This is a genomic window from Paenibacillus sp. FSL R7-0128, assembly GCF_038002245.1.
Classification (GTDB): Bacteria; Bacillota; Bacilli; order Paenibacillales; family Paenibacillaceae; genus Paenibacillus_AQ; species Paenibacillus_AQ silagei.
Genome location: NZ_JBBOCD010000001.1, coordinates 4037003 through 4152345 on the forward strand (window position 1 = coordinate 4037003; position 115343 = coordinate 4152345).

Sequence of the window (115343 nt, forward strand, 5' to 3'; positions counted from 1 at the left end):
TAACGTAGAAGGCATTTCTATAATATCCCGGATGCTGCAAGCTCAGAAGACAAGGCTTGATCCTGTTCTGGGTACGCCATCCAGTTCAGCAGACGCGGTGGGCATATTCGAATTCCTGAATGACCGGATTCTTAAAGGAACCAATTATTGGAGCAAGTATAATCTGGGATACGCTGCTGTCTTCAATGATAACATTGGCAGCGTACTTGCTGATGGCGGCCGCGGCAGGTTTTATAATTTCGGTTATGCTTACTATTACTATAAGTTCGTCCGTGGCTATGATGGAACTGACCCTGATTTCAAATATGTAGAAGAGCAATTTAATCACAACCCGATGGCAACGGACGAAACCTGGCTGTATATTCCTGATGAGGCGGCGGGCTCACCGATACCGTCTGTAGCAGTCGAACCTAAATCCGGTCAGGGACCTTACCAGATAGAAACACGGTACACGCCTTTTGACGGGAATACTTCCACCAGAACAGACATGGGGACATCCTTTGTAGAGGTTGCAGCTACAGAAGAGGGTACAAACTTCGCGGTCTTGAATCAGTATAACTGGAGGGGAGGAACACTTTCGTTCCGTATCCGAACGAATGGTCTAACGCAAGTAGAGCTTCGCCGTGACGCTAGCCTGGCTCCGTTCAAAACGGTAACCTTTCCTGATACCGGCAATCAGTGGAAGTATGTTACCTTCTCACTGGCGGATGCAACCCAGCTTCAATTCAGCACGGACTGTCAGATCCTCTTCTTCAGGATAAAGGGTGATCCGGGTACTACTGTAGCTATGGATCATATGAAGGTTGCTGCGACGGACATCACGCCGCCGGTATTTGAGAATGCTGCGCAGGAGAAGGTGCTCTCCGCTTATGCAGGCGGTGCCTTGTCCGTCTCCTTCAAGGCAACAGACAGCAATACGGCTGAGACTGTAACTTACTCACTAATCAATGCGCCATTAGGTGCTGTCATAGACGCCTCAGGTGGTTTTACTTGGACCCCGCAGACGTTCGGCAGCAGCAACTTGTATGTAGCTGCAACGGACGGGACAACGATCTCGTTGCTGCATGTTACGATCAACGTACAAGGCTCGTACATTGAAGCTATTGAAGACATCATTCAACCCTACGATGATGGCAAAGATTATGTCTCTTCAACACTTGATGCATATAGAGCTGCTTATAATGCAGCCGTCTCGGCAGCATCCGGAACGGAGAATGACAAGAACGATGCACTTAAAGTCCTGAAAGCAGCAGTAGACGGTCTGAAGCTGTTGACGCCGCTCGCTTCAGATGGAAGTCTCGATTATAGAGGGATGGTTGCTTCGACGCTCTCTGAGGCTAACATCGTCAATCTGCTTGATAACAATAACGGCACTTCTTCACCTGACTTATGGTCGGGGAACGACAAGTCATTTACGATCGATTTCGGAACGTTCTTCAAGGTTTCGGCCTCTGCATTCCAGGTTCAGGCCAAGGCTGGCTGGGGGGCGAGAGCCGAAGGCATGGTTGTCTTCGCCTCCAATGACAAGCTGAATTGGGTACGTTTGACAGACATGACAACCAGCGATGCACAGATGCAGACATTGCCGGTGTATGGACTGTATCAGGATACCAGGTTCCGGTATTTCCGGTTTAAAGATATCAATGGTGGTATTATGAACCGTGAACAGAGTGTTGAGGATCAGCCGTTATCGCTAGGTGAACTTCGCATACTCGGACAAAGGTTTGAGAGTATCCATAAGCTGTCCACAGTATCGATAGCTTCAGACGGAAGCATGGTCTCGCGTGCAGTTCCTGGAGACAGCCTAACTCTAGCCTTCGCTGCTACGGAGAAAATCCATGATATCAGAGTCATCCTGGCAGGACATGAAGTGCCGGCCGTTCAGGCTGCTGAAGGGTTCAATCAATATACAGCGACGTATACCATACCCGCCGGTACGGCTGCAGGCCAGGCAACTTTCTCTATTCAATATCTCGCGGAGAATGGAGCGCCGGGAGCAGAGACTGTATTTACTACAGACGGGACAGCCGTGTTAATCTCGGATACCGGAAATCATATTGACGATGTGATCGGCAAGGCCAATGTTACTGTTTCTTCTGGCACATTTAACGCAGGCTCGCCAGCTACTTTGTTTGACAATAATTTGACCAATACAGAATTTAAAAATAACGGCAGCGCCAATGGTGCGTGGCTGACGTTTGATTTTGGCAAAGCGGGTGCGGATTATGCAGTCAAGCTCAGCAGGGTGGAATTCCTGGCCCGCACCGGCTTCGCCGCCAGAATATCCGGAACTTATGTGCAAGGCTCCAATGATAACAGCACCTGGAAGACGATTAGCGCTTCCCCTGCAATGGAAACACCCGACTGGCAGTCCGTTTCCATTAAAGAATCTGAGAAGATCCATAAATACCGTTATATCCGCATTTATAACGGGAACGCCTGGTATGGGAATATGGCAGAGATTCGGCTGTTCGGTGCATACGGCAGTAATTTAACAGATGAGCCATCGGTAACCTATACCGTAGAGGCAGCAGCTTCTATTGAAGAGGCCGGCACTATCAGCATGGGTCTGGGAAATGACACAGGGGAAGGGGTAAGCCGTCTGGAGAATGTGGCTGAAGGTGCACTCGTGACTGTTAAGGCCACGCCGCATTATGGGTATACATTCGTGAAGTGGACACAGAAGAGAATAGTTGAAGGTATTGAGGTGGATTACAATGTTTCCGAATACCCCGTGTTTAATCCGGGATATTTCACGGGGGGATATCTTGGCGGCTCCAGACCGCTCCAGGTTGTTGAGGATTGGCAGCTCACAGCGCATTTTGCCAAAACCACCTCCTCCAATGCCGATCTGGCTGGGCTGACGCTGAGCGCGGGTTCACTGACACCTGCGTTTGATCCAGCCGTCACAAGCTATAAGGCAAGTGTAACAAGTGATGTATACAGCATAAGCGTAACTGCAGCGGTATATGACCGGACATCCACTTTGAAGATTAACGATGTTACCGTGGACAATGGATCAGCAGCCGAAGTGTTGCTAAAAGAAGGAGTGAATACCATTGAAGTGCAGGTTACGGCAGAAGATGGTACCGAAAAAGAGTATACGATTACCATAACCGTTGATCAGGAAGAAGAAGCTGTTAAAGCGACAGCTATACCTGCGGCTCCTGTATTATCTAGTGACAATGGCCATGACACCGGCCTGCTGGACGGTGATTATAGAATTACGATGGATCTGTGGTGGGGGAATAATGGCAGCACTTACAGGCTGCTGGAGGATGGGATAGTCATTGACTCCGGAATCTTAGAAGATGACTCACCCTCTGCTCAGCGCACCGTCACGCAGATTACCGGTAAAGCCAATGGTACCTATGAATACCTCTATGAATTGACAAATGCATTTGGAACCACAGTAAGCAGTCCCTTAACAGTCACGGTGACTCAAGCAGTACCCGGAGTTCCCGTTCTGTCCAATGACAACTGGGATGGAGATGGCAACTTCACGGTCACGATGAACCTGTGGTGGGGAACCAACGCTGCTATGTATCGTTTATATGAGAATGGCGAACTGATAGATACGAAGGCATTGGCTGTTCATACACCGAATGCCCAATCCGCAGCCACCTTAATCAGCAGCAGGGCCCCTGGAGTCTATGAATATGTGGCAGAACTGGAGAATAGCTCAGGTATCATAAAAAGCACAGCTATGATTGTTAAAGTGGTCAAATAAGCAGCCGAAAACTGCCAATAACTCTATTGGTACTCTGATGAGGAATAGTCTGAGATGCCCTGCCGCCCATATCATATGACGGCAGGGTTGTTCGAGTAGAGATTGCTTCTCTACGGTCCGGTTGAATTTACAATGAATCTTGCAAATGTGTTATATGCCAGTAATACTGCCGCTGTTACAATTAATAACTGGGTAAGCATTAACACAGGATTAGGTTTGAAATTCTTCATATTAATATCATGGAAACGTTATCAGGAATGATACCAGACTGGAGGAGCAATGGATAGAGTAATCACATACGAGGCTCCCAAAGGGGCTTCAGCCAATAATCAATTCGCAGTGTTTGTACGTACAGCGGGTCAGCCTTGGCAGGAATTGTTTGTTTACGAAGTAATGGTAGATATGCATAATGTCCGACCTGCGTCGATGGTGTATTTTGATATGGACGGAGCTGTCGAAGTAAAGGTTAATAGCCGGAAACAGTTGATTCGCGAAGCGGTCATTCGTCCGTTGTCTGCTTCAATACATTATGATCATGATAAACAAGAAGTAAGATTTACTTTGGATCGCCCGCGTAAGCTCTCCATTGAGATTAACGGTGACCGGTTTGCGAATCTGCATTTGTTTGCCAACCCGCTTGAAGCAGATGTCCCGGATCCGGATAGCGATAAGGTACTTGTGCTGAATCCTGCTATTCACCGAACTGAAGATATATACAGGCTCACCTCAACTCCACAGAAGGAGGGAGGCGAAGCGCCGGATACGATCTATTTTGCCCCGGGGATGCATTATCTTGAGGAAACTCTTCTGCGGATTCCATCGGGTACTACGGTATATATTGCCGGCGGTGCACTGGTGGTCGGATCACTGGTCTGTGACCGGGTAAGGGATGTCACCATTCGGGGTAGAGGCTTATTATATCTCTCCCAATTCCACCGCTTCTCGGCTTTTCGCGGTATCCGTATCACCTTCTCGGAGAACATCAAGGTTGAGGGTATTACTACACTTGATCCGCCACATTACAGCATTTATCTTGGACAATCACACCATGTTCAAATCCGTAACTTCAAGTCCTTCAGCACGCGCGGCTGGTCTGACGGTATTGATATGATGTCCTGCTCCCATATTGACATTGAGGATGTCTTTCTGCGGACCTCGGATGATTGCATTGCCATTTATGGATCACGGTGGGATTACTACGGGGACACGAGACATGTCAGTGTGCGGAATTCTGTGTTCTGGGCAGATGTAGCCCATCCGCTAATGATTGGTACCCATGGCAACCATCACGGAGATGGCGACACCATATCTGATATTGTATTTGACAATATTGATATTCTGGAGCATCATGAGCCGCAGCTAAACTATATGGGCGCAATGGCGATCAATGCCGGTGATTCTAATATCGTCAGAGATGTGGTGTACCGGAATATCCGGGTTGAGAGTTTCGAGCTGGGGCGATTAATTGACCTCAGAGTAGTATGGAACAAGGATTATAATCCAATTCCCGGACGGCGGATTGAGAATATACACTTTGAGGATATTTCCTACCAGGGAGATACCCGGAATCCAATTCAGATATTTGGTTACGATGAGGAACGGATGCTTGTCAATGTTACTTTCGTACGGCTCATGATCAACGGCAGGCTTATCCTTGAGCCGGAGCATGATCTCTTTCAAATAAACGACTATACAAGCGGAGTGTCATTTGATGCCTAGAAAACCTACAACTGAAGGAGCGATGGAAATGGTATATGAATTAATGGCAGCAGCCTCTGCTAAGTCTACTCCCCTCAAAGCAACATGGAATGAATGTGTGGGAGCTGGTAGAGCCCATGAAGGTTTGCGTGCCAATTGGCTGGAGCAGCTTAAGCTGGCAGTGGATACCTGCGGCTTCCGTTATATCCGATTTCATGGCCTGCTGCATGATGAAATGTTTGTTTATAAGGAAGTGAATGGCCAGCCGGTCTACAACTGGCAATATATCGACGAACTGTTTGACCGCCTGCTGGATGCGGGAATCCGCCCGTTTGTAGAGTTAGGCTTCATGCCCAATGATCTTGCTTCTGCAGAAGGATATCAATTCTGGTGGAAGGGTAATGTCACACCACCCAAATCCGATGAAAAGTGGCAGGGACTGATCGACGCTATGATCCGTCATTGGATTAGCCGCTATGGTGTAGATGAAGTGCTTACCTGGTATTTCGAAGTATGGAATGAGCCGAATTTGAACGGCTTCTGGAAAGGAACGCGGAGTGAATATTTCCATCTGTACAAGATCACCGTCCAGGCTATTAAGGCGATTCATCCATACCTGCGGGTAGGGGGGCCGTCGACCAGCAACTTTGTGCCGGATGACCGGTTTGATAGTGAGCGGGAAGACCGAAGCCGCCATACGACCTTCACCAGCCCGAATATCGATGAAGCAGATTGGCGTCCGGTATGGATGGAGGCTTTTCTGGATTTCTGTAAAGTTGAGGGACTGCCAGTGGATTTCGTATGTACCCATCCTTATCCGACAGACTGGGCGCTGGATGGTACAGGTACAGGCCGCAATTACAGCCGGACTGTAGATGCGACGCGGCGTGACTTGGAGCGCCTTGGTGATATTCTGCGGAATAGCGCTTATCCGGATGCAGAGATGCATCTGACGGAATGGAGTTCCACACCTTCACCGCGCGATCATGGACATGATTATCTGCCGGCTGCAGCCTACATTGTAAAAGTAAATCTGGACACAGCTGATTTAACAGACTCGCTATCGTATTGGGTCTTTACGGATGTGTTTGAGGAGAGCGGGGCAGGCGACTCCATCTTCCACGGAGGTTTTGGAATGATTAACTTCCAGGGTATTGTAAAGCCTGTATATCACGGGTACCGCTTCTTGAATAAGCTGGGGAGAGAAGAGCTTGCACGCTGTGATAAAGGTATTGTTACCCGGCATCCAAGCAGCGGCAAGCTGTCCGCACTGCTCTATCATTACGATGAGCAGGCTGTGCCGACTGCCGTCCCTAATGCGGTGGTTCGCGAACAGGCCGAGGCTACTCAAGCGATGGGATCCAAAGCGATCCTACGGTTGACGTTACAGGATCTCGCGCCAGGAGCTGCTTTTACTATAGAAACTATAGATGAGGACAACGGATTTGCTATACCCGCCTGGAAGGCTATGGGCAGTCCTGAACCGCCTACACGGGAGCAGACACAAGTCTTGAGAGGTATCGCATCCGCAGGAAAGAAAGAACTGATCTATGCAAACGCCGAGGGCATTTTGGACCTTAATCTGCACCTCTCACCATGGAGTCTTGTATCGGTTAACGAAATGTAGAATTAGATGTTAAAAGCACCCTTACCTTTTAGTGAAGTGCACCCATTAGAAAAGACATTGGATTAACCCGAAATTCCGTCTTCCGCAGTGGCAGATGCCGGACAGATTTTGATGATACGTTATGGGGAACATGGAATATCAAACTCAAAATCATTAACAAACCTACGATAGATTGGTTATCAGATGATACAGACCCAAGGAAATATAATTATTATTTTACACCCGAGATGTGTCATTTAGACCTATTGACTCAATCCTCGCTACCGTCTGCTACCCATCATTTTAAAAATACCACAAACGATTTAATAAGCTTAAATGAGTTCAATGATTATTGTTATTCCAACAGTTTCACAAGAGAAATGTATGCCCGGAATGTAGAGATATATTATGCAGTAAATCGTTATTTAACCAAAAAATATTTAACCGATCATCATAAATGCGTGAAACAATTTGTGCACCTTCTCAAAGAGGATAATAAAGAGTTTCCTCCAAAATGCCCTATAGCGTATGCCTTTGTGAATTGGAGGAAGTATCTTTTAGAGAAAGATCATTTTTATAATATAAGTACAAGAAGTAATGATGCAACTTTAAATGGAGGATGTTCAGGTTTTGAGATGATGACCAGTGCAATTCAAAGTCAAGTGAAAGAATTACTCCAATCTATAATTAGACAGAACAAGGAGAAGAGGATAAGTATAAGTATTTTACTATGGATTCACGATCAGTGGTTTGCAAGATTTTCTATACTATTTTTCAGTACTGTCTAAAATATTCAGAGTCAAAATTGAAGCAACAATCTAATATTAGATGGATAGAAATTCTTGAGTTAACAAAATTAGAATTCAAAATAGCTTTAAACTAGATGAATCAAAGACAAAAATTATAGTGAATGTTTTATACAAGAAACAGAATAGTGCTGATTCAGACTTTAAAAAGTATAATTGTCCATATGACACTTTACAGAAAAAAAGAGCAATCTCAAAAATGAATCCCTGTTCACCAATGAGAATTGCATTGAATTGGCCGGTAAATAAAGACCTGAAGGAGTACGTAGATTCCTTTGTGAGACAATATGACAGATAAATATACAAATACAAAAAATATTTGTAGTTAACGACAACCGTGATTAACCGGTTGTTTTTTCATTAGAAGGGACTTTCGGCAATAGGACCAAGTTCTTGTCCTACAAGGGACTATGTTCTTGTCCACCGACAGAAGTTGCTGATAGTCAATGATCGTGATTCGTTCGTTACGACATCGCATAATTACGTAAAATACTGTTTTGACGAATAAATAAATTGAGATTATAATCTTATTATTACTTGATCTCGATCCGAGGTGTAAAATGGATAAACACGTGAAGCTTAATTACATGAAACGGATAGACGAAAAGCTGTTGGAGTTACCTTGGTACGTCACTGAATACATAGACAGTCGCAAGCGGAAACTATCTCACACTACACTTTTAAATTATTGTCACGATTTTATTATATTTTTTGACTGGATGGTTAGTGAAAATCTTTCTGCAGATATGCGAATTAATGTAAGTCTAACACAACTTGAAATTTTGACAGTGCGTGAAGTGGAAAATTTCTTGTCTTTTCTAGAATACAGGTTAGGCAACTCCAAAATTACAATAAATCGAAAGCTCTCCTCTTTAAAATCGTTGTTTGATTATCTCCAAAACAAAGCAGAGACTTCAGATTTGAAGCCATATTTGCAGCGAAATGTGATGGCCAAAATGGAATTGAATGCCGTTAAAGAAAGCCAGGAAACGATCGCCAACCGAATCGATGGTAAGATACTTCGGGACGACGATTTCGAATCTTTCCGAAAATTTATTACACATGATTATGGAGAAATATTCAAGGCAAACAAAAGAATATATAATTTCCACCAATTTAATCGTGAACGGGATACAGCGATTGTATCCTTAATACTGGGTTCTGGGCTTAGGTTATCTGAAGTTGTAGGATGCAATCTAGAGGATCTTGATATTCATAAAGGTTTGGTGAGAGTAATACGAAAGGGCAACAAAGAGCAGTATGTGTACTTTAGTGAGCAAGCATTAATGGATTTAAATAATTATCTTGAAGTTAGAGAATCAAGGTATACACCAGATAAAACAGCAGCTTATTTATTTTTGGCTGCACCGGTAGGACGCAAAGGAACTAATCGCCGCTTAAACCAAAGATCTATTGAGAAGCTCGTTGAAAAATACGCAATTGCTTTTGGCAAGCCTGCGCTAACAGTACATGCTTTAAGACACTCATTTGCAACCCGCTATCATAAAGAAAATAATGATGTACCTAGGCTTAGAATTCAAATGGGGCACTCATCAATACAGACTACGATGATATATACTCACTTAACTGACGAAGAGATGCGAATTGCAGTTAATAAAATGGACCAATAATACTTATTAAAGAAAGTTAATGCAATGAATCTAAGTTGCCATTTGGATAGGAGAAGTATTTAGCTTGGAATTATTATTGTAATGCAACTGGATTTGCTTCATTAATGCAATCATATTTGCTTCATAGTCGTAGGAATGCAATCGGCTTTGCTTCATTAATGCAACCATATTTGGTTCACACAACTGTAGTTGTGCAATCGGGTTTGCTTCACAAAGACACTCTATGATGTTGAAACGAATTAAATATATATGAGATCTTCCTCCAAATGGGGGGATGCAACTGGATTTGCTTCACTAATGCAACCAGATTTGCTTCAACGTACACCGATATAAAAGGCTTGTAGTCTTCATACATACATATGTACAAAATACGGGTTTTGTGAAGAAGTAACGAGTAAATAAATAGGATTAGCCTAATTCAAGCTTCTTCGAGCCGTTTTTACAGTTTTTACATCTGATCTGGCTTATTGTACTTGTATACTTATAATACTGATTCATTCCTCTTTATTTTTACATAGATCATTTTGTAAATTATTTTTCTTTTATTGACACAACACTTTTCATTTAGTTAATACGGCCGGTCAAATATAGTTATTTTTTACGATGCTTTTAATAATTGTGATCCCTGAGTCCCAGCATCGTACATTCCATATAGTTCTAATTAGTCCTGTTAATCAATTGGGTTAATTTTACTATTTAGTGCAAGGCCCTTAGTATCTAGCTGCAGAGTCTATTGAGTCCCCAGAATAGATTGCTACATTTCTTCTAGCTAGAATACCTTGTGTTCTTAAGCGCAGGATAGAACTATTAAATACTAATCCTTCTTCTTTTTCAAAATCAATATATCGTCTTGGAAAAACGGTGAAGCACCGCGGGTTTATCGATTGTTGTTGATTGATACAAAGTTCCCTACTAAACGCTCTATTCGTTAAAAATTCTAGGAATTGTTTAGAACTGATTTAGGTAAGTAGGCAACTTTGTATCGAAGCTTCTTCGGCGTTCTCTTGTTTGATCTGTTACCAGAGAAAACAAGTCATCAGGCTATTCATTATTCAAGCTTGCGGCAGACTGCCATTAAGATTGTGGTCAAACAATTTCCGGTAGAGCGCATTCTCCAGCCACAATTCATGATGACTGCCTTCTGCTACAATAGTCCCTTCATCCACCAGCATAATCCGGTCTGCCCGCAGCACTGAAGAGAGACGGTGGGCAACCGTTATTATCGTTCTGTCATCCGGCAATTGCTCGAAGGCCTGGTGAATGGCTGTCTCCAATTCATGGTCCAGCATGGACGTAGCTTCGTCCAGAATAATAATGCTGGCATTCGAGAGCAGTACCCGGGCCAGAGCCAACCGCTGTTTTTGCCCGCCGGACAACTGGACCCCCTTCTCCCCGATTACCGTATCATACTGTTGCGGCAGCTTGACAATGAATTCATCCATATGCGCTAATCTGCAAGCTGCCTCAATATCCGCTGCCGCAGCTTTGGGCCTGGCAAGCTTGACGTTGTCCATGATCGACATGTTGAAAATCGCCGGGTCCTGCATCACAGCGCCAATCGTCCGCCTTAATATAGATTCATCAATGCGATGAAGTTCTTGACCTGCGAGCCTTATCTTTCCGGTATGTGGCGGATAGGCCCCTAACAGCAGCTTCACCAGCGTGCTTTTGCCGGAACCGCTTCTGCCTACAATCGCAATTCTCTCTCCTGCCTGAATTTCAAAAGATATCTGCTGCAGAACCGGCTTGCCTCCGAGACCATATTCAAAGGAAATGTCATCAACGCTCAGCGCACAATCACCAGACAGAATGGCAGTAAGCGGTACGTTGACATCCGCTGGTTGGTCATTTGCATCACCGATCATCTCTTTGATTTTCTCAAGTCCGGGGAGATCGCCTGTAAACTGCATGTCGAGCTCATTAATTGCTCCCAACTGCGTGAACATCATTTCATAATATTTCATAAATACCAGCAGACTTCCGATCGTCATCTCCCCGTGCAGAATAAATAATCCGCCTATGAAGTAGAGATTCATCCGGGTAATGAAAAGATCCTTGAATTCCTGAAGTATTCTGCCTGTGAACCAGTACATTTCCTTTTGAAAAAAAACCTTGCTGATGTCGTGCCAATATTCCGTAAACTTCAGTGATACCCGTTTTTCCATCCTGCTCGTTTTAATTTCCCGCCAGCCCTGAATCGAATGCTGCAGCCAGCCCTCATATTGTCCATAGATCCGGCGGTAATCCGTTGAGACACGTTGGGCACCAGTGCTCAATCTTCTGGTGATCCAGAAAGAGACCGGTACCATTAATAAGCCAAATAAGGCCAGCTTCCAGCTGAAGATCATCATCATTACGGCTCCGATAATTAGAAAAGCATAGCTGTAGCCATAGTCCAGAAGCTGCACCTTGAACAATCGGTCAACTGAATCCGCATCCTGGTCTACTCTTGCCTTAAGATCCCCAATGTTCATCTGATCATAGGTTCTGAGAGGCATTCTTAAATATTTGTCCCACACCGCCTTGCGGACCGCAAAGCCCAGCAGGTTGGAGAACTTGTTGCCGATGGATATCTGACCTCCCGAAATGACAGTCTCAGCAATGTAGATCACAACGTAGCCTGTGCACACCATCCAGAGTACATTCAATTCTCGATTCACAATCACCTGGTCAATTAAGAGCTTGAATAACAACGGGGAGGCGAGTCCCAGTCCCAGCAACAGCACTTTGAACAAGATGAGGAGGACTAGACTATCCCTTTGGCGGTACCATTGCGCCCGGAATATCTTCGCCCAGTACAGCTTCATTCTTAGGTTATGTAGTGATTGCTTCATTCCGCACCCCCAAACCGCTTTCTGAATATTGCTCATCAAAAAGCTGACGGTAGGCATCACTCTCGGCCAATAGCTTCTCATGATGATCGTAAGCTGCAATACGACCCTGATTGATGACCGCAACCTTATCTGCATGGACAATCGTAGACAGCCGGTGGGCAATAATAATTGTTGTCACTTGCTCTCCAAGAGCCTGCCAACTGAACCGGATGGCCTTCTCCGCCTCACCATCCAATGCCGATGTCGCTTCATCAAAGACCAAAATCCGGGGTTTCCTTAAAAACACACGCGCCAGAGCAATCCGTTGCCTTTGCCCCCCTGACATAGAACTCCCATGCTCTCCGCCAATGCGGGTACTCAGTCCATCCGGAAGTCCGCGGACATATTCTGCGATAAACGCCTTCTCGCAAGCAAGCCATAGTGCCTCATCCGGTTGATATGGACTGCCCCAGAGCAGATTCTCCCGAAGGCTCCCTTCAAACAGAAAAGTTTCCTGGGAGACCACACCTATCGATTTGCGCAAGGAATGAAGATTGCAATCGGCAATAGAGACACCATCAATGAGAATGTCACCTTCATCCGCCTTGTATAGGCCTAGTAGCAGCGAGATCAGCGTGCTCTTCCCGCCTCCGCTTCTGCCTACAACAGCGACCGTAGTCCCCCCTTCTATGAAGAAGCTGATACCCAGCAGAACCGGAATTTCCGGCGAATAGCGGAAAGAAACGCTCCTGAATTCAATTTCCCCTTCAGTTACAGCAAGGCTGGGAGCGCCAACGTTCATCTCCTCCCCTTTTTCTTGAAGCAGCGAGAAGACCCGGCTGATTGCAACTTTGTTCCTCTGAATGCTTCTGCTGGCGCCGCTAATTTTTTGCAGAAGCTCGCCTCCCTTGGAAAAATACTCAATAGTGGCAATAAAAACACCTAAAGTTATGTGCTGATGGACAATGAGGTAACTTGCCGTGGCATATAGGGCCAAGTCAGATCCAAGACTGATGACCTTCACCGTTCTCTCAGAGATCCACTCCATCTTGCTGGAACGGCTCCTGGTCCGCATATATTGAATCATCATCTGCACAAAATCTCTTGTACTATACTTGCTAGCTCCAAGAAGGCGGATGTCACGCATTCCGGCAATTCTCTCCAGGCACCAGCTCATCCAATCACCATACTGCTCTCGCTGTTCTTCCATACGCGATTTCAGAGCTTGGCCGAAAGCCATGGCAGTGAATACTGCTGCAGGGATAGCCAGCAGCATCAGCAGACCCAGATATATATTGGCATACAGCACAAATGCCACAGCTGTAGCCAGACGGATGATATTAGCGGTCAGAAAAAAAACATTCAAGTGAATGAAGGACATCACTTCATCGGTATCCCGGTTAATGACGGCCATCAGGTCACCGGATTTACTGGTGGTGAAAAATACGGACTGCAGTGAAAACAGTTTATCATACAGCTTCTTCCGGATATCAAATGAAAACCTGGTGGCCAGATACGCCCAAACGCTGTTGAAGCATATATGCAGGCACTGTTCGCCCACAAAAACCAACCCGTAAGCGGTCACAATATAGACTAAAAAACGGAAATTTCTATGGTAGAACACCTCATCTACCAGCAATCCAAAGATATAAGGATAGGCCATTCCAATGACTGACGTAAACACAACACATATAAAAAGGTTAAGGAAGCTCCATTTGTACTTGCGGATGATAGGCCATAAAGCCAGAAGCTGATCTCGCAAGGCTCCGTTCATTGACTCACCTCTTTGTTGATCATCTTGGCCCAAACCGTCTGCTTGCCTTGGGGGAGATCAATGTATACATACGGTTCGTAGAGCCGACTCCCGGATTGCGCCTTGGCTTGCAGCCACTGCTTGCGGCTGATTTCGACTTCAATAATGCTATCGCTCAGCTTATTGTCCGCACGGATAACTGTGCCCTCATACCTGTCTCCACCGGCACTTAGATACCAGGTTATGGGAGCATGGAGTCCTAACCCGGCAATTCCGAAATCCCCCTGCACACGGACAAGTGTAGAATCTGCCTGCTCAAGCGGTATACCTGTCACTGTAAGGTAGCTGCGAATTGTGGTGTTGTTCATCCAGGTGAATAACCCTAACGTCAAGATGATAATGATGAAGATGGCGGCAATCGGAGTTTTAATGAAAAAAAACGAAAACCTGTTCCATAATCGTCTGCGCATAAAGCTTCCTTTCTATGGGATCATCTGGAGAAGCTTCCAAGCAAGCCTTCATAGGCTGCTACCATTTGAGTTGAAATCCCCAATTTGTCAGCGTATTTCACACACAGATATGAAGGACCATAGAAATCATTCAAGGCAATCTCCGAACCGATTCTGCATTTTTTAACAGTTGGCCCGCAGTGATCGAAATGCTCGCAGCCGGAGCAGACCGACAATTCTTCCCTCGTAATCACCTTTCTGGCTCTGTTCATACCTTGGGAATTCCATATTTCCAACAGCGTATGGTCTTTGACATTCCCACAATAATCGTCGTCCTTGCCGGAGTTGGCATAAATCATGCACGGATACACAGCGCCGGTATAATCCACGAACATCTGGCTAGTTCCCCCATCGCAGTTCATCAAGGTCTCGGGCTGCTGCCTGTTGATGCTGAATTGATTGATCTTATTCTTGTCACCGCTGAGGATGCTCTCCAGGAAGAGCTCCGCTTCCTTCCGGGACCGGGCGGACTCCTTCTTGAACAGACCCGCTGGAAAATAAGGATCGCTATAACGGACATCCACGCTGTAACCGCTCTGGGACATATCCTGTATGCGCTTGAGGAAACGGATTCTGAAGTCATAATCAAGCTCAAGCTCCTGAATTCTGGAGTCCTGGTCGAAATTGAACACAGGATGCAGATATAAGCTCTTGATGCTGTAGCGTTCACAGATGGAAATAAGCGAATCCAGTTCTTCGTACAATTCCCGGGTAGCCATACTCTCCACGGAAGCAACCGGTATTCCTGCTTGCTGCAACCGCTCCAGGGAAGTCACGATTCGCTGAAAGCTTCCCTTAACGCCTCTGATTTCATCATGCGTGCCTGGTGTTCCGCCATCCAGCGAAACATGCAGCTGCAATCCTCCCGGCTTGAGGCTCTCAATCTTCTTGAATATCCCCAGCCACTTATCATTAATCAGCATACCATTCGTATACAGTATTACTGTATAACTTCTATTCAGCGAATCTTCCAGCACCTTGGCGATAGACTGCCACAACAGAGGTTCCCCACCAGACAGCACCAGATTATCCAAACCATGCTCATCAATATCATTCAGAAAAATGCTCAGTTCCTCAAATCTGAGTACTTCCCGCTGCTGATGATGCTTGTCGGAAACAATGCAATGCTTGCAGAGCAAATTACATTTAGGTGTACAGTTAATCATAATCGTCCGTGGAACTAGCGGAATGCCCTTTAACCGCGGGTCCTCCGGCGCCCGCAGCAGCCTGGCATAATTCTTCGTTGGCGCATCAACCTGAATAAGCTCATGCTCATGCAGAATACGCATTAACTCCTTAAGCTCCTCTTCTGCATAATGACTCGAGAATACGGAATAAGGAGTGGGCTCTATTAACATTTCCAGCAGCTTGAATGTCTCAGCGTTCAGCACTGTAGTGCTTCTGCTGGCTTGGTCCCGCACATAATACGCCGGTAACAGCGGCAGGCCTGCCGGTGCGCCGGCGGCTCTTTCGGACTGGTCGATTAACAACAGAGAAGGCTTAGCCTGATATAGATTCATGAGATTTCTCCTTACTGCATGAGATCTGCCCAGTTGCCTCGCTCCCTGCTCCAATAGAAGTATTCAACCCAGCCGCTTCTATTGTCTGCAGCGCATGCGCCAGTGTGACGACAAACCGGTTCTCACCATAAATATGGTATTTATCCGACTCCTTCTTGGGCGTGTAGTTGACCGTAATAACGTTGGCTCCAGCACGAAGCCCGGCAACCTGCCCGCCTGTGCTGATCTTCTCCAGTGCACTTACCGAAGGGATGAGCCAGTCGGGAGACAACAGCCGCATGATTGCCATCGCATTCAGTGTCATTTGAATGGAGCCGGGAGGATGAGACTGCAATGGTGTGTTCGGAGCTGGAAGAAAAGGCGATACGCTGCACATCTGTACCTTCAGCGACTGAGCCAGAAGAATGTCGTCGGCGATGGTGTCGAGAGTTTGGCCGGGCAGTCCGATTATCATTCCAGTGCCTACGCTATAGCCAATGTTCAGCAAATGGCGGATAGCCTCAATTCGCTGCTCGTAGGACTCATGCCGGAGCCGCTCATGATTGACGGAATCGCTGGTTTCGAATTTTAAAATATAACCGGTTGCTCCCTGCTCATACAGGTAGGCATATTCTTCAACCGTTTTGACTCCCAGATTGAGGATAATAGCCACATCTCCATCATATAGTGATCTGATCTTCCCTATGGCTTCACCCAGACTTCCGGTTGTCATCGGGGTCTCTCCGGCCTGCAGAAAAACAGTATGAATTCCGCAAGTTCTAATCTGCTGAACCGCCCCTAATATCTCCTGTTCATTCAATGAATAAACCTCGTTCATTTTCAAATTATCACGCCGCATGGGGCAATAATCACAATTGCAGGTGCACAGGTTCGTCGTTTCAATGACACCCCGTACACAAACCCCTTGCGGAAAGTGCTCATCTCTAATCTCCCTGGCCCTTCTGAAAAGCTCCTGCTGCTCCTCTCCCGAGGCGCACAATTTATGAAGAATATCCTCTTTGTTCAAGTGATCCTCCCCTTTCCTCTTGTCGCTTCTCGATATATCGGACCACATCGGCAAGCCGTTCAAAGGCTACCAGATCCTGGTCGGGAATGCTGAAATCCAGCCACTTCTCCAGCTCAGCAACGAAGATAAAGACATCAAAACTCCCTAATCCCAGCTCCCGCAGCCTCATCTCATTATGAATATGCTGGATTTGAATCGAGAATCGGCTGTGCAGCAAACTATAGATATACTCCTTGACAGTCAATAGAGGCCCTCCTCAGTGAAGCTCTGCAACCAGTCTTTGTTTGTCAAGCTTCCCGTTGGTCAGCTTCGGTAATTCACTTCGCTCAATGATGCGAAATTGGGCTTGGGACAGCATATGGTTCATTAGCTCCAGAATATCAATGTACGCGGCATGCGCATCGGCCTCTCCCGAGTAGAACACGCCAAGTGTATGACTACTATCGGAGTACAGGACAGCTGTCTCACGTATGCCTTGAATTTGCCTGATCTGCTGCTCCAGCCCATATAGGGACACTTTACGTCCCCCTGCTTTGATGAAGGCATCCCGCCTTCCGGCGAACGCCAGCAGTCCCCCTGGACCTTGTTCCACCAGATCACCCGTGTGATAATAACCGTACCCGTCAACAGGAGGCGGCTCCGTGCTTTTCCAATATTCCTTCATGACGCATTCTCCACGAATCAGTAATTCCTGTGTGTCTTTTTCAATGCGGATCTCGTAGCCCTGCACAGGACTTCCCAGAATACTTCCCTTTTGCAAAAAGAGCTCTTCCGGCACAACCAGCACAATTCCGGTAGTTTCCGTGCAGCCCCAGGCGATGAGCAGCTTCTGTCTCACCTGTGTGTAAAATTTCTCTCTCAGCACATAGGAAACGCTCTCCCCGCTTCCGATCAAATATTGCACACTGAGCCAGTCCTTCTCTTCCGGACATATCAGCAATAGATTGGTCAAGGTATGCGGAGTGGCAAGCAGATGAGTGATCTGATACCGCCTCATGTAGCCGCCAAAGCTTCTTAAAGAGTGGTTGTTCAGCAGCAGACAAGCCGCTCCGAAGACAATTGGCCGGGTGAACAATTCATGGGGATGCATATCGGGTGCAAACAAACAGCAATAGCAGTCCCCGGCTTTCAAAGGAAGCCGCCGGTCAACAAGCCAAGCATTCAATATTATTTCCCTGCTTCCGGTTCTGACCGACTTGATATCTCCCGTTGATCCGGATGTAAGATTATAGTAGATAGCCTGTTCTTCCATAGAAGAATAGTTATGGCGGATATGCCGATAACCCAGCTCATGCGGAACAAAGAAATACTCCGCTGCCGCTCTGGTATCGCCTTCGGCTTTGCCGGTTCTTTTTAGACAATACTCTGTCCTGCTGTGTCCTGTATTTCCTTCAAGGGACACCAGCGCATCCATAGGTATTAATGCTGAAATTTTGTTATAGTGGTTGGCTTCAAGCTGCTCAGGCAGAGGGACCACAGACAATCCCAAGCCCAGTGCCGCCAAATAGATGAGAACCAGCGACACACAGCGGGGGCTGGATATACCGACCGTATCGCCTGTACGTAGCCCAATCTCTTCATAGAAATATCCTTGCAAGCTCCGTACCCGGTTCAGCAGCTCCCTAAAAGTCAGCTCACCCTCTGCATCGGCTAAGGCAACCAGCTTACTTCTATGTAAGGCCCAATGCTCCAGATAGTCATTGAACGTATAATTAATCATAAAATCTCCTCTTTAACCGGGACTGAAACTTCCGCATGCACAACTGACAGATGGGGATGATCGGTCTTCTTGTAATGCATTTTTTTATAGGAGGCGCGCCATTTGCTGATTTTAAGCAGTAGATTCATAGATACGAATCTTCCATCCAAATAGGTTAGGACATAGTCAAAGATTCGGTCGTCAAAGCTCAAGAAATGAGGAATGACCAGTTCCGTTCTGGACTGTCCCAGCAAGACCTCCAGCCCGCTTCCAGGTGAAATCCGTATGCCGAAGGAGAAAAACAGCTGCCCCGGCTCAAGATAGCGGTTGGCGAACTCGCAGGTCTCCCGGGTCGTCAGCTGGGTCTCCTCCGGGCCGCCAAACAGCAGTAGGCCGACAACAGGCAATTCATATTTCTTGCACAGCTCCAGAAATTTCTGAACAGCCTCCAGCGTGAAGCCTTTCTTCAGACTAATCAGCATGCTAGGGGAGAAGGTATCAAAGGATACACTGAGCATCCTGCACCCAGAACGAGCAGCCAACCTGATAAATTCTTCATTCCCTGTAGGTCTTGCATAGGCAGACCATCTGAGGCCCGGAAGGTTCAATTCAATTAGCAGCTTGCAAATGTCTCTGGCGTGGCCCAGTGAAATATTAATCAGAGAATCTGTAAAGAACAGCTCTCTGACGCCGGTCTTGTACAAACTCAGAATTTCACTGCGGATATGCTCCAGTGATCTTGTATAATTAGTATTCTGATCAAGCAGACCATAAGAGCAATAGATACATTGCATAGGGCAACGCCCGCCGCAGCGAGTTGGGATGCCGATCTGTGTGGCCCCGATTCTCAAATAAGCCTGGACAAGCGCCTCGTCATAACCGATTTCGAAGGAAAAGCGGAAAGGACAGGGACTCAGCATCTGAACAGCCTGCCCTTCATCCTGCAGCTCATGAATATGTGCGCTAATGAAGCTGAACAACTGCTGTTCAGTATCATTCTCTATCACAGCATCAAAGGGAAACTTCTCGGTGAACCCCTCGGGATAGGCGGTTATGGCGCTGCCTCCCAGCAGAATCTTTACTGCTGGATTATGTTTCTTGACCCGGGCAATTATGACTTTTGTAATTTCTAGATAGTACTCGAACAAATACTCGCCATCCAATTCCATAGAGTCCAGGTTGCGTATAGAGAAAGCAATACAGTCGAATTCCCAGCTGCAAAATTCCAGACTCTCAAACAGATCAGGACGCTCTACAAAATCGATAAAAGCTGCTTCTGTGTTCATCTCCAGGAGCAATGATCGGACATAGTTGCCACCGACCGGAAATACCGGGCTGAAGCCCAGATTGGGTAGAGAATTCAGATTGACTACAGTCAGTTTGTATTTTCGCATGGAAGAGTTCCTTTGATTATTTTGAAGAGATAGCCTGTTTCATGACCACGTTCATTGGTATATGGTGAATATCCTGACAAACGCAGAAGTGTCATTTTACGCTGATATTCCAGATTCACTCTGTAGGTGTTGATATTATCCAGATTGACCAGACTCAGCAATTTAATTACTGCAGGAGTAATGTCCAGTTCGGGGACTACTGAGAGACTGAACATTAGGAATAAGGTATCTCCGTAAATGAACCATCTGATGGCAGCAGCCACCTCCCTGCCATTCTCTCCAACTAACCAGCCGGAGCGGCTATCAAAGTCGCGGAAATCAGCATGGGCAACAATCGAATTGACAAAAGAGCTATTATATCGCCCCAGGTCTTCAATAAAAGGACAGTCCTGGGGTACCGCCATCCGCCAGTGCAGTGATTCTTCCTTCGATTCGGACCGCAGCAGATTCTGAAGTCCCTTATATTGGAAGAAAATCCTGTATACCGGGGACGGAGAAGCTGTAAAATCCAATCTTTTCATCATTACTGATTTCCAGGAAGGCTGATCGTCAATCCATGTTATGAAGCCTTCCGTTATTTGGCCGGACAGATCTCCCACAGTATGCTGAACTAGCTTATAGCAGGTCCAGATATTACTGTCTGAAGGACGAACATACACTCCGTACAAAAACCCCCAACCTGACAGCAGTACTGTACGGTGGCAACCTGTAATTACACCATCGTCCTTAAGCACATCCCACCGTATAAGCCCGGAACGCTGTGCTTCAATTTCCGCATTCAATTCCTTCATAAACGGAACATTCAGCAGGGACATTTCTTCCAGATCAGATTGCGAAGCTATACTGAGCATTTCCTCATTCATTGGTTCCCGGTCTCCTTAACTGCCTCTACAAATTTATTAAAAGCTGAGTACGGCTTGGGGGCGCATACTCAGCTTGCTGGTTAAGTATTTAGATCATTTAGGCGTATCACATGAACTCAATGCCATATTCGATCTGTTAATGAACTCCACATTGTTGGACAATTTATCAACTACAGCTGAAAATAATTGCTGGTCTTGTCCTAACTGCTGGGTCAATTCGGCCAGACTGATTTCCAGGCCGGCTTCTCTCAACGCTGCATCAGGATTACTGGCAAATTGCTTGACAAAGTCAATATTATCCATACGTTCAAGCAAGTAGGCGAACAGGTGTTCCGATTGTACTGAAGCAGTTGCTCTCATAACTATCACCTCCTTCCTTATATTAAATATAAAGAAATTGAGTGTCTGTCTATGCTAGTCCCTTGATTTTACATATAGTTGCTTAAAATGTCAATTGTTACTAATTATTTTTATTTTTAGATAAATTTCAATAAAATAAAATATTAGCTTTCTTTACTCTATTAAAAAAGAAAATAAGATTGCGGCTGTCCAGATCGTCTTCGAAGTAAGCGTCAAATAGCCCACACCTTGTAATCAGATGCAGGCAGGAACTCCTATGAAATTAAGAAGTCTGGACGCGGCAGTGCGGAGGAAGATCGGCAGACCAGGGCAAGAAGGGAGTCACGGTCTGGGGATCGTTCACATTCTTCAGTTGCGGAAGCTGCTCGAATAAAAACGTCAATATGTTATGTCACAATATATACAGATCAACATTTAATTGAATAAATCAAGAGTTTATTTGAACTAAAAGAAATACGGGTTTTGTGAAGAAGTTATAAGATAACTTTATAATTGACTACAAAAATAACTACCGCTGCATCATCAGCGGTAGTTTCATTAATGGCTATTAATATTAACTTTTAACGATAAAAATGCTCTCCATTTAGCTACTTTGAATTTGTTACCTTGTCTAATTTAAACTGAAACAATTGGTAACCATTTTTTAATAAATAAAGATATCCATCTCCGGCATAATAATACGTCATTTGTTTCTCATCATACGGAATATGATACATAATGTTAAGTGTAATTGGATCAAGAATGTCCATCCAATTTTCAGAGTGAATTCTAATCTTATTATCTGTAGTTTTTAAGACCACATTCATAGGATCACCTAATTGAATTGGCTTTTTTACAATGAGTCCTTTTGCTCCAAAAACACTTAACTCATTATTCTCATATACTGCATAATTCTCGCCTATGGATTGAACCGAAGCGTCTCCAGCTATATTTTTTCCCCACAACGTCTTGCCTTTTGAATCTATTGCGATTAACCGGTTTCCTGTTTTTGGTAAGTTCATTCGCAGAAGAATATCACTTTTATTTATACGCCAGGACATTTCGTCAACGTATAACACTGCTCCTGCAGGAGGCGTATAAGTAAACAATCGATTTAACGTTGGGCCAAACACTTCAAGTTTGGATTTTCCAAATGGCCCGGTTTGCGTGACAAGATATTGTCCGTCTATAACCGAGTACATTTGTGTTAGTGATTTCTCCCCCATCTTTTTTCCGTTTTGACTATATGCATAAGCCCATGGTGTGCGGTTACCTTTTGAATCTACTTTATCGGAGTTTATTAACAACACTGTACCATTGTTCATTGCGTATAGGTCCTGGGCATCCGGAACGTTTATCACCCAATTCTGCTTTCCGGAGGAGTTAACAGAATATAATCTTGATCCACCCCCGTCTTTCACCAATGCATAAATAGAACCGCTTTGACTGTATGCGAAGTCAGAAGTCGTCCATGGATAAGGCATCCCTTTTTTATAAAACTCAAATGACCATTTTTTCTTACCTGTAGTCTTATCTACCGCTGAAACTACACTAACCATCCAGCTTTTTGTCTCCGAATTAACCGAAGTGTTGGTGTGAAGATAAACTATATTGGTATTAGGCACATGGTAAGGTGCTTGTAGGAACATATCCAGTTCAGATTCATTTGAGATGTTCCATAATGGTTTGAAGTCACTACTTGGTGAGATGCTGTTAGCAGCCGATACTCCACTAAATAAATAGAATACTGCAAAAATAGTGATTAAAAAGGTGCTGGTTACTCTCCGTTTACGCAATTGCTTTTCCCCCAATTAATTTGATAAAGTTAACTTTCTCATTATTATCCATCTTTTCTCTTGTTTCAATCTTTTATTTAAAATGTACTATCCAGCTTAACCAATCTCTCCACGAACACCTCGTTCGCCCGGCTGGGAACATGACCGGTCAGCCGCACAATCGAGAAGTCTCTTTCAAGGCTCAGGCCTTGCACAGGAATTTCTAAGAGCTTACCGGTCTCGATCTCCCTGCGGACCACCCACTTTGAGAGAATGGAAATCCCCAGTCCGGCAGCTACGGCCTCCTTCACGCCCTGACTGCTGTTGATCTCATAGGAGCGCTTCATCCTTAGGCCAGCTTGTGCCAAAAAATGATTGCTGAACGAACGCGTCCCCGAACCGCTCTCACGCAGCACCCATATCTGATCCTGGAGTACGCCCACCTCCACCGCACCCGTTCGTGAGAGCGGGTGATTCTCAGCAGCGACGATAATCAGTTCGTCTTTCATAAAATGAACAACCTGCAGATCCGCCGCCTCGATGCTTCCTTCGATCAGCCCCACTTCAATCTTATTCTCCCGCAAGGCAGAGACAATCTCTGTTGAATTCGCAATCGTCATCCCCATCTCCACATCGGGATATTGCTTGGCGAAGGATGAGAACAGCCGGGGCAACACATATTCGCCAATTGTAAAGCTAGCCCCGATATGTAAGCTTCCACTGACGGTATCATGCAGCCGGGCCAGATCGAGCTTAACAGACTCATAGAGATTCAGCATTTCCTTCGCCCGTCTATAGAACAGCTCGCCTGCTTCCGTTAGCTTCACCCATTTGGGCGAACGGTTCATGAGCTTCACACCGAGTTCCTTCTCCAGATTACGGATCTGCAGACTGACTCCAGGCTGTGACAGATGCAGCAGCTCTGCCGCTCTGGAAAAGTTCCGCTGCTCCACAACTGTTACATACACCATCAGGGATTCAAGCATGATCGATCGCACGCCCCTTTTAAGATAACAATTTATTATGATGTGCATTTAAAATCCGTATTTCCCTAATCAATCATAACTGAATATAGTGTTTAAAGGAACCAAATTCAACCTATTGGACGTGACCTCGATGAATCTACACTTAGCTGTGCACATGGAAGAAAAGAAGAAGCTGGGATTTGCGCTCGGTATCGCCTTGCCTCTAATGTTGGCCCTGTTCGCCAAATACGTATCCGCCTTCCCCTTCGTGTGCATTATGGGACAATTAGTCATAGCTATTCTACTCGGAATGATCTGGAGAGCAACGCTAGGCGTTCCAAGTTATCTAACACAAGGAATCTCCTTTACCTCCAAAAAACTCCTGCGATATGGCATCATTCTGCTGGGCATGAGACTTAGCCTGAAGGATATCCTTCAGGCTGGCCCTAAGGTGCTGCTAATCGCCTTGGTTTGTATTGGGTTCACAATCTGTACCGTGCTTGGTCTGGCGAGACTGTTCAAGGTAGAAAACAGACTGGGACTGCTGACGGCCTGCGGCACAGCGATCTGCGGAGCGGCAGCGGTAGTAGCCATCGCTCCGCAGCTCAAAGCCAGTGACGAGGAAACGGCGATCAGCGCGGCAACCGTTGCGATCTTGGGCACCATTTTCACACTGATGTACACCCTTCTCTACCCTTTTCTTAACCTGACTCCACTAGGCTACGGCATCTTCTCAGGTGCCACGCTACATGAAATCGCTCATGTCATTGCAGCAACCGGGCCGGCCGGCAAGCAAGCGGTTGATCTGGCAGTCATCGTCAAATTAACGCGTGTTACCATGCTGGTGCCGATCGCCGTGATCATCGGAATCTGGACCAACCGCAAGGAGAGGCAGGCGAACCCGAAGGCCGGACCCTCCAATTGGAGGTATGTACCGGTTCCGTGGTTTATCCTGGGGTTCCTGCTAATGAGCACCGTCAATACTTTGCAGATCATCCCTGAAGCAATCACGGATAAGCTTATACTTGCTGCGTACTTCCTCATTGCAATGGCTATGGCGGGCCTCGGCCTGAACGTAGATTTAGCTGCTTTTAGACGCATGGGCCTCAAGGCCTTCGGAGCCGGCTTGATCGGATCGGTCCTGCTATCCGGGTTAGGTTTCCTGCTTGTGAAGGTTTTGAACTTATGTTATTAAAAGAGATGCTTACGAGGAATTCCTGCTGGATGAGATCGTTATAAAGCATCCGGAGGATTATTTGGTGCGGGTGATGGTGCATATCGAGGAGCCAGGGCACACTATGAGCTACACACCCTAACAAAAACGGCGACTCCCCCCGGTGGATTCCAGGGCAACGTCGCCGTCTGATTATAGGAGTAGAGATCAGGCTAATTCACGGTCATCTACATGCCCATGGGATCAGTCGCATTGGACTTAGGCGGGATGCAGTATGTTGTGTTAGTTCTGACAGGTTCATAGTTGTGTCCTTTCGGAAAACACACCCAGCCACCTCATGAAGGGTGGCCGGGCGGTTCTAGTTTAGTCCAAAATGCGTCTCAATCTTGGCCAGCATCTCTTCCTTGGTGGTCTGGGCATTTCTTATATAATGCTGCACATGATGCTGTCTTGCCCGCTGTAAAGACCTGCGGGTATTCTCAATGATCCCCTCCAGTGTCTCACGCTTGGCACGCTCCGGATCTGACAGGGTTGGGAAGAGATCCAGCATCCCCCGCAGATGATCCCGATTGAAATAATCCCGGCGGATCAGCTCATCCTCCGCATATACATAGACCATCCGCTCGTCACCCGCTATCGCCCGCAGAAACTCCGGGGCTATATCCGTGTCAACCACAATAGGTTTGCCTTTGCCCATTTGCAGCAGCGCCAGCAGGGTGAATTCTACGCTTTCTTCCGCCGCAGAGACTAGCCACTGGTTCCTGTCGTTGCCTTGCCCGAGGAAATACCATTCCCAATCTACGAAATACCTTAGAATAGCCGGATGGTCCTGCGGATTAGCCAGCTGCTTATATTCAAACGTATGATCATCGGAAGAATAGACACTCATTCCCCACTTGGCGGATACCAGCTCTGCCATAGTGCTTTTACCTCCGCATGGCCCTCCGCATATCCAGTACACATGCTGCAGATATTGTTTCAATAACCGGTCAGAAATTCTCATTGTTCATTCCCCCTGTAAATGATTAGTTAACATTAGGGGATACTCTGATTCTGCTTGCATGAAATGTCCAGGTTGCCGGCATCTGCATACACCACCTTAGATGGATTCCATTGTATTATCTCAGTCTACAGGAAAGATGTCCAATCCATGCCGCAGCTGTTCGATACTGGTAATGAAGGAGTCCACGCCACCGGAAGGAGTAAACTACTCTCCATGGAATCCGAAGATGATCATTGAATCGGCTGCGATGATGCGCCGTATTTCTTTCAGGTATTTTTATAAGAAATACTTATATCGATCTGGAGTTTGTTAATCTTTCTGTTAGAAGAAGCCCTTCGCCTGCTTAATACGGAAGGAAAGCATAAAACTTAAAAGAACGAAAAACAATTGAAGAGACAGAGCCAATATAATCCCAGTCAACAGCCCCAAATTCAGGGATTGGCTAACGGCAATGAGGGCTCCGCCGATTCCAATGCTTAGTCCCGGACTAAATGCGTCTGTAAACTGAAGGCTGGCGGCTATCTCTCCTTCCTCACCTGTTGTGGTATGCTGCAGTGCAATCGCTCCGGTCGTAGGATGTGCCAAACCGATGCCGAAGCCAGTGAAAAGCTGTGAAATCACTGCAAATGCGATCCCTCCTTCGGGAAGGCCAACAGCGAGAATGACCGCAGCCACTCCAATAATCATAAATCCAATACCAACGGTTACCCGCTTCTTCCGTCCCGTCCCATGATCCTTGGCATCTAACTTGGACTGGATCCAGGCTGCCGCTGACCAGCTTAATGCACCTGCGGCTACAATTAATCCCGCCATATCCGCAGGAAGCTTTTTCACATCTGTCAAAGCCAGGACAACATAGCTCTCGGTCGCATTATAACTGGCCACAAAGAATCCTCTGGAAGCAATCGTAGCCGGCAAACCTCTTCTGGCACTTAAGGTGCCCTCTGGCAGCAGCTTCCGCAAGGGCTGAATCATGATAAGCAAGCCTGCTGCCGACAGCACCATGCCTTTCCAATCGGTTATAAAGCCCAGCCCAGCCAGCAGCATTCCCGCGCCAATAGTCAGTAGTACTGCAAAGCCTTCTTTTCGGTTATTCTTGGACGGTGTATTCACTCTACCTGTAAATTTTCGGAAAGCGGGAAGCGTCAGCAAAACGGCCAAACCAATGAAGGGAAGCACCAGCCAAAAAACAACTCTCCAGGAGACATGCTCCGCTATAAGCCCGGCAATATAAGGGCCAATTAATGCAGGTAAAATATATGCGCCGGAAAACAAAGCAAGTATTCTCGTTCTCAGCTTATCGGGATAACCTACAGTAATGCTGTAATACACACATGTAATGATAGCACCTCCACCAAAGCCTTGAAAAACTCTCCCTATAATTAGGGTAAGCATATTCACGGAAGTAGCCGCAATCACGATGCCAATCACAAAAAATAGTATGGATAGGCCAAACGATGCAAATACGCCGTTTTTGTTAATCCGCGCTCCTATGATCATCGTTCCCAGGATTTGTGCCAACAGAAAAGAGCTGAATATCCAGCCGTATAAATGCAGCCCGTTCAATTTCTGTGCCAGGCTTGGAGCAATTGTAACCACTGCTAAACCTTCAAACGCAACGGTAGTTACAGCAAGAATAATTCCAATGGTTAATGCTCTATACTTGGCGTCAAAAACTCCTGTTTCTTCTGCTGATAGTTCCATCTTACAACTCTCCTTAGAAATAGAATATGATATTAATAGTCTCGACCATAGTTGCCTCAGCAAGTATTTTGCCAGAAAAGTCTCTCCCTTTTAAGTGCAGAGAAACTCCTCTGTCGGCTATAAGTCTTTTACGTTGTTGTAGATTACAGTAAGAACCCTGCGAAACGTCTCAACTTCCTCTTTGGATAACCCCTGGATCGTTTTGTTATATGCCTCATTGGAAGGGGTAAGGATTTCTTCTTTGATATCCCGTCCTTTAGGCGTTAAATATACACGCAAAGACCTTCGATCCGTCTCATGAACCACACGATAAATGAATTCCTTCTTCTCCAGCTTGAACAGCATTCGTGCAACATTAGTCTGGTCCTTGTGCAGTCTCTCGGCAAGTTCTTTTTGCGTAATTCCTTCCTTTTCCCATAGTACGATTAGGATTTCCCACTGATCCACTGTGATGTCAAACGGGTTAACTACCTTTTGATAGTAATTATTCAATTTAAGTGCCGCGCGCTGCACATTCACACCAATATATTGTTCTAATTCCAAGGTTGACCTCCTTCATAGCAGTCATGACTATAGTTGCTTCGACCATTATAATCTCACCTCATTCCCGTGTCAAATCATTTAAAGATCAGTCCTTATATATAAATAGAGCCCCTAGAAGTTCTAGAGGCTCGTAGTATTACTATATTTAATTGCCAGTCATCTTCTGATAAGTGCTCTCAGAAATGGTTCTTCTGGCAGTAACATAGCGTTCTTTATAGTAACCTGATGACAGGCTGGTGATCGTAACACCCTTATTGCTTGAGGAATGTGCAAATTTGTTGTCGCCCACATAGATGCCTGCATGCGAGATGCCGTTGCCCCCGGTTTCGAAAAAGACAAGATCTCCCGGACGTAAATCGGACTTGGCTACATATTCGCCTGCACTTGCCTGCGACTTGGATGTTCTCGGAAGATCTAAGTTGAACTTGCCAAATATGTATATGATAAATCCGGAACAGTCAAACCCTTCAGATGCCTTGGTTCCTCCCCATTTATATGGAGTTCCCATCACATCATTAACCTCTTGATCAAGTCTGGAGCTGTCATCCGCAGATGCTCTTTCAGATCCAAACGATAGCAATAGCACAATACTCAGTAGCCATACGATTCCTTTCTTCAAAAAGAACTCAGTCTCCTTTCTTGCCGGCTAATGCTGCCTGACAAATATTAATTTTTTGTAACTATTATGAATGATAGTTTAATATTCTCCTTTCGTCAACCCCTTCTATGATTTTTTGAAAGAGTTTACATCCCCCGGCCCAGGTTAATCTCTCTAATCCGCTCCAGCGGCACCTTCGGCTCGCGATCCGCAGTCATTAACCCGTTGACCTCATCCTGAACGTCGGTAACCTGGGTATAACAGTACCCGGAGATGAATGGAATGGCCTGAATCGCCCATGTTAAGCTGCCGAACCGCTCCAGAAATGCTTCCTCGCTATCCACCTGATGGCCATAGCCCCAGCCGTGTTCGCTTTTGAAGGCAATCCCCCCATATTCGCTGATGATGATAGGCTGCCCCTTATACTTGTAACCTTCTGCAAAAGCAAACTTCCACTCGTTATACGTACCGCTGCTGCCCGTGATAGAATCTTTATCTTTGTAAGTTTCATATAGTGCTTCGCCCCGCTCGACATAATCATGCAGCGTCAGAATGTCAGATACCGTATGCTCCCAGCCGTCATTCGTAATCACCGGACGGTAAGGATCGATAGATTTGGTCAAATAATAGATACCCTCCGTGAATGTCTGCTGCCGGACGTCATGAAGGATATTCTGCACCCCCCACGATTCGTTAAAAGGCACCCAGGTGATGATGCACGGATGATTATACTGCTGCCGCACGACCTCCAGCCATTCGTTGGTGAACCGCTCCAGCGCCTCGTCGTTATATTCATAAGCGGCAGCCATCTCCGACCAGACCAATACCCCTTTGACGTCACACCAGTACAGGAACCGGGCGTCCTCCACCTTCATATGCTTGCGCAGCCCATTGTAGCCCATCTCCAGAATCGCTTCAATATCTTGAATCAGCGCTTCTTCTGACGGCGGGGTCAGATGACTATCGGTCCAGTAGCCCTGGTCCAGGATCAGTCTTTGATACAGCGGGAGGTTGTTCAGCAGGATCTGGCCGCCCTTGATAGAGATATTGCGCATACCGAAATACGAGCCGACCCGGTCTATCTCCTGTTCACCCGCATACAGCACGAACTCGATGTCAAAAAGATTCGGGTTCCCCGGAGACCACAGGTTTTGCAGCCATGGCCCGTTAATGCCTTCCATCATGCTGACCTCCACGGTCATCGAAGCTCTATCCACCGACAGGCTATGCAGATTAACTCTTTCGCCTTGATATGTAATTTCCGTCTCCAGCCGGAGATCCTTTGCTTCAGTCAAGCCTTGCAGGCTGTAGTCCAAGCGGATCATCTGGCGGTTAATATCAGGGGTCATTTTGACCTTCTCCAACCGGGTCGCGTGGACATGCTCCAGCCAGACGCTTTTCCAGATGCCGGTGGTCTGCACATAGAATGAGTCGTGGTTCCGGCCCGCCCAGCGCTGCTTGCCCCGGGGCTGGAGACAGCTGTCGCTGTCGGTCACCATCAGCACAATCTCGTTCACGCCATCCTGCCTGAGCAGATCGGTAATATCGAAGGAGAACCGGCTATACGCCCCCTCATGCTCTCCTGCATAGCCGCCGTTCACCCAGCAGACCGCCTTATAATCCACGCCTTCAAAATGCAGCACCGTCCGCTTCCCTTCTACCGCCGGGGACAGGACGAGTTGCTTGCGGTACCAGATCCGTGGATGGAAGGTCTCCTCACCGATGCCGCTGGCCGCTGTCTCGTAGGTGAATGGAACGTTAATGGTATGTGTGGCCGGAAAATGATCCATCCAGCGCGCCGCAATGCCTGCGTGATCATCATCGAAGCTAAAGTCCCATTCTCCGTTCAGATCCAGCCACTGGCTGCGGACAAATTGGGGTCTCGGGTAGTTCGGGGTATAGAATTTCGTAGCTGCTTTCGTCGTTGTTCCGGTCATATTAGAATTAACCCTCTTTCTCATTACTGAAGTATTCTCCATATTCACTATCACAGAGTACTCCCTTGTCCCGGGAAAGAAAATGAATTATTCTATTGATTGACTGATCTATCATCTAAAAGGTGGAATTGTGTATGATCACCCTAAAGCGGTGCGGTTCGAATGTTATTCATCCAGAGGGCATGACGATTGACCGCCCGGAAGGCTCCGGCGATTACGTCTTTGTATTCTTTCGGAGCAAGATGGAGCTGAGGCTTCAGACGCGGAGCGTCTATGCTGAACCGAATACTTACATCATCTATAACAGAAACAGCCACTACTTCTACAGAGACGCTGAGCTGCCGCTGGTGCATGACTGGTTCCATTTCGAGTTGGAGGGGGCGAATGCTTGGTTTGAACGCTTGAAGCTGCCGCTGGACACCTTAATGAAGGCCCATGACCCGCTCTATATCACTAGAAAAGTGAATGAGCTTCACTGGGAGAATCTGCAGAACGGCAGCTTCCGCCAGGAGATTATCGACTCCATTATTCGTTGCCTGTTCATGAAGCTTAGCGATATGCGGCATCATGTGGAGTCTAGCCAGCCGGTCAGCAAATACTATGATTCATTCCTGAACCTGAGAAATGAAGTGCTCAGTTCCCCCTCCACCTGGTACTCTGTCGAACAGCTCGCGGAGCGGATGAACATGAGCCCGTCCTATTTTCAGCAGATCTATAAGCAAATCTTCGGCATTCCGGCCGTCAGCGACATCATCCTTAACCGCGTGGGCCATGCGTCCTATTTACTGAAGAGCACCACCTATACCGTCAGCCAGATTTCTGCAAGATGCGGTTATGAGAACGATGTCCATTTCATGCGGCAGTTCAAGAAGTTCACCGGCCAAACCCCGAGTGAATATCGAGGGCAGGGCTGATGGCGAAGGAAGAGTGGCTCGGGGTTATTGGCTTGGATGAGCATAAAAAAAGCAGCACTCCAGAAACTACATACCTGTTCCAGACCACCGCTCATTTGGAGATGTTAATCAAAAAATCCACATGATCACAACAATAATCAAAGCAATAACACCTACTGCAATTAACAGATCAGAGATCTGCCGCCATAATCCCTGAGGCCCTTCTTTATGAAGCTTTTGTTCATTAACGTCATGATTGGCTTTGTGCCCGCCGGGATCAGTCGAATTCGCATGAGGTCCCGGATTGAAGAAATCAGTCATTACAATCGCCTCCCTTTCCCACAATTATACACCATTTAATCTCATTTATGGTAAACAGAAAGACTTTGGCATAGCTAACATTTGAATTTTGGCTTTAAATATCCTATTTTAAAAAGATAGAGTTTCAGCAGCTAACGGAAGAGGCGAACACAGTATGGGCGATATACATGAAATGATGTCAGCGGGAACCCGGGCTTTGATCGAGGATAACTTCCTCCAGCTCATGGAGCAGGAAGGATTTCACAAGGTGAGTGTACGCCAGCTGGCGCTTAGAACACATATTAACAGGGGAACGTTCTATCTGCATTTTACAGATAAATACGATCTGCTGGAGCAGCTGCAGCGGGAAATACTGACAGGTCTGGAGCAGGTGATGGTTGTCAAAATCGTACGCGAAGAGATGTCAGAGCATTATCTGAAGGGCTTGCCCTATCCGCCCTTGGTGCATATCCTTGAGTATCTGCACCAGCACGGCGAGCGAATCCGCTTATTTCTCGGGGCTAAAGGGGATGCGGTATTTCCGGGGCAATTCAAGGAGGTTATCAAACGCAGCTTCTACCGGAAGCTGAAGATGAATGGCGTATTTACCGACCACCCGGCGGTTCCTCCGGAGTATCTCGCTGCGCATTCCGCGTCTATTTTTCTCGGAATTACGGAAGAATGGCTGCACAGCGGGATGCCTTATACTCCGGAGGAGCTGGCGGTGATCTATAATGAGGTCTTATTTATGCAGTCGACTCTGATCGCGAAGGCTTAAATTGTAATAAGCACCTTACCACGGAGCTTACCGGCCTCGCTCATGGCATGGGAGGCAGCCAGCTCGGCCAGCGGCAGACGCTCAGTAATCCAGAGCTTCAGCTTGCCCGCATCCACCAGCTCTGCAACCCGCGTCAGCAGCGTACGATCCTCCTGTGCAAACAGCCGGTGTGCCTTAACGCCAAGCTGCGCTGCCAGTGCTTCGTCCGTAGGATTCACTGCCGAGATCAGCGCTCCTCCCTCTTTTAGCAGCGGCAGCCATGTGTTGAGTACCTCAGTACTCTCAGGGGACAGATTGAGGATCAGATCCACCTTGTCCGTCAGCTTGTCCGTGACGCTCTCCTTGGTGTAATCAATAATCTCGTCAATCCCCAGCTCCTGAAGCATCGGCATACTGGCCGCTGAGGAAGTCCCGATAACATACGCTCCGTGCTGCTTGGCAAATTGCACTGCATAGCTGCCTACCCCGCCAGCGGCTCCGGCAATCAGCACACGTCCACCCTGCGGCAGATTACCATGATCGAATAACCCCTGCCATGCGGTTAAGACACCAATCGGCAGCGCAGCTGCATCGGATAGCTCCAGGGAGACTGGCGCCAGCGCAGCATACTGCGCTTTGGTAACCACATACTCTGCGGCAGCACCGTCCCGGGACATATCGAGCGCAGCATAGACTCTGTCCCCCGGCTGAAAGTCCGTAACCTCTGCTCCGGCTGCCTCCACCGTACCCGACACCTCAAAGTTAGGAATGTAAGGAAATTCATGCGGGAAAATAGCTTGCAGGTCTCCCTTGCGGATTTTGACATCTGCCTGATTGAATGCGGTCCCTGCCACCTTAACCAGAATCTCGTCCGCTGCGGGAACGGGGATGGGCGCATCCTCATACCTTAACTCTTCTAGCCCTCCAAATTGATGTATCCGAATCGCCTTCATATGTGTAGCTTCGTTCACTGCGATCACTCCTCCAGATGAATTGGGAATCCGCGTACCGTTGAAGCAATAGGTGTACTGTTCCTGTAACTCATTGTAGGGTCCCGCCCAAGCGGATACAATCAACAATCAGGCCTCAAGTGTTCATTCTTCTCTCTAAGGGGTAGTAGAGTATAATGGCACAGGCATCCTTGATGAAACCTGCTACTGAAAGGAGACTACCTATGGACAATATGGATACGATCGATCTCATCGCCATTCTGGCTCTGGTGCTGGCGCTATTGCTTATGCTCAGCGTGTTCAGTCTGAAGAGGCGTGTGAATGAGCTGGAAGCCCGGCTCAATCAAAGAGATCCTTACGGAGGAATGCCCGCTGACCCCTCCTTCAGCCGAACCAGCCATATTCCTGCGCCGATGTTCGTGCAGAACCCGGAGCTGGCACCGGACCTCGAGCGGAGAATCCGCCTGCTAATAGCCGAGGGCAAGAAGATCCAGGCAATCAAGGTCGTGCGCGAAGCGCGGAATCTGGGCCTCAAGGAAGCCAAGGACTTCGTAGAGAACCTGGAACGGAGCGGTAACTTCCGCTGAGTGAACCATGTGTGAATGATCAAGAATGACCTCAGACTGCCACTGGATGGTGGAAGCTGAGGTCATTTTTGTGATGCAGCCTATACCGGCATTGAGACTAAATATCCTTGTTCACATAAATCCGCGACGAAATCAGATAGGAGGCATAAATAATGATCAGGTATGCCAGCACGCCGATGACTACGAGCAGCATATTGTCTGTTTTACCGTCCTGAACCCATTGAGCGAGAGCCGGAAATTCCTTGTTCAAGCTTCCAAATGTAGTGAAACTCAGCATAATGACCATCATAAAAACTATATTGACAAACTGCATTCCTTTTTGCCCTAACCAGTAATACAGCGGGAGATAGAAAGAGGCTAACAGCGGGATAACTGCCGTAATCAGCCCCAGCTCTCTCCAGCGCAGCGGTTCATCCAGCTTGCCCATAGTCACCGCAACCCAGTACATGATTAGGGTACAAATGAGACTGAATAGCGAGAGTGGAATGATCGTCAGATATTTGGCTTGAATCAACCGCTGTCTCGGCACCGGGAGCGTGGCCAGAAACTTCTGGTTGTTATGCTGCATATCAATGGTACAGGCGTTAATCAGCAGCAATAGTGCCGGCAACAACGAGAATACCGTATAGGCTTGTGCATTGGAATATAACATAAGTACAAAATAGGGAATCAGCAGCAAAGCGAACTTCCGGGTAAGTATGAAGTCTTTGCGGATTAGCGCAATGGAGTTATGCATGAGCTTCGTCCCCTTTTACCGTATAATACATAATCTCTTCCAGCGTAGGTGTCTCGCAGATTGCCGTGTCCCTGAAATAACGTTCACCCTCCGCGCGGTTGCTAATCAGGCCCTCGAATCCCAGCCCGTTCTCCCGCAACCCCACGAACCACTGGCGTACATCCCGGTCCAGCAGCTCTTTCCCGCCTTTGACCAGCAAATAGCGCTCGCTCAGACTCTCCTTCATCTCATTGAAGATGATCCGTCCCTCGTTAATAAATACAATATAGTCGGCAATCCGGTCCAGATCTGTGGTGTTATGAGTCGAGAACAGAATCGACTTCTTCTCATCCTGAATATGCTCACTGAGCAGCTCCAGCATCTCCCGGCGGAAGATCGGATCAAGCCCCGAAGTAGGCTCATCCATAATCAGCAGATCGGCACCATGGGACAGAGCGATGGCGAGCGAGAACTTGATCTTCATCCCCTTCGACAGATCCTTGATTCTCTTACCCGGCGACAGCTTGAACTGCTCCTGAAATCTCAGATATGTATCGTTGTCCCAGCCTGGATAGAACGGAGCAATAATATTCTTCATCTGCTTCACGGTCATATTCTCATAATAAAAGCTCTCATCCGAGACGTAGCCGATCCGCCCCCGAATCGCTGCCTGCTCCTGATGGTTGTTCTGGCCGAAGACCCGGATGTCCCCTTGGTCCTGCGAGATTAAGCCCATTATCATCTTGATCATTGAGGTCTTACCTGCGCCATTCGGGCCGATCAGCCCGGTAATGTAGCCCTCCTTGATAGATAACGAAATATCCTTCAGCTCAAAACGGTCGTAGCTCTTCGTTACATGGTCTAGCTCAATTACAGTTCTCATTCCTGTTCCTCCTCATAGAGCAGCTTCAGCATCTCCGCGAGTTCAGCGTATTCCATGCCCAGCTGTCTGCTCTCGTCAATAATCTCCTTCAGCTTGCCCTCTACCATCCGCAGCCGCTGTTCCCGGATATATTCCTGATCGGCCCCGGAGACAAAAGATCCCTTGCCGACAATCGAGTTGATCAGCCCCTCCCGCTCCAGCTCCTCATAAGCCCGCTTTGTGGTAATGACGCTAATCTGCAGCTCCTTCGCCAGTAAGCGGATCGATGGCAGCGGCATACCCGAGAGTAGCTCGCCTTGGAGAATCATCTGGCGGACCTGCCCCACAATCTGGGCGTAGATCGGTTCGCCAGATGTACTTGATATCACGATATTCATGCAGCAGCATCAGCTTCCTTTGTGTTTGTTGTAACTAGTGTATATATATAATATATACACTATATTCAGTTGTGTCAATCCCTTGTGTCATCCCCTTAATTAGCCGATCATCCCCTGAGACCGCAGAAAGTGGTAGACGATCTCACTCTGCAGCCTTACTCTTAAGGCATAGTCCAGGCTCCAGCAGGTCTCTACGGTCACCGCCCGGGCACCGAGCAGGCGCTGAAAGGCCATCCGGGAAGTTCCTGCACGCTCCCTATGCCGTATGTTGAAGCGGTAAGCTCTATTCGTGATCGTCTGATTCATCCGCTTCACAATTTGCTTCGCCAGTCCATGCGCCCGGCTGACCGGGCTGATGATCAGGGTCTGGCCGACCCGCTTCGGATTCAGCTCGGACAGCCCGTTCGCCTCATGCAGATCCAGCACCCACGAAGGGCGGTAGCGCAAGGCAAGCTGCCATACAGCTGCCGACAACGGATGACGGGCCGGGGCGCCTTGTCCGCGCGGGAAGGTACGGTTCAGGTCAGGATTCCCGCGAATCCCCTTGCGCCGTGCGATTTGGTTCACCAGCGGGACGATAATCAGCTTCCCTGAGCGCAGCATCAGATCTCCCCGGCTGAGCCGGCTGGCGATGCCTTGCGCTGCACGGCTGCTCGCCGGCTCATTGCCGTGAACACCGGAGATGATCATGAATACAGGTCCGGGGACGCCGCTGCTAATGACATAATAAGGTGTGGCATAGGGCGTTCCTGCCGCCAGTGTATGCTTCTCTACAGACAATGCGGTTCACCTCGCTCTGGATAATGCGGATCATGTGGATGATGGTATACAAGATTCTGGACAGCACCAACGGTTACTCTGTAATGTATGCGGATTACCTGCGGGGGATTGGACGAATAGGACAGCAAAATAACCCCACAAAGTGGAGCTTTAGCGTAGGTGATGACTCAAAAACTTTGCGGGGGCCCCAAAACATATAAACTCTATCTAAAAAAGCCGGACAAGTCCAATATGGACTCATCCGGCTTCTTCTCTGGATGCACGATAGTACTAGCGGGTGTCAAGTAGAAACGGCTTCGTAGTCCTTTTAAAGGACGGTATCGTTTCAGCGAGAAATAGAAGGATAGTTTATAGTGTGAAGCATATAAATTCTTATATTTTTAATAAAACACGACCTGGTTCTTCCCGGCAGACTTCGCCTCATAAAGAGCCTTCTCCGCCTTGGCAATGAAGTCAGACGGGCGGTCAGAGGGAACCGGTACCTTCAACAGGCCGCCTATACTTACAGTGACCACCCCTTCCTCTTCAAAGCGGTCGCGGGGAATCTGCAGATCAGAGACACCTTGACGGACGGACTCGGCTAATTGCTCCGCCTGGGAGGCGGACGCACCCGCCATCGTGAGGATGAAGTTCGCCCCGCTGAAGCGGGCCACGAAGGTGCCGTGCGTGATGCTGATGATATTCAGTACATCGGCTACCGACTGGATGCAAAGATCGCCGCCCTTCAGCCCGTGTACCGCATTATAGGAATGGAAATCATCGATATCAATCGACAGCAGCAGCAAGGGTTCCCGGGTATTCAGCGTATCCTCCCAGCGCTGATCCAGCTCATGCACAAGGGCCTGGCGGTTCGGCAGATCGGTTAGTGAATCGGTCGTCAGATAGCTTTGCATCTGATTGGCCGCATCGATATAGGCTTCACCCTTCGCCTCTGTACCGGTTCCAGTGTTAAGCACCGCCATAATGGATGGTCTGCCGCCATGAATGACCGAAGCCAGACTCAGGCTTACGTCCAGCGGTTGCCCGTCGCTGCTCACGAACTGTCCCTGATCAGATACGAACTGGGTCACATTCTGGCTCAGGTCTGTGAAGTGCTGCTCCAGGGCTGGCCTGTAAGACTCCTGCACATAGTTCAGGAACGGCTGCCCGATCAGGGATTTTCCTTTCTCTTCACCTATCAGCTCCACTGCACGGTTATTGCAGTAGGCGATCACATCATCGGTAATCATGAAAAAGGCTACCGGAGACAGATCCATCAGCTGCAGATACCGCTGTTCGTTGTGGCGCAGACTGCGGGCATTCTGCAGGGCCTGTTCTTCCGCCTGACGCAGCTGGTTCTCGGTCTGTCCGCGCAGAATAGATTTGAGCTGAGGCAGAATGTTAAGATGCTGCTCTCTCCACGGAAGTGAGGTGGACTGAACCACCTGCCGCCATTTCTCAAAGGACTTGCGGGGAGACAGGCGCTGTCCGTCATTCTCCTGAATGACGGCCTTAGCCGGATCTCCGGCCCAGTCCACAATCTCGACCACCTCAGGCCTGAACCAGATCATGTAATTCTGTTGTCCTGGAGTCAGGGCGAGATAGATGACACCGGAGGCTTTATTCTTGTAAGCTTTGGCTGATTCATATTCCAGACTGAGCCTGGAGGTGCAGTAGGTGTAATCCTTCGACTTCCCTGCCAGCCAGCCGGCAAGCTCCCGCACCTGCTCCTGGGAGGGTGCTACTCCGAACAGCATCAGCTTGTCCTGATAACACACGGCTGCGCCGGAGGCCTCCATCATCCCCAGTAGTGTCTGCTCTTCATCGCCGAGCTGTTCAATCACCCGGGAAGAGCTGACGTTACCTGTGAAAATATCGACAATCCTCATCGCCTTGGTCCGCAGCTCCAGCTCCGTCTGATAATTGTCGAGCTGCTGACGCTGGTACAGTTCACTGGAGAAGAAGGCGCCCAGGAAATTACACAGATTACGGATACGGTGCGGGACATACTTGGGAGAATAGTGATGACAGGTGATCAGTCCCCAGAGCTTGTTATTATTGATCAGCGAGATGGTGGTCGTTGCGCCTACCCCCATATTCTGCAAATACTCAATATGGAGCGGAGACACACTACGGAGGATGGACAAGCTGAGGTTCAAGGGCTTACCGGTAAGCGGCTGCAGCACCGGGGTGATCGGAACCGGAAGATAGTTCACATCAACGATTGTCCGCAGCCAGTTGCGCAGATACAGCTCACGTGCCTGCTTCGGAATGTCAGACGCAGGATAATGATGGCCAAGGAACGGTTCCAGTCCTTCTTCCTTGGCTTCCGCAATCACCTTGCCGTTCCACTGTTCATCGAATTCGTAGATCATGACCCGGTCATAACCAAGCATCTCCTTCACCTGCTCGGCGGCGGCCTGGCTGGCTTCGAGACGGTTCGCCGTATGCTTCAGCCGTCCGAAGAACGTGCGGATCCAGTCGAAGTCATTGGGGCTGTCGCTCTGATCGATGGAGGCAGGCTCCAGTTCAACGATCATCAGACCTTCACTTTCGTGAATGATGCAGAAGAAGTCCTCCGGCTGATCTGCCACTTTAATCGTTATAACTATATATTGTAAATCTGCTGTTTCTTTCGCATTCACACTGCGTTCAAGCATCATCTTCAGCTGCTCCGGGCCTACCAAGTCAGCCATAGGCGTTCCTAACAGTGCTTCGGCAGCTGTTCCCAGTAACTTACCCGTATTCAGACTGGCTTGGACAATCCTAGGAGCTGTGTCCTGAGTTACGGCCAGCAATACACCATGCGGCTGAATAAGTCCGGGAATATGGATGGGCTCCTTCTCGCAGTTATTAAGATCCACGGGTTCCTTGGGGTCCAGCCCGGCTTCATTCAACAGGGTCCGGTTCAGCGGCTGATTCTCATGTTCTGTATTAAAATCTGACATAGGTGCAATGCCTCCATTGAAGTAAATGATTTCTAAGCTGTTTTGGCGTAGGTTCATTCTAACTTAATTTGGGCAACAATAACAAACATAAGTCTGGTCTGCACAGCCTGTTTTGGCTTGTATTACAGTCTTGGAATAATTATGTATAATATGGATGGATAGAGCATAACCTGTGACGGCTAATCCATTCCTATACTCCGAGGTGACCGTAATGCGGCGAACCAAACGTTCAGGTAGAGAGATTGTTTCTTTTCTGCTAAGCGCCTTCTCCATACTGATCATTGCCTTCTTCCTCATCCGCTATGTGCTTCAGACCGTTTCATTCGCACCTTAACAGCCTGCCCACGCAAAAAGGAGCATTTGGGGGAAATGCTCCTCTTCGGCTTGCATATACCAAGTATTAGGTTGCACTTCCGGAAGAATTGTAATCCGAAAGTCTTACCAATAATTTACCTTAAAAACCTCAATAATACAAGTATTTCCTTCTATTCCAGTGAAAATGTGACTAATTCATAACAGCGCTTCGCCGCTTGGCTGCGCATCCGGGGATTTGGGGCGCAGCAGGCTTTGCCGCCTGATCTATACGCCCGTTATAATGAACCTACTCTGCGCAGAGAATAACCGAGAGAAGGAACATTCACATGGATGCTAATCCCCTGTTACAGCGCAAGACCGCACAATTTACACATCTCGTTACCGAAGGCACTCATTATGAGGTCGGACGCGCCTTGGGCGCCCATCATAAGAATAACTCCGCCATGCTATCCTTCTTGTCCTCCCCCTTCATGGGAGCCTCCCCGCTGACTCCCTATGCTGCAGACAAAGCCATGGAGAGCTTCGAGCGCTACTGCCCCGGCTTGAATGAAGAAATTCAAGGCTTCGCCGATGAGACCGGCGTAGAGGCCGCCCATGTCGTATTCTATTATTCCTATTTTCAGGCACCGGGCCACTGCACACAGGCAGCCTACCGAACTGGAGCAAGTGGGGAACAGAGCGGACATATCTGTCATATGCGTAATTATGATTTTGGCTGGGAGGATGAGCCGTATAATCAGCTGCTGCTCAGCACAACCCGGGTGAAGGGCAAACCGGCGCATACCGGCTTTGCGCTGCAGCTGTTCGGGCGTTATGACGGGATGAATGAAGCAGGACTTACCGTAACCACCACCTCGGGGAGAGTCCGGCCGGAGATGACCGGGGAGGGCTTTATTTTTCCAGGCGTAGTCCGGGCCTTGCTGGATCAATGTACTACCGCGGAAGGGGCGGTCCAGCTCATGCGCAGCATGCCGGTGGCCGACTACAGAAACTTCCTGATCTCTGACGCCCAGGGGAACATCGCCCTTGTGGAGACGGCTGGTACCGAGAAAGAGATCCAGTACCATCCTGCTACTGCTGCCAGCTTAAGCGTAAGCCAGCTTGTGCTCTCGGCGAACCATTACACCCTGCCCTCCATGCAGCTACACAATCAGCAAGTCATGGAGAACTCATGGACAAGATATGACGCGCTGCGTGCAGCACTTATGGACGATAACACCTCTATCAATCCTGTAGAAGCCATGAAAGCTGCCGCAGGACGCGAATATCCCGAAGGGATCTGCTGTCACCATTACAGCGAAGGCTTAGGCACCTTATGGTCCATGGTCTGTGACAACACAGCCCGCGAGCTGCATATCTGTTTCGGTTCCCCGCAGTTAAACGGCTGGAGAACATTCGGGTTCCTTGACCCGGCGGGAATGCGTGTATACGAGGCAGTGCTGCCGGGCAAGCCGTCCGCTGAGGGATTCTGGACCCGGCCCAGGTAAGCTCACCCTCACTCCTGCTGCTGTGACGCCTTCCGCAAAATAGACTGCACAAACGCGGTCTTCCCGTCACAATACGCATCGATATCATAACGGTACGCTTCAGCCAGCCGCTGCTTGACCGCCTGATATTCCTCCCGGGCAGCGGGATGGCTGCGCAGATAATCACGGAACCGGATATGCTCCACGTAACCCTTGCCGTCCTTGGGACATACATAAAGATGGTATTTCATGAATCCGTCATCCTGGTTGCTCTTGAAGGCTTCCCGGCCCTCAATGCCCATATTACCCTGATGCTCATAACCGAACGCATGCAGTCTGCGGATGATCTCCGGCAGCTGGTCATAGCTCTCCATCACCAGATCGATATCAATCACAGGCTTGGCCCACAGTCCTTCAATCGAGGTGCTGCCCACATGCTCCGCTGCGATAATCAGATCTCCGGCGATCTCCAGCATCCGCTTCTCAATTCTGCTATATTCCGCCTTCCAGGCCGGATCATACGGAACCACCTCTACAACCTTAGTCTTCTCAGCCATAATCCCTCTCCTCCTTCGGCTATAACCTGTACCCGCCACTGGAATAAAATACAAACCTCTATCTCATACTAACCCGCAGAGACGGAGGTGAACAGTATGCCCAAGAATAGTGCAGACCCGAAGCATGACCGTGCAGATAACCGCGCCGATTCTAAAAACAACCAGCAGAATCACGCCAGCATCAGCGAAATCCCCCAGATGGTGACTCCTGATAAAGCAGCAGATGTCGTGCCGAGTCTAAACGGCGTGACCAAGAACGAGAGCTGATTTCAGCTTTGATATGCTTATTGTCCAGGCTTCCCTCTCCGGCAACAGAGGCGGAAGTCTGGTCTTTTATCCATGCGCTATAGTTCTACAATAAGTCTAATGATAGAATAATAGAATCCTTTTAATAATGACGGAAAGAGTGGACATATGCGAATTGGATTTTTTGACTCCGGAATTGGCGGGTTAACGGTGCTTCATCAGGCGCTTAAGCTCTTGCCGCAAGAGGACTACCTCTTCTATGCAGATACAGACCATGTTCCCTACGGGGAGAAGACAAAAGACGAAGTCAGGGAATACATCCTGCAAGCGGTAGATTTTATGGCCAGTCAGCATATCAAAGCGTTGGTTATCGCTTGTAACACAGCCACCAGCATCGTAATCGAAGAGCTGCGGCAGCGGTATGACTTTCCGGTCCTCGGGATCGAGCCGGCAGTCAAGCCTGCGGTTGAACAATCGGAGGGCAAGCAGAAGAAGGTGCTGGTACTGGCCACCCGCTTAACGCTTCAGGAGAAGAAGTATCATGATTTGGTGCACCGTATCGATCACGGGGAGATTGTAGATAGTCTGCCGCTTCCCGGGCTGGTTCAGTTTGCGGAGCATTTTGATTTTGACGAAGAGAGAATTATTCCCTATCTGAAAAGTGAGCTGGCACACTTGGACCTTAAGCGGTACAGCACGGTGGTCCTTGGATGTACCCATTTCCCCTACTTCGAGGGAAGCCTGCGGAAGATATTCCCCGAAGGGGTGAACTTCATCTCCGGCAGTCTCGGAACCGCCAGGCATCTGAAGCAGATTCTTCAAGCAGGGGGCCGGATCAATGAGGGGACGGGCGATATCCTTTTTTACAGATCCAGTGTCCAGGTAGAGGATCCTGCATTGTTATCTCAATATGAGTGTCTGTTCCAGCGTCTGGATGACATTGAACTATCTATTAATCTGAGTAAAAGGAGTGATCCCGCATGAGTCACTATACAGCCATAATGGAAAGATTACGCCGGAATCCGCTGAAGAATGTTACGCTGCTCAAAATGATGACGGCGTATCATGCTCAGATCGACAGCGTGCTGATTGAACAGCAGGAGGAGTGGGGCGTGCTGCTGCTTATGCCTGCCGCAACCTTCGGCTATGATCACCGGACCTACCCGGAGGCTGACACCGTTGTGCTGATGGACTACAGCAGTCCTGAGGTCTTCCCTGCCCTGCTCAAGCGGTTGCCGCAGGACGCCAACCTGGTCTTCAAGCTTCAGGAGGATGCATACCGTCAGGCGCTGGAACCGTATTTCGCACTGCGGCGGGTCCGTAGTCTCTATTCTTATTCTTCGGCCGAAGGCCAGGGGTTCAGCGCAGATGAGGCCTGCACGGTCAGTGAAGCTATCGATGAACGGCTGCTGCCGCTGTGGATGGCGAATGATTATTCGCTAGAGGAAATCACGCAGTATTTTGAAGACGGGGCGTTCGCTGTGACGTTATTTGACGGGGATACGCCACTCAGTACATGTATGGTGTACCGCAATGAGGAGCGAATCTGGGAGATAGGCGGCGTACGTACCATAGAAGCTGCCAGACAGCGGGGGTTGGCACAGCGTGTAGTCCGTACAGCAGTCTTCCATACCCTGAAGCGGGGCTACATTCCCAGGTACCAGGTGCTGGAGAACAACCTCGCCTCCATCCGCCTCGCCGAATCCATTGGCCTTACCCGCGCTGTTACGCTGGAGCACTGGGTTAATTATTGATGGATTGAATAGGAGCATTCGCTCACTACCTATGAAGGAGTTAGATTATGAATAATCCCCTTCCACCCTATGGCGAACAGAATTACTATCAGCAGTACCCGAAGCCTCCGCAGGAGCGAACGAACAGCAAAGCGGTTGCAGCACTTGTGCTGGGTATTCTCTCCATCGTAATACCTTACGTCGGCATCCTGTTTGGGATTACCGCAATCATTCTGGCTTCACTTGCCTTCAAGGAGATCCGTTACAGCTATGAGCAAGGCCGGGGATTGGCGATTGCCGGACTGGTCTGCGGAATAGTCTCCACCTTTATTTATACCATTCTCATCATCATGTTTGTTTTAACTATTCTGCTATTCAATAGTGCACAGACTACGATGGGTTATGTTGTGTTTTAGGTGAAACGGCCTCAACATGCCCACTGCACTATTTTAATTCCATAATTGCAGTAAGGTATGAAGCTGCGTTCATAGCTAATATTCAGAAATAAGTGTATTCGGTGCAACTAAAAACAATAAAAACGAAGGCACACCTCTCTTAACTGTATTCCATACAACTAAATTTGGCGGAATGGGCGAAAAGACGGATACAGAAGCATTTTAGTTGTACGAAATACAGCTAAACAGAGATTCAGCGGCACATCCGGCGATTTAGTTGTACAGATTGCAACTAAGCCTATCTCTTGCACCTAATCAAGCACAGCCACCTTCAGCAAGTGATGAGTTAAAGGTAATTTTCACACGTTTAAATCAGATATTCTACTAGGAGGCAGACTATGCAAGCAAGCGAAAGGTACGTTTACCACATTGTAACCCGGAAGAAGATGGCCCTGAATCAAATCATTCATTTTGACAACCAGCAAAAAAACACCTTGTATCACTACTTTTTTGAGCAAGAACAGTTGAATTCCAAAGGGGAAGACGTTATTCAAATCCTGCACGGCAATTATACTGATGACGGTTTGAAATTGGATAAAGAGGATGCAGATGTTACGGTTAAGTATGCGGAGCAGACCATCCGAGCGGTTCGAGAGGTGATCGTTGAAATGGTAAGGCTACAGGAACATCCTGAGTATCCTTCACGTTTGTCTTGCTTATACGCAGCAAAGAGCTATGAAGACGCCCTGATGTGGAAAAGCATATTCGATTCTTATCACCGGAAAGTGTTGCAGATCGTGAAACTTAAGGTCACTGGAGCTATTTTTGAAGGTGACGGCAGTCTATTACCCAAGGAAGACGGGGCCCCATTCTCCCGTAAAATCGAACAAGCCAGAGAATACTGGAAGGGTAATCTCAGTAACGCGCTCCCAGAGCTGTTGATTAACGGAAGAATCGAAGTCGTAGACATCCTCACAGAGTACCCTTGCTCCTAAGAATGCTGATGCTCTCCTGCTGGCGGTATTCTGTGGGGGTAAGGTTGTATTTCTTGCGGAACATTTGGGTGAAATGGCGCATGTCCTGGTAGCCTACCCGCTCTGCGATATCGGCCAGCTTCAGCCCCGGATTCAGTAGTAGCAGCTTCGCCTGCTCCAGCCGCAGCGAGGTGACATATTCCTTGTACCCCTGCCCCGTCTTCTGCTTGAACAGCTGGCTGAAATACGCCGGATTCAGGAACACCACCGAAGCTATTCTCTCCAAAGACAGCTCCTCGTAGAAATGCTCCTTAATGTAGTGCAGCGCCACTTCAATCGCCTTCTCCCCACTCCCCTTGAGCGGCTCAAGCGGCGGCCCCTGGAAGGCCGAAGCCTCCCGCATCCGCTTCACGATCTGCGGCACCGTATGGAAGTCACAGCTCCGCCCGGAATAGATCATCTGAAAAGGGATTTTCAAATAATGCGTCAGATGCGTCTTCACCTCCTCCTGGAACTGCTCTACCCGGACGCTCTCGCCCGGTGAGATCAGGCCCAGCAGGTGCTGGCGGTCATAGCTGACCACGAAGCCCCGCCCATACCGCTCGATCAGCTCGGAGAGAACATTCTCGACAATGAAATGCTCCAGCCGGGCGCTCTGATCCCCAGGCTCCAGCTGAACCATCACCAGATAGAAGGAGTGATAATCTTCAATGAACGCGTCGATGTCCAGATTCCCGATATCCAGCCCGGAGGCCAGCCGCTGAAAAACCCCCTCGCGCAGGAACCGCAGACTGGCCTTCAGCCGCTCGCCTTGCCGCGAGAGCTGGTTGTCCTGCTGGATTTCGATTGTCAGGCTGTCGATCAGCTCGGTCAGCTTATGCTTACCGATCGGCTTGAGCAGATAGTCCCGTGCTCCCAGCCGGACCGCTTCCTGGGCATAGGAGAATTCGCTGTGGGCAGAGATGACAATCCATTTCACATACGGATACCGGCGTTTCGAGATTTTCATGAATTCCAGCCCGTTCATGCCCGGCATTAGAATATCGGTCAGCACGATATGGATGTGCTGCTCTTCCAGAATCTTCACCGCTTCCTCCGCCCGCTCAGCCACGAACACCTGATGCTCTGCACTAATCTGCTTAATCGTACGCTTGATGCCTTCACGGATGGCCCGTTCATCATCGGCTATAAGAATATTCATCCCGGCAGCTCTCCTTCCACTGGAATAGGCAGCACGATCGCCACCTGCGTCCCCTCACCGGGGAAGCTCTGAATCTGCAGACCGTAACCCTCTCCGAACATGAACCGCAGGCGGCGGTGCAGGTTCTGGAGTCCGATCCCGCTTTTGCCGCCTTCTCTGCCACTAGCGCCAGAATTATCCGGACCATCCACATTCAGCGACTCCTGTAGCCTTGCAAGCTGCTCCCCGTTCATTCCGTCCCCGTTATCCTCCACAATTAGCTCAAGGTGGTCGTCCTCTTGCCGGGTGTACACCTTAAGAATCCCCTGACGCGAGAGCGGCTCCAGTCCATGCTTGACCGCATTCTCAATGACCGGCTGCACCGTCATCTTCGGGACCCTTATGTTCAGCCAGCGTTCATCGATATCCGTCACGATTACGAGGCGGCCCTCCAGACGGATCGAGATAATCTTCAGGTAATGCCCGATCTGCTCCAGCTCCTCCCTCAGGCTCACCTCAGCCCCGTCTTCCCACTGGCTGCTGTAGCGGAACATTGAGGACAGCGACAGCACCAGCTCGCCAAGCTGTTCATTGCCCTCCTCATCGAGCATCCAGTAGATCATATCCAGCGTATTGTATAGAAAATGCGGGTTCACCTGGGACTGCAAAGCGTGCAGCTCCGCATTCTTTTCGCTGACCGAGGACAGCTTGACCCGCTCAATCAGCTCCTCGATCCGCCGGACCATCCGGTTGAAGGAAGCGACCAGAATGTTAATCTCCTGATACGAAGAGACCTTGACCATGCCGCCGAAGTTCCCCACCTCTACCTGGCGCATCTCGCGGATCAGCTTCTTCAGCGGCGAAGAGATGGTCTGCGATACGATCGAAGCAATCAGCGTGGAGACCAGAATGAGCGCCGAGATCACGATCAAGAGATAACGCTTCATCTCCACCAGCTCCACATTCAGATCCTTATCCGGAGTAATACTCATCACCCACCAGCCCGAGAAAGACAGCTTAGACGCCACAACCAGTTGGCCGCGCTCCTGCTGAACCATCACATGCTCCGAAGCGGGGAGCTTAGGCAGACGGGCAGTGTCCGGCTGCGGATCTGTGGCCGAGGTGACAAACCGTCCATCCGGGGACATCAGGTAGACCTGGCTGTGCGCGCCCAGCTTCAGATTCTCCAGCGCGTCCAGCACCGGCTGCGGGTCCGTCTCATACAGCACGATGCCTATCGGCTTATGCTCATTCAGGTCATAGAGCTGCCGCCCGAAGGCGAAGACCGGACTGTCCTCCACCTGGTCGATCAGGGAGTGCGGGTACACCCCGAGCCAGACCATTTTCCCTGAGGAAGCCTGCAATTGCCGGTACCAGTCCTCCTGCCTATAATTCGGATCGACCACATTCATATAGTTGCCATAGTTGTAGATCTTGCCGCGGTCCGTGATCACATGAATACCCACCAGATCGTCCCGCGAATAAAAAATCGAGCCGATGATATTCGTCACCGTCTGCTCATTGATATAGGCCACCGCCGGCCCGTCCGTCTTCTCATTAATCAAGCGGATCATCTCGAAGTTATTGCTGAGCGATTTGGACAAGGCGTCATACCCCTTATAGAGAAGCGTGAATAAGCCTGCGCTCTGGGCGACGTTTTTTTGCGACAAATCACCGATCTTCTCATGCAATTGGTCTGTAGTCCGGTTATAGTACAGCAGGCTGACAATAAGCAGAATACTGGACATGCAAAAAAGAAACAGCAAGAACAACCGATGATGAATGGAATGAAAGCCGAGCTTCATAAGACTCTCCCCTTTACGCACCTGTTCTGCCGTTTCCTATTATAAAACTTTTCCATTTTTATGCAATGAGGGAATTCAGCACGCTTACCCCTATCCCTTAACCGCTCCGGCCACCATCCCTTTGGTAATCTGATTCGACAGGAAGAAGTAGATCAGAATTACCGGCAGCGCGCCCATCACCAGGAAGGCCCCGATATTCCCGTAATTGACCGAATACTGGCTCACGAAGGTATAGACCCCGAATGGAAGGGTTTTGAGCCTCTCTGACGAGATGAACGTGGCGGCCAGGATGTACTCGTTCCAGATATTGATGAAGGTTAAGATACATACGGTCATGACAGGCGGAATCGACACCGGCAGGATAATGCTGCGGAAGATCCGGTACACGCTCGCCCCGTCGATGAACGCCGATTCTTCGATCTCATGTGGAATAGCTCTCATGAAGCCGCTCAAGATGAACACGGCGATGGGAGTCGAGAACGCGATGTACGGCAGAATCAGCGACCAGTGGGTGTTGAGAATATGCATGTTTTTGAAAATAATCATCAGCGGCAGCAGCGTGGCCTGCATCGGAATCATCATCCCCATCAGGAAAATGGTCATCACGACATTGCCGTATTTCCACCGGAACCGGGAGATCGCATAGGCCGCCATCGAAGCCAGCAGAATGACACAAATCATCGTAAGGGCGGTAACGAACACGCTGTTCGACAGGTACTTCAGATAACTGCCCGAGGTGTAAGCCTCATAGTAGTTATGCCACTGGAATTTTCGCGGAAAAGAAAAGAAGCTCCCGTCCTGAATCTCCTCATTCGTCTTCAGAGAGTATAACAGGAGCCACAGCAGCGGGTAGAGCTGGGTAATGACAGGAATGGCAAAAAGAAGATACACGATTCCTTTTTTAAGCTTACGCATGGTCCGCGCACTCCTTTCCTATTCGAATTTTCGCTCAAGCCGGTTAAAGATCATGTTGATGATGCCGGTAAAAATGAGACAGACCACCACGAGGAAGGTCGCAATCGCGCTGCCGTAGCCATACTTGAAGGACAAGAAGGAGCTGTTATACATATGGGTGGAGATGACATCCGTTGCATGTGCAGGACCGCCGCCAGTCATGACCATAACCAGGTCGAAGGCTTGCAGGGACCCGATAAACGCCAGGATGATCGAGATTTTGAAAATCGGAATGATCAGCGGAAGCGTAATGTAACGATCCGCCTTGAAGCCGTCAGCCCCGTCAATTCTGGCCGCTTCGTACAGCTCGTCGGGAATGTTCTGCACTCCGGTATACTGAATCAGCAGATGGTAGCCGAAATACTGCCACAGGGACACCAGATACAGAGAATACATGGCGATGTTAGGCTCGGTCAGCCAGTTATGCGTCCAGCTCTCAAGCCCCAGGGACACCAGCACACCGTTCAGCATGCCCCCCATCGAAGTAGGGTTATAGATGGTCTTCCAGAGTTGTCCAATAATAACGACTGATAAGATGACCGGCGTGAAGTAGATCGACACCAGCGTGTTGGCTCTGCGCAGATAGCGGTTCAGCAGGATCGCCATCCCCAGACAGAGCGGGATTTCCAGCATGGAAGCCACGGCGTACAGCAGCGTTCTCCGAACAGAGGGCCAGAACACCGGGTCATTCCAGAACATATTCTTGAAGTTGCCGAAGCCGACGAACTGAGAGGTCGTTAGACCGTCCCACTTCAATAAGCCCGTATATAATGAGACCAGTATGGGAACGAATACCAGGCACACATAGAGCAACAGACATGGCAGTATGAAGGCAGCGATTGTGTATGCCGGAACCTTAAGGACTTTCATCTTTCCCGCCTCCTAATCAAGCAGATTCTTCTTTATCTACTGATTCATATCATTAATGATTAATGCTATTAACTTTAAAAAGCACATGATAAACCCGATGCGAAGCAGCCTGAATCAGCTGGCTTCGCATCGAGCAGGACGGCTATACGATTGCAGGGAATGCGTTAGATGGCGTAAATTGAGTAAAGCTTAGATTATACGAAACGCTGAAGTCTTAGGCTTATTTATTGGCTTCAAATGCGGCCTGATGCTCTTTGGCTACCGCCTTGGAATCCATCTTTTGAACGAACAGGTTCTGAATGCTGCTGAGGTGGACTTGTGAAGTTGCTGGATTCATCGTGTTGTCGAAGGACAGATCGCCGCCTTTTACTTGGTTGAACAGACCGGCCACAGTGATAGCCAGCTCGGAGTAACCGGCAGCTTTCAGGTCACCGTCTACCTTTTGCCCGATACCTACAGCATTCTTCAGCTCGAACTGTTTTTTAGGATATTCAGAAGCGAAGAAGTTCAGGAAATCCTTCGTTTCCTTCAGATGCTCGCTGTTTGCAGACACGGCAAATGCGCTGCCCGGTGCAAGCATGAATTCGTTCGGATCACCTTTACCGTTAACCGTAGGAAATTGGAAGGCTCCCACTTTACCGGCTACGGAAGAAGCATCATTCGCGCCCGTCTCCCAAGTACCGATAACCCACATTGCTGCCTTACCGGATCTGAAAATATTCCCGCCGGCATTTGCATCGATGGAAGTTGCCCCGTCAGGGAATGCGCCTGCTGCTACCAGTTGCTGGAACGCGTCTACCGCTTCAACAAAGGCAGGATCTTCAAATGTTTTCTTACCATCCACTACGTCTTTCAGGAAGCCAGGACCGCCGTTTGTACGAAGCAGGATGTTCATGAACAGGAACGAGCCGGTCCACGAATCCTTTTCACCGATAGCCAGTGGAGTAATCCCTTTGTCTTTTAAGAGCTTAACGTCCTTCAGTAATTCTTCAAACGTGGTTGGAGGTGCTGCAATTCCGGCTTGGGCGAACAAGTCTTTGTTGTAGTAGACCACTTCGATATTGTTGCCGTCAGGAAGCGCATACACATTGTTATCGAAGCTGTAATAGTCGAGCAGACCCGCTTGGTACGTATCTTTCAGTCCATTCTGATCGAGCACATCATTCAGCGGGGCTAATAATCCTGCATCTACAAAGGGCTTCATTTGAGCGGCAGGGTTAACCATCGTAATATCAGGTATTTCTTTGGAGGCTGCTTGTGTTTTCAGCTTCACCTTCTGTTGATCCGTGTTCAGCGTATCCAGCTCAATCTTTACATTGGGATGCTCTTTCATGTACTGGTCAGTCAGCTCGTGGATCATTTTGTAAGACGGTGTTGCAGGGTCAGGGTAGATGTTCTGGAAGGTAATAGTTACCTTCTTGTCGCTCGGAGCGTCTGTAGCAGCGGCATTGCCGCTGCCTGTGGCGGCGTTCGGTGCGGCGGTGTCCTTAGCCTTGGAATTGGCGTTGTTGTTCGAGTTCCCGCATGCGGCAAGGCTTACTGCCATTAGCGCGGCGAACGCGACGGTGGCGGTTTGCTTCATTTTTCTGTTGACCATTCATTAAAGCCCCCTCTGTCGTGATAAGCTAATTATCATCGCGTAGAGCGCTTCCGGGCAAGGTGGGAACTGCAGAAATGAGGTTTGTTTTTTCTAGGGTATGCTTGGGCGGGCTTCGTTCGTCAGCTCTTTATCTAACATCTGCTCATCGTCTTTCACATAGCCACAATCTTCGTAGGTCCGAATAGCCGCAGTGTTCCTTCTGCCCGTCAATACCTTGACCCGTTTCACTCCGCGCAACCTAAGCTCGTCTTCCAGACAAGTAATAATAGCTCTGGCAGCTCCCTTTCTTCGAGCGGTATCTTGCACATAGAGTTCTGTAATTTCTCCATAAGGCTCCTCATAGCAAAAAGAATACAGGCTTTGGGCGCAGCCAAAACCGACGATGCTACCGTTCAACTCGGCTACGGCAATCAGCTCGTTACGGTTAGTATGCAGATGTTCAATAATTTGGGCCGGGGGTCTGTGAACGCCGCCATTGAACTCTTGATTGAGTCGCGACAATGCCTCAGCATCTGTTATGGATGCCAGCCTTATAGTTATAAGTGAATTCACTTGGAGTCACCTTTTTTATTTATATTTTTATAAAAAGCACTAAAGAATTGAACTCTAAGCTTGGTCGTCACTGCGGTGAACATTTGGACTTCCGGCTGCTGTTGTCACAAGATTTCTTCATCAACATCTTAAGCGTAATAGCTCTAATTCTTGAAGAACTTCCTTTACATCACAGCTGGAATTCAAGATATGGATCATCTCTTCCGTAATGGGGAGATCATCGTAGATTTCTGCAACAACCTCTAGGGATAGTGAACAATCAAAATAATCTGTTGCAAATTCCACAAAATCCTCTGGTGTATGGAATATACAGCCCATTAAAAAATCAGAACCATCGCTCTTTCCTTCTGGAATCTCAACGTTCCCCTTGTGCCAGTTCGTGTCACTGTTTTTACGCCAAATACAAAAAGTCACATCATCTTTTTCAATTGCAGCATCATCAAGTAAAGATAATAGTTCCATTGGGACGTCATCATAAATCCCTTGCCATACTTTATGTTCATCTTGCGCATATGGGCTTAATCCGGATTCATGATCGAAGCCTTTTATGATGGAGCCTTCAGGGGAAAACAAAATAAACAGATGATCCCCTGATCCATTATCTATTTTCGCCATAGAAACACCCTCATTCCAATCTTGAACATAGCTATGGTAACGAAGCCATTCCTCCGGACAAAGAATAATATTTAGTGATGCTTGGATTTTCATTAGCTTTTGTAACATTGCTGGATCTGGTAGACGCTCTAACATATTTGCTTCCATGAATTCTCACCCTTTCTTCTTTCATTGCACAACTAGAGTAACCCTTCGTCTGAGCTTACTTTTTCGAATAATTCTCTATCTAGAGTTCAAGAGAGAAGCTCCGCTGTTTTATTAACGCAAGCCGGAGATTCCGCTTTAGAAAATGCCCGCAACGATCCGGAATTTTGGAAGCTAATCGTCGAAAAAGAGATTGCGTTTACCAAATTACTGGGCATGCTTGATTGGAATGAATCCCAGCTATATGGTGCAAAAGTTATAATTCCCGCCGTATAACAAGAAGCAGCCGGTCACTATAGGATCGGCTGCTTCTTGTTGTAGTCCCATACTCGCTTATTCAAGCCTTCTCAAATCCATAATCCCTTTCAACCTTGCAAACCCTTGTTTTATAAGCGAGATACCAATCAGATATCCCTTTGCGCTGGGCTACTAAATGTCGTTCGTTTTGTTTCCATTTGTGTATAGCTTCGAGAGAATCCCAATAAGATACAGTAATACCTACACCTTCTCTGGCACTTTCTACTCCGAGAAATCCAGGTTGGACGGATGCAAGTTTCTCCATTTCATCCGCCATTTCCACATATTTGGTATCCGCATCTGTTCGTTCCGATGTAAAAATCACTGCGTAATAAGGTGTTTGTGGTGTTTTAGCAATCTCGCTCATGATTTCACCTCCGTTATTTGGTTATCCCTATATCCATTATGCCGTAGGCTGCTTCCACTGTTTGATCACGCTGACTAGACCCGGTACATCAAGACCGTCGAGCGAAAAGGCTTTGCGCAGCAGGTCATGCGGGATGAACTCATCGTATTTGCCGAGGTAAGGGGCTTCATCCGGCTTCAGGAGCGTGAGTGCATCCGTAGCGGCAGCGGTCTCAGCAATAATCTCATCCTCCAGCTTCTCTGCACCCACTTTGCCTGCGACCACCATATAATACGGTTCCATCGGCACGACCGAGCGCAAGCCAAGCGGCTCCTTCAGATTGTTCTTGAGCAGGCGCTCCAGCGTGCGGAACTGGCGGCTGCCAGCCCACGGAAGGATGAACATGGAGTCTCCCCCGGCTGGCAGAACGGAACGCGTCAGCAGTCCGCTCTCCTTCGCGAGCCTGCGGGCCCGTTCCAGTCTGGCGGCCGCGCTTGGTGCAAGGTATGGGTACAGGGCCGTAGATCCTAATACTTCGCGGATCTTCGTCATAATCCGGGTATGGACATCTCCGCCTGCACCGAGCCATAAGGTGTCCACTTTGCCGCGTGAGCCTTTGACATAGACGGCCTTATGGCGGTTGTCCACCTCCTCGACCTTCCATAGCTTGCCTGCCAGTGTGAAGCAGTAGCCTGGAGGCGGCACGGTGGTAATGGACCCGATCTCCTCCGTCCCGTTATAGACGACATGCTCTTCATCGTCCTTGAATACCGCATAGAAGCGGAAGTTGTTAACGATCTTCTCACCCGCCATCCCGATCAGCAGGCTGCCCTCATCCATCTTCTCGATATGGCCCATGCCCAGCATGTACTCCATGAAGTCATCATAATCAGCGGGATCAATGCTGCGGAAGGACGGCAGGCTCAGTACAGCCTCCTTCAGCTCCTCCGGCTCTGCCTCACCCATGCTCTTCAGAATGCTCATCGTCTGATGATACAGGAGACCGACCGGCAGCTGGCGCACGGTCAGCGGCTCCACCCATTTCTCGCGTACATACAGCTCGATTACGGCTATGGCCCGCAGCAGCGTCCACGGCATGCGCGCCGGGAGCTGCGCCTCCTCGTCCTCCTCCTCGGGCGTGACGAAGATCATCTCGGAGGCGGCGTCCCCGCGCCTGCCCGAGCGGCCCAGCCGCTGCACGAAGCTCGCGCAGCTATAAGGCGCGCCGAGCTGGAGCACCCGCTCCAGCTCGCCCAGATCAATCCCCAGCTCCAGCGTCAGCGTCGCTGCAGCCACAGCCGGCCCTGCGCCCTCACGGAGCGTGGCCTCGGTCTCCTCGCGCAGCATCGCGGAGATGCTTCCATGATGCACATGGAAGACATCCCGCTCGCCCCGCTTAGCGGCAATGCGCCGCATCTCCAGGATGGCCTCTTCGGCATCGGTGCGGCTGTTCGTAAAGATGAGCGCCTTCTTCACATGCGTGTGATCATAGATGAAGCCATAATAAGCCTGTCGCGCCCGCTCCAGGTGCTCGGCTTCCTCCTCATTCCGCGCATCCGGGAACGAGAAATGCTCCACGCTCAGCCGCAGCTTGCGCCCGCCCTGCGGCGCGCTGACCTCCACGCTCTCGCGCGTGCCCGCCGCCAGCCACTCCGTGACGGATGCATAATCGCTTAAGGTCGCAGAGAGGCCGACCCGCCGCGGATGACAGCCCGCCATCCGCGAGATCCTCGCGAGTTGGCTCAGCACCTGAATTCCGCGGTCTGCGCCCATGAAGGCATGAACTTCATCGATGATGATGAAGCGCAGATCATGGAACAGGGCCGGGATCGCATTCGGGCGGTTCATCAGCAGGCCCTCCAGCGATTCAGGGGTGATCTGCAGCACTCCCGAAGGGTTCTGCATCAGCTTGGTCTTGTCCGCCTGCGGCACATCGCCATGCCAGTGCCAGACCGGAATGTTCCCTTCACGCAGCAGGTCGTTCAGCCGCGTGAACTGGTCGTTGATCAGCGCCTTCAGCGGCGCGATATACAGAATGCCTACAGAAGCAGACGGACGCTGGTGCAGCTCCGTTAGCGCCGGGAAGAAGGCCGCTTCGGTCTTGCCCGAGGCCGTCCCTGAAGCGATCAGCAGATGATGCGGCGTGTCAAACAGCACACGGCAGGCATCGACCTGCGCCTCGCGCAGCGTATCCCAGCGGTTCTTGTAGATGAATTCCTTGATGAACGGGGCCAGCCGGTAGAACGGGTTATCGTTCATAGGTCGAACTCCGCCAGGAAGCCGTCCAGCTCATTCTGTTCCGTCTCGGCAGGCCGCGAAGTCCGCTCTCCAACCAGCTTCTCGAATGAAAGCTCCGGATGCTGGTGCAGGGTGTGCAGCAGATCCATGAAGTCGCGCACCACCTCACGTGCAGTGAGCAGTTCATCAGCTCCCAGCCGGTTGACCGCCTCTTCCATGAAATGCACCAGCTGCTCCTGTGTCAGTCTTGCTTCATATCCGTAATGGAGCGCATGGATATCCCGCAGCTTCTGGAGCAGAATAAGAATTTCTTCGTGGGAGAGCATGTCCAGCGCAATAATCGGCCCTGTGTAATTGTTCAGCCCGCTGCCTGCATACCGTCCGGCCACCAGCCGGGAGCGCAAGGCCTCATAGCTGAACAGTCCGCGCCGGTGGTCCTCCACGAACTGCGGCGTTCCGCCAACGAAGATACCCAGCCGCTCAGCTTTGCCTTGCATCGTATCATTGAACATGGTCAGCAGCTTCTCATAATTGCTCTGCCGCGAGATACTGTTGGTAATCTTGTAGAGGTTCACCCCTTCATCGATAAACAGCAGCAAGCCCTTATAGCCGATGGCTCCGGTGAATTCCGCCCACAGCTTCATGTAGTCGTACCAGTTGTCATCGTCAATGATGACACCAACGCCGAGCGCCTTCCGCGCTTCCGTACGGGTCGGGAACTCTCCCCGCAGCCAGCGCAGGGAATCCTGCTTCAGCCCGTCATCGGCCAGCTTGTGCCCGTTCCAGTAAGAGGCCAGCACCTTAGCGAAGTCGAAGCCATGCACCAGCCCGCGCATCTCGGAAGCAACCGAATAGATGCGCTGCTCAACCTCATCGCCAAGTTCCGGCGCGTCAGGGCCATAGCCCTTCTCCTGCATCACCGCCTGTTGCAGCGTCATGATCCACTTCTGCAGCATAATCTCCAGCGCCCCTCCATCCGGGCGGGTCCGGGTCGAGAGATGGCTCATCAGCTCGCGGTAGGTGGCGAGCCCCTGTCCCTTCGTGCCAACCAGCCGCCGCTCCGGCGACAAATCGGCATCGGCAACCACGAAGTCACGGTCCATCGCATAGTTGCGGATGATCTGGAGCAGGAAGCTTTTGCCGCTGCCGAATTTGCCTGTAATCAGCTTGAAGGCAGCTCCGCCATCGGCGATATTCTCCATATCGCGGAGAATCGCCTCCACCTCCGGCCGGCGGCCGACGGCGATATGTTCAAGACCTATACGCGGTACAACTCCCGCTGTCAGCGAATTGACGAGCGCGGTGGTCATCCGCTTCGGTATTTTGAGTGGGTTCATTTTACGAATTTCACCTCTTTATATAGTCCAGCATGGATAGACATTCTTCGGTCAGCTCTTCCCCGTCAATAATGAGGTCTCCCAGACTGTCCATTGCCAGCTCATTAATCTCATCGTAGAGCAGCTCTGCCATCGTTCCTGCTCCTGCAGCCAGCCGCTGCACCTTCGCAGGACCGCCCTCTTCTGCCAGGGCCAGCACGGCCTCCCGTTGCAGCAGAGTCAGCTCCGAAGCGAACAATGTCCAGCGGTCCGCTTCCCTATCTGAGGCTGGCGGCTGGGAAACGGTAAGCTTCTGTCCGGCAGACGGGGAATCACCCGGGAGCTCTTCCCGCGTGCCTCCTAACCGCCCACCACTGGTCATCCGGGCCACCTGCTCTTCAGCTTTTGCAGAGTTATCCTCATTTGCTGATACAGCTGATGCAACTCTTGCATTCGCATTCGCAATACTTTTCTCGCCCGCTGATTCAGCGCTTCCAAGTGCTCCTTCAGACTCAATTATCCATTCCGCGTCATCCTCATGACCCGGCTCCCCGGTGTCTTCCACCGTAAGCAAGGAACGCACCACCTCGGAGTCGCTTGCCAACTGCTCCAGCTTTTGCTGGTCAATGACCACTGCCGGGCCCTTCTCTTCCTGCTCCGCCTTGCGGAATTCACGCTCCAGGAACCGGGTGACGAGATCATCCATATCGGCATCAACCCGGACATCCTTCAGTCTTCCCCGGTATCCCATCAGCGCCCGCAGCTTATTCTCGGTCAGCCGGAACAGCCGGGTAATCAGACTGCGCAGCGGCGGGGACTTGCTGACCCGGATAACAGGTACAAGAACAGAATAGCCATACAGGGAGATATCGTATACCGCGCTGCGGAACAAATAACGCTCACGGACGACAGGCGGGGCGGGCGGGAACATCGTGATTAGATTCGAGCCATGCTTCCGCGCGACATAAGCATCAATTAGGGCTACAACCTGGGGAATATAACGATCCGCAGCGATTTTACCCTCGCCGGTATAGAATTTGGACTTGCTGATATCATAATCCGACATCACACTCAGTACCTCGATCCTAAGCTGCTCCGGGGCAGCCGACAGGCAGCGGACCAATTCAAGCTCAGCCAGATCCCCGGCCAGCCCGCGCGAACGGGCCACAATCTCCGAGAGGCGGATATCCAGCTTATGGACAAAAGAGAAATCCGCAATCCACCCGCCAAGGTACTGATCCAGACGTTTGTAACTATCACGGTAGGCCTCCCACAGCAGATTGAGCTGACGGCAGCCCTCCTGAGGCTCGTCCCAGCCCACACCGTTAATCAGCTCATAGATATGCAGGAAGATATATGAGAGATCGGTCTTCGGGTATCTCCCCTGCCGGACTTCATCCCGCCAAAAGAAATACCATCTGCTCTGCGCGCCGGTCATATGCCCGTAGGTGGGCCAATAGCTTTTGAACGGGACGAACAGCGCCGCAGGCTCCTTATGTTCTACAAGCTCACGTGCACGCTGGACGAACTCGCTCTCTGTAGTGGTTACCGGCTCCACACTCTCTTCCATATCCCAGAGCTGAAGCTGGACTGTATCGTAACCGGACGTTGTCTTCTTAACCGGCTCTGACTTAGGCTTCCGGCTGCCTTCATCTACAGTACCGCGCGGCGGAATCGCCACATTCTGCTCCGTACTCTCCCAGACCAGCTCCGAGAAATGTAGCCCCTGCCTGTCTTTAGCCATGCTTCATCGCCCCACCCGTATGTCTTGGTAATTCTCACATTATATCATATACCCTATGCAGCGGATGCAGCCGCTCCAGTCATGTGCAGGTACGGTTAATGCAGCTACTCTCACTGCTACTTCCTGCTTCTTTCTCGCTACTATTCACTGCAACTCACTGTTACTTACTGCAACTCACATCTACTTACCGCTATCCCTACCACTTCCTGCTACTATTACTCCCCTAGTTATCTCTGCCGGACTGAGATTCCGTTATTCTGAACAAATCCGGCAAATTTGACGGTCAAGCGGACTCAGAATCCCTTATTTGAACGATAATGTCTCATTTCAGGGCCGAATAACCCTAATAAGCGCTTCTCAGTCCGCTCGGGGCTCATGAAATAGCTTTTTGAAGAAATAACGGATCCTCAGTCCGCATAACCGCGAAAATATCCGAGGTGCCCACCTATGTAATCGCACAGTCGCACAGTTGCACAGCAGGAATCCGCCCACCCTCCAGCATCCCGCCATAAATCAATAAAAAGACCTTGAGAGACTAACTCCTCAAGATCTTGGATGAGAGCGTCTGTCACCGCACCGCAACTTGATGTTACCTGCCGGGCAATGAGAACGTTCGTTTGTGTCTCCATAAGAATATACTATACTCACCCTGGGGGCTGCAATAGCGGAGAGTTACCCCTTCAAATAATCACTCGGGCTGCGCCCGGTAATCATCTTGAACACCTGACTGAAATAGGCGGGGTTGTTGAAGCCGACCATTTCACTGATCTCATACACCATATGCTGGCCGGATTGCAGGAATTCGATGGCCCGGTCCACCCGGTACTGATTCAGGTAACTGACGAAATTCTCACCGCTGATCCGTTTGAAGAGCTGGCTTAGATATTTCGGATGCACATGCAGCTCCTGCGCGAGGCCCATGAAGCTGATCTCCTGGGTATAGTGGGCTTCCACATAGCTTTTGACGCTCTCTACCAGACGGTTCTTCTTGACATTCATCTCGGTGAACGCTGCGTTCAGGAATGCCGGAATAATCTGGCCCATCCACTCCGTCAAGCTTCTCCAGGTATAGTATCCCGTCACCGCCTGCAGGAATTCGGACATGCTCATAGGGGGAGTGCGGCCCGGGCAGCAGGCATTCCAGTAATACATCAGCGTAGTGAACAGCCCGACACACACCGTCTGTATGTCCTGAATATTATTCTGATCCTCCTGCCGGAGCCTGCCGAAGATGATCTCCCAGGTCTCCCATACTTTTGAGGAATCCCTGCACAGCAGCACCTCATTCCACTCCTGGAGCAGCCGGGAATAGTCCTCCAGCGTCCACGGGTTGGTGCTTTTGCACGGCTCATAGGCGTAGATGGGACTGGTCTCCTGAAACTCCGCGGAAGCAAGCGCCTCTCTGCTCTCAAGATAAGAATCGATCAGTTCATGGATGGCAGATTTGACCGAACCAATACCGGCATAGGTCTGAAGCTGAATGTAATTTCGGATCTTATCCATCGTCTCCTGCACTACTTCCTTCAGAACCGGGATTGGTTCTCCCGCCTCACGGTCCAGCAGCAGCACCACCAGCAGATCGTCGGAATAGTCCAGCACATGACCTTGCACAGAGGGATGTCCGGCAAGCTTGTGCTGGAGTGTCTCCCGGCAGATATTGCCCGCTCCGAAGCGCAGCAGCTGCCATTCGCGCTCCTTCAGCTTATGCAGCGACGAAGGCCGGTTCAGCTGGATGCTGGCCGCCGCCAGCCGCTGCGGACGGGTAATCTGGAGATATCCGAGCCGCTCCTCGGAGCATTCCTCCGCACTGTAGCGGGTGGTCAACAGCTCCATAAGCAAGCGTTCCCGCAGAAAAGGAAGCGTGCGGCCGATTTCCTGCTGATAACGCTCCTCCAGCCGCTTCTTCTGCTCTCCGGCATCCAGATCCAGCAGCACAGCGCGGAGCACCGCTTCGATCTCGTCTACCCTGGCCGGCTTCAGCAGGAAATGGCTGACGCCCCAGCGCATCGCCTGCCGGGCATTCTCGAATTCCTCGTAGCCGCTCAGGATAATAACCGGCAGCTCCGGTGCCAGCTCCCTCAGCGCCTCTGTAAGCTCCAGTCCGCCCATGCCCGGCATATAGACATCGGTCATCACCAGATCGGGGGAGAATCTGCGGAACAGCTCCAGCGCTTCATGGCCGTTGACCGCTGTTCCAGCCAGAGTGAGGCCCAGCTTCTCCCAGCCTACATGTCTCGTAAGGGCTTTCAGAATATGCGGGTCGTCATCCACCAGCAGTATAGAGCGGCTCATAGCTGATCGCGCAGCAGCCGCTCCAGCTGCTCCTCCGTCTCAATGACTGGCAGCGTAATCATAGCCGCAACCCCTCTCTCCGGCCGGTTGGCCAAGTATAGTCCGTACGGTTCCCCGCAGTACAACTGAATCCGGCTCATCACATTCCGGGTGCCGATGCCGCTCACCTGCTCCATCGACCAGCCTTCCTCCAAGCCCCGGCCGTTATCCAGAAGAGTGATTTGCAAGTAAGGCTGGCTGCCCGGCATCTTGACCTCCCTGACCTCCAGATGAATCTGCAAAGGGCCGGAACCTGGCTCCCGGCTGCCATGAATAATTGAATTCTCAACCAGCGGCTGGAGAATAACCTTCGGAATGAAATAACTCCGGACTGCCGGGTCCGAAATCGACTCCGTATACTCGATAGCAATCGGCAGCCGTTCCTGCTGGATGCTGACATAACACCGCGCATGCTCCAGCTCGTCGCGCAGACGAATGAGCATTCTGCCGCCGCTCAGGCCGATGCGCAGCATTTTGCCCAGTTGGGTGATCATGTAGCTGATATCTTGGGCGTCGTAATCCATCGCCTTCCAGTGAATCATATCCAGCGTGTTGTACAGGAAATGCGGCTTGATCTGGGCCTCCAGCAGCCCTGCCTGCGCCTCCCGCTTCGCGGCGCTTGCTTCCCGCTCGCTCTGCACCAGCTCCTGCAGCCGGTTCACCATGTGGTTGAAGCCGTAAGACATCTGCGTGTATTCCTCCGTCAGCGACTCACTCATACTGGCCCGGAAATCTCCGCGCTCCAGCTTCCGCATCTCCTGAATCAGCCTCCGCACCGGACGGATCATATTACGGATGAAGAAGTACGCCAGCAGCGCCGACAGGAGCAGACAGAGCAGGCCGATCCCGATTACCTGCCTGTCCGCCTTACGAACCTCCTGCAGCAGCTCGCGGGTCGGGATGACCTGAACCAGCCGCCAGGAGATAGTGCTCGGTCTGGAGAACAGGACGAGATAGGACTGTCCGTCTTTTTTTAGCAGTTCATAGCCTTCATTGCCCTCATACGTATGCTGGTAGAGCCAGTCGGCATCCAGTACAACCTTACCGGCAGAGCCATTCTCCTTGTTCACCAGCAGCAGGAGATTGCCGCTTGTATCCACCAGATGAATCTGGCCGTCCAGCACAGCCGGAATATCCTTGAACTGCTTCAGGATATCGTCTGCAGACAGCCGGATATAGAGGTAGCCGATCGTTTTTCCTTCATTTCCGAACAGATGCTGAATATGGCCGATCAGATAAGGCTCGTCTTCGCCGCCGCTGCCCTCCAGGGGAACCCAGAGCGAATCCGCCTGCTTCAGCTGGGGATACCAGCTCTCGTTCCTAATCGAAGAGACAGGAAAGACAAGGTCCGTGGAGCTTTGCGGCACCCCGCTGAACAAATCACTGTAAATCTCAATCGAGCTTACCCCTTCGTTCAGCACCAGCGAATGCTGGAGAATCTCCGTAATCTCCCGCCTTCTGGAGATCATCTGATACTTGGAGGAAGGCGTGTTCTCCAGCCCCTCAATCACGCTCTTGTTCGCTGCAATGGAGTAGGCGGTGCCCGACACATTGGTCATGAAGTCGAAGCCGCGCTTCGTGCTCTCATTCAGCAGGGCAAGCCTGGTGGTGCTGATCTCTTTGAAGGTTACATCCGAGAAGGTCCGGTAGGCCAGCAGGACAATGAACCCGAGAAAGATCAGATTGAACGTAATAATACTGGCTGCCATCAGCGTGGAGAGCTTGCTCCGCCTGATCCGCAGCAGCCAGGTGCCGAGCATTCTTTTTTGCATCTGCCCCATCCCTATGCTTTTCCCAAGATTCTATCCTTTCAGGCCGGATGTCGCAATTCCTTCCACGAAATACTTTTGCAGCGTGATGAAGAGAATGAAGCACGGCACCAGCGACAATACCGACATGGCGAACATCGGGCCCCAATCCGACTGCGAGCTGGAGTCCAGGAACAGGCGCAGCCCGAGCGGCACTGTATACTTCCCGATATCGCTAAGGAAGATGAGCTGGCTGAAGAAATCATCCCAAGTCCACATGAAGGTGAAAATCATCGTCGTGATCAGCGCAGGCAACGCCAGCGGAATAATAATCCGGCTGAAGATTTGAACCGGCCCGCAGCCGTCAATCGTTGCTGCTTCGTCCAGCTCCTTCGGCAAGCCGCGGATGAACTGTACCGTCAGGAAGATAAAGAAGCCGTCCGTCGCCATCCACTTGGGCAGAATAAGCGGCGCGAAGGTGTTCACCCATCCCAGGCTGTTAAAGAGAATATAACGCGGGATAAGGGTCACATGCAGCGGCAGCATAATCGTCATCAGCATCAGCGCGAAGCCCAGTGCCTTGAACCGGAAATTCAGCCGCGCGAACGCATAAGCCGCCATGGAGCAGGTGATCACATTACCGAGCACGGCCCCCAGAGAGACCAGAGCCGAGTTTTGCAGGAACCGGGAGAACGAGCTGCCCTGGAAGCCGAACCAGCCGCTGACATAATTATGGAAATTCCATTGCCGGGGCCAGAACCAGATTTCCGAGAAAATCATATTCGCCGGCTTGAACGAGCTGCCTACCAGCCACAGCACCGGGTACAGCATGACAAAGGCGATCAGACAGATGATGAAGTGCTTGAGCCAAACGGTACTTTTCGAGGCGCTGCCTGTATCCATAGCTTATTTCCCCCCATCTTCATAATGCACCCACAGCTTGCTGCTGCCGAAGAGCAGAAGTGTGAATATCCCGATCAGCAGCACCAGTACCCAGGCCATCGCCGAGGCATAGCCCATCTGGAAGAAGGAGAAACCCTTCTTATAGAGGTACAAGGAATACATCAGGGTGGAATTCACCGGTCCCCCGCTGCCGTTACTGATAATGAAGGCTTGGGTGAACGACTGGAAGGCGGTGATCGTCTGCATGATGACATTGAAAAAGATAACCGGAGACAGCACCGGCAGCGTAATATGCAGGAATTGCCCCACTTTGCCTGCACCGTCCACCGAAGAGGCGTCATAATATTCCGGCGGCACCTGCTTCAGCCCGGACAGGAAGATGATCATCGACGAGCCGAATTGCCATACCGACAGCAGGATAAGCGAATACAGCGAGTATTTGGGATTCGATACCCAGTCAGGCGCCTGTATCCCCACCATGGCCAGCAGCTGATTCAGCAGCCCGTCGCCGCCGAGCATCTTGCGCCACAGCATCGCAATAGCGACACTGCCTCCAAGCAGCGTAGGGATGTAGTAGACCGTCCGGTAGATGCCAAGGCCCCGTATTCCTTTGTTAAGAAGCAGAGCGACCGCCAGGGCAAACATCAGCTTCAGCGGTACCGACACGAATACGAAGATAAACGTCACCTTAAGCGACTGGATAAATAGCGGATCGGCGGTGAGCATTGTGGTGAAATTATCCAGTCCGATCCATCTGGAGCTCTCCAGAATACTGTAATCTGTAAAAGAAAAATAGAGTGAGGCCGCCATCGGCCCCAGGGTCAGGCACACCAGCCCCAGCAGCCAGGGCGACAGGAACAGGAGGGCAATCCCGTTCTGATTGTAGCGCAGCTTTGTTTTACGCCGCTTCATGCCTGCTGGTCTATCTACTGTAATCAGATCTGCACTCAATGGCTCTCTCGCTCCTCTGTATTTATTTGGCCTTGTCCAGTATGGCGTTAGCACCGGAGATGAACTGCTCGCTTACCTGCGGAATTCCGGCCTGACCGAAGGAGATCTGCTCGCTGGCGCTCTTGAAGTTCTTATCAATCTCCGAGAAGCCCTGCGGGTAAGGCGGGTCAATATCACTGGAATGCTTGGAGACCACATCGATAAAATCAAAGATTAACTGCTCCTCGGCGGTAAGCGACGGCTTCAGCTGCTCCCGCACTGCGGAATTGACCGGCACTCCCCGTTCAGCCCCCAGAATAGCGGTGCCTTCCGGATCATTGACCATGAAGTCGATCAGCTTCGCCACCTCCTTGGGATACTTGGTCTTGGCATTCCCGGAGATGAACTGGCCGGGCTTCAGATATTCGCCGATTTTCTGCTCCCCTTCCATATGCGGAATCACCTGCATCTTCAGCTTCTGGCTCTGATCCTTCAGCACATTCTGATAGGTAATCAGCTGGTTGGACCAGGCAAAATCAAGGGCAGACTGGCCAACGGACAGCGGCCGGGTCTCCAGGGCATTCGTCATCGCGGCAGTTACCTCTGCCGTTGTAGCGCCGCCACTGTCCCGCAGCCCCTGCCAGTAATTGAACCATTCATCGATGACCTCCCGGGAGACACCCAGCTTATTCCCTTCGAACAGGCCGCTCCCGTTCTGGCGCACGAATACCTCGAAGATGTTCGTAGTGCCCGAAATATCCGGCGTACCATAGTAGCCGTCGCCCTTCTTCTTAGCAATTGCATTCGCCATCTCCGCAAAATCCTTCCACGTCCATGACTCCTGCGGCTCCGCAATTCCCAGCTCCTGAAGCACAGATGCATTATAGACAACGCCGGGAGCATTCACTCCAAGCGTGACGGCGTACAATTTGCCGTCAATGCTTCCTGCCGAGAGCATGCTGCTGTCATGGTCCTCCGTCCGTAGCGTTCCATCCTGGGTATAAGGCGTCAGGTCAAGCAAGGTGCCGCGCTTGGCGTAATCGGACAGGAACGCATAGTCCATCTGAATGATATCCGGAGCATTCGAGCCTGCCACCTGGGTAGACAGCTTATCGAAATAGCCGTCCCAGCCGGAATATTCCGGCTTAATCGTGATGCCCGGATTCTTCTCCTCGAAGCGCTTGATCATCTTGGTGGTCAGATCGTGGCGTGTCTGCGAGCCCCACCAGGTCATACGCAGCTCAATTGCAGGTGCCGAACCCTCTGTCTTGGAAGAAGCCTTGGCACCGTCCGGTGCATTCGATCCGCCGGATGAGCATGCAGCCGTAGTCATCAGCAATATGGAGCTTAGAAGCAGTGCAAGTCCTTTGGTCCCCTTGATTGTCATCTGTTGCCTCCTCAAATTTGTGAAGTAAGCGGTTACATTAATGATTATACGGAACGCACTGCATAGGGTAAATCCAGAAAAGTAAGGGGTTATATCAAATAAGTAAGACAAAAGCCAGCCGGAATCTTCCGGCTGGCCTGTTAGTCCTGGTTAGTTCTTTTAAGTATAAATCTGTTCCGTAAGCAATCTACTCTAGCTCCAGTCCCTTCGTTTCCTTCCCCAGGAACAGCACCGCCAGAGCGCCGATTACAATCGTGACGAAGAAGATCATGAAGATGGAGCCGATCCCGACCGCCTTGCCAACCAACAGGCCGACCAGCGTTGGGGCAATAATGCCTCCAATCCGTCCAAAGGAGGTGGCGAGTCCGGCACCTGTAGAACGGATCTTAGTCGGATACAACTCAGGTGTGTAGGCGTACATCCCGCCCCACGCTCCCAGGTTGAAGAACGACAGGCAGATCCCGGCAGCCATCAGCATGCCCTCGGTCGTTGAATTCCCGAACCAGGCAGCACTGACGGCTGTCAGCAGCAGGTAGATGACCAGTACGAACTTGCGGCCGTATTTCTCGATGAAATAAGCGGCGGTGAAGTACCCCGGCAACTGGGCGAGTGTCATGATCAGCACATACTCGAAGCTTTTGACCAGACTGAAACCCTTCAGCACCATCACCGTCGGCAGCCACAGAAACATTCCATAATAAGAGAACACCACGGTGAACCACAGAATCCACAGCATGATGGTCGAACGCCGGTGCTCTGCTGACCAGACTGCCGCTATACGCTTCTTCAAAGGCACTGGAGGTGCTTTCTTGATCTCCGCGAACTTCGGGGAGTCATCGATCGCCCTGCGCAGATAGAGCGCATATAGCGCTGGTACCGCACCAATGGCGAAGGCGACCCGCCAGCCGTAATCCGGAATGACGAAGTAAGCAATCAGCGCCGACAGAATCCAGCCGAGCGCCCAGAAGCTCTCCAGCAGCACCACAGCCCGGCCTCTTTCCTTGACGGGCATGCTCTCGGATACCAGTGTCGAAGCCACCGGCAGCTCTCCGCCCAGCCCGAAGCCGGCAATGAAGCGCAGCACACATAATACTGCATAACCTGCGGCGAATGCCGACAGTCCGCTTGCAATCGAGAAGATCAGCAGCGTCCAGAGCAGCACCGATTTGCGGCCGAAGCGGTCCGCCATAATTCCGGCTGCGGCTGCACCGACCGCCATCCCTACCGAGTTAATGCTGGTTAAATAGCCGATCTTTTCCGGCCCCAGCGACCATTCCTTGGCTAGTGCAGCCACGACGAACGAGATCATCCCTACATCCATCGCGTCGAACATCCAGCTTAGACCTGCACTGAAGAGCAGCTTCCGCTGCTTCGGATTCTGCAGCAGCGACATTTGATTCCACATGACTTAAGGCCCCTCTCCCCTGATTCCCGCTAATCCAATAATTCCTGACTAGTATCACTTACACATTCTAGAAGCGGATGATTCAAAAATCAAGGAATAACACCGCATTGAAATATTGCCGGGCCATCGCCTGAAAATAACAGGTCTGCACCGAGATGGCAGCGATCAGCAGCATATTCTGCACCGCATCCCGCTGCCCTCTGCTCAGGTGGCTGAGCCGCTTCATCATTTTGTCCATGGCCGACTTGATGCCGCTGTCCGATTTCCACTGATATTCCTTAGGATTACCGGTTAGAGCCTGCCCATGCGCCGGCACCGGGGAACGGGTCTTGATCTCCTCGAACAGCTCAGCATATCCGTGATACAGCTGTGCCGGCTCCACCAGATCATCGTCATCGCGCTCAGGCGCCAGGAACAGCATACGAAAGAGCTGCCTGATGCTCTCGAAATCAAGCGCAGCCTTCAGATCATCTATTATAAATAGAATGGCCGCCTGATTAATGGAGTACTTCTTCCCTTCACGCGGGGACCCGAGATATTCCTTGAAATCACGCTTCACCCAATTCTGCATAGCAGAGACGGATAAAGTGGAATACTCAATCAGACCGCCAAGCGAAGCAATTTCACCCAGGGACAGCCCTTTGACGCCGCCGCCTTTGATCAGCTTTTGCAGAATCGGGGGGATATCCGTAGACAGAAAAGCGGGCAGGCTTGTCCCCTCCCGCACCTCGTCACGGTGGAACTTAGTCCAGGCTTCCTGCAGAATATGGAGCGGCTTCCGCTCCGAGTTGGGCCCTAGAGACAGTAATAGTCCGGACATCTCTATCCGGCTAAGTGTAAAAGCTTCCATAGCTGGCAACCCTCCACCATTTGATATTTCACTGAAAAGTTCGTACAATAGGTTCATATGAACTCATAATATGAGTATAACCTATTTTAGGGACGAAAGGGATGGTAAAGATTATATGGGTATAGGACTTAGTTTGACGCTCGTGGCAATTTTGATTATTTTAACCGCATTTTTTGTAGCGACGGAGTTTGCAGTAGTGAGATTACGGGGCAGCCAGGTCAGCCAAATGGTGCTGGACGGCAAGAAGAACGCACTGGCAGTACAGCGGGTAGCCGCTAACCTGGACGGATATCTGTCCGCCTGTCAGCTCGGTATCACGATTACTGCACTCGGGATCGGGGCATTGGCAGAGCCTGCCTTTGAGCAGCTGCTCATTCCACTGTTTGATCTGGCTGGTGTGAGTCACAACGTTAGTAAGCCCATTGCTTTTGCATTGGCCTTCATTATCGCCACCTTCCTCCACGTCGTGGTCGGAGAGCTTGCACCGAAGACCGCCGCTATTAATATTCCGGAGAAAATTGGTCAGATTACCGCACCGCTGATTATTTGGTTCTACAGAATATTGTACCCTTTGATTTGGATCATGAACGGTTCTGCCAACCTGCTCGTCCGTATGTTCGGCATGAAGCCTGCCAGTGAACACGGCGACGCGCACAGTGAAGACGAGATCCGCCTGATCTTGTCCGAGAGCTATGAGAGCGGCAAAATCAACAAAGCGGAATATGGTTATGTCAACCGGATTTTCACCTTTGATGAGATGCTCGCCAAGGAAATTATGGTTCCCCGGACAGATATGGTCTGCCTGTTCACCGATCATTCGCTGCAGGAGAATTTTGAAATTATCCGCAAGGAGCAGTATACCCGCTTCCCTGTAGCTGACGGCAGCAAAGACAATATCATTGGCATGATTAATACCAAGCAGCTCTACCTGCAATACGACAATAATCCTGATTTCGATTTCAAAAGCCTGATCCTGCCTCTGGTGACAGTATCGGAGGTTACGCCAGTAAAGACCCTCCTGACCCGTATGCAGAAGGAGCGCGTGCATATCGCCCTGCTGCTGGATGAATACGGCGGCACCTCCGGTCTGATTACGATTGAGGACATCCTGGAAGAGATCGTCGGTGAGATCCGCGATGAGTTCGACGAGGATGAGCGCAGAAATGTGGAGAAGCTGAGCGACACTCATTATCTGTTCGACGGCAATGTCTCCCTGCTGGAGGTCAAGGATCTTACCGGACTTGATTTCCATGATGAAGAAGTCACCACAATCGGCGGATGGCTGTACAGCCATATGGAAGAACCGGCTGTCGGCAAAAGCCTCACCTACGAGCATGTCACCCTGACGGTCCGCGAGATGAACCGCCACCGTATCCGCAAGGTGGAGATCCTGATCGATCTTCCGGTCACCGAAGAATCAGATGCACACCACGAGTAAGTCTTATAGATATGCTGCAACAAGTAAGGCGCTCCCCTTGAGTTATCGGGGAGCGCCTTTGTTCTTGTACTTGAATGCAATCGGCTGGCACAGCGGCATATGGACTCAATGTATGTGAAAAACAACATACATTGAGCTACCACGCTGGCGTACGGCCCGAATGTATGTGAAAAACAACATACATTCGGCTACCACGCAGACGTATGGACTCAATGTATGTGAAAAACAACATACATTCGGCTGCCACGCAGACGTATGGACTCAATGTATGTGAAAAACAACATACATTCGGCTACCACGCAGGTAATCCTATTGATCCGTTAGGATGACTTTGTTCTATATGATGGGGTGAGCTCTGAAAGTTTGTTGGTTTATTACACTCGCTAATGTACGAATCCAAGCAGCTAAATAGTTAATGCGATTAACTATATACTTTACCCATATAATATTCGTCCACCCATTGTCCATCCACCAGCAGCGATTTTGGCTTCAAGCCCTCGACTTCAAAGCCCTGCTTCTTATACAGCGCAACCGCCTGTTCATTATGCTGCATCACCGTAAGCTCCAGACGTACCAGACCGCAATCCCTGGCCCACTGGTCCATTTCTTTGAACAATGCGCTGCCGATGCCCCTGCCCTGGTACTGCTTCAGGATGCCGGTAACAATATAAGCACTGTGTCTATTGCGGCTGAAGCTCCCTCCTTCGACTGACAGGTATCCTGCAAGCTCACCGTCTGCTTCAGCTCCCAGAATAAGCGAGTTCTCTGCTTGGTGTAAGCCTCTAATCATCTCTTCCACCTGGGAAATGCCGCTCTTTCTCTCGCCCGGGGCCAGCAGCATAAAGGAGGTTTCCCGGTCTAGACGATGTTGGAGGTTCAACAGCGCCGCTGCATCCCCCGGGAGCAATTCCCTTAGTGTTACGTTCATTTCCTTTCCTCCTGCAATAAAGAGCGAATATTATCCTTGTATAATTAACGTGATTAACAAATATAATTAACCCGATTAACTAAATAACGGAACGGCAGATCATCAGCACGTTTCCGTCCGGGTCCTTGAAGTTAAACCAGTGGTCATTCTCAATATCGGTAAGGATCTCAGCTCCGCTGGCTTTGACATAATCATAAGCGGCATCAATATCGTCGGTAAGCAGATGGAAGGACGGCACCTTCAGCACGGCTTCGGCTGTGAATATTTTGCTGTCCAGTACAATCCCCGGCCCCTGCATCGGCACCTCATACAGATGCCCGAATAATACTTCGCCTTCAAGCGGCAGTCCGAGCAGACTGCAATACCAGTTCTTGGACCTTTCGATATCACTAACCGGGATGAAGACAGCACCAATCTGATTGCGTATCGGACTTGTCACAGCAGTATAGCCTCCTCATAGAGTGCAAGTTGTTGAATCCTACAGCCTTTAATGATTTCGATAAAATATGTCAATTTCCTGCCTGTTTAGGGATGAGAATATAAGTTATGCTATAATCTTGTCAGATCCTATCCCTATTGTCAGGAGAATGAACTTGGCTAACCTTTTCTTTGGGCATTTGAAGCTAACGCCGCCCAAAATACTGTCCCTCGGCTTCGTGATCCTGATCGCTGCCGGAACCCTGCTGTTATCGCTGCCCGCTGCTTCCACCGGCGGAAGAATCTCATTCATTGATGCGCTGTTCATGGCAACCTCGGCGACCTGCGTAACCGGTCTTGCCGTTGTCGATACGGGAACACAGCTCTCGACGTTCGGACAGATCGTACTGCTGGTGCTGTTCCAGTTCGGCGGTCTCGGCTTCGTAACGATGGCTACGCTGATTACGCTGGTCCTGAACAAACGAATCTCATTGAAGGAACGCCTCTTGCTGCAGGAATCCATGAACCAGAATTCCATGCAGGGGATCGTGAAGCTGATCCGCCGGGTTCTGATCTATTCTCTGGTGATTCAATTGACCGGTGCCATTCTGCTGGCTGCCCGATTTGTAGTAGATATGCCGATAGGCAAAGCAGCTTATTATGGACTATTCCATAGCATCTCCATCTTCAACAACGCGGGCTTCGATTTGTTCGGCGATATTCACGGGCCGTTCAGCGGCTTAACCCGGTATGTAGAAGATCCTGTTGTGAATATTACCTCCATGCTGCTGATCTTCCTTGGCGGAATTGGCTTCATCGTCTTATCCGATGTGATCGACTATCCCAAGCGCAAGCGCTTGATGCTGCACTCGAAGGTCGTGCTGGCGACTTCAGCCGTGCTGATTCTGGTCGGAGCCATTGTCTTCTTCTGGCTGGAGCTGAACGCTACACTGAAGCCGCTGCATGCCGGAGGCAAGATTATGGCCTCCTTCCTGCAAGCTATTACGCCCCGCTCCGGCGGGGTGACCACCATTGAGATTCCGCTGCTGCGGGAATCTACCCAATTCCTGATGATTCTGCTGATGTTCATCGGGGCGGCTCCCGGCTCTACGGGCGGCGGAATCAAGATTACCACCTTTGCCATTCTGGCCAGTACCGCCTACGCCAAGCTGCGGGGCAAAGAGGATATCGTCATGTTCCGCCACCGGATCTCGAAGGAGAATGTCTACAGAGCCATAACCATGACATTACTATCACTAATGCTGGTGGTTATCTCCACCATGCTGCTGTCCGTAACGGAGAGCGCCGATTTCCTGAGTGTATTGTTCGAGGCGGTGTCCGCCTTCGGTACCTCAGGCATCACCATGGGACTTACCACAGAGCTGACCACGATCGGCAAGGTGCTGGTGATCATTCTTATGTTCGTCGGCCGGACCGGACCGCTTACCCTGGCCTATGCCCTCAAGCCTAAGAACAGCAAGGAGTTATACCGTTACCCGGAAGGCAATATCACCATCGGCTAAGGGCAGCGACTATTAAGAACAAGATCACACTTACTGGTGAATGAGATTACCTGCGCGTCAGCAAATGTATGCTGTTGTCCGCATACATTCGAGCCATGCGCCTGCACGCCACTTATACGTAACAGAAGAAAATCATAATCTCCTCTACAATTAAAAATGCGACCCTGCTCGTCCAAGGCAATCAGACGGGACGGGGTCGCATTGTTATATCCGAAAAGAAGCTTAAGCTTCCTCTTCCGGGATCTCCTGGGCATCCAGCGCTGCATCCAGCAGCTGATTGTACAGATCATCGTCATTCTCCAGCAGCGCATCGACTTCCAGGAACTGCTCCTCACTCCCCGGCTCCCCGGCGAAGCTTAGGCTGTAATCCCATTCGGTTCCACGGGAACTGTAGAAAGTAATCTCATAAGGGGAACGGTGATTCTCAAATGTAAATACCGTTCTCCCCACAAAACTTCTATCCTCTACGCGTTTCATTTCTGCTTTGGTGATTTCCAGGTTCATCCTCTTTCCTTCCTTTCATCTGATCATGCCCACAATATTCAGTATAACATTGATATGTCAGCATTTCTCTTTCCTTTTGCGCTGTAATTGACTTTTTTCATCCGGCGGTTAATAATTTAGTACAATGCTTATACAGAGCTAAAAATTATGGTAATGGAGGAAATGTCAATGACTGAAACAGAGCTTCAGGACAAGCTAAGTAAATACGCTGATTTAGCAGTACAAATCGGTGTGAATGTTCAGCCGGGACAAATCCTGGTTGTGAACGCTCCGATCACTGCGGCTGAGTTCGTCCGCCTGATTACGGCCAAGGCTTATGCCATTGGCGCCAGCCAGGTGAAGGTGAACTGGAGTGACGAGTTCATTACCCGCCAGCAGTTCGAGCATGCCGCACCCGAAGTATTCACCAAGGCCCCAACCTGGTTTGCCGGTGAAATGACTGAGCTTGCAGAGAACGGTGCCGCCTTCCTGTCGGTCATTGCCGAGAACCCGGATGCCCTCAAAGGCATTGATCCTGAGCGGATTGCGAGCTTCCAGAAGACACGGGGCGCAGCGCTTACGAAATACCGTGAATTGCAGATGTCCGACAAAGTCAGCTGGAGCATTGTAGCGATCCCGTCCCAGCCTTGGGCAGACAAGGTGTTCCCTGAGGTTCCTGCTGACCAGCGCGTTGACAAGCTGTGGGAGGCCATCTTCCATACCGTCCGTCTGGACCGTGAGGACCCTGTTGCCGCCTGGCAGGAGCATCTGGACACGCTGGAGTCGAAGGCAAATGTTCTTAACGCGAAGAAGTACGCGAGTCTGCACTACATAGCACCCGGAACTGACCTTAGCATTGAGCTTCCTGAAGGCCATCTATGGGCGCAGGGGGACAGCATCAATGCCAAAGGTCATTCTTTTGTCGCCAACATGCCAACGGAAGAAGTGTTCACAGCTCCGCTGAAAACAGGCGTGAACGGTACGGTCCGCAGCACGAAGCCGCTCAGCTACGGCGGGAATGTAATTGACGGCTTCTCGATCACTTTTGAACAGGGCCGGATTACCAGTGTGAGCGCTGAGCAGGGCCAGGAAGCCCTCGAATATCTGATCAGCCTGGATGAAGGCGCCAAGTATCTCGGGGAAGTTGCACTTGTGCCGCATCAGTCGCCGATCTCGGAATCAGGGATTCTCTACTTCAATACCTTGTTCGACGAGAATGCCTCCAACCATCTGGCTATTGGCACTGCCTATGCCTTCTGTCTGGAAGGCGGCAAAGAAATGAACCAGGATGAACTGACCGACCGCGGCCTCAATAACAGTGTGACTCACGTTGACTTCATGATCGGCTCGGCCGAGATGGATATCTACGGAATTACCGCTGACGGTACGCGTGAGCCGGTCTTCCAGAAGGGCAACTGGGCCTTCTAACCCCCTTTATAAGCTATTGCATTTCATTAGATAATGAATGGAGCTGAAGCTATTGCTGGATTTCAACCAAAAGCTGGAGAATTACGCACTGCTCGCTGTAAAGATCGGCGTTAATATTCAACCCGGCCAGACCCTTGTCGTGAATGCGGATATCGTATCGGCTGAGCTGGTCCGCCTGATTGTACGCCAGGCCTATGAAGCAGGTGCGAAGCTCGTCAAGGTTAACTATTCCGATGAATTCGTCACCCGTACCCGATATGATCTCGCACCGTCCGAGAGCTTCCTGGAGCCGCCGAAGTGGCAGGCTGATGAGCTGGAGGATCTGGCACGGGGCGGAGCGGCATTCCTGACAATCATCTCCGCGAATCCGGACTTGCTGAACGGAGTAGATGCAAGCCGCATTGCGGACCATCAGAAGACCGCCGGTCAAGCTATGGCTCCTTACCGCGAGATGCTGATGGCTAACCAGGTCAGCTGGACCGGCCTCGCCTTCCCATCTGCTTCTTGGGCCGCGAAGGTGTTCCCGGACGCTGCACCTGAGCAGCAGATTGAATTGCTCTGGGACGCCATCTTCAAGGCCGTGCGCGCAGACCAGGAGAATCCGGTGCAGGCCTGGAGTGTCCATCTGGCCGGCTTGAAGCAGCGCTGTGAGCTGCTGAACGCGAAGAAATACCGCAAGCTGCACTACACGGCTCCGGGCACCGATCTGACGATCGAATTGCCTGAAGGACATATCTGGTGTCAGGCGGGTGCGGTGAACAGCCGCGGCATGTCCTTCCTGGCGAACATTCCGACCGAGGAAGTATTCACCGCTCCGCTGAAGACGGGTGCGAACGGCACGGTCCGCAGCACGAAGCCGCTCAGCTATGGGGGCAACATCATCGATCGCTTCAGTCTGACCCTGGAGAATGGTAAAGTTACAGACTTTACCGCTGAAGTGGGCCAGGAAGCCCTCGCTTCCCTGCTGGCCATGGATGAAGGTGCCGCCTACTTCGGCGAAGTGGCGCTTGTGCCTTTCCACTCCCCGATCTCGGAGAGCGGCATTCTCTACTACACTACCCTGTATGACGAGAATGCTTCCTGCCATCTGGCACTTGGCGCTTCCTACGCCTTCACCCTGCAGGACGGCATTAATATGAGCAAGGAACAGCTTGTAGACAAGGGCATGAACCAAAGTCTCACTCATGTAGACTTCATGATGGGCTCCCCGGAGATGAATATCGACGGAATTGCCGATGACGGCTCCACCGACCCGATCTTCCGTAATGGAGATTGGGCCTAAGCTTAATCTTTGTACTATGAATGAGACCCCGCTATCTCCTCTTGAGGAATATGGCGGGGTCTTTGTGTTTACCAGGGGACTTTTCCCCTAAGAAAGCTATGCGATGAGATTGCTATGAGATTTAATGAGTGACTAAGTGGCTGATTGCACTTTCTGCAATAGAATTCACGGAAACTACGGTTAAAACACCTTCTGCTGTATTTCGTACAACAGATTTCTGGATTTCAGCTCAAAACCCCCGTTTTCTCAAAATTCTAGTGTATAAAGTGCAAGAGATTCATTTTTTCGGCGAAATTAGCGCTTATCTAATGTATAAAGTGCAACCGAAGATGAAGTTAAGTAGGTAAAAGCATCCCAAACAGCCCAAATGTGAACATTCAGTCAAATAATTTTCACAATATTGTTGAAATTAGTTCACAAATATGTCACAATACAATTATAGATAGTGTTTACAGTTCCAAAAGAGGAATGTTTTAGTCCATGAATAATCTAAGGAGGGAATTCAGATGAAAGAAACTTTCACTCATGACAACACGGATTCTATGGAAACAGAACGTCTGGAAGTCCAGGCTCCCAAAGACTTAAGTATCGTTGCCTCCGACGCCATCAAGTACACCGCCTACATCATGCTGCTGTTCGGATTCCTGTACTTCCTGGTTGCCTACCTTGGCCCCATGCTGTAAGGCTGCTTCAATATACACAAGATACGCAGTACAATCACATATTCGTAAGCGCTTACGGCCAGTCTCCTGCGGGAATGAGATTAGCCGTTTTTATTTGTATCCCATGTCAAAACGCCAAAAACGGCAGCCCTCTTCATATGAAGGACTACCGTTCTTTGTCTACTTCCAGCCCAGCGCCTTGTTGATCCAGGCAACCGCCTCCGGTGCCCACGCCGCTTCCATACGTGAACGCAACCAGGCTATCGCCTCTTCTCTCGATCCCTCAAAGGGCAGAATGCCCGCTTCATGCATCCAGTGCCCCGAGGTTTCAAAAGAGGTGCTGTTCCAGCCATTCGGCTCTCCGTCCGCATTCACCCGTTGCTTCACGCCGGAGATTACGATATCCAGAGACCCTTGCAGCTCCGTTACTGCATTGTCAAAAGCCGTTTTCTTCTCCTTGGCCTTCATATCCGCCATAGAGCGCAGCTGGCGTGTCTCTATTCCCTCATTCGCCCGGATAATCTCCAGCAGAGTCAGTGCTTCTCTCGTGGCCAGGCCGCTCTGATACCGCTCTTCCAGAGACTTCCGAGGCCCGGACGCTGCCAAGTAAGCCGGAAGCCACTCGCGGGATACGAGCACGGCTTTTTTCTTGATGAATTTTCCGTAGCCGGCTAAGCCTTCTCCGGGAAATCTGACCCGCCAGCGCCAGGGGTCCAGCTCTGTATCCGTATGCCAATTCTCCGCCAGCGTCAGCCCGTTCACAGACGGATGCTCCGGGATCAGGGGTGCCAGCGGCACAATCCCCAGTCGGGCGACTACCTCAGCCATCTCTTCAAAGGTGGTTACATTCTCTTGCTTACCTGCTTCGCCCACGTCATTCAGCCTCCTAAATCAATCTGGCTTGTACACCAAATTAAGCTTATCACTATAAATGAGCAAATTCACTTCCTGCATATGCTCATTAGGAGATTTTGTTTAAAAATATACCATTTTCATTACAGCCAATCTGAAAATGCTCATCCTGTAAAATCCAGGCATCTGATTTCTCGACAAAGAAATGAAAGCCTCCGATAGATTGAACCACTGCCGGATCAATCGGTGTAGCACTTGCATTGATGCCAATTGTAAAAGCATCTGAGCCTCCACCCGCATATTTTGCATAAATCCTTACATGTTGGGCCTCTGCCAAACCCCATTCATCCTTAAAAGAATCAATCGCTTGTTCAGATACCTCAAATGATATCATTTCTTCTCTCCTTCCTTTCCTGCAGGTTAATCACATTTTTTAACTTCCCCCCGATAGTTAGCCATTCGAAAACTGGCCCCGCATCCACATGAGGCTTTGGCATTAGGGTTATTCATGGTGAAGCCGCCTATCATTCCGCTTTGTTCATAGTCAATTTCAAGACCGTCAATATATGGAATACTCTTCGTGTGAACTAATATACGGAATTTATCTTTATTGAATACCATATCCTCCTCTGTCTGCTGCTCGTCCAAGACAAGGGTATAAGATAATCCGCTGCATCCCCCTTCTTCAACACCTACTCTAAGAAAAGAGTGCCTTGTCTCAGCGTTTAACAAGATTTCCGCAATTTTCTCTGCTGCGATCTCACTGACCTCAATATTCATCTTCATTCCTCCTATACAAGCTTAGTTTAGTTTTGGCAACCCCAGTCCATTAAACAAGGTATGAACGTAGCGAGAGCTACTCCTTTTGGTGTAAGTTCATACATGGTTTTTGTAGGGCGCTGCGGACTGGTTCTCTTGACCAGATTATGATGTTGAAGCTCCTTTAAACGCTGGGAAAGGATTCTTTGCGTAATGGAAGGGATACTCCGGGTTATTTCGCTAAATTTCTTCGGACCGCAAGAAAGAGTGAATAAGATATGGATCGTCCATTTAGACCCGATGATGTCATAGGCTATAAGAAGCTTCTCCCTATCCTCATTGGACAATGACCGGTACACCCTCTTTCTTAGGATCAGCATTCTTGATGGATTGCGGTGAGATCCGGGTGCTGGCAATGATACTTATGACGATCAACAAGAGATGGAAGCCCATGGCTACAATTAAGCCGGATTGCAGTGACATTCCAGCAGCCTGACACACGACAAGGATGGAACCCCCAATCCCAATAACTACACCGGGTGTAAAAGAATCCGCAAATTGCAGATTTGCCGAGGTTTGGCCCGCGCCGCCTTCCCCTGTTTGGGAAAAGGCTACAACACCGCTAACCGGATGCGCCAATCCAATGCCGACCCCGGCGATGATCTGACCCATAACTGCAACGGCAACAGAAACAACCGGTATCCAAAAGACGATAGCAATCCCGATGGCAAGCAGAAATACCCCCAGAATAATTCTCATATGACGTCCACGGCCCTGATCTGCCGCATCCCAACGTCCTTGCAGATATGAAATGATACACCAGCTTAATGCTGCACTCGCTACGATTAAACCCGCCTGAGAAGGTGTAATTCCCTTCACATCAATTAAAGCCAATACCAGGAAATTCTGTGTGCTGGCATAGGCAGCGAAGAACAGCCCGCGTGTTGCCAGAATCGCTGGCATCCCTCTTCGCAGCGTAAGCGTTCCCTTAGGCAGCAATTGACGGAGCGGTAATATCATACCGACGAGGCCAATCAGGCCGAAGACAAATCCCATCATACTCGGAAGCATACTTAGACCAATCAGGAAAAGGCCTGTACCCATCGTTAAGAGTAACGCCATCCAAGTAGATGAAGATCCGCTAGCCCCTCCCGTCTGCTGCACTTTCAATTTCCTGAAAGCAGGTAAACTAAGCACTGCTGAAACAACCAGCACAGGTAAGATCCCCCAGAAAACAAACCGCCAGGACCACTGATCTGCTATAAGGCCTGCTACATATGGACCGAGCATGGACGGAAGAACATAGGCTGTACCAAAGGCTCCAAGTATTTTGGCACGTAACTCATCCGGGTAACTTAAGGAAATAGCCGTATATACACAAGTCATCATAGCTCCGGCACCCAAACCTTGCAGAGCCCGTGATCCAATCATGATATACATATTGCCTGCTGTTGCAGCAGCGACCAGTCCTGCGATAAACAACAGCAGCGCAAAAGTGAATGGTGCAGCAGGGCCTCTTTTATCTATGATCCGACCGACGACCAGCGTTCCGATAATCTGTGCAAGCAGATACGTACTGAATATCCACCCGAACAGGCTAAGACCGTTCAAGTCTCCAGCAATCGAGGGAGCAATGGTGGTTACGGACAGACCTTCGAATCCAACGGCCATCACTGACAGGATAATTCCTATGGATAGTGCAAAGTAACGTGGACTGAAAATACTTTGATGATTAGACGACATGAATGGTGACCTCCAAGAAAGTTTGGTATGTATACATCGTATCCGGATACTTAGTAAACATTTTTGTTTATAATGTCTAAGCTACAGTCCGGCTTTGACTTTGTCAACATTTTTGTTTAAAATGTAGGGAGTGATGTAGATTCAGTTGCTTCAAACAGGAGGTGCACCATGAGCCGGAATCAAATCAAAAAGGATGTCTCCACCAGTACCCGAAGAGCGATCATTGATCTGTTAAAGGAGCGTGGGGGCATGGATGTTATGACCCTCTCCTCTCAATTTTCGCTGTCTGGAATGGCTATTCGCCAACATTTGAATGCACTGAAGGAAGAAGGATTGGTTACGAATGTGGAAGAGCCCCGTCCCATGGGCCGCCCCACCAAGCTGTGGATATTAACTCCCGCGGCTAATCGTTTTTTCCCAAGCGGATATTCGGATTTATCCATCAGTCTCATTAATTCGATGAAAGAGGCATTTGGCAATGAAGGGCTGGACAAGCTGCTGGATGTTCGAAATAAAAATATGCAGGCACAATATCTTCAGCATCTTGGCGCTGCATCGGATGTGAGAGAGAAATTGGAGAAATTGGCTGAGATTCGAACGAATGAAGGTTATATGGCCGAGGTTAAGGAGCAGGAGGATGGCAGTCTCTTATTCATCGAGAAACATTGCCCGATCTGTGAAGCGGCGGCTGTATGTACCGGGTTATGCAAGAATGAGTTGCATTTATTCAGAACGGTTCTAGGAGATGATGTTCATATTGAACGAGGGGAGTACATTTTACAGGGAGGCAGAAACTGTATTTACACCGTTAGGCAACATAAGCCGTGACAACAAGAGCAACCTCACTTGGAGATTGCTCTTTGTTGTTATTTCAGGCTGTCTGCGTCCGATCCCATACAGCGGATTCCCGCAATATAGGTGTTAATCAGCCGGGTGAGAGTGACATTCAGGTCCAGCGGCATTCCAAATCCGCCCTGGTGCTCCAAGGTGGAGAATCCGTGCAGTATACTCCGCAGTCCACGGACGGCATGCAGATTGCCTTCCTCATCCAAGCCGAATGCGGATATCACCTGGATGATGAGCGACAGGATCTTCCCGCCCGCCGCTTCCAGAGCGGTGTCTCCTTGTTCGGGTGCTTTTAGCGTCGTCTGATACAGCCCCGGGTGCGCTCTGGTGAATCCGATGTATGCCTGACTCATGGCATGTACTGCAGCCTCTCCGCTTAGCCCCTCCGTTGCCTCCGATATGACCTCATACAGCTGCTCCAGACCATATACCGCCATCAGTGTACGCAGCCCCGCAAGCCCGTTGATGTGATTATAGAGTGACGGAGAACGGACACCCAGCTTCGCGGCAAGTGCAGCCAGCGTCACTGCTTCCATCCCGTATTCATCCGCCAGCTCTGCGGCAGCCAGTACCAGCGTGTGCGTGTCCAGACCTGCTCTAGCCATGTACCCTCTCTCCTCCCTTTACTTGCCCTTCGGCCTCCGCAGCCGCCCGCTTCATCGCCTCTACCGGAGCTATAAGCAGATCACCATGTCCTACCGCCAGTACAGAAGGGGCAAGATCAATCAGCCTGTAGGCACTGACTAAGGCCTGTTCGGGGCTCCAAGTCGCCATAGCCGGAAAAGGAAACCAGGCGACCTTCTTGCCGGACACCGCCGTTGCCCGGAAGGTCTGGAACGCATCACCAACGATCAGCGCTCCACTGCGCCGGTCCTGGAAAGACATCGATCCAGGCGTATGTCCGGGAGTGCTGAACGCTGTCAGCGAGCCGATGCTGTCGCCGTCATGCAGTAGAATGTCGGGGCGGGTCACTATTTTGGCGGGTACACTGCCCTTAATAGGAGTCTGCAGCTCACCGGCTCTAAGCGAGCGGTCACCAGCCAACAATGCAGCATCCCGCTCCGAGATATAGACCTTAGCCTCCGGCACCTCCTTCTTCAAGGCATCAAGCGCCCCGACATGATCCATATGACCATGAGTGAGAATAATACGGGTCAGCGGCTTACCAAGCTTGGCAACCTGATTCAGAATCCCTTGCAGACTATAGGACATTCCCGCGTCAATAAGTATAAGCTCCTGTTCTTCCTCGATCAAATAGCAATTCACTGGAAAAATACGCGGCAGCCACGTAAGCTGATGCAAATGGCCTTCTCTTGTTACTCTCATCGTAAAACCCTCCCCAAAACTAATCTTATTAGTTAAAATATAAACTAATAAGATTAGTTTTTCAAGAGATATTTACTCATACAAAAGTGAAGGGCTTAGGCAGGGGTGTGGCGACATCCAGTCCCTGCTCCTCGCGCCAGTCCAATGTGTTCGGTTTTTCGATTACATTTGGCCCGCACGCCCTCGCTCCGCGCAATGTAATCGGTTTTTCGATTACATTTGGCCCGCACGCCCTCGCTCCGCGCAATGTAATCGGTTTTTCGATTACATTGGGTCCGCACACCCTCGCTCCGCGCAATGTGATCGGTTTTTCGATTACATTGGGTCCGCCCGCCCTCGCTCCGCGCAATGTAATCGGTTTTTCGATTACATTTGGCCCGCACGCCCTCGCTCCGCGCAATGTAATCGGTTTTTCGATTACATTGGGCCCGCACGCCCTCGCTCCGCGCAATGTAATCGGTTTTTCGATTACATTGAGTCCGCCCCGCCTCGCGGCCCATTATCTTCTGAGCACCCAAAAAAACACCACCCGCAATGGATGGTGTCTGAACGATCAGTGGTATCGATTTTGTCTATGCCCGTCTGTACCTGTCTCCCGATCAGCCAAACCGGCCCATAATGTACTCCTGCGTCATCTGGTTCTCGGGGTTCGTGAAGACCTTCTCGGTCTTGTCGTATTCCACCAGGGAGCCGAGATAGAAGTAGGCGGTGTAATCCGAGATCCGCGCGGCCTGCTGCATGTTGTGGGTGACGATCACGATACGCAGCTCCTCCTTCAGCTCCTTGATCAGCTCCTCCACCTTACCAGTCGAGACCGGGTCAAGGGCCGAAGCCGGCTCATCAAGCAGCAGGATCTGCGGGTTGACCGATAGCGCCCGGGCGATACACAGACGCTGCTGTTGTCCGCCGGACAATGCCAGTGCGGAATCCTTCAAGCGGTCCTTGACCTCGTCCCACAGGGCGGCGCGGCGCAGGCTGCTCTCGACGATTTCATCCAGCGCCTGCTTGCCCTTGATGCCGTGATATTTCGGGCCGAAGGCGATATTGTCGTAGATCGATTTGTAGAACGGATTGGGCTTCTGCCAGACCATGCCGATCTTTTGCCGAAGCTTGATTACATCCGTGCCTGTAGCATTGATATCCACACCGTCAATCCAGATGCTGCCCTTGGTCGTAGAGCCGGAGATATCGTCATTCATCCGGTTCAGTGAACGGAGAAAGGTTGATTTCCCACAGCCCGACGGGCCGATCAATGCGGTTACCGTATTCTGGGCAAAAGGAAGGCTAATCCCCTTCACCGCCTCATACGTCCCATAATAAATACTCAGATCCTCCGTTTGAAATGATTCGCGTACCACTGGCTCTGCTATTCCCATCCCTTACTCCTCCTAAAAGTTCTGATAGCTTACACGTTCTGACTCTTCTGCACAAAACTCACTTCGGAAGCCTGTGCCCTCCCTGTGTGTAACAAGCCTAGCTCATTCTCTTGGATGCAGTAAGCTTGCGGTAGATGAATCTGCCGAAGTAACGGGCAGCCAGATTGAAGATTAATACGGTCAGCACCAGGACGGCTGAAGCACCCGCTGCAATCTGAAGTGCATCCGGAGCCAGGCCCTCACTGTTGACCTTCCAGATATGCACCGCCAGCGTCTCCGCCGGACGGAATGGATTGAGCGGTGAGGACGGGCTAAGCGGATTCCAGTTGCTGAAGTCCAGGCGCGGGCTGCTCATCCCTGCCGTGAACATCAGCGCGGCTGCTTCACCGAACACGCGGCCGGCCGACAGGATCGTGCCGGTGATAATAGTCGGCAAGGCTACCGGAAGCAATACCGAGGTAACGATCTTCCACTTGGATAATCCGAGCGCGAAGCCTGCCTCCTTCTGCTGCTTAGGCACCGTGCGGAAGGCTTGCTCCGTAATACGCACCATCAGCGGAAGGTTGAAGAAGGTTAACGCGAGCGCACCCGAAATCAGGGAGAACCCGAGATTGAAGGTGTTGACGATCAACAAGAGACCGAACAGACCCACGATAATCGACGGGAAGGAAGACAATACCTCCACGACCAGACGGATGAAGTTGGTCAGCTTGCCGGGACGGGCATACTCTGCCATGAAGATTCCGGCACCCAGCCCCAGCGGCACGGTGATGATTAAGGTCAGCACCAGCAGGAACAATGAGTTGAACAGCTGCGGCCCGACGCCTCCGCCTGCGCGGATCTTTTGCGGCGCAGAGGTCAGGAAGTCCCAGCTAATATGATTGAAACCGCGGATCAGAATATATCCGAGTAAGCTAACCAGGATGGCAACGATCAGCAATGCAAAGGTTACGATAACGACAGTGGCTATTTTATTCGCAGTTCTCGGCTTCAAATTTTATTTCTCCTTTCGAGCATTCTCACCAGCAGGACGAATACGAAGGTCATCAGCATCAGCACCAGCGCCATACTCCACAGCGCATTGTTCTGCGGTGAACCCATCGTGGTATTCCCCATGCCCAGCGTGATGACACTGGTAAGGGTGGACGCGGACTCGAACAGGGAGTGAGGCACGAACGGCGCGTTACCGATAACCATCTGCACAGCAAGAGCCTCGCCGAAGGCGCGGGCCATGCCAAGCACTACACCCGTCATAATCGCCGGGAAGGTCGTCGGGAGAATAACCCGGGAGATCGTCTGCCAGCGTGTGGCACCGAGCGCAAAGGATGATTCTTTCAAGTTTTGCGGCAATGAAGCAAGCGCGTCTGCAGCCACGCTGGTAATCGTCGGCAGAATCATGACCGACAGCACTAGCGCGCCTGCAGCCACCCCGATGCCCTGTCCGGGCAGCGTATCCCGCAGAAATGGAACAATGACGCTTAAGCCTACGAAGCCGTAGACAACGGATGGAATGCCTGACAGCAGCTCGATGACCGGCTGAAGCAGCTTTTTACCCCAGCCCGGCACAATCTCTGTCATGAAGAGCGCAGCGCAGATACTGAGCGGACTTGCGATAAGCGCAGCCAGCAGCGTGACCAGGAAGGAACCCGAGATGAACGGGAAGGCTCCATAGGAAGGTGTGTCTGCTTCAGGCGACCACTTCGTGCCGAACAGGAATTCAGAGACCTTGACCTCACCGTTAACGAAGTTGGCCACGCCTTTGGAGGCTACGAAATAGACCATGGATATAATGATGACAATGAGCAGCAGCACACAAAAGGACATATAAATACGTCCGATTAAATTTTCTATATGATGTTTTTCCAGCCGCTTGTTTGTTGGTTGTCCCCTCAAGATGCTCCCTCTTTCTAAAGTGAAAAGAGAGGCAGAGTTTATCCGCCTCTAATCACATTAAAGTTGAAATCCAATCCTAACTGTGAACCGTTGAAGGTTATTTAGGTGTTACAGTACCTGCAACATCACGCGATACCTGCATTTTGGAAGCCGGGATGTAGCCAAGCTCGACCACGTCGCCAGTCTGTACTTCATCCGTCAGGAAGTAATCCAGGAACGCTTTTACAGTCTCATTAGGTTCACCGTTAGTGTACATGTGCTCGTAAGCCCATACCGGATATTTACCGGCCACTACGTTGTCTACTGAAGGCTCAACGCCGTCATAGTTTAATGTTTTTACGGAATCATCCAGGTAGGACAGGGCCAGATAACCGATAGCCCCCGGTGTTTCGCCGATCATTTTCTTAACTGTACCGGAGGAATCCTCTTGGATTGAACCCTTCAGGTCCTCTGTCTTGGTGCCAAGAGCGAAGCTCTCAAAGGTAGCACGTGTACCTGAGCTTGCCGGACGGTTGATGATCTGGATGGCCTGGTCTGCACCGCCGACCTCTTTCCAGTTCGTGATTTTACCTGTGAAAATATCTACCAGCTGCTGCTTGGTCAAGCTGTCTACGCCTGCCTTCGGGTTACTTACTGCCGCAATCGCTACAACCGCCACCTGATGATCCACCAGCTCAGCCGCCTTCGCTGCATCCTTCAGCTTCTCTTCAGCGAATACATCCGAGTTCCCGATATCGACTTGCTTCTCAGAGACCTGAGTCAAGCCCGTTCCGCTGCCGCCGCCTTGAACCTGAATGTCCACGCCTGCATTCGCATCCATGAATTTCTCAGCTACCTGCTCTACGAGCGGCTGAAGTGCTGTGGAGCCTGATGCCAGGACCGAACCGCTCAGCTTCGCACCGCTGCTGGATTCTGTGTTTGTAGCAGCCGGTGTATTCCCTCCGTTATTGGTTGTTGCCTTATTTCCCCCGTTGTTTCCGTTGCCGCATGCTGAAAGTGCCAGTACGCTGGTAAGAGTCAAAGCCATGATCCACGATTTTTTGAATTGCATTGTTTGTTTTCCTCCTAAAGGTTTTGTGAGTGTCTGCTGCGTTCCATCTGCTTCGTACAAAACTCACTTGGGAAGCATTATTGTGTGTCTATCAGCGTCTCTTCTGACTCTTCTTATTCTAGGGCCCGTTCGTTAGATAAAAGTACTGAGTTTGTAAACCGAAGGATAAAAGTTATAATATAAATTGTATAATTGAATAGATAAATTCTATATCGATACAACAATAGGGGTCTTTCTGCCCCATCCCGGAGGAATCTTCATGAACCTTGTAAAGCTGCAAATCCTAGTTCTCATCGAAAAATATAAAAAAGTAACGGATGTCGCCGCCGAGATGAATCTTAAGCAGCCAACCGTCTCCTTCCATATGAAAAGTCTGGAGAGTGAGCTTGGCGCTTCCCTCTTCCAGTACCGGAGCGGCCGGGTCCTGCTGACGGATGCCGGACGCGCCTTGTATCAATATGCGGTCCGCATTGTCTCGCTGAGTGCTGAGGCCGAGCGGACGGTCAAACAGTTCACCTCGCTCGCCTCGGGGAATCTGGAGCTTACCGCAAGCGATATCCCTGCCAGTTATCTTGTGCCCAAACTGCTGTCCCAATTCACACAGTATTATGACGGGATCGATGTCTATCTATCCGTGCTGCCGGATGACGCCATCCGGGAACGTCTGCGCAGCCGGGAGATCCAGCTCGCCGTGCTGCATAGTGCAGAGGGCCAGGATGATACCTTCCATACGCAGGCGATTGCTGAAGAGGAGACGGTGCTGGTCTTTGCGCCGGAGCATCCCTTTGCGGGGGAGCAGGAGCTGACCGCCCAAGCCGTAGCCCGCGAGCCCTGGGTGCAGCATGAAGCCGCCTCCTTCCTGCGCGGAATCTCTGACCAGTGGGCACAGCTTAATAATGTAAGGGTCTGGAACCATGCGGTGCTGGGCTCGCCGGAGGCCGTCAAGGGGATGCTCTACACAGGCAGAATGGTGGGCGTGTTCTCCCGCTCCGGGATTGAGGGTGAAGTAACGGCGGGCCGACTGGCTTATGCGAAGCTGCCCGGAATTCTTCCGGCTGACGGCTCCTTTGTGCTTGCCTGGCGCAAGGACTATACGCTTTCCCCGCTCCAGCAGGCTTTTGCCGGGATGGCAGCGGGTTCTGCACAAATAAACGGTATCCCCGGAGCGCCTGTGTAACTGCGCTAACGGGGATACCGTGTGGTGGTGAACCTTATTATCTTTTGACAGCAACCAGGGTGAAGGTCTTGGGAATTCCCTTATCGTACACATCCGACGACAGGTTGGGCTCCTCCACCAGCTCTCTTATAATCAGTCCGCTGGCTGCGGCAGCAGTAACCAGCTCGCCCAGCGTCCAGCGCCGCCAGTAGACGACATTCGGCTTGTCCGCCTCCGGTGCTCCTCCTGAGGAAGGCATGTATTTGGAATAGGACACCTGCTTCTCTTCAAGCGCCGTATCGAAATAATCCCCGCTCACCTTATGCTTACGCACCTTGGCCGTCGACCCCTTGGAGGAGATCAGCTTGGTCGTTACCGGATGGAAATCCCGCAGTACGAACGTCCCGCCCGGTGCCAGCAAGCGGTATGCCGTAGCCATGAACGGAGCCAAATCCGTAAAATAGTGAACAATCCCCATTTCGGCAAAAACCGTATCATACGAGCCGTTAAGATGCGCTTCCGGCAGCTCCAGGACATCCGACACGATATAGTCAAGCTGCACTCCTGCCGCCTGCGCGAGTTCACCGGCATAACGGGCATTGGCCTCCGAGAAATCCGCGACAGTCACCTCAGCCCCCAGCAGCCCCAGTGCCACCGCCTTCATGCCGTTGGAGCCCATCAGATTCATGATCCTCCGGCCCTTCACTTCACCGAGATAGGTATTCAGCGGATACAGCTTCCCCGCAGGGTCCTTCGACAGCTTCTCCGCAGCCTCCGCAGGGGTTCCGAACCGGCTGGTCCAGGCCGCATAGGTATCCTCATTCCACAGCTCCTCGCTTGTAGGTGCCGCCTCCTTATTGAGGCCATCCGGTTCATTCTGATTAGGTTCGTTCATTGCTTTCGTTACCCCTTTATCTATGTTCTATAAAATGTAATCAAGTTTGCCTCACGGGTCTGTCCGCGTATAGCTAGGAAGCGTTCGGCAGAGACTGCCGGAGCTTCATAGCTTTCCTTCGCCCGGCATACAGATAGACACCCAGCCCGGCCATGACGAGCACGCCGCCCGCCCACTGCAGGCCGCTGAGCTGCTCACCCAGCAGCAGGAACGCTAGAATGCTCGCGCCGACAGGCTCTCCCAGGATATTCATGGAGACGGTAGTCGCCGATGTATATTGCAGCAGCCAGTTGAACAGGATATGGCCGAAGACGGTGGGCACCACCGCCAGCAGGACGAAGATGCCCCATTCCCGGGCCGGATAATTGAAGAACGGTGTGCCGGTCACGAGATTGTAGACGGCAAATACGGCGGCCGCAGCGATAAATACAATCAGGCTGTACAGATAGGACGGCATACGCGCCACCAGCTTTTGTCCAAGCAGCATATGTGCGGCTACCGCTACGGTTCCGCCAACCGACAGCATGTCGCCCTTCAGATTCTCAGCAGACAAGCCAATGTCTCCCCAGCCGATAAAAGTAACGCCGAAGATAGCAATCGCCATCCCCAGGATAGCAAAGATAGAGTTACGCTCTTTATACAGTATGTACGCACCGAGCATAATGAATAACGGCTCCAGCGCCATAATCATCGTCGAGCTGGCCACCGAGGTATAATTCAGCGAACCCATCCACAGCAGAAAATGCAGGGCAAGCATGACACCGGACACGCCCAGCAGCAGCCAGTCCTTCCTCCGCAGCTGAAAGAGTGCCCCGCTATAGGGACGGGCGAACGGCAGCATCAGCAGGGAGGTGAACAGCAGGCGGTACATCCCTTGGACCGATACGGGCGCAGAGGACCATTTAATAAAGATGGAAGAAAACGAGATGGCCACAATTCCGATTACCATCAGGAGAGGCACGGGAACGGGCGGTTTATTGGTACGCATGACAGAACGCCCCTTCATAGGATGTAAGACTCATTATGTTAATTTAACGTAAATCGGCGAAAAAAGCAGCATTTTTTCATATTCAACGCAAAACAAAGGCACAGAACCGCCTCTGAGGGGTTCCATGCCTTATAGAAGCTCAGCTGACAGAGGCTACTCTCCCCTGTTACGGCTTAAGCACTACCTTGATACAGTCCTCTTCCTTCTCCTGAAATACCTTGTAGCCATGTTCTGCGCGGCTGATCGGCAGCCGGTGGGTGATAATATCTGTGGGATCGAACTTGTTCTCCTTAATCATCTTGTAGAGCTCAGGCATATAATGGATCACAGGAGCTTGGCCCATCTTCAGCGTGATATTGCGTTCGAATAGATGGCCCAGCGGGAACATATTGTAATTCAGGCCATAGACACCGATTAACTGAATGGTGCCGAACTTGCGGACCACTTCGGAGGCGATACGGAAAGCCCCCAGCGAACCTCCCTGCAGCATCAAGGCTGTCTCCACCTTCTCTACAACCGTCTTCTTGGCATCCAATCCCACGCAGTCAATCACCACATCCGCTCCGCCGCGTGTAATCTCCTTGAGATTCAGCTCTACATCCTTGGTCTGCTCAAAATTCACCGTCTCCACTTGATTCGTCAGCTTCGCATGCTGGAGCCGGTAATCGATATAGTCCACCGCGATGACACGGGATGCGCCTTTCATCCAGGCGAACTTCTGTGTCAGCAGGCCTACCGGGCCACAGCCAAGCACAATGACGGTATCACCGGGCTTCACACCGGCATTCTCGACGCCCCACCAGGCGGTCGGGACGATATCCGAGAGGAACAGCAGCTTCTCGTCTTCCATCTCCGCGTCCTCCGGGACGACAAACGGCCCGAAGTTGCCGTAAGGCACCCGGAGCAGCTCCGCCTGCCCTCCGGCGAATCCGCCGTATGAATCCGAATAGCCCAGGTAGCCGCCGGTATCCTTCGCTTCATTCGCATGGTCACATTGGCTCTCCATCTCATGCTGGCAGAAGAAGCATTGCCCGCATGCTACATTGAACGGGACAATGACCCGGTCGCCCTTCTTGACCCTGGTAACCTCCGGGCCCACCTCTTCCACAATCCCCATCGGCTCATGTCCGATAATGTAGTCATCATGCATTCCCGGTATTTCTCCGTTATAGATATGCAGGTCAGATCCGCAAATAGCGGTTGTGGTTATGCGGACGAGGATGTCATCCTTCTTCTCCAGCCGCGCATCGGCGACCTCCTTCACTTCAACTTTCTTCTTTCCCTGATAAGTCACTGCCTTCATGGTATAGGTCACTCCTTCTGAAATGGGGCTGCTTGTTACACTATCTTATGTTATAGCCCCAAATGGTCCGGATTTATCCGTGCAGCAGCGGAGAATACATCATCAGCGCGTGGTTCTCAGCCACCGCTTCGTCTCCGGCAAGCTCTCCGCTATGCGTCAGCACTCTGCGGCGGATCGCGTTGCGCCGGATATACCCGCCCCACGGCTCCAGGCTGATGCGGTGCCCATCTTCATAGACTTCGTAATGGTAGAGCTGCTGTCCTGCACAGCGCCATTCCCCGTGCAGATGAGTCTCATCCAGATGCAGCTTAAGCTGATAAGCATGCTCTGTATCATTGCGCAGCTGGAGATCCAGATAATTATAGGCACAGGTAGCCCCGCTGCCAAAGGGCTGGGTCCGCTGCTCATCGGGGAAGACATCATAGCTGTGCCGGTGCCGCTCGGTAACCGTAAGCGGCGTATGCAGTGTCATCCAGTAGATCAGATTGGACAATTGGCAGAGTCCGCCGCCTGTGCCGGAACGGAACCCGCCATAGTGGAGCACCATTCCGTCCAGGTAGCCTTTTCTTCGCGTCGGTTTGCCGATCCTGCGCCAATAGGAGAAGCTCTCGCCCGGTTGAATGACAAGCCCGTCCAGCTTCGCCACCGCGAGCCTCAGGTTCACGATTTTGTTGTGCTGAAGCTGCATATCCACATTGCGCAGTTTGCGCAGCAGCGGGGTAGCATGGCTGGCCGCTTCGTACGGCAGAGCTTCAGCGCGTTGTTCTGTAGCCAGACGGCCGCTGGCTGTGATCCATTTCCAGTATCTTTTCCAGGTGAAATACCGCTTCCCTGCAAATAGTCGCAGCTTGGAACGCCGGATGGGCTTCATGTTGCTGATTACCGAATTCATGGAATGATTGCCTCCCTCTCCCACATTATTGTTCAATTATATTACAATTGAACCAGCTGGAAGCTACAATTCTGTCCCATTTCTATTACAGCAAAAGACCGGAACTCCCCTGTAACGGAAGTCCGGCCTTCAGTAACTCTATTCAGCTTCATCCTGGCAGCGGGCGCACTATTTCCCACGCTTATTATGCCATATTAATGCATGTAATTGCGGCAGCACCCGTGCACGGTTCATCTGCGGATCGGCAATCACCCGCTCGAACAGCCATTCCAGCCGCCCCAGCAGACGGCCTGAGATGTCGCCTTCCTCGGTGACGTTATCGTTGCCCGGCTGCAGGAACAGAGGGACCTCCGGGTACCTGAAATGGACCTTACGGGCATATTCATAATCCTCCTGGTTAAAAACAACCACCTTCAGGCTATGCGCAGCCTTGCCGTTATCAGCGACTCTATGCATAATCTCATCCAGCTTATCCCAGTCTGTCTGCATCCCGGAGCTGGGCGGCTTCGGGCTGATCGTCAGCACATCCACCTCATGGAACCAGTCCTGCCAACGGCTGCCCTGCGTCTCAATCGCCGCCTGGATGCCCCGCTCATGGAGGAGGGAGATGAATTCTCCCATCGCCTCCCCGATCAGCGCCGGATTCCCCCCGGAGATGGTGACACAATTGAAATTCTCCCCGGCCAGCTCCAGCAGCCCGTCGAGAATCTCCTGCGGCTCCATCATCGTTACTTTATCCTTGGCCGAGCCGTCCCAGGTGAAGGCGGAATCGCACCAGCGGCAGCGGTAGTCGCAGCCGTAGGTGCGGACGAACATCGTTTTGACCCCGATGACCGCCCCTTCCCCCTGAATTGTCGGGCCGAACATTTCAATAACCGGGATTCTACTCATCATCGCAGCCTCCATACAGCCGGTAAGCCGGTCCCTCCTCGGGGATATCTGCTGCCAGCACCTCCGCCCAGGAGGTCGGAGTCTCCCATAGCTTGACCGAATACACCGGCAACGCCGCCCGTTTCAGCTCATAGGCAATGTAAGCAGACAGATTCTCGGCTGTGGTGCGGAAGGAGAGCAGCGCAACCTTTGAGCCGGTCGCCTTCAGCGTCTCCAGCACAGGCTCATTGCCCATCGCCAGAAAAGCATGATCCAGCCGCCCAACCACCGCCTCCTGCACAGCCGCCTTAATATCGCTGAAATCGATGACGAACCCTTCATCCGACTGCCCTTCCAGTGCGGATGGCACACCCTTCAGCACTACCTCAAGCCTGTAGGTATGCCCGTGCAGATTACTGCATTTCCCCTTGTGTCCGATGAGCTGATGGGCAGCGTCGAAGGTGAAAATTTTGCAGACGGTTACTTCGCCCCGCATTATAGTCCCGCCTCCTGACGCTCTGCCTCATATTGCTCCAGACCGCGCTTACGCAGAAGACATGCCGGACAGGTGCCGCAGCCGCTGCCGATGATTCCGTTATAGCAGGTCAGGGTCTGCTCCCGGACATAATCGAACTGGCCCAGCTCGTCTGCCAGCTTCCAGGTTTCTTTCTTGTCCAGCCACATCAGCGGGGTATGAATGACGAACTCCACATCCATCGACAGATTAAGCGTGACATTCAGCGACTTCACGAACACATCGCGGCAGTCCGGATACCCGCTGAAGTCCGTCTGGCAGACCCCTGTGATAATGTTGGAGTAGCCGAGCTGCTTGGCCAGAATGGCCGCGAAGGACAGGAACAGCAGGTTACGTCCATCCACGAACGTGCTGGGCAGCTCTTCACCCTCGCCTGCGGTAATGTCAATATCATCCCGCGTCAAGGCGTTCGGGGCCAGCTGGTTCAGCAGCCCCAGGTCCAGAATATGCTGCTTCACGCCGAACCTTGCGGCTATCGCCTTGGCGACTTCAATCTCGGCCGCATGGCGCTGATTATAATTGAACGTGACCACCTGAACCTCCTGGAATTCCTGCAATGCCCACGCCAGGCAGGTCGTGCTGTCTTGGCCGCCGCTGAAGACGACTAATGCTTTTCTATTTACCATAATGATCTCTCCTCCTTATTGCTCTGTGAAGCTGGCTTCTGCGGATTAACGGTTGTCCACTTTCTCGGGATACAAATCATGATTCATCAGCCGGTGCTCGGCCATCGCCTCATATTTGGTTCCCGGACGCCCCCAGTTACAGTAAGGATCGATGGAAATGCCGCCGCGCGGCGTGAATTTGCCCCACACTTCGATATAACGCGGCTCCATCAGCGAGATCAGATCATTCATAATAATGTTGACACAGTCCTCATGGAAATCCCCATGATTGCGGAAGCTGAACAGATAGAGCTTCAGTGACTTCGATTCCACCATTCGGATATCAGGAATGTACGAGATATACATCACCCCGAAATCCGGCTGACCGGTCACGGGACACAGGCTGGTGAACTCGGGACAGTTGAATTTGACAAAATAATCACGGCCGGGATGCTTGTTATCGAACGCCTCCAGAATCCCCGGATCATAGCCGAACTTGTACTGCGTGCCTTGGTTGCCCAGCAGGGTAACCTCCTGCATTTCCTCTTGCATTCTGCCTTCTGACATGACAAAAAACCCCTCTCTTTTCCCTAGGCCCCTGGCCTGAACTGGAAAGAAGAACGAGATTTCGAAAACCTGGCTCTACTAAGATAGCTTAGTTTTTTATAGAGGGAGTTCGCGAACCTCTCCTGCGCGCGGCGCAGATTCCTTCTTTATCTTGGTGCGTCTTGAACTATACCATGATTACAGCGGGCTTGACAACCCTCACAGCTGATCCAGAATCAGCGAGCACAGCAGTCCCATCGCAGCGATGAACCCCGTGAGCGGCCCCCCTTCTTCGTAGGCTTCGGGCATCATGCTGGAGGACACCATAGCAATAATCCCTCCCCCGGCAAAAGAGGCAATCAGCGCTTCCGTATACCCGCTTGCGTGATCCATGAACTCATATCCCGCCCCTGAGGCCAGTGTGGAGATAGCGAGTACGCCGAGCCACAGCAGCATAATCTTGCCTTTGCCATAGCCGTCCTGCTTCAGTCCAGCCGTACTGGACAAGCCTTCGGGAATATTGCTGATGAAGATGGCAATGACCAGCAGTACGCTAACGCCTTGACCCGCAATGAGACTTGCGCCAATCATGATCGATTCAGGAATCGCATCCAGTACCGTTCCGGCAAAAATAGCCAGCCCTCCGCCCTTGGCATCGCTCCTCCCTGAAGAGGCTCTGGCTGAACGCTTGCGTCCGGCTCCGCCTTTACGCGAGATCAGCCAGTCGAACACCGTGAACACCAGTGCTCCAGCGGTGAACCCGATAATCGTCGGGGCCAGTCCGCCGTCACTGGCCGAATCCTCTAGCAATTCATACGCCGCCGCGCCGATCAGCACACCGGTCCCGAACGCCATGATGAAGCCGATCAGCTTATTCGGAATCCGCAGGAATAAGGCCAAGAGTGCGCCAATCAAGACCGCCGAGCCGGAGAGTGCGCCCCATAACAATGCGTTTCCCATCCGCTTCACCTTCTTATAAGATATTGGCATTATTACAATGCATAAGAATAGTTTACACACGAATGAAGAACGGCAAACACCTTGCATAGTTCAACTAATTTGCACGGATTCATTTGCATGGAAAGGGGTAACTTAGAATTAACAATCTCTATTAACCGAAGGATGGGATCATACGATGGAAGCAAACGTACAGAAGCTTATAGATTGGCTGGAAGCCCGCAAGGATACAACACTGGTCATCGAAAAACGGGAGCTGGAGGATCTGGACACCGTCCATTTCAAGCTGGAGACTGTTGACTACCGGAACGCTGAAGATGTCATAGATGATTATCTGGACAGTGCGGTCATTCTGCGCGGGACGGGCAGTACCTTGAATGCGGATGGTGAGCTTGTGCCTCTGCCGCAGCCGGGATATGAGCTGGCAGTGAGCGGACTAGAGCTTCATGAGGTATCCGAGGCTAAGGTGGATCTGCAAACGAGCCGGGCAAAATATTCACTGGCTGTAAGCTGATTATGCGGCGGCTCCGGCCGTAAGAATCTAAGGGGGCTGTCCCAAAAGTAGATACTCTACTGGTGGGGAAAAATTCCATGCCTTCTTAAAGGATTAATTTGTAAGAAAGGGAGCGATTCTCCGTTATTGGAGGATCGCTCCCTTGCGTTTCTGGTCATTCGCTGCTTGCTTCAGCAGGTTGTGAGCAAGCGAAAGCCAACCGACCTCTAGCGTCACTTTTTCCATGCCGCGAAGCAGAAAGCGCCGGAAGCCCCGGTTATTTTTTAATTGTCCAAATACACTTTCCGGCTCCGTCATTCGACGTACGGCCAATAGATAGCCTTCCTCGCTTCGGAGGATTTCTTTCGCCTGTTTCTGGTATCTAAGCCGCTCCAAACTGACTGCGATTTCCCGGTTTCCGCTTCCCTTCGTGCAGTTTTCTTTTAGCGGACAACCTCCGCAGCTTTGACTTTGGTAATGACGCTTCTTAATTTCGTATCCACTCTCTGTGGTTTCCTTGCTCTCTCGTTGGAAATACAGCGGGTATCCAGCTAAACACGTCCAGCGATCCTCGGATGCGTCGTAGGTCCAGTTCTCGATTTTTCCGACGTCGGCTTTCCAGGCTTTGCTCTTTTCTTTGTGGTAGGTGCTGTATTTCACGACGGCCTGTATCTCGCTCTTTTCCAGATAGGCGTAGTTTTCTTCACTTCCATAGCCGGCATCTGCAATGACCGTCTTTGGAAGTTTTCCGAGGAATTGCTTTGTTTTTGCCAGATGTGGTTCTAAACAGCGGGTGTCACCCGGTCTTTGATGTAGACTGTAGGTTAAAATAAATTGGTTTTCGGTCCCGATCTGTAGATTGTAACCTGGCTTCAGTTGGCCATTTTGCATGTGATCTTCTTTCATCCGCATAAACGTTGCCTCGGGATCGGTCTTGCTGAAACTATTCCGGTCCCCAAGCAGCTTTTGATATTGTTCGTACTTCTGCAGTCGAGGGAGCAAATCCTTACGCAACTTCCGAACCGTCTTTTTTAGGGGCTTGTCTTTCGGTTTTTCGGCAAGCTGAGCTTCAAGCTTTTGCACGGCTTGTTCGAGTTTCTCACTGTCCATTTCCGAACCCGTGCTGAGTTCAGCCAGATCTTTGCCCTGATTCTCTTGTTCTTCCTGCTCTTCCGCTGCTTCAATGTCAGCGAATAGGGCCTGTACCTTATCTTGCAGTTTCGCTTTGTGTTTGCTGACCGCTTTGCTCCAGACAAAGGTGTAGCGATTGGCATTCGCTTCGATCTTAGTTCCGTCCACAAAATAATGCTCCAGAGACACGTATTTTTCGTCAGCCAGAAACTGAAGCACGGCGGTAAATACCGTTTCGAGGACCTTTCTCATCCGCTGGGAACGGAAGCGATTCAGCGTGCGGAAGTCGGGTCGCTGCCGTCCGGCCAGCCACATGAAGGGAATGTTCTCCCGGACCGCTTTGGCGATTTGGCGAGACGAATAGATTCGCTGAGTGTAAGCGTAGATAATGACTTTGGTGAGCATTTTAGGATGGTAGCTGTCACGGCCGCCGCCGGGATAGGCCGCGTCAAAAATGGCGTTGTCCAGCCGATTGACGGCGGCATTCACGACGCGAACGAGGTGATTTTCCGGGATATCTTCTTCCAGATCCATTGGCAAGCAAAGCTGGTCCATGGTATATTGAATGTACAAAAGAAACCTCTCCTTTGAAATGGTTGTGTGGTAACTCCATTTTAACAAAAGAGAGGTTTCTTTTTGTGATTTTAGAAAGATTTGAAGAAACTTTTCCCGCTTAAACAGCGGAGAGGACGGAACGATTGTGAAAAAGCGGCAGCGGTCGCCTTGGTCTCCGGATTTTCACCGCTAAGGGAATGAAAAAAATCTGGAGACCACAGCGACCCAAACAACGGTCCGTTCGCGAAGCGTCCACCCAAGTGCTCACGTTGATCCTACTCCAAAATAAAAAGCTGTCCCAAGCAGCCATTTCATGGCTTTTGGGACAGCCCCTTATTCCACAACTATCGCCTACAATTCTTCCCCGATAATCTCCACTTCCGTCTCCAGCTCCACATCGAACTTGTGCTTCACCGCTGAGCGTACATGCTGGATCAATCCGATATAATCGCTGGCGGTTGCATTGTCGGCGTTGATAATGAAGCCCGCATGCTTGCGTGAGACCTCTGCGCCTCCGATGCGCGTCCCCTGGAGTCCGCTCTCCTGAATCAGCTGCCCCGCGAACCGGCCCGGCGGCCGCTTGAATACACTGCCGCAGGACGGATACTCCAGCGGTTGCTTCGATTCCCGCAGATAGGTTAACTCATCCATGGACGCTTTAATCGCGGCTGGATCGCCTGGCAGAAGCTTGAATCTCGCCTCCAGCACAATATATTGTCCAGTGGCGAAGATGCTGCTGCGGTATCCCCATTGCAGCTGATCGCTGTGCAGGGTGAGGAGCTGCCCGTTCTGATCAATCACGAGCGCACTGTGCAGCACATCCTTCACTTCCCCGCCGTAGGCTCCGGCGTTCATGTAGAGTGCCCCGCCTACCGTGCCGGGGATGCCGCAGGCGAATTCCAGACCGGTCAGCTTCTGCTCCAGCGCATAGCCCGAGACATCGATAATCTTCGCCCCGCACTGCGCATACAGCAGCCCGTCGCGGACGCCCATCCCGGACAGATCCGAGGTCTGGAGCACGATGCCGCGGATGCCTCCGTCCCGGATAATCACATTGGAGCCGTTGCCGAGAATCGTAAGCGGGATCTGATGATTATGGGCATAAGCATAGATGCTCTGGATCTCTTCATATGTAACAGGAGCCGCCAAAATATCTGCTTCGCCGCCCATGCGGGTATAGACCAGATTCTTAAGGCTCTCACGCCGTTTCAGTGAGCCTGCGGTAACAAGCGGCTGCAAATCCTCATATATGTTGTCAATATTCATTCTTCATGCTCCTAACTCTATAAACAAGATAATGGTCGTGCTCGCTGCCGGTTAATTACGGCTTCAGCAACCACAACTTTAACAACGAACAGGCTCCCTTGTCAATGACAGGAGCCTGTTACGAAGCTGCATACAGCATTATTATGTTTCGAAATTCCCAATTATGCCCTATTCTCCAGCCGCTGCGCGCTCGGCACGGAATTCCTCCCGCCGTGCGGACCGCTCCTCTTCCTTCATCCGGGGGCAGGTATAACACAGCCGTCCGCCCTCAGTCCGGTAATACATACAGCAGCGGTTACGCAGCTGAACCGTCTGCTGCGGGTCCGTGAGCGATTCAGTTCTCCGTATCTTCACCTGGAACGGATTCCGCGGCATCCCGAATACGGCAGCGGGCAGCTCATCCTTCAGATACGCATAATCCTCCTCCAGCCGGCGAAGCAGGAGCGGATCTGTCAGTTCAGCAGCAAAGGCTTCCGCATAATAGTTGAATTTGGTCGGCAGCTGTCCCCAGATCTCCCCGGGCGAAAGTCCGCTCACCTGTGAAGCCATCCGGATCAGCGGCCCGGCTGTGTTCTGGTAGAAGCTGGTTAACACCTCATTGCGCCAAGCCTTCCGGCCCGGCTCATCTGCCGGAGCTTGTACCATCCCCCATTCACGAAGCGAGAAGGCAATTCTGCAGTAGCCATCTGCCGGAACAAGATGCAGGTGAAGGTTCCGTAAGCTGAAGTCCGGTAAGCACAAGAAGCCGGTCACGGAATACTGGACCGCGAGTGCCATAATGCTCAGATAACCGCCGAAGTACGCACCGGCCGCTTTATCGTCGAGCGCCTTCATCAGCGGCCGGTAAGCCTCCATGAAGGTCCTCATCCCCGCCTCTTCTGCCAGCTCAACAGCAGCGAAGGAATACACGGCTCCCTCCGGCACCTCAAGATGGAGGTCAAATTTAGACTTATATTCTTGCCTCAGGAATTCATTCATGTTCCTCTCCTACAGCCCGGCAACTTTGTACGCAGCCAGCTCGTAAGGCAGACAGAGCGGCACACCTGTACGCGGATCAGGCACAATATCTGCCTCAATGCCGAATACCTCACGCAGCACTGCCGGTGTCATTACCTCATTCGGAGCGCCCTCGCTGATCACATTACCGGATTTGATCGCTACCATATGCTGCGCGTAACGCGAAGCATGGTTCAAATCATGGACAACCATAATAATCGTCCGGCCTTCCTGCTCATTGAGCTTCTGCAGCAGCTGAAGCACCTCCAGCTGATGGGCCATATCCAGGAAGGTCGTCGGCTCGTCAAGGAACAGAATATCCGTCTGCTGGGCCAGCGCCATGGCGATCCAGGCCCGCTGCCGCTGTCCGCCGGAGAGACGGTCAATCGGCCGGTCACGGAATTCATTCATGCCGGTCAATTCAATCGCCTCGGCAATAATGCTGCGGTCTTCAGGCGTCAGGCTGCCGAAGCCCTTCTGATGCGGATACCGTCCATATCCTACCAGCTCAGATACCGTTAAGCCGTCCGGGGCAGTAGGATTCTGCGGCAGAATCGCCAGCTGGCGGGCCACCTCTTTGGTGGAGAGATTGTGAATGGACTTCCCGTCAAGCATTACATTGCCGCTCTTCGGCTTCATGATCCGGGCCATTGTCTTCAGAATCGTGGACTTTCCCGAGCCGTTCGCCCCGACAAGCGCTGTAATCTTCCCTGTCGGAAGCGATAGATTCAGCCCCTTTACAATCATAGTCTCCGCATATCCGATGCTCAGCTGCTCTGTATTTAAACGTTCCGACATGATAAACACTCCTTAGATTTTTTAATATATACATCCCTGTACTACGCTTTCGATGTGGCCAAAAGATATAAAAAGTACGGTGCTCCAATAATCGCTACTACGATACCAGTAGGTACCTCCGCAGGCTGCAGGATCCAGCGACCGATCGTATCTGCCGTAAGCAGCAGCAGGGCTCCGGTCAGGGCAGCCGCAGGCAGCAGGATCTGATGGCGCGGGCCGACCAGCCTGCGGGCCAGGTGGGGCGCAATTAGCCCGACAAAACCAATGCTGCCGCTTACCGATACACAGGCTCCTGCCAGCGCAACAGCCGCAGCCAGCAGCCACCGCCGTTCCCGTTCGAGCGGCAGGCCCAGTCCCTTGGAGAGCTCATCGCCCAGATTCAGTACGTTGAGCACCCGGGCTTTGTAGAATGCGAAGGGCAGCAGGATCAATATCCAGGGCAGCAGGGCCAGCACAAACCGCCAGTCTCCGCCCCAGATTTTGCCGGCCAGCCAGATGGCTACGAACTGATAATTCTGCGGGTCGAGTCTTAATGACAAAATAAGCTGAAAAGCGTATATCCCGGCACCCACAGCAATCCCGATCAGGATCAGCCGTGTCGGCGAGAGCCCATCCTCCCTCCTGTAAGACAGGAAGTAGATCAGTGTTGCAGTAAGCGAGGCCCCTGCAAGCGCCAGTAGCGGAAGCACGAGGATCGGAGCTGCTGTAGTAGACGGTACAAAGGAGATAAAGATCAGTACGGCGAATCCGGCTCCGGCATTGATCCCCAGGGTGGAAGGCTCAGCGAGAGCATTACGCGACAAGCCTTGCAGAATCACTCCGGCGACCGCAAAGCCTGCACCAATCAGCAAGGAGATCACGATGCGCGGCAGCCGGAAATCAAACAGAATCAGCTGCTGCTGCTTGGTGCCGTTGCCGGATAGGGTATGTAGAACTTCGAGCGGTGACAGACGCATTAAGCCGGTATTCATACTGACCAGAAACAGAATGACGATAAGCACAGCAAGCAGTGTCAGAATACCAGCCTCTCTGGAACGGCGCGGCTTGGCCGGGGGGAATGAGGTGGAACGGTTCATTTCAGCTCCCCCTTGCGTTTGCTGGCCAGATAGATGAAGAACGGTACGCCGAATACTGCAATTAAGGCACCTATTGGTGTTTCGTATGGCGCATTAATCATCCTGGCCGCAATATCGGCCACCAGGACCAGAATGCTTCCAAGGACTGCGGAGCAGGGAATAATCCAGCGGTAGTCAACCCCAACGAGGTAACGCGTAATATGCGGAATCATTAATCCGACAAAAGCGATCGGCCCCACCGTGGAGACTGCCGCTCCGGCGAGGATGACGACAATAATCATCCCTGCAGTCTGTACCAGACCGGTGCGCTGTCCGAGACCTGCTGCAACATCCCTGCCCAGGCTCAGTAGCGTAATCGAACGCGACAACATCAGCGCACCGATTAGGGCCGCCGCGACCCAAGGAGATATTACCTGCAGCTGCTTCCAGCTCGCTCCTCCAATCCCCCCGGCCATCCAAAAGGCGATATCCTGGGAGAGGCTGAACAGGATAGCAATGCCCTGGCTGACCGCCAGCAGCATGGCGCTTACTGCCGCACCGGCGAGGGTCAGCCGAAGCGGGGTCAGTCCGCTATGGGAGAGCGATCCGATCCCGAATACCAGCAGTGAGGCTACAGCCGCTCCAAGGAAGCAGTACAGCATGATGTACGCGAAGGATAGTGTTGGCGCGAAGGCAAAAGCCAGGGCCAGTCCAACGCCCGCACCTGCATTAAGACCAATCAGTCCGGAATCCGCCAGCGGGTTGCGGGTCATCCCCTGCATAATCGCACCGGCAACGGCAAAACATGCGCCGACCAGCGCTCCTGCGGCAGCCCGGGGAATCCGCAGCTCCCGGATGACCTGATGCTGGGGCAGCTCCGGATTGAACCGGAACACCGCCTCCCATACGGTAGCCAGCCGGATATCCGCCGCACCAACCGATACGGATACCATCAGGCCGAAGACAATCGCTGCTATTCCCAGCACCAGAATAACAGCAGCGGCAAGCGGCCGCGACCGGACAGATGTGTTCCCTTCAACAGAAGGAGCTTGTAGAGCAGAATCTGTGGATGAAGCCATATGCCGTCTCCTTATCAGGATTATTAGGGAAATATAGATGATTATGATTCTCATTATCGCAAAGATATGAATATTGTTCAACTTAAAAAAGAGGCAGGCTTCTATATCCTAAGGATATAAAAGCCTGCACAATTCTCCGGCTGGTAAAGAACCTATTTTACAAAACTGCTCAGAATATCATCGATGGTCTTGGTATTGGCTATAGGGCCGCTGTACAGCCAGCTGGTATCTTTGCCGAATTCATGAACATTCCCTGCCTTAACGGCCGGAATTCCCTTCCAGACTGCACCTTCTGTAATCTCAGCTCCGCTTGCCTTGTCACTATTCACCAGAATGATATGCTCTGCAGTCAGCTCAGATAATTTCTCCAGTGAAATCGGGTTCCACGGTGCTCTGGATTCTGCAGGAATGTCGGTCACGAGATTCGGGAGCTTCACTCCAAGATCGCCATACAATACCGCACCGCTGCTGCGGGTCTCATCTACAATGAAGAAATTCTTGGACACCAGCCACAGAACCGCTACTGAATCATCGCCAATTGCCGCTGAGACAGCCGCTTTGGCTGAAGCCGCTTTCTGGTCATAGTCTGCAATAGCCTTCTCCGCTTCCGGTGTCTTATTGAGCAGCTCACCGATCTTGAGCAAGGCTGCGCGCCAGTCACTGCTGACCTCATCGCCGAGTACATAGGTTGGTGCAATCTTATTCAGCTGGTCATAAAGACCGTTCTGAACCGAGCCCTCCGACTGGACGATGTGAAAATCCGGCGTGAAGCTGGTGACGGCTTCAAGCGGCAGGTCATAGCTGATCGGCGGAACGTCCTTAAGCTCAGCGGCCAGGTAAGCCTGAGTACCATTCTTCGTAGACCACTGGGCAACCGGAGTCACGCCGAGTGCTACCAGATAATCCTCCAGATAAGAAGCAATTACACGCTGCGGATTAGCGGGAACGGTCACCTTATGTCCCATTGCATCCGTTACGGTCTTCTCCACAGCGGGTGCAGCAGTTGCTGCAGGTACCGCAGTGGCCTCCGCAGTCGCTTCTGCGGTTGCCGCAGGTGCGGTGCCTGCTCCACCGTTACTGCCTGCGTTGCTATTATCATTTCCGCAAGCGGACAGCAGCAGTGTTGTAGTCATAAGTCCGGCCACCGCCAGCTTCCCGCTTCTTGATCCTTGCAGGTTGAACGAAAACATTGAATACCCCTCCTGTATGTTACCCTCATGATTGGCAAAAGCTCTGTTACCTTCATCTTGTCTATACTGATGATATTGATTCTCATTCTCTATGTCAACCAATAACTTATAATAACGTAAAAACGGCCGTCTCCGCATTAAGCAGAAACAGCCATCTTCCTAATCTTCTATATTATTTATGCAGATGGAAAGGTACAGTCGCGATTACAATGTCCTTCTGATTCATCAGATATGAACGGATGAACAAGCTGGTCTGATTATGCAGCACCGCCTGCCACCAGTGCTTGGTCACGAATTGCGGAATCAGGACGGTAATATGATCCGTTGAAGAGGTCTTCCACTCTACTGTATCGATGAACTTCACCAGCGGGCGGATAATGCTGCGGTAGCGGGAGCGCAGGACGATCAGGCGTACGCCGGGGTTCCACTCCTCCCACTTCTGCTCCATCTTGTGAATCTCTTCTTCATCGAAGCCTACATATACAGCGACCACATTATCTGTCAATGACTTCGCATAGCTGATCGAATGCAGTACAGCACGAGTCACACCGGCGACCGGAACGACTACGGTGCTTCCTTTGATACAAGGCTTATCGGTAGCCGGGCAGATCCGCAGCTGATCGGCAATATTCATATAATGGCGGTGAATCCGGTGGAACACGATGATAACAGCCGGCAGGAAGATGAAGGCCATCCACACGCTGGAGAATTTAGTGATTATGAAAATCAGGGTGATCGTTAATGTAGTGAGCATCCCCACCGTATTGACGGCGAACTTGCTCTGCCAGCCTTTCGGCTTCGTTCTGTACCATTGGACCATCATGCCCAGCTGCGACAGCGTGAACGGAATGAATACCCCTACTGCATATAATGGAATGAGTCCTTCCGTATTCCCGTGAAACGCCGCCACCAGCACAGCCGACATAACACCGAGGAAAATAATACCGTTGGAGAAGCCCAGCCGGTCGCCGCGCACCATGAAGGCATGGGGCAGATATTTGTCTTTGGCGAACATGAACGCCAGCAGCGGGAAGGCCGAGTACGCCGTATTGGCTGCCAGGAACAGGATAACCGCCGTAATCCCCTGAATGAAGAAGTACAGTCCGCCGCGGCCGAAGGTAGATTCGGTAATCTGTGAGACCACGGTGGCCTTCTCATCAGGCATGATACCGTACCAGTAAGCGAGCAGCGTAATACCTGTGAACATTACCCCGAGAATGAGGCCCATGAGCATCAGCGTTTTGGCTGCATTTTTCTCCGCGGGCGCTTTGAAGTTAGGAATGGCATTGGAGACCGCTTCTACCCCGGTCAGAGCCGAACAGCCGGAGCTGAAGGCCTTCAGCAGCAGAAACATACTCACGTTCGATACGGCCGAGCCAATCTCAGGAACATGGGCATGGGCGCCGCCGGTCATATATTTGAAGACCCCCGAGATGATGAGCACGAAGATGGAAACCACGAACAGATAGACCGGGATAGCGATGAAGGAGGCCGATTCGGTCACTCCCCGCAGGTTAACAATCGTTAAGAGCACGATAACAGATACCGCTATCAGAACACTATGATTATGCAGACTTGGAAAAGCTGAAGTGATTGCATCCGTCCCCGCCGACGCACTTACCGCCACCGTCAGAATGTAATCCACCAGCAGAGAGCCGCCGGCCAGTAAGCCGGTATGCACCCCTAGATTGCTTTTGGCGACAATATACGCGCCCCCGCCTTGGGGATAAGCGAAGATCGTCTGCCGGTAGGACAGAATCAGAATAGCCAGCAGGCCCAATACGGCTAATGCAATTGGCAAGGAGTACCAGATAGCGGTGAACCCGGCGGCCACCAGTACAATCAGAATTTGTTCTGTTCCGTAGGCTACAGACGAGAGCGCATCAGAAGACAGGACAGCCAGTGCTTTCACCTTGGATAACTTTTCATGATCGAGTTCGTTCGACTTCATCGGACGCCCGATCAATAGTCGTTTTACCTTGCTTACCATTGTAGTAACAGTTCCTCTCTTGGTTAAGTTGAAACGGGTTTCCCTGCGCTGTTTTCATAAGTGGATTTCATAAATGCAGGCACCAAAATAAGCATACGGAAATGATCCGCATGCCTTAGTGTGCATGGTCATTATCCCACTAGTGGCTTACGAGGTTAGCTGGCGGATTCGGACTGTGGTAGCCCTACGGTTACAGGTCAAGTAGCCTGCTCCGATTCACCCCTTTTGGCCTTGGCCAAAGTGTGGTTCCCCCGTTTTTCCTTCCGGAAAATTCAGCGCATATTCAACTTCTCACAAGGACTAATATTAAGCTACAACACGTCTTCCGTAAAGCGTGGAAACAAATGAAAAAAGAATGAAAAGCACTCAAAACAACCAAATTCATCATCCGGTATGTCTTGATCTTTCATTCTCTTTCATTATCCCTTTACCACGTGATTTTACAGGGTTTTTGCATATTATTTTTTACTAAAATTAAGGGTATTCTCTTCTCTTCCTTCTGCCCGTCAGCTTCTTACTCCGCAGGCTCCTCTTTGCGTCCTGTCCAGAGCAGAATGGAGATTAAGGCAAAGGCTATAAGTGCAAGCAGAGGGATCGTTATAAATCCGAACCAGTTCAGATAATCCTTGTTGCACGGTACGCCGATGGTACAGGGAAGCACCTTGCTGAGCGCCGGAATTTTCTGCTCCGCATAATGATATATGGAGATGCTGCCGCCAATCAGACTAAGGGGAAGCACGTATGGAATGATCCGCTTGTCCCCCCGGTAGGTGGCGATCCCCAGCAGGAACAGCTGCGGATACATGAAGATCCGCTGGAACCAGCACAGCTTACAGGGCTCGTAATTTAGGACCTCACTGAGATACAGGCTTCCTGCTACAGCCACCACACAGACGAACCAGGCCAAGTAGAGACAGTTACGCCGGCAGAAGGCAGAGAAGGCGGTCATTGGGCGGTCCCTGCTCCCGCTGCTGCTGTTGCTGCCTGAATCTGGGCGTCAATCGCCTCCATATTGAAAGGCTCCTTCACCTTGATGCCGTTCACGTACAAGGAAGGCGTATTCGTTACGCCCGTATCGGTGCCAAGCTGAATATCCCGCTCCAGCTCGCTTACGTAGGTACGCTCGTCAATGTCCTTGCGCAGCAGGTCGTAATCCACCGGCAGCTCCAGCTGCTTGGCGAGACTCACCAGGAAGTCAGGTGTAGCCCATTCCTTCTCTTCATTCCCCTGATTGGCATAGATCGCATCGAAATACTTCCAGAACGCTTCCTGGTTCTGATGATAGACCGATAGCGCTGCCAGGGAGGCCGTTCTGGAATCCGTACCGAGGAAGGCCAGATTCACGAAATAGAAGGCTGCTTTATTCTGATCGACATAGCCCTGAACGATCTGCGGCTTGATCACACCGGTGAACTGGGCGCAAGCCGGACATTTGAAATCGCCGAATTCCACAATTTTGACCGGAGCATCCTCCTTGCCAAGCCGCATCATTTCGCTGTAATTGAAGGCAACCGGCTTACTGTCTGTACCGGCAGGCGAAGAGTCCTTCGATGCCAGCATAAATAAGCCTACAAAAATAATAATGACGATGGCCACCGTACTCACGATCAGAATTCTCGTTTTCTGCTTCTGCTGCTCCTGCTCTGCCCTGCGCTTCTCCTGCTTGCTCATCTGGGGAGCCGTGACATTGTTCTTTTTTGTTTTGCTCAAAGAGAGTTCCTTTCCGTCCTCAGGACTATCGTGATAAAAGAATAGTTACTTTCAAATTATATAATGTTAACTCTCTTGTTGGCAATCGCTGTCTTATACGGCTTCATTCTCCTCCGCTGACTCCCCCTCCCCTGTATCCTTGCCGAAAAATACCTCCGGGGAATGCTCCTGCGACTGCAGCTTAATTCTGAAGAAGAATTGTGTGCCGCCCCCTTCTGCCGGTTCTGCCCAGATCTCTCCTTGCATCAGGTCTACAAGCTTCTTGCAGATCGCAAGGCCCAGACCCGTGCCGGGGTACTTACGGGTATGCGACCCGTCCACCTGCGAGAAGGACTGGAAGAGCAGCTGCAGCTTATCCGGTGAGATGCCAATGCCGGTGTCGCGCACCATGAATTGCAGCGCCTGAGCGGTCTCCCTGACGCCATAGGACTCCACCTTAACCGTTACCGTGCCGGATGGCGTGAATTTCACCGCATTGCCGATCAGGTTGATGAGAATCTGGCGGATACGCGCAGCATCCCCGGTGAACTTGTCAGGAAGCCCCTCCTCGATCAGAAGCTCCAGAGATAACGGCTTGTCTTGTGTGCTCACCATGAACAGGTCCATACAGCCCTGGAGCAGCGCCTTCAGCCCGAAAGAATCCTTGTTCAGCGAGAGGGCATCCGCCTCCAGCCGGGAGATGTCGAGAATATCGCTCATCACATGCAGCAGAGCATGGCTGCTTGTACTCTGAAGCCGCAGGAGCTCCAGATGCTCAGGATTGCTGATCTCCTCGGACAGCAGCTGGTTGACGCCGATAATGCCGTTCAGCGGCGTGCGGATTTCATGGCTCATGGTGGCGAGGAACTCGCTTTTCATCGTCACCGCACTCTCCGCGGTATCCCTGGCCTCCAGCAGCTCATACTGATACTTCATCAGGGCAGTCACATCCTCGGCCACAATATAGACCCACTGCTCCGTATGATGCAGCAAAGGAAAGACGGTGACACTACAGATCAGCTGCTCCCCGCCTTTGCTCCGTACCTTCAGCTCCAGCTTGGAGGACTGCCCCCGTGAAGCGCGCGTTATGGCATCCCGTACGGCAGCTTCATCCCGTTCGCTGTATAGTATCGCCTTATAATTCCCCAGTTCTTCGCTGCTATATCCGGTAATGTCCCGCAGAGCAGGATTAGCACTGATTATCTTCTTACGGGCAGGATCAATGCAGATTACCATATCAGGGTTATGCTCGAACAGCGCAGTATACCGCTGCTCATTGAAGGCGGCTGACTGGAGTACCCGCTGCCGGTCCCTGTACAACAGAGCAAGGACGATCGACACAATGAACAGGAAGGAGCCGCAGAGGATCATTCCCAGTATCGAATCCTGCAAATAGAGCACGTGCGCGGCTGCACTGGACGGTTCTCCTGGAGAGAATGAAGCGCCCGCCATGGCAGCGTAATGGATGCCTGTGAACGCGCCGGTCAGGGTCAGGACAAGCAGCAGCTTTTTGAAGCTGAACATATTGTAGGCCTGCTCCAGCCACTTCGGATCGTAGGAAGCGGTGACCACCGGAACGATCAGGGCGAATAATACCGCCATTATAATTGAGAAAGCGCCTTGCTCATACGTTGCCGTAAGTCTCATCGACAGAATTCCGCTGAAATGCATAATCAGGATGCCGCTGCTGAACAAGAGGCCGCCCAGAGCCAGATAGACCCTGCTGCGGGTGTGCGGGTTATTCAGCATAGCTAACAGCATATAAGAAGCTGCCACGGGAATCACTAGAGAGAACGCCAGTAGCGGCAGATTATACGATACCGGAACGGCCATATCCATTGCACGCATCCCGATGAAATGCATGCTCCACAGGCCTGTGCCAAGCACCAGGGAGATGAGCAGGATGAACCGGGAGCTCCGCTGGCCGCGAAGCAGACGTTCCGTCAGATCGAGCGCCGTGAAGCAGGAGAGAAAGGCTATCGCCACCGACAAGAGGACAAGCAGATCATTGTAAGTGTTAAAAGGATGCTTCAACGCTCCCGCCCCTTTCTTGAATCGGATAGATTACATGTATTTACACTTCCTTACCCGCCTTAAATCCGGCCGAATCGGAGATAGGTCAGAACACTTCATCCTTATAACAAAAAAAGCACAGCGCTGTAGTAGCGCCATGCTTATATTGTATGCAGCAGCTTATGCTCCGGCTTCTTCCGTCAATAACTGCAGCTTCAGCAGCTTGATCCGGGAAATCCGCTTATTATCGGTTTCTTCGACCACGAATAAATGATTGTCGAACTCAATGGACTGGCCCTTTTGCGGCGGATTAACCTCCAGCTTGGAATACAGCCAGCCGCCGATCGTATCATAATCATCAGTCTCCATATGGATTCCGAGCTTGTCGTTAATCTCTTCAATCAGCATCAGGCCGTCAACGGAGAACTCATCCTCTCCCAGCTGCTCAATGCCGGGCCGCTCCTCGTCGAACTCATCCTGAATCTCACCGACAATCTCTTCCATAATATCCTCCAGTGTAACCATCCCCGAGGTACCGCCGTACTCATCAATAAGAATGGCGATCTGGGTCTTGGCACGCTGCATGACCTTCAGGAGGCTGCTGATCTGAATCGATTCCGGTACCGTCAATATCGGACGGATCAATTCATTATAGCTCGGCGCCTTCTCCCGGATCATATCCTTAATATGAATGAAGCCAAGAATATGGTCCTTGTCTCCGTCACAGACCGGATACCGGGTTCTCATTCCATCGAAGGCAATCTCCAGATTCTCCTCCGTCTCCAGATGCGTGTTCAGACAGATCATCTCGGTACGCGGAATCATAATCTCCCGGGCCATCGTGTCGGCAAATCCAAAAATATTATCCACCAGTGTCATTTCTGTGTTGTCGATCAAGCCGCTTTTGTTACTCTCCTGCATCAGGATGCGGATTTCTTCCTCCGTATGCGCAGTAGCCAGCTCGGAAGCCGGTGTCAGACGGAAGATCCGCAGCAGTCCCCGGGCCAGCCCGTTAACCACCCAGATGAATGGAAACATGATCCGGTAGAAAACGTTCATCGGTCCCGCAGTTAACAGAAGCACCGCCTCAGCCTTATTCACAGCAATGGTCTTCGGTGCAAGCTCGCCGAGTACGATATGGAGAACCGTGATGAACATGAAGGCAATAATCAGGGAGATGACAAATACAGTAGTATCATCAAAGCCCAGACCCCTGACCAGCGGCCCCACAATCGTGGCCACGGCCGGTTCACCGAGCCAGCCCAGTGCAAGTGAAGCAAGGGTTACCCCAAGCTGGCAGGCCGACAGGAAGCCATCCAGATTATGGACGATGTTCCTTGCGGCCAGCGCTCTCTTGCTGCCTTCCTCAATCAGCGATTCAATGCGCCCGCTGCGCACCTTCACCATCGCGTACTCCACCGAAACGAAAAAACCGTTAAGCAGCACAAGCAAAATAATAAGTCCTACATGTAATATACCGGGTAAAGGGTCGCTCAATTTATACTCCTATCCACCGTAATCTGTACGGCTGGATAGGCCCACCTCCTTCGTTTGCTCAAAATGTCAGACTCGATTACGCTAAAAGAACCCTTGCGTATCAATTCCCCAATGCCCTCATCTCCTATACAAAATCACGGATTAGAAATAATACTTTCATTATATAAATATATTAGGTGAAACAGCAAGCATGCGTGTCCCCTCGAAAAATACAGCATATGTACGTACGGGAGCATAAGTAACGGCTGACCGCCTCAAACCAAGGCGGACAGCCGTTTTTGGATGATTCTATGGATAAATGGCCGAAAAAAGCGGATTAGCAGTTGCGCACTCCAAGCGGATTCCCGACAACGCCCGGATATTGATAGACAAGCGGCTCTTCGAAAGTAGCGTAATCAAAGTTAACCATCAGCAGCACTACCCGCTGGCCGGTAGCACGGTCACTGATAATCAGGTGGTCACGGCCCGCAGCTTCCAGCACCCCGGTATAGACCTTGGCATTCCAGTCCTTGTTGTTCTCATATGTGAAATAGAAGGTGCCCACCTTGCCCAGGTTCAGGCGGAATATGTTCTCCACATAGGACTGTTCAAACACAGGTGCGGCTGTGGAGACCACCGTGCCGCCAGGCATCATGGGACTGCCGCTGCTGACCTGAGGCGGCATAGCGACCATGGTGCCCATGTTCCCCATGTTTCCCATTTTCCCCATATTCCCGATGTGCCCCATGTTGTTCATGTTATTCATGTTCTCCATATTATTCATATTGTTCATATTGTTCATGCTGCCTGCTGGATTGCTGCCCATCATATAAGGAACTGGGCGGTACGGTTGAACGATCATGTACGGATTACCTCCTAAAGTGTAATAAATACCTTGTCTTGCCTAGTATACTGCCGGACAATCTCCCTGTGTCGGAGTGAAGAAGCAGTGAGCCTTGTAGCGTCCGGTATTCTGCTGATTGTACCAGGTCGCCGGACAGTCGCCGACAGGGCGGAAGAACCAGAGCGCATTCGAGGCCGGCCAGGTTCGCTCCCCGGCAATCGCACGTTTCGCCAGCCGGATATCGGCTTCCCGCGCCCGTTGATAGAAGTATCCCTTCTGCGGGGCTTCGAAGCCGCCGGGGCTCTGGTACACCATGTCGTTCACACTGCGGATGTTGTTGAAATCCAGACAATTGCCAAGAATCCGGTTCACGCCGACATTGCCGACCATCAGCATGCCTGACTCTCCATCCTCTTCAGCCTCTGCCCGCATCAGCCGTGCAAGCACTCTTACGTCCTCCGAGTTTGTTTTGATGACAGCCACGCGTTCTCCTCCTTACATTCATTTCATAGACGGGTGAAGCTATGAAAACTATGTGATTCTCCGTTGTTCTTTTGCTGCTCGCTGTATTGTATGTGTATTCGCCCAGGAGGTGACAGTCTGCGCCCAATTTCCTGCTTCCTCTTCTTCCATCTCTATGCCGGATACACGCAAAAACCCCCTGGCTCCACAGCGGGAACCAGGGGGTCCTATCACCATCTATAATACATTGCCATCTTAGCTACTCCGCCGTGGAGTAGTGAGGACGCCGCTGAAAGCCATGATACCGTGTCCCCTGATACGTCAGTATGCCTTGATCCCCCTCAGCGCTCATCCCGTATTCCTGTCCCTCCACCTTGAATTCCCTGCGCACCCCATCCTCAGCTTCATAGGTCAGATAGTAGGTGGTGCTGGTCCGGCTGGAGAGACTATCCTCCTGGGACTGCTGCTGGCGCACTTCGGTCCGCTTGCTCACGATACGGGCGGGAATGGACTGCAGGGGGGCATTATTGTTCCGGCTCCACTGAAGCAATCCCCGGCCAGCAGACACAGCGATGATCCCCACGACCAGAGCGAGAAAGACCGGCAATACCGTTCCTGTAAAATCGAACAGCCAGGATGGATCACTCCCCGTTCCCATTGTCTCTTCCCCCTTATTCCCAAGTAGTTAGCACACCTGCCCCTACAGGCTTCTCTACATGTATATGCCTCTTGTCTGCAAGACAGCACCGGTAGAAACGGCAAAAAGACCATTCAGGCTCCGGTACTGCCGGGAACTCAAATGGCCTTCTATAATACCCGAGTGGCGGTTAGATTAAGCATGTACGAGGTCTAACAGTTGTCTGGTTTCGTTCGTTTCTTCCGGCATCATGCCGTTCTCTGCCCAGCAGGCTTTGCATTGTTCTTCAGTCTGGCACAGGTGAGCGTCATCGCAGTTGTAGCACAATTGCATCAGGTTTCTAGTCATATAATCCGTTTCAAAAGTTGTCATTGTAATCTCTCCTCTTCGGGTTGGAAGTTTGTTTGAAAGTTTGTGAAAAAAATAACTTGTTCTCTATGTGTTAAATATATCACAGGATTCAAAGTTTGTCATGTGATTTTTTTCACACTTTTAAAGAAAATTTTAAATAAGATTTTTCCTTATATTGTAGAGGCCTTTAAGCGGATTTAATGTAAAAAAAGAGGGTGTCCGTCAGAACGGACAACCTCTTGTACAGTATTACATTACACGCCAGCTCTCGCCGCCGTTAGTGGTCTGAAGCAGGATCGACTTGCGGTCCTCCTCCTTCGAGATCAGCAGCCAGCCGACATCATTTGAAATGAACTGCAGCTTCACTACCTCCGGATACTCCAGGAGCTTGGACTGCAGCACCGTGCTGGCCGGGAGGGCTGTCCAGGTCACTCCCTGGTCCACCGTCTTATAGAGCAGATTACCTTCCAGCGACCAGCCTGTCATGGCATTCAGGAAGTCGGGGGCCACATTCCGGTTCATGCCGGATAGCGCCGGCCGCCCGAAAGTGGTGAATTTCCAGTTCTCTCCCCCATTGGCGGTAAAATAGCCGTTATAGGTCATGCTGCCTTCCTTTTCCCTCTGACAGCCGACCGGCATCCAGCCCCCCGACGCATTCTCCCCGAAGAATTCAGGAACACCGGTAACCACCCGGTCACATCCGGCAAAGCTGTCATTGACCAGGAATTCCGAACCCGATACCCAGGTCGCTCCTCCGTCCCTGGTCATATAAATCTTGGGCAGAGCGCCGGTCTGCAGCATAACAAACCCCCGGCTCTCGTCACCAAAGATCATCCCGGTCGTTACCCCCGCATGCGGTATGGAACTAGTCGGCAGATTCGGATTATACTGCTCATTCTGCATCACCAGATTCCAGGTGGCTCCGCCATCCTTGGTAGCATACAAGGCTTTGCTCTCTTTGGTCGCACTTGCATCCCACTTGGTCATCAGCCAGCCGCTGCGGCTGGAGCTGAAATAGATGGAGGACAGCTTGTTGGAATCGGGGAACGCTGAGATCTGCCAGCTGTGTCCACCGTCTGTGGTACGCAGCACCACGGTCTCGGTGGAGCCGAACGAGCTGCGGATGATCCAGCCATGCTCAGGGTCGGTGAAAAAAATCTCTTTGCCGTAGACCGGATTGCTTAGAAATTGTACATTCGTAGCTGGAGAGATATTCGCCCAGGTCTTGCCGTTATTCAGCGTCATGTACATTCGAAGCTCATTGCGCGTTACCCCCCAGGCTAGTCCTGCTGAGGGGTTGAGCAGCCGGAAATCGGTCAGCCGCGTCTGAATCTGGTATTTCTTTGCATTTTCGGGTTCGACATTCTTGTTATCCGGGGTAATGACTGTAATCATCTGCCCTTCTTCCGGCGCTTCAGTCGGCTGAGG

106 protein-coding genes and 2 riboswitches (2 of these 108 running past the window's edge) are annotated in these 115343 nt (G+C 50.9%); of the genes, 23 read left to right on the plus strand and 83 right to left on the minus strand.

Features of this window, described 5'->3' with window-relative positions; translation table 11 throughout:
- From NST26_RS16595 to xerS, 4 genes are all read left to right on the plus strand, one after another.
- Positions 1–3730 carry the 3' portion of a discoidin domain-containing protein gene (locus tag NST26_RS16595; RefSeq protein WP_340979505.1) on the plus strand. 2378 nt of this gene lie to the left of the window's left edge, so the window shows 3730 of its 6108 coding nt (coding positions 2379–6108); its start codon lies beyond the left edge, outside the window; the stop codon is at positions 3728–3730.
- 279 nt (positions 3731–4009) lie between these two features.
- Complete coding sequence (locus tag NST26_RS16600; protein WP_340979506.1) at positions 4010–5449, plus strand: glycosyl hydrolase family 28 protein; 1440 nt, start codon at positions 4010–4012, stop codon at positions 5447–5449.
- Between the two features lie 28 nt (positions 5450–5477).
- On the plus strand, positions 5478–7055 hold the full coding sequence (locus NST26_RS16605) for a GH39 family glycosyl hydrolase (protein ID WP_340979507.1): 1578 nt from the start codon (positions 5478–5480) through the stop codon (positions 7053–7055).
- A gap of 1345 nt (positions 7056–8400) precedes the next feature.
- Positions 8401–9471 carry a tyrosine recombinase XerS gene (xerS, locus tag NST26_RS16610; RefSeq protein WP_340979508.1) on the plus strand — a complete coding sequence of 357 codons (1071 nt, stop codon included), beginning with the start codon at positions 8401–8403 and terminating at the stop codon, positions 9469–9471.
- 1052 nt (positions 9472–10523) lie between these two features.
- Here xerS and NST26_RS16615 read toward each other — a convergent pair.
- The 12 genes from NST26_RS16615 to NST26_RS16670 all read right to left on the minus strand — a co-directional run bounded on the left by NST26_RS16615 (position 10524) and on the right by NST26_RS16670 (position 24128).
- On the minus strand, positions 10524–12305 hold the full coding sequence (locus NST26_RS16615; RefSeq protein WP_340952623.1) for an ABC transporter ATP-binding protein: 1782 nt from the start codon (positions 12303–12305) through the stop codon (positions 10524–10526).
- A complete protein-coding gene (locus tag NST26_RS16620) occupies positions 12286–14091 on the minus strand; it encodes an ABC transporter ATP-binding protein (protein WP_340979509.1) in 1806 nt (601 codons plus the stop codon). Before NST26_RS16620 ends, NST26_RS16615 begins: the two co-directional genes overlap by 20 nt.
- The gene (locus tag NST26_RS16625; protein WP_340952619.1) at positions 14055–14507 is read right to left on the minus strand and encodes a hypothetical protein; all 453 of its coding nucleotides are present in this window, start codon (positions 14505–14507) and stop codon (positions 14055–14057) included. The genes NST26_RS16620 and NST26_RS16625 overlap by 37 nt, the downstream gene beginning before the upstream one ends.
- 20 nt (positions 14508–14527) lie before the next feature.
- Complete coding sequence (locus NST26_RS16630) at positions 14528–16066, minus strand: radical SAM/SPASM domain-containing protein (protein ID WP_340979510.1); 1539 nt, start codon at positions 16064–16066, stop codon at positions 14528–14530.
- Positions 16047–17120, minus strand: coding sequence for a biotin synthase BioB (locus NST26_RS16635; protein WP_340980853.1), 1074 nt, complete (start codon positions 17118–17120; stop codon positions 16047–16049). The genes NST26_RS16630 and NST26_RS16635 overlap by 20 nt, the downstream gene beginning before the upstream one ends.
- A complete protein-coding gene (locus NST26_RS16640) occupies positions 17047–17316 on the minus strand; it encodes an acyl carrier protein (RefSeq protein WP_340979511.1) in 270 nt (89 codons plus the stop codon). The genes NST26_RS16635 and NST26_RS16640 overlap by 74 nt, the downstream gene beginning before the upstream one ends.
- Positions 17317–17328: 12 nt before the next feature.
- Positions 17329–18792, minus strand: coding sequence for a class I adenylate-forming enzyme family protein (locus tag NST26_RS16645; protein ID WP_340979512.1), 1464 nt, complete (start codon positions 18790–18792; stop codon positions 17329–17331).
- The gene (locus NST26_RS16650; protein ID WP_340979513.1) at positions 18789–20165 is read right to left on the minus strand and encodes a B12-binding domain-containing radical SAM protein; all 1377 of its coding nucleotides are present in this window, start codon (positions 20163–20165) and stop codon (positions 18789–18791) included. Before NST26_RS16650 ends, NST26_RS16645 begins: the two co-directional genes overlap by 4 nt.
- Complete coding sequence (locus NST26_RS16655; protein WP_340979514.1) at positions 20147–20956, minus strand: hypothetical protein; 810 nt, start codon at positions 20954–20956, stop codon at positions 20147–20149. Before NST26_RS16655 ends, NST26_RS16650 begins: the two co-directional genes overlap by 19 nt.
- A gap of 165 nt (positions 20957–21121) precedes the next feature.
- The gene (locus tag NST26_RS16660; RefSeq protein WP_340979515.1) at positions 21122–21388 is read right to left on the minus strand and encodes a hypothetical protein; all 267 of its coding nucleotides are present in this window, start codon (positions 21386–21388) and stop codon (positions 21122–21124) included.
- Between the two features lie 587 nt (positions 21389–21975).
- Positions 21976–23163, minus strand: coding sequence for a hypothetical protein (locus NST26_RS16665; RefSeq protein WP_340979516.1), 1188 nt, complete (start codon positions 23161–23163; stop codon positions 21976–21978).
- A 77-nt stretch (positions 23164–23240) separates the two neighbouring features.
- Positions 23241–24128: a LysR family transcriptional regulator gene (locus NST26_RS16670; RefSeq protein WP_445323326.1), complete on the minus strand. Its 888-nt coding sequence runs from the start codon at positions 24126–24128 to the stop codon at positions 23241–23243.
- Between the two features lie 130 nt (positions 24129–24258).
- On the opposite strand from NST26_RS16670, the gene NST26_RS16675 reads away from it, so the two are divergent.
- Positions 24259–25302, plus strand: a complete 1044-nt coding sequence (locus tag NST26_RS16675) for a YeiH family protein (RefSeq protein WP_340952596.1) — start codon at positions 24259–24261, stop codon at positions 25300–25302.
- A 337-nt stretch (positions 25303–25639) separates the two neighbouring features.
- On the opposite strand, the gene NST26_RS16680 is transcribed toward NST26_RS16675, so the two are convergent.
- From NST26_RS16680 to NST26_RS16700, 5 genes are all read right to left on the minus strand, one after another.
- Positions 25640–26284 carry a hypothetical protein gene (locus NST26_RS16680; protein WP_340952594.1) on the minus strand — a complete coding sequence of 215 codons (645 nt, stop codon included), beginning with the start codon at positions 26282–26284 and terminating at the stop codon, positions 25640–25642.
- A 321-nt stretch (positions 26285–26605) separates the two neighbouring features.
- On the minus strand, positions 26606–27988 hold the full coding sequence (locus tag NST26_RS16685) for an MFS transporter (RefSeq protein ID WP_340952592.1): 1383 nt from the start codon (positions 27986–27988) through the stop codon (positions 26606–26608).
- Between the two features lie 117 nt (positions 27989–28105).
- Positions 28106–28531 (minus strand): MarR family winged helix-turn-helix transcriptional regulator, encoded by a 426-nt coding sequence (locus tag NST26_RS16690; protein ID WP_036726721.1) that lies wholly within the window; start codon positions 28529–28531, stop codon positions 28106–28108.
- A 145-nt stretch (positions 28532–28676) separates the two neighbouring features.
- Entirely contained in the window at positions 28677–29150 is a 474-nt protein-coding gene (locus NST26_RS16695) for a C40 family peptidase (RefSeq protein WP_209873978.1), read from the minus strand.
- Positions 29151–29275: 125 nt separating this feature from the next.
- Complete coding sequence (locus NST26_RS16700) at positions 29276–31090, minus strand: glycoside hydrolase family 2 protein (RefSeq protein WP_340952587.1); 1815 nt, start codon at positions 31088–31090, stop codon at positions 29276–29278.
- Positions 31091–31200: 110 nt separating this feature from the next.
- Between NST26_RS16700 and NST26_RS16705 the strand changes: the two genes are divergently transcribed.
- Positions 31201–31980 carry a helix-turn-helix domain-containing protein gene (locus tag NST26_RS16705; RefSeq protein ID WP_340952584.1) on the plus strand — a complete coding sequence of 260 codons (780 nt, stop codon included), beginning with the start codon at positions 31201–31203 and terminating at the stop codon, positions 31978–31980.
- 108 nt (positions 31981–32088) lie between these two features.
- Here NST26_RS16705 and NST26_RS16710 read toward each other — a convergent pair whose 3' ends face one another.
- Positions 32089–32280 (minus strand): hypothetical protein, encoded by a 192-nt coding sequence (locus NST26_RS16710; RefSeq protein WP_340979517.1) that lies wholly within the window; start codon positions 32278–32280, stop codon positions 32089–32091.
- A 154-nt stretch (positions 32281–32434) separates the two neighbouring features.
- On the opposite strand from NST26_RS16710, the gene NST26_RS16715 reads away from it, so the two are divergent.
- The gene (locus NST26_RS16715) at positions 32435–33037 is read left to right on the plus strand and encodes a TetR/AcrR family transcriptional regulator (RefSeq protein ID WP_340952578.1); all 603 of its coding nucleotides are present in this window, start codon (positions 32435–32437) and stop codon (positions 33035–33037) included.
- Here NST26_RS16715 and NST26_RS16720 read toward each other — a convergent pair.
- Positions 33034–33987 (minus strand): NADP-dependent oxidoreductase, encoded by a 954-nt coding sequence (locus NST26_RS16720; RefSeq protein ID WP_340952574.1) that lies wholly within the window; start codon positions 33985–33987, stop codon positions 33034–33036. The two genes, NST26_RS16715 and NST26_RS16720, sit on opposite strands and share 4 nt — an antisense overlap.
- Positions 33988–34190: 203 nt before the next feature.
- On the opposite strand from NST26_RS16720, the gene NST26_RS16725 reads away from it, so the two are divergent.
- Entirely contained in the window at positions 34191–34553 is a 363-nt protein-coding gene (locus NST26_RS16725) for a 50S ribosomal protein L7/L12 (RefSeq protein WP_340952571.1), read from the plus strand.
- A gap of 97 nt (positions 34554–34650) precedes the next feature.
- On the opposite strand, the gene NST26_RS16730 is transcribed toward NST26_RS16725, so the two are convergent.
- From NST26_RS16730 to NST26_RS16750, 5 genes are all read right to left on the minus strand, one after another.
- Positions 34651–35289, minus strand: coding sequence for an ABC-2 transporter permease (locus tag NST26_RS16730; protein WP_340952569.1), 639 nt, complete (start codon positions 35287–35289; stop codon positions 34651–34653).
- Entirely contained in the window at positions 35282–36151 is an 870-nt protein-coding gene (locus NST26_RS16735) for an ABC transporter ATP-binding protein (protein WP_340952567.1), read from the minus strand. Before NST26_RS16735 ends, NST26_RS16730 begins: the two co-directional genes overlap by 8 nt.
- Positions 36148–36528: a GntR family transcriptional regulator gene (locus NST26_RS16740; protein WP_340952565.1), complete on the minus strand. Its 381-nt coding sequence runs from the start codon at positions 36526–36528 to the stop codon at positions 36148–36150. Before NST26_RS16740 ends, NST26_RS16735 begins: the two co-directional genes overlap by 4 nt.
- Before the next feature lie 99 nt (positions 36529–36627).
- A complete protein-coding gene (locus NST26_RS16745) occupies positions 36628–37308 on the minus strand; it encodes a succinylglutamate desuccinylase/aspartoacylase family protein (protein WP_339314509.1) in 681 nt (226 codons plus the stop codon).
- A 380-nt stretch (positions 37309–37688) separates the two neighbouring features.
- Positions 37689–40235: a diguanylate cyclase domain-containing protein gene (locus tag NST26_RS16750; protein WP_340952562.1), complete on the minus strand. Its 2547-nt coding sequence runs from the start codon at positions 40233–40235 to the stop codon at positions 37689–37691.
- Between the two features lie 211 nt (positions 40236–40446).
- Between NST26_RS16750 and NST26_RS16755 the strand changes: the two genes are divergently transcribed.
- Complete coding sequence (locus NST26_RS16755) at positions 40447–40569, plus strand: hypothetical protein (protein ID WP_268748454.1); 123 nt, start codon at positions 40447–40449, stop codon at positions 40567–40569.
- Between the two features lie 307 nt (positions 40570–40876).
- A complete protein-coding gene (locus NST26_RS16760) occupies positions 40877–42037 on the plus strand; it encodes a C45 family peptidase (protein WP_340952560.1) in 1161 nt (386 codons plus the stop codon).
- Between the two features lie 8 nt (positions 42038–42045).
- On the opposite strand, the gene NST26_RS16765 is transcribed toward NST26_RS16760, so the two are convergent.
- On the minus strand, positions 42046–42573 hold the full coding sequence (locus tag NST26_RS16765; RefSeq protein WP_036726687.1) for a GrpB family protein: 528 nt from the start codon (positions 42571–42573) through the stop codon (positions 42046–42048).
- Between the two features lie 96 nt (positions 42574–42669).
- On the opposite strand from NST26_RS16765, the gene NST26_RS16770 reads away from it, so the two are divergent.
- From NST26_RS16770 to NST26_RS16790, 5 genes are all read left to right on the plus strand, one after another.
- Positions 42670–42840 carry a hypothetical protein gene (locus NST26_RS16770; RefSeq protein ID WP_200869561.1) on the plus strand — a complete coding sequence of 57 codons (171 nt, stop codon included), beginning with the start codon at positions 42670–42672 and terminating at the stop codon, positions 42838–42840.
- A gap of 147 nt (positions 42841–42987) precedes the next feature.
- Positions 42988–43803 carry a glutamate racemase gene (murI, locus tag NST26_RS16775; RefSeq protein ID WP_036726685.1) on the plus strand — a complete coding sequence of 272 codons (816 nt, stop codon included), beginning with the start codon at positions 42988–42990 and terminating at the stop codon, positions 43801–43803.
- Entirely contained in the window at positions 43800–44573 is a 774-nt protein-coding gene (locus NST26_RS16780; RefSeq protein WP_340952555.1) for a GNAT family N-acetyltransferase, read from the plus strand. The genes murI and NST26_RS16780 overlap by 4 nt, the downstream gene beginning before the upstream one ends.
- A 47-nt stretch (positions 44574–44620) precedes the next feature.
- On the plus strand, positions 44621–44968 hold the full coding sequence (locus tag NST26_RS16785; RefSeq protein ID WP_340952553.1) for a DUF4190 domain-containing protein: 348 nt from the start codon (positions 44621–44623) through the stop codon (positions 44966–44968).
- 377 nt (positions 44969–45345) lie between these two features.
- Positions 45346–45942, plus strand: a complete 597-nt coding sequence (locus NST26_RS16790; protein ID WP_340952550.1) for a DUF2441 domain-containing protein — start codon at positions 45346–45348, stop codon at positions 45940–45942.
- Here the strand turns inward: NST26_RS16790 and NST26_RS16795 are convergent.
- From NST26_RS16795 to NST26_RS16880, 18 genes are all read right to left on the minus strand, one after another.
- Positions 45920–47122 carry a response regulator gene (locus NST26_RS16795; RefSeq protein WP_339314527.1) on the minus strand — a complete coding sequence of 401 codons (1203 nt, stop codon included), beginning with the start codon at positions 47120–47122 and terminating at the stop codon, positions 45920–45922. The genes NST26_RS16790 and NST26_RS16795 overlap by 23 nt on opposite strands.
- Positions 47119–48906 (minus strand): cache domain-containing sensor histidine kinase, encoded by a 1788-nt coding sequence (locus NST26_RS16800; protein ID WP_340952547.1) that lies wholly within the window; start codon positions 48904–48906, stop codon positions 47119–47121. Before NST26_RS16800 ends, NST26_RS16795 begins: the two co-directional genes overlap by 4 nt.
- Positions 48907–48996: 90 nt before the next feature.
- The gene (locus NST26_RS16805) at positions 48997–49821 is read right to left on the minus strand and encodes a carbohydrate ABC transporter permease (protein WP_209873933.1); all 825 of its coding nucleotides are present in this window, start codon (positions 49819–49821) and stop codon (positions 48997–48999) included.
- 18 nt (positions 49822–49839) lie between these two features.
- Positions 49840–50730, minus strand: a complete 891-nt coding sequence (locus NST26_RS16810) for a carbohydrate ABC transporter permease (protein ID WP_036726672.1) — start codon at positions 50728–50730, stop codon at positions 49840–49842.
- A gap of 220 nt (positions 50731–50950) precedes the next feature.
- Positions 50951–52327, minus strand: a complete 1377-nt coding sequence (locus tag NST26_RS16815; RefSeq protein WP_209873932.1) for an extracellular solute-binding protein — start codon at positions 52325–52327, stop codon at positions 50951–50953.
- Positions 52328–52420: 93 nt separating this feature from the next.
- A complete protein-coding gene (locus tag NST26_RS16820) occupies positions 52421–52882 on the minus strand; it encodes a GNAT family N-acetyltransferase (protein ID WP_340952543.1) in 462 nt (153 codons plus the stop codon).
- 120 nt (positions 52883–53002) lie between these two features.
- The gene (locus NST26_RS16825; protein WP_340952542.1) at positions 53003–53644 is read right to left on the minus strand and encodes a hypothetical protein; all 642 of its coding nucleotides are present in this window, start codon (positions 53642–53644) and stop codon (positions 53003–53005) included.
- Positions 53645–53978: 334 nt separating this feature from the next.
- Positions 53979–54305, minus strand: a complete 327-nt coding sequence (locus NST26_RS16830) for an antibiotic biosynthesis monooxygenase family protein (protein ID WP_339314533.1) — start codon at positions 54303–54305, stop codon at positions 53979–53981.
- A 36-nt stretch (positions 54306–54341) separates the two neighbouring features.
- Positions 54342–56543, minus strand: a complete 2202-nt coding sequence (locus tag NST26_RS16835) for a DEAD/DEAH box helicase (RefSeq protein ID WP_340952541.1) — start codon at positions 56541–56543, stop codon at positions 54342–54344.
- Positions 56540–57859: an ATP-binding protein gene (locus tag NST26_RS16840; RefSeq protein WP_340952540.1), complete on the minus strand. Its 1320-nt coding sequence runs from the start codon at positions 57857–57859 to the stop codon at positions 56540–56542. Before NST26_RS16840 ends, NST26_RS16835 begins: the two co-directional genes overlap by 4 nt.
- 10 nt (positions 57860–57869) lie before the next feature.
- Positions 57870–59582, minus strand: a complete 1713-nt coding sequence (locus NST26_RS16845) for a TerB N-terminal domain-containing protein (RefSeq protein ID WP_340952539.1) — start codon at positions 59580–59582, stop codon at positions 57870–57872.
- Positions 59583–60254: 672 nt separating this feature from the next.
- Entirely contained in the window at positions 60255–61874 is a 1620-nt protein-coding gene (locus tag NST26_RS16850) for a response regulator (protein ID WP_340952536.1), read from the minus strand.
- Positions 61871–63685, minus strand: coding sequence for a sensor histidine kinase (locus tag NST26_RS16855; protein WP_340952534.1), 1815 nt, complete (start codon positions 63683–63685; stop codon positions 61871–61873). The genes NST26_RS16850 and NST26_RS16855 overlap by 4 nt, the downstream gene beginning before the upstream one ends.
- Before the next feature lie 30 nt (positions 63686–63715).
- Positions 63716–64564, minus strand: coding sequence for a carbohydrate ABC transporter permease (locus tag NST26_RS16860; RefSeq protein WP_340952532.1), 849 nt, complete (start codon positions 64562–64564; stop codon positions 63716–63718).
- A 3-nt stretch (positions 64565–64567) separates the two neighbouring features.
- Positions 64568–65476: a carbohydrate ABC transporter permease gene (locus tag NST26_RS16865; protein WP_036726648.1), complete on the minus strand. Its 909-nt coding sequence runs from the start codon at positions 65474–65476 to the stop codon at positions 64568–64570.
- A 61-nt stretch (positions 65477–65537) separates the two neighbouring features.
- The gene (locus tag NST26_RS16870) at positions 65538–66881 is read right to left on the minus strand and encodes an ABC transporter substrate-binding protein (protein ID WP_209873912.1); all 1344 of its coding nucleotides are present in this window, start codon (positions 66879–66881) and stop codon (positions 65538–65540) included.
- Positions 66882–67068: 187 nt separating this feature from the next.
- Entirely contained in the window at positions 67069–68286 is a 1218-nt protein-coding gene (locus NST26_RS16875; RefSeq protein ID WP_340952531.1) for an MFS transporter, read from the minus strand.
- Between the two features lie 82 nt (positions 68287–68368).
- Complete coding sequence (locus NST26_RS16880) at positions 68369–69136, minus strand: DUF1836 domain-containing protein (protein WP_340952529.1); 768 nt, start codon at positions 69134–69136, stop codon at positions 68369–68371.
- Positions 69137–69251: 115 nt separating this feature from the next.
- Here NST26_RS16880 and NST26_RS16885 point away from each other — a divergent pair, with 115 nt between their 5' ends.
- Positions 69252–70574, plus strand: a complete 1323-nt coding sequence (locus NST26_RS16885; RefSeq protein WP_076086188.1) for a hemolysin family protein — start codon at positions 69252–69254, stop codon at positions 70572–70574.
- A gap of 421 nt (positions 70575–70995) precedes the next feature.
- Here the strand turns inward: NST26_RS16885 and NST26_RS16890 are convergent, their stop codons facing one another.
- Together NST26_RS16890 and NST26_RS16895 are read right to left on the minus strand one after the other, a co-directional pair.
- Complete coding sequence (locus tag NST26_RS16890; RefSeq protein WP_340952526.1) at positions 70996–71502, minus strand: GNAT family N-acetyltransferase; 507 nt, start codon at positions 71500–71502, stop codon at positions 70996–70998.
- A 79-nt stretch (positions 71503–71581) separates the two neighbouring features.
- Positions 71582–71941: a VOC family protein gene (locus tag NST26_RS16895; RefSeq protein ID WP_340952524.1), complete on the minus strand. Its 360-nt coding sequence runs from the start codon at positions 71939–71941 to the stop codon at positions 71582–71584.
- 148 nt (positions 71942–72089) lie between these two features.
- On the opposite strand from NST26_RS16895, the gene NST26_RS16900 reads away from it, so the two are divergent.
- Positions 72090–73442 (plus strand): TrkH family potassium uptake protein, encoded by a 1353-nt coding sequence (locus NST26_RS16900; protein ID WP_340979518.1) that lies wholly within the window; start codon positions 72090–72092, stop codon positions 73440–73442.
- Between the two features lie 222 nt (positions 73443–73664).
- Here the strand turns inward: NST26_RS16900 and NST26_RS16905 are convergent, their stop codons facing one another.
- Complete coding sequence (locus NST26_RS16905; RefSeq protein ID WP_340952519.1) at positions 73665–73946, minus strand: hypothetical protein; 282 nt, start codon at positions 73944–73946, stop codon at positions 73665–73667.
- A 162-nt stretch (positions 73947–74108) separates the two neighbouring features.
- On the opposite strand from NST26_RS16905, the gene NST26_RS16910 reads away from it, so the two are divergent.
- From NST26_RS16910 to NST26_RS16920, 3 genes are all read left to right on the plus strand, one after another.
- Positions 74109–75353, plus strand: coding sequence for an aminopeptidase (locus tag NST26_RS16910; protein WP_200869557.1), 1245 nt, complete (start codon positions 74109–74111; stop codon positions 75351–75353).
- 52 nt (positions 75354–75405) lie between these two features.
- A complete protein-coding gene (locus NST26_RS16915; protein WP_036726600.1) occupies positions 75406–76635 on the plus strand; it encodes an aminopeptidase in 1230 nt (409 codons plus the stop codon).
- 506 nt (positions 76636–77141) lie between these two features.
- Positions 77142–77318: a hypothetical protein gene (locus NST26_RS16920; protein WP_155991496.1), complete on the plus strand. Its 177-nt coding sequence runs from the start codon at positions 77142–77144 to the stop codon at positions 77316–77318.
- Positions 77319–77477: 159 nt separating this feature from the next.
- Here the strand turns inward: NST26_RS16920 and NST26_RS16925 are convergent, their stop codons facing one another.
- The 5 genes from NST26_RS16925 to NST26_RS16940 all read right to left on the minus strand — a co-directional run bounded on the left by NST26_RS16925 (position 77478) and on the right by NST26_RS16940 (position 80651).
- Positions 77478–78170 (minus strand): AlkZ-related protein, encoded by a 693-nt coding sequence (locus NST26_RS16925; protein WP_235191919.1) that lies wholly within the window; start codon positions 78168–78170, stop codon positions 77478–77480.
- A gap of 88 nt (positions 78171–78258) precedes the next feature.
- Entirely contained in the window at positions 78259–78543 is a 285-nt protein-coding gene (locus NST26_RS16930; RefSeq protein WP_143803904.1) for a hypothetical protein, read from the minus strand.
- A 26-nt stretch (positions 78544–78569) separates the two neighbouring features.
- On the minus strand, positions 78570–78929 hold the full coding sequence (locus NST26_RS16935) for a HesB/IscA family protein (RefSeq protein WP_340952512.1): 360 nt from the start codon (positions 78927–78929) through the stop codon (positions 78570–78572).
- Between the two features lie 26 nt (positions 78930–78955).
- Complete coding sequence (locus NST26_RS34055) at positions 78956–79288, minus strand: winged helix-turn-helix transcriptional regulator (protein WP_445323327.1); 333 nt, start codon at positions 79286–79288, stop codon at positions 78956–78958.
- Positions 79245–80651: an MFS transporter gene (locus tag NST26_RS16940; protein WP_340952510.1), complete on the minus strand. Its 1407-nt coding sequence runs from the start codon at positions 80649–80651 to the stop codon at positions 79245–79247. Before NST26_RS16940 ends, NST26_RS34055 begins: the two co-directional genes overlap by 44 nt.
- 168 nt (positions 80652–80819) lie before the next feature.
- On the opposite strand from NST26_RS16940, the gene NST26_RS16945 reads away from it, so the two are divergent.
- Positions 80820–81479, plus strand: coding sequence for a helix-turn-helix transcriptional regulator (locus NST26_RS16945; RefSeq protein WP_340952508.1), 660 nt, complete (start codon positions 80820–80822; stop codon positions 81477–81479).
- Between the two features lie 38 nt (positions 81480–81517).
- Here the strand turns inward: NST26_RS16945 and NST26_RS16950 are convergent, their stop codons facing one another.
- From NST26_RS16950 to NST26_RS16975, 6 genes are all read right to left on the minus strand, one after another.
- A complete protein-coding gene (locus NST26_RS16950) occupies positions 81518–82102 on the minus strand; it encodes a TetR/AcrR family transcriptional regulator (protein WP_209873878.1) in 585 nt (194 codons plus the stop codon).
- Complete coding sequence (locus tag NST26_RS16955) at positions 82095–82823, minus strand: MBL fold metallo-hydrolase (protein WP_340952504.1); 729 nt, start codon at positions 82821–82823, stop codon at positions 82095–82097. Before NST26_RS16955 ends, NST26_RS16950 begins: the two co-directional genes overlap by 8 nt.
- 599 nt (positions 82824–83422) lie before the next feature.
- The gene (gene pstB, locus NST26_RS16960; protein ID WP_036695365.1) at positions 83423–84199 is read right to left on the minus strand and encodes a phosphate ABC transporter ATP-binding protein PstB; all 777 of its coding nucleotides are present in this window, start codon (positions 84197–84199) and stop codon (positions 83423–83425) included.
- A 97-nt stretch (positions 84200–84296) separates the two neighbouring features.
- Positions 84297–85193, minus strand: a complete 897-nt coding sequence (pstA, locus tag NST26_RS16965; protein ID WP_036726586.1) for a phosphate ABC transporter permease PstA — start codon at positions 85191–85193, stop codon at positions 84297–84299.
- Positions 85190–86023 carry a phosphate ABC transporter permease subunit PstC gene (pstC, locus tag NST26_RS16970; RefSeq protein WP_445321785.1) on the minus strand — a complete coding sequence of 278 codons (834 nt, stop codon included), beginning with the start codon at positions 86021–86023 and terminating at the stop codon, positions 85190–85192. Before pstC ends, pstA begins: the two co-directional genes overlap by 4 nt.
- Positions 86024–86189: 166 nt before the next feature.
- The gene (locus NST26_RS16975; protein WP_339314550.1) at positions 86190–87143 is read right to left on the minus strand and encodes a phosphate ABC transporter substrate-binding protein PstS family protein; all 954 of its coding nucleotides are present in this window, start codon (positions 87141–87143) and stop codon (positions 86190–86192) included.
- Between the two features lie 259 nt (positions 87144–87402).
- Between NST26_RS16975 and NST26_RS16980 the strand changes: the two genes are divergently transcribed.
- Complete coding sequence (locus tag NST26_RS16980; RefSeq protein ID WP_340952502.1) at positions 87403–88320, plus strand: LysR family transcriptional regulator; 918 nt, start codon at positions 87403–87405, stop codon at positions 88318–88320.
- A gap of 37 nt (positions 88321–88357) precedes the next feature.
- Here the strand turns inward: NST26_RS16980 and NST26_RS16985 are convergent, their stop codons facing one another.
- The 9 genes from NST26_RS16985 to NST26_RS17025 form a co-directional block, all read right to left on the minus strand.
- Entirely contained in the window at positions 88358–89194 is an 837-nt protein-coding gene (locus NST26_RS16985) for a class I SAM-dependent methyltransferase (protein ID WP_340952500.1), read from the minus strand.
- A gap of 73 nt (positions 89195–89267) precedes the next feature.
- Positions 89268–90182 carry a DMT family transporter gene (locus NST26_RS16990; protein ID WP_340979519.1) on the minus strand — a complete coding sequence of 305 codons (915 nt, stop codon included), beginning with the start codon at positions 90180–90182 and terminating at the stop codon, positions 89268–89270.
- A gap of 166 nt (positions 90183–90348) precedes the next feature.
- Entirely contained in the window at positions 90349–91485 is a 1137-nt protein-coding gene (locus NST26_RS16995; protein ID WP_036726578.1) for a zinc-dependent alcohol dehydrogenase, read from the minus strand.
- Positions 91486–91558: 73 nt separating this feature from the next.
- On the minus strand, positions 91559–92377 hold the full coding sequence (locus NST26_RS17000; protein ID WP_340952494.1) for a VanW family protein: 819 nt from the start codon (positions 92375–92377) through the stop codon (positions 91559–91561).
- Between the two features lie 168 nt (positions 92378–92545).
- Positions 92546–93268 (minus strand): 7-carboxy-7-deazaguanine synthase QueE, encoded by a 723-nt coding sequence (queE, locus tag NST26_RS17005; protein ID WP_340958043.1) that lies wholly within the window; start codon positions 93266–93268, stop codon positions 92546–92548.
- Positions 93261–93743: a 6-pyruvoyl trahydropterin synthase family protein gene (locus NST26_RS17010; RefSeq protein ID WP_340952493.1), complete on the minus strand. Its 483-nt coding sequence runs from the start codon at positions 93741–93743 to the stop codon at positions 93261–93263. Before NST26_RS17010 ends, queE begins: the two co-directional genes overlap by 8 nt.
- Positions 93743–94408, minus strand: a complete 666-nt coding sequence (gene queC / locus NST26_RS17015) for a 7-cyano-7-deazaguanine synthase QueC (protein WP_340952490.1) — start codon at positions 94406–94408, stop codon at positions 93743–93745. The genes NST26_RS17010 and queC overlap by 1 nt, the downstream gene beginning before the upstream one ends.
- Before the next feature lie 45 nt (positions 94409–94453).
- Entirely contained in the window at positions 94454–94954 is a 501-nt protein-coding gene (gene queF, locus NST26_RS17020) for a preQ(1) synthase (protein WP_036726570.1), read from the minus strand.
- Between the two features lie 82 nt (positions 94955–95036).
- A riboswitch (PreQ1 riboswitch) is annotated at positions 95037–95080 on the minus strand.
- Positions 95081–95152: 72 nt separating this feature from the next.
- Positions 95153–95893: a ZIP family metal transporter gene (locus NST26_RS17025; RefSeq protein WP_340952489.1), complete on the minus strand. Its 741-nt coding sequence runs from the start codon at positions 95891–95893 to the stop codon at positions 95153–95155.
- A gap of 175 nt (positions 95894–96068) precedes the next feature.
- Between NST26_RS17025 and NST26_RS17030 the strand changes: the two genes are divergently transcribed.
- Positions 96069–96404 carry a hypothetical protein gene (locus tag NST26_RS17030; protein WP_340952487.1) on the plus strand — a complete coding sequence of 112 codons (336 nt, stop codon included), beginning with the start codon at positions 96069–96071 and terminating at the stop codon, positions 96402–96404.
- Positions 96405–96527: 123 nt separating this feature from the next.
- On the opposite strand, the gene NST26_RS17035 is transcribed toward NST26_RS17030, so the two are convergent.
- The 17 genes from NST26_RS17035 to NST26_RS17115 form a co-directional block, all read right to left on the minus strand.
- The gene (locus NST26_RS17035) at positions 96528–98087 is read right to left on the minus strand and encodes an IS1182 family transposase (protein WP_340979520.1); all 1560 of its coding nucleotides are present in this window, start codon (positions 98085–98087) and stop codon (positions 96528–96530) included.
- 333 nt (positions 98088–98420) lie between these two features.
- Positions 98421–99335, minus strand: coding sequence for a UDP-N-acetylmuramate dehydrogenase (murB, locus tag NST26_RS17040; RefSeq protein WP_340952485.1), 915 nt, complete (start codon positions 99333–99335; stop codon positions 98421–98423).
- A 168-nt stretch (positions 99336–99503) separates the two neighbouring features.
- The gene (locus NST26_RS17045) at positions 99504–100313 is read right to left on the minus strand and encodes a (2Fe-2S)-binding protein (RefSeq protein WP_340952483.1); all 810 of its coding nucleotides are present in this window, start codon (positions 100311–100313) and stop codon (positions 99504–99506) included.
- A 9-nt stretch (positions 100314–100322) separates the two neighbouring features.
- On the minus strand, positions 100323–101129 hold the full coding sequence (locus NST26_RS17050; RefSeq protein ID WP_036726562.1) for an ABC transporter ATP-binding protein: 807 nt from the start codon (positions 101127–101129) through the stop codon (positions 100323–100325).
- 41 nt (positions 101130–101170) lie between these two features.
- On the minus strand, positions 101171–102205 hold the full coding sequence (locus NST26_RS17055) for a FecCD family ABC transporter permease (RefSeq protein WP_340952481.1): 1035 nt from the start codon (positions 102203–102205) through the stop codon (positions 101171–101173).
- Complete coding sequence (locus tag NST26_RS17060; RefSeq protein WP_340952478.1) at positions 102202–103263, minus strand: FecCD family ABC transporter permease; 1062 nt, start codon at positions 103261–103263, stop codon at positions 102202–102204. The genes NST26_RS17055 and NST26_RS17060 overlap by 4 nt, the downstream gene beginning before the upstream one ends.
- Before the next feature lie 152 nt (positions 103264–103415).
- Entirely contained in the window at positions 103416–104453 is a 1038-nt protein-coding gene (locus NST26_RS17065; RefSeq protein WP_340952476.1) for an ABC transporter substrate-binding protein, read from the minus strand.
- Positions 104454–104625: 172 nt separating this feature from the next.
- Positions 104626–106443 (minus strand): APC family permease, encoded by a 1818-nt coding sequence (locus NST26_RS17070; protein ID WP_209873826.1) that lies wholly within the window; start codon positions 106441–106443, stop codon positions 104626–104628.
- Positions 106444–106571: 128 nt separating this feature from the next.
- A riboswitch (cyclic di-AMP (ydaO/yuaA leader) is annotated at positions 106572–106731 on the minus strand.
- A gap of 226 nt (positions 106732–106957) precedes the next feature.
- Positions 106958–107392, minus strand: coding sequence for a disulfide oxidoreductase (locus NST26_RS17075; protein WP_340952474.1), 435 nt, complete (start codon positions 107390–107392; stop codon positions 106958–106960).
- Positions 107389–108153 (minus strand): DsbA family protein, encoded by a 765-nt coding sequence (locus tag NST26_RS17080; protein ID WP_340952472.1) that lies wholly within the window; start codon positions 108151–108153, stop codon positions 107389–107391. The genes NST26_RS17075 and NST26_RS17080 overlap by 4 nt, the downstream gene beginning before the upstream one ends.
- A gap of 93 nt (positions 108154–108246) precedes the next feature.
- Positions 108247–110166, minus strand: a complete 1920-nt coding sequence (locus NST26_RS17085; protein WP_339257249.1) for a sensor histidine kinase — start codon at positions 110164–110166, stop codon at positions 108247–108249.
- A gap of 159 nt (positions 110167–110325) precedes the next feature.
- Positions 110326–111642, minus strand: a complete 1317-nt coding sequence (locus NST26_RS17090) for a hemolysin family protein (protein ID WP_036726551.1) — start codon at positions 111640–111642, stop codon at positions 110326–110328.
- Positions 111643–111958: 316 nt separating this feature from the next.
- Positions 111959–112351, minus strand: a complete 393-nt coding sequence (gene gerQ, locus NST26_RS17095) for a spore coat protein GerQ (RefSeq protein ID WP_245368238.1) — start codon at positions 112349–112351, stop codon at positions 111959–111961.
- A gap of 174 nt (positions 112352–112525) precedes the next feature.
- Complete coding sequence (locus tag NST26_RS17100) at positions 112526–112948, minus strand: cell wall hydrolase (protein WP_036726550.1); 423 nt, start codon at positions 112946–112948, stop codon at positions 112526–112528.
- 238 nt (positions 112949–113186) lie between these two features.
- Complete coding sequence (locus NST26_RS17105; protein ID WP_076079279.1) at positions 113187–113585, minus strand: DUF2500 domain-containing protein; 399 nt, start codon at positions 113583–113585, stop codon at positions 113187–113189.
- Between the two features lie 174 nt (positions 113586–113759).
- Positions 113760–113936, minus strand: coding sequence for a hypothetical protein (locus NST26_RS17110; protein ID WP_179090460.1), 177 nt, complete (start codon positions 113934–113936; stop codon positions 113760–113762).
- 228 nt (positions 113937–114164) lie between these two features.
- On the minus strand, positions 114165–115343 hold the 3' portion of the coding sequence (locus NST26_RS17115) for a WD40/YVTN/BNR-like repeat-containing protein (RefSeq protein WP_036726547.1). The gene runs 69 nt beyond the window's last position; only the last 1179 of its 1248 coding nucleotides appear in the window; its start codon lies off the right edge, out of view; the stop codon is at positions 114165–114167.

What these genes read in the sequence shown, in the direction of transcription:
- NST26_RS16600 (WP_340979506.1), top strand. Translation starts at nt 4,010, where the DNA reads ATGGATAGAGTAATCACATACGAGGCTCCCAAAGGGGCTTCAGCCAAT.
- NST26_RS16605 (WP_340979507.1), top strand. Translation starts at nt 5,478, where the DNA reads ATGGTATATGAATTAATGGCAGCAGCCTCTGCTAAGTCTACTCCCCTC.
- xerS (WP_340979508.1), top strand. Translation starts at nt 8,401, where the DNA reads ATGGATAAACACGTGAAGCTTAATTACATGAAACGGATAGACGAAAAG.
- NST26_RS16615 (WP_340952623.1), bottom strand. Translation starts at nt 12,305, where the DNA reads ATGAAGCAATCACTACATAACCTAAGAATGAAGCTGTACTGGGCGAAG.
- NST26_RS16625 (WP_340952619.1), bottom strand. Translation starts at nt 14,507, where the DNA reads ATGCGCAGACGATTATGGAACAGGTTTTCGTTTTTTTTCATTAAAACT.
- NST26_RS16630 (WP_340979510.1), bottom strand. Translation starts at nt 16,066, where the DNA reads ATGAATCTATATCAGGCTAAGCCTTCTCTGTTGTTAATCGACCAGTCC.
- NST26_RS16635 (WP_340980853.1), bottom strand. Translation starts at nt 17,120, where the DNA reads ATGTGGTCCGATATATCGAGAAGCGACAAGAGGAAAGGGGAGGATCAC.
- NST26_RS16645 (WP_340979512.1), bottom strand. Translation starts at nt 18,792, where the DNA reads ATGATTAATTATACGTTCAATGACTATCTGGAGCATTGGGCCTTACAT.
- NST26_RS16650 (WP_340979513.1), bottom strand. Translation starts at nt 20,165, where the DNA reads ATGCGAAAATACAAACTGACTGTAGTCAATCTGAATTCTCTACCCAAT.
- NST26_RS16655 (WP_340979514.1), bottom strand. Translation starts at nt 20,956, where the DNA reads ATGAAGGAATTGAATGCGGAAATTGAAGCACAGCGTTCCGGGCTTATA.
- NST26_RS16660 (WP_340979515.1), bottom strand. Translation starts at nt 21,388, where the DNA reads ATGAGAGCAACTGCTTCAGTACAATCGGAACACCTGTTCGCCTACTTG.
- NST26_RS16670 (WP_445323326.1), bottom strand. Translation starts at nt 24,128, where the DNA reads ATGCTTGAATCCCTGATGGTGTATGTAACAGTTGTGGAGCAGCGGAAC.
- NST26_RS16675 (WP_340952596.1), top strand. Translation starts at nt 24,259, where the DNA reads ATGAATCTACACTTAGCTGTGCACATGGAAGAAAAGAAGAAGCTGGGA.
- NST26_RS16680 (WP_340952594.1), bottom strand. Translation starts at nt 26,284, where the DNA reads ATGAGAATTTCTGACCGGTTATTGAAACAATATCTGCAGCATGTGTAC.
- NST26_RS16685 (WP_340952592.1), bottom strand. Translation starts at nt 27,988, where the DNA reads ATGGAACTATCAGCAGAAGAAACAGGAGTTTTTGACGCCAAGTATAGA.
- NST26_RS16700 (WP_340952587.1), bottom strand. Translation starts at nt 31,090, where the DNA reads ATGAGAAAGAGGGTTAATTCTAATATGACCGGAACAACGACGAAAGCA.
- NST26_RS16705 (WP_340952584.1), top strand. Translation starts at nt 31,201, where the DNA reads ATGATCACCCTAAAGCGGTGCGGTTCGAATGTTATTCATCCAGAGGGC.
- NST26_RS16710 (WP_340979517.1), bottom strand. Translation starts at nt 32,280, where the DNA reads ATGACTGATTTCTTCAATCCGGGACCTCATGCGAATTCGACTGATCCC.
- NST26_RS16715 (WP_340952578.1), top strand. Translation starts at nt 32,435, where the DNA reads ATGGGCGATATACATGAAATGATGTCAGCGGGAACCCGGGCTTTGATC.
- NST26_RS16725 (WP_340952571.1), top strand. Translation starts at nt 34,191, where the DNA reads ATGGACAATATGGATACGATCGATCTCATCGCCATTCTGGCTCTGGTG.
- NST26_RS16730 (WP_340952569.1), bottom strand. Translation starts at nt 35,289, where the DNA reads ATGCATAACTCCATTGCGCTAATCCGCAAAGACTTCATACTTACCCGG.
- NST26_RS16735 (WP_340952567.1), bottom strand. Translation starts at nt 36,151, where the DNA reads ATGAGAACTGTAATTGAGCTAGACCATGTAACGAAGAGCTACGACCGT.
- NST26_RS16740 (WP_340952565.1), bottom strand. Translation starts at nt 36,528, where the DNA reads ATGAATATCGTGATATCAAGTACATCTGGCGAACCGATCTACGCCCAG.
- NST26_RS16750 (WP_340952562.1), bottom strand. Translation starts at nt 40,235, where the DNA reads ATGTCAGATTTTAATACAGAACATGAGAATCAGCCGCTGAACCGGACC.
- NST26_RS16755 (WP_268748454.1), top strand. Translation starts at nt 40,447, where the DNA reads ATGCGGCGAACCAAACGTTCAGGTAGAGAGATTGTTTCTTTTCTGCTA.
- NST26_RS16760 (WP_340952560.1), top strand. Translation starts at nt 40,877, where the DNA reads ATGGATGCTAATCCCCTGTTACAGCGCAAGACCGCACAATTTACACAT.
- NST26_RS16765 (WP_036726687.1), bottom strand. Translation starts at nt 42,573, where the DNA reads ATGGCTGAGAAGACTAAGGTTGTAGAGGTGGTTCCGTATGATCCGGCC.
- NST26_RS16770 (WP_200869561.1), top strand. Translation starts at nt 42,670, where the DNA reads ATGCCCAAGAATAGTGCAGACCCGAAGCATGACCGTGCAGATAACCGC.
- murI (WP_036726685.1), top strand. Translation starts at nt 42,988, where the DNA reads ATGCGAATTGGATTTTTTGACTCCGGAATTGGCGGGTTAACGGTGCTT.
- NST26_RS16780 (WP_340952555.1), top strand. Translation starts at nt 43,800, where the DNA reads ATGAGTCACTATACAGCCATAATGGAAAGATTACGCCGGAATCCGCTG.
- NST26_RS16785 (WP_340952553.1), top strand. Translation starts at nt 44,621, where the DNA reads ATGAATAATCCCCTTCCACCCTATGGCGAACAGAATTACTATCAGCAG.
- NST26_RS16790 (WP_340952550.1), top strand. Translation starts at nt 45,346, where the DNA reads ATGCAAGCAAGCGAAAGGTACGTTTACCACATTGTAACCCGGAAGAAG.
- NST26_RS16795 (WP_339314527.1), bottom strand. Translation starts at nt 47,122, where the DNA reads ATGAATATTCTTATAGCCGATGATGAACGGGCCATCCGTGAAGGCATC.
- NST26_RS16800 (WP_340952547.1), bottom strand. Translation starts at nt 48,906, where the DNA reads ATGAAGCTCGGCTTTCATTCCATTCATCATCGGTTGTTCTTGCTGTTT.
- NST26_RS16805 (WP_209873933.1), bottom strand. Translation starts at nt 49,821, where the DNA reads ATGCGTAAGCTTAAAAAAGGAATCGTGTATCTTCTTTTTGCCATTCCT.
- NST26_RS16810 (WP_036726672.1), bottom strand. Translation starts at nt 50,730, where the DNA reads ATGAAAGTCCTTAAGGTTCCGGCATACACAATCGCTGCCTTCATACTG.
- NST26_RS16815 (WP_209873932.1), bottom strand. Translation starts at nt 52,327, where the DNA reads ATGGTCAACAGAAAAATGAAGCAAACCGCCACCGTCGCGTTCGCCGCG.
- NST26_RS16825 (WP_340952542.1), bottom strand. Translation starts at nt 53,644, where the DNA reads ATGGAAGCAAATATGTTAGAGCGTCTACCAGATCCAGCAATGTTACAA.
- NST26_RS16830 (WP_339314533.1), bottom strand. Translation starts at nt 54,305, where the DNA reads ATGAGCGAGATTGCTAAAACACCACAAACACCTTATTACGCAGTGATT.
- NST26_RS16835 (WP_340952541.1), bottom strand. Translation starts at nt 56,543, where the DNA reads ATGAACGATAACCCGTTCTACCGGCTGGCCCCGTTCATCAAGGAATTC.
- NST26_RS16840 (WP_340952540.1), bottom strand. Translation starts at nt 57,859, where the DNA reads ATGAACCCACTCAAAATACCGAAGCGGATGACCACCGCGCTCGTCAAT.
- NST26_RS16845 (WP_340952539.1), bottom strand. Translation starts at nt 59,582, where the DNA reads ATGGCTAAAGACAGGCAGGGGCTACATTTCTCGGAGCTGGTCTGGGAG.
- NST26_RS16850 (WP_340952536.1), bottom strand. Translation starts at nt 61,874, where the DNA reads ATGAGCCGCTCTATACTGCTGGTGGATGACGACCCGCATATTCTGAAA.
- NST26_RS16855 (WP_340952534.1), bottom strand. Translation starts at nt 63,685, where the DNA reads ATGCAAAAAAGAATGCTCGGCACCTGGCTGCTGCGGATCAGGCGGAGC.
- NST26_RS16860 (WP_340952532.1), bottom strand. Translation starts at nt 64,564, where the DNA reads ATGGATACAGGCAGCGCCTCGAAAAGTACCGTTTGGCTCAAGCACTTC.
- NST26_RS16865 (WP_036726648.1), bottom strand. Translation starts at nt 65,476, where the DNA reads ATGAAGCGGCGTAAAACAAAGCTGCGCTACAATCAGAACGGGATTGCC.
- NST26_RS16870 (WP_209873912.1), bottom strand. Translation starts at nt 66,881, where the DNA reads ATGACAATCAAGGGGACCAAAGGACTTGCACTGCTTCTAAGCTCCATA.
- NST26_RS16875 (WP_340952531.1), bottom strand. Translation starts at nt 68,286, where the DNA reads ATGTGGAATCAAATGTCGCTGCTGCAGAATCCGAAGCAGCGGAAGCTG.
- NST26_RS16880 (WP_340952529.1), bottom strand. Translation starts at nt 69,136, where the DNA reads ATGGAAGCTTTTACACTTAGCCGGATAGAGATGTCCGGACTATTACTG.
- NST26_RS16885 (WP_076086188.1), top strand. Translation starts at nt 69,252, where the DNA reads ATGGGTATAGGACTTAGTTTGACGCTCGTGGCAATTTTGATTATTTTA.
- NST26_RS16890 (WP_340952526.1), bottom strand. Translation starts at nt 71,502, where the DNA reads ATGAACGTAACACTAAGGGAATTGCTCCCGGGGGATGCAGCGGCGCTG.
- NST26_RS16900 (WP_340979518.1), top strand. Translation starts at nt 72,090, where the DNA reads ATGAACTTGGCTAACCTTTTCTTTGGGCATTTGAAGCTAACGCCGCCC.
- NST26_RS16905 (WP_340952519.1), bottom strand. Translation starts at nt 73,946, where the DNA reads ATGAACCTGGAAATCACCAAAGCAGAAATGAAACGCGTAGAGGATAGA.
- NST26_RS16910 (WP_200869557.1), top strand. Translation starts at nt 74,109, where the DNA reads ATGTCAATGACTGAAACAGAGCTTCAGGACAAGCTAAGTAAATACGCT.
- NST26_RS16920 (WP_155991496.1), top strand. Translation starts at nt 77,142, where the DNA reads ATGAAAGAAACTTTCACTCATGACAACACGGATTCTATGGAAACAGAA.
- NST26_RS16930 (WP_143803904.1), bottom strand. Translation starts at nt 78,543, where the DNA reads ATGATATCATTTGAGGTATCTGAACAAGCGATTGATTCTTTTAAGGAT.
- NST26_RS16935 (WP_340952512.1), bottom strand. Translation starts at nt 78,929, where the DNA reads ATGAATATTGAGGTCAGTGAGATCGCAGCAGAGAAAATTGCGGAAATC.
- NST26_RS34055 (WP_445323327.1), bottom strand. Translation starts at nt 79,288, where the DNA reads ATGCTGATCCTAAGAAAGAGGGTGTACCGGTCATTGTCCAATGAGGAT.
- NST26_RS16940 (WP_340952510.1), bottom strand. Translation starts at nt 80,651, where the DNA reads ATGTCGTCTAATCATCAAAGTATTTTCAGTCCACGTTACTTTGCACTA.
- NST26_RS16945 (WP_340952508.1), top strand. Translation starts at nt 80,820, where the DNA reads ATGAGCCGGAATCAAATCAAAAAGGATGTCTCCACCAGTACCCGAAGA.
- NST26_RS16950 (WP_209873878.1), bottom strand. Translation starts at nt 82,102, where the DNA reads ATGGCTAGAGCAGGTCTGGACACGCACACGCTGGTACTGGCTGCCGCA.
- NST26_RS16955 (WP_340952504.1), bottom strand. Translation starts at nt 82,823, where the DNA reads ATGAGAGTAACAAGAGAAGGCCATTTGCATCAGCTTACGTGGCTGCCG.
- pstB (WP_036695365.1), bottom strand. Translation starts at nt 84,199, where the DNA reads ATGGGAATAGCAGAGCCAGTGGTACGCGAATCATTTCAAACGGAGGAT.
- pstC (WP_445321785.1), bottom strand. Translation starts at nt 86,023, where the DNA reads ATGTCCTTTTGTGTGCTGCTGCTCATTGTCATCATTATATCCATGGTC.
- NST26_RS16975 (WP_339314550.1), bottom strand. Translation starts at nt 87,143, where the DNA reads ATGCAATTCAAAAAATCGTGGATCATGGCTTTGACTCTTACCAGCGTA.
- NST26_RS16980 (WP_340952502.1), top strand. Translation starts at nt 87,403, where the DNA reads ATGAACCTTGTAAAGCTGCAAATCCTAGTTCTCATCGAAAAATATAAA.
- NST26_RS16985 (WP_340952500.1), bottom strand. Translation starts at nt 89,194, where the DNA reads ATGAACGAACCTAATCAGAATGAACCGGATGGCCTCAATAAGGAGGCG.
- NST26_RS16990 (WP_340979519.1), bottom strand. Translation starts at nt 90,182, where the DNA reads ATGCGTACCAATAAACCGCCCGTTCCCGTGCCTCTCCTGATGGTAATC.
- NST26_RS16995 (WP_036726578.1), bottom strand. Translation starts at nt 91,485, where the DNA reads ATGAAGGCAGTGACTTATCAGGGAAAGAAGAAAGTTGAAGTGAAGGAG.
- NST26_RS17000 (WP_340952494.1), bottom strand. Translation starts at nt 92,377, where the DNA reads ATGAATTCGGTAATCAGCAACATGAAGCCCATCCGGCGTTCCAAGCTG.
- queE (WP_340958043.1), bottom strand. Translation starts at nt 93,268, where the DNA reads ATGAGTAGAATCCCGGTTATTGAAATGTTCGGCCCGACAATTCAGGGG.
- NST26_RS17010 (WP_340952493.1), bottom strand. Translation starts at nt 93,743, where the DNA reads ATGCGGGGCGAAGTAACCGTCTGCAAAATTTTCACCTTCGACGCTGCC.
- queC (WP_340952490.1), bottom strand. Translation starts at nt 94,408, where the DNA reads ATGGTAAATAGAAAAGCATTAGTCGTCTTCAGCGGCGGCCAAGACAGC.
- queF (WP_036726570.1), bottom strand. Translation starts at nt 94,954, where the DNA reads ATGTCAGAAGGCAGAATGCAAGAGGAAATGCAGGAGGTTACCCTGCTG.
- NST26_RS17025 (WP_340952489.1), bottom strand. Translation starts at nt 95,893, where the DNA reads ATGGGAAACGCATTGTTATGGGGCGCACTCTCCGGCTCGGCGGTCTTG.
- NST26_RS17030 (WP_340952487.1), top strand. Translation starts at nt 96,069, where the DNA reads ATGGAAGCAAACGTACAGAAGCTTATAGATTGGCTGGAAGCCCGCAAG.
- murB (WP_340952485.1), bottom strand. Translation starts at nt 99,335, where the DNA reads ATGAATATTGACAACATATATGAGGATTTGCAGCCGCTTGTTACCGCA.
- NST26_RS17045 (WP_340952483.1), bottom strand. Translation starts at nt 100,313, where the DNA reads ATGAATGAATTCCTGAGGCAAGAATATAAGTCTAAATTTGACCTCCAT.
- NST26_RS17050 (WP_036726562.1), bottom strand. Translation starts at nt 101,129, where the DNA reads ATGTCGGAACGTTTAAATACAGAGCAGCTGAGCATCGGATATGCGGAG.
- NST26_RS17055 (WP_340952481.1), bottom strand. Translation starts at nt 102,205, where the DNA reads ATGAACCGTTCCACCTCATTCCCCCCGGCCAAGCCGCGCCGTTCCAGA.
- NST26_RS17060 (WP_340952478.1), bottom strand. Translation starts at nt 103,263, where the DNA reads ATGGCTTCATCCACAGATTCTGCTCTACAAGCTCCTTCTGTTGAAGGG.
- NST26_RS17065 (WP_340952476.1), bottom strand. Translation starts at nt 104,453, where the DNA reads ATGTTTTCGTTCAACCTGCAAGGATCAAGAAGCGGGAAGCTGGCGGTG.
- NST26_RS17070 (WP_209873826.1), bottom strand. Translation starts at nt 106,443, where the DNA reads ATGGTAAGCAAGGTAAAACGACTATTGATCGGGCGTCCGATGAAGTCG.
- NST26_RS17075 (WP_340952474.1), bottom strand. Translation starts at nt 107,392, where the DNA reads ATGACCGCCTTCTCTGCCTTCTGCCGGCGTAACTGTCTCTACTTGGCC.
- gerQ (WP_245368238.1), bottom strand. Translation starts at nt 112,351, where the DNA reads ATGGGGAAAATGGGAAACATGGGGAACATGGGCACCATGGTCGCTATG.
- NST26_RS17105 (WP_076079279.1), bottom strand. Translation starts at nt 113,585, where the DNA reads ATGGGAACGGGGAGTGATCCATCCTGGCTGTTCGATTTTACAGGAACG.
- NST26_RS17110 (WP_179090460.1), bottom strand. Translation starts at nt 113,936, where the DNA reads ATGACAACTTTTGAAACGGATTATATGACTAGAAACCTGATGCAATTG.